The organism is Pseudomonas sp. TREG-RG-20F-10-E-6-01 (genome assembly GCF_022662455.1).
GTDB lineage: Bacteria > Pseudomonadota > Gammaproteobacteria > Pseudomonadales > Pseudomonadaceae > Aquipseudomonas.
Window position 1 is genome coordinate 1,085,304 of sequence record NZ_JAKNQP010000001.1, and the last position, 115,010, is coordinate 1,200,313.

106 protein-coding genes and 5 tRNA genes (2 of these 111 cut by a window edge) are annotated in these 115,010 nt (G+C 60.3%); 42 read left to right on the top strand and 69 right to left on the bottom strand.

Translation table 11 applies throughout. The features are described 5' to 3' along the window. The 3 genes from L8K08_RS05130 to pmbA all read right to left on the bottom strand — a co-directional run. On the bottom strand, positions 1–51 hold the start of the coding sequence (locus tag L8K08_RS05130; protein ID WP_242194695.1) for a class II fumarate hydratase. The gene continues 1,326 nt to the left of window position 1, outside the view; the window shows 51 of its 1,377 coding nt (coding positions 1–51); its start codon is at positions 49–51; its stop codon lies beyond the left edge, outside the window. Next, positions 44–439, bottom strand: coding sequence for a FagA protein (locus tag L8K08_RS05135; protein ID WP_242194697.1), 396 nt, complete (start codon positions 437–439; stop codon positions 44–46). The genes L8K08_RS05130 and L8K08_RS05135 overlap by 8 nt, the downstream gene beginning before the upstream one ends. A 148-nt stretch (positions 440–587) precedes the next feature. Then, a complete protein-coding gene (gene pmbA, locus L8K08_RS05140) occupies positions 588–1,934 on the bottom strand; it encodes a metalloprotease PmbA (protein WP_124416442.1) in 1,347 nt (448 codons plus the stop codon). Positions 1,935–2,042: 108 nt separating this feature from the next. Between pmbA and yjgA the strand changes: the two genes are divergently transcribed. After that, the gene (gene yjgA / locus L8K08_RS05145) at positions 2,043–2,564 is read left to right on the top strand and encodes a ribosome biogenesis factor YjgA (RefSeq protein WP_083360139.1); all 522 of its coding nucleotides are present in this window, start codon (positions 2,043–2,045) and stop codon (positions 2,562–2,564) included. 45 nt (positions 2,565–2,609) lie between these two features. Here the strand turns inward: yjgA and tldD are convergent, their stop codons facing one another. From tldD to mreB, 8 genes are all read right to left on the bottom strand, one after another. Further along, the gene (tldD, locus tag L8K08_RS05150; protein WP_106578669.1) at positions 2,610–4,052 is read right to left on the bottom strand and encodes a metalloprotease TldD; all 1,443 of its coding nucleotides are present in this window, start codon (positions 4,050–4,052) and stop codon (positions 2,610–2,612) included. A gap of 16 nt (positions 4,053–4,068) precedes the next feature. Then, positions 4,069–4,917 carry a carbon-nitrogen hydrolase family protein gene (locus tag L8K08_RS05155; protein WP_242194701.1) on the bottom strand — a complete coding sequence of 283 codons (849 nt, stop codon included), beginning with the start codon at positions 4,915–4,917 and terminating at the stop codon, positions 4,069–4,071. A 48-nt stretch (positions 4,918–4,965) separates the two neighbouring features. After that, entirely contained in the window at positions 4,966–8,781 is a 3,816-nt protein-coding gene (locus L8K08_RS05160) for a YhdP family protein (protein ID WP_242194703.1), read from the bottom strand. A gap of 76 nt (positions 8,782–8,857) precedes the next feature. Next, positions 8,858–10,315 (bottom strand): ribonuclease G, encoded by a 1,458-nt coding sequence (gene rng, locus L8K08_RS05165; protein WP_010213134.1) that lies wholly within the window; start codon positions 10,313–10,315, stop codon positions 8,858–8,860. A gap of 70 nt (positions 10,316–10,385) precedes the next feature. Continuing rightward, positions 10,386–10,982: a Maf family protein gene (locus tag L8K08_RS05170; protein ID WP_242194705.1), complete on the bottom strand. Its 597-nt coding sequence runs from the start codon at positions 10,980–10,982 to the stop codon at positions 10,386–10,388. 51 nt (positions 10,983–11,033) lie between these two features. Continuing rightward, a complete protein-coding gene (gene mreD / locus L8K08_RS05175; RefSeq protein ID WP_017138250.1) occupies positions 11,034–11,522 on the bottom strand; it encodes a rod shape-determining protein MreD in 489 nt (162 codons plus the stop codon). Then, complete coding sequence (gene mreC, locus L8K08_RS05180; protein ID WP_347340996.1) at positions 11,522–12,661, bottom strand: rod shape-determining protein MreC; 1,140 nt, start codon at positions 12,659–12,661, stop codon at positions 11,522–11,524. The genes mreD and mreC overlap by 1 nt, the downstream gene beginning before the upstream one ends. A gap of 139 nt (positions 12,662–12,800) precedes the next feature. Beyond that, a complete protein-coding gene (gene mreB / locus L8K08_RS05185; protein WP_002555108.1) occupies positions 12,801–13,838 on the bottom strand; it encodes a rod shape-determining protein MreB in 1,038 nt (345 codons plus the stop codon). 210 nt (positions 13,839–14,048) lie between these two features. Here mreB and gatC point away from each other — a divergent pair, with 210 nt between their 5' ends. The 6 genes from gatC to L8K08_RS05215 all read left to right on the top strand — a co-directional run bounded on the left by gatC (position 14,049) and on the right by L8K08_RS05215 (position 19,275). Beyond that, on the top strand, positions 14,049–14,336 hold the full coding sequence (gatC, locus tag L8K08_RS05190) for an Asp-tRNA(Asn)/Glu-tRNA(Gln) amidotransferase subunit GatC (protein ID WP_003171764.1): 288 nt from the start codon (positions 14,049–14,051) through the stop codon (positions 14,334–14,336). A 16-nt stretch (positions 14,337–14,352) separates the two neighbouring features. Next, positions 14,353–15,804 (top strand): Asp-tRNA(Asn)/Glu-tRNA(Gln) amidotransferase subunit GatA, encoded by a 1,452-nt coding sequence (gene gatA, locus L8K08_RS05195; RefSeq protein WP_242194709.1) that lies wholly within the window; start codon positions 14,353–14,355, stop codon positions 15,802–15,804. 10 nt (positions 15,805–15,814) lie between these two features. Beyond that, entirely contained in the window at positions 15,815–17,260 is a 1,446-nt protein-coding gene (gatB, locus tag L8K08_RS05200; RefSeq protein WP_145165203.1) for an Asp-tRNA(Asn)/Glu-tRNA(Gln) amidotransferase subunit GatB, read from the top strand. A gap of 158 nt (positions 17,261–17,418) precedes the next feature. Further along, positions 17,419–17,790, top strand: a complete 372-nt coding sequence (locus tag L8K08_RS05205; protein WP_242194711.1) for a septal ring lytic transglycosylase RlpA family protein — start codon at positions 17,419–17,421, stop codon at positions 17,788–17,790. A 58-nt stretch (positions 17,791–17,848) separates the two neighbouring features. Next, positions 17,849–18,895 (top strand): calcium/sodium antiporter, encoded by a 1,047-nt coding sequence (locus tag L8K08_RS05210; RefSeq protein WP_242195066.1) that lies wholly within the window; start codon positions 17,849–17,851, stop codon positions 18,893–18,895. After that, positions 18,892–19,275 (top strand): carboxymuconolactone decarboxylase family protein, encoded by a 384-nt coding sequence (locus tag L8K08_RS05215; RefSeq protein WP_106578660.1) that lies wholly within the window; start codon positions 18,892–18,894, stop codon positions 19,273–19,275. Before L8K08_RS05210 ends, L8K08_RS05215 begins: the two co-directional genes overlap by 4 nt. A gap of 90 nt (positions 19,276–19,365) precedes the next feature. Here L8K08_RS05215 and L8K08_RS05220 read toward each other — a convergent pair whose 3' ends face one another. From L8K08_RS05220 to kdgD, 5 genes are all read right to left on the bottom strand, one after another. Continuing rightward, positions 19,366–20,307 carry an AEC family transporter gene (locus tag L8K08_RS05220; RefSeq protein WP_145165207.1) on the bottom strand — a complete coding sequence of 314 codons (942 nt, stop codon included), beginning with the start codon at positions 20,305–20,307 and terminating at the stop codon, positions 19,366–19,368. Between the two features lie 228 nt (positions 20,308–20,535). Next, positions 20,536–22,089: a galactarate dehydratase gene (gene garD, locus L8K08_RS05225; RefSeq protein WP_242194713.1), complete on the bottom strand. Its 1,554-nt coding sequence runs from the start codon at positions 22,087–22,089 to the stop codon at positions 20,536–20,538. 11 nt (positions 22,090–22,100) lie between these two features. Further along, positions 22,101–23,468 carry an MFS transporter gene (locus tag L8K08_RS05230; RefSeq protein ID WP_145165211.1) on the bottom strand — a complete coding sequence of 456 codons (1,368 nt, stop codon included), beginning with the start codon at positions 23,466–23,468 and terminating at the stop codon, positions 22,101–22,103. A 162-nt stretch (positions 23,469–23,630) separates the two neighbouring features. Further along, positions 23,631–25,076 (bottom strand): aldehyde dehydrogenase family protein, encoded by a 1,446-nt coding sequence (locus L8K08_RS05235; RefSeq protein ID WP_017138260.1) that lies wholly within the window; start codon positions 25,074–25,076, stop codon positions 23,631–23,633. Between the two features lie 54 nt (positions 25,077–25,130). Beyond that, positions 25,131–26,042 (bottom strand): 5-dehydro-4-deoxyglucarate dehydratase, encoded by a 912-nt coding sequence (gene kdgD / locus L8K08_RS05240; protein ID WP_064450699.1) that lies wholly within the window; start codon positions 26,040–26,042, stop codon positions 25,131–25,133. Between the two features lie 233 nt (positions 26,043–26,275). On the opposite strand from kdgD, the gene L8K08_RS05245 reads away from it, so the two are divergent. After that, positions 26,276–27,433 carry a phospholipase gene (locus tag L8K08_RS05245; protein ID WP_242194717.1) on the top strand — a complete coding sequence of 386 codons (1,158 nt, stop codon included), beginning with the start codon at positions 26,276–26,278 and terminating at the stop codon, positions 27,431–27,433. A gap of 163 nt (positions 27,434–27,596) precedes the next feature. Here L8K08_RS05245 and L8K08_RS05250 read toward each other — a convergent pair whose 3' ends face one another. The 8 genes from L8K08_RS05250 to rplM form a co-directional block, all read right to left on the bottom strand. After that, entirely contained in the window at positions 27,597–28,346 is a 750-nt protein-coding gene (locus tag L8K08_RS05250) for a FadR/GntR family transcriptional regulator (protein ID WP_106578653.1), read from the bottom strand. A 158-nt stretch (positions 28,347–28,504) separates the two neighbouring features. Then, a complete protein-coding gene (locus L8K08_RS05255) occupies positions 28,505–28,924 on the bottom strand; it encodes a ClpXP protease specificity-enhancing factor (RefSeq protein WP_159954235.1) in 420 nt (139 codons plus the stop codon). A gap of 17 nt (positions 28,925–28,941) precedes the next feature. After that, entirely contained in the window at positions 28,942–29,559 is a 618-nt protein-coding gene (locus L8K08_RS05260; RefSeq protein WP_106578651.1) for a glutathione S-transferase N-terminal domain-containing protein, read from the bottom strand. Between the two features lie 149 nt (positions 29,560–29,708). Further along, entirely contained in the window at positions 29,709–30,488 is a 780-nt protein-coding gene (locus L8K08_RS05265; protein ID WP_145165217.1) for a cytochrome c1, read from the bottom strand. Then, entirely contained in the window at positions 30,488–31,699 is a 1,212-nt protein-coding gene (locus L8K08_RS05270) for a cytochrome bc complex cytochrome b subunit (RefSeq protein ID WP_145165219.1), read from the bottom strand. The genes L8K08_RS05265 and L8K08_RS05270 overlap by 1 nt, the downstream gene beginning before the upstream one ends. Beyond that, positions 31,699–32,295, bottom strand: coding sequence for a ubiquinol-cytochrome c reductase iron-sulfur subunit (gene petA, locus L8K08_RS05275; RefSeq protein ID WP_003216040.1), 597 nt, complete (start codon positions 32,293–32,295; stop codon positions 31,699–31,701). Before petA ends, L8K08_RS05270 begins: the two co-directional genes overlap by 1 nt. A 265-nt stretch (positions 32,296–32,560) precedes the next feature. Further along, positions 32,561–32,953: a 30S ribosomal protein S9 gene (rpsI, locus tag L8K08_RS05280; RefSeq protein ID WP_003171743.1), complete on the bottom strand. Its 393-nt coding sequence runs from the start codon at positions 32,951–32,953 to the stop codon at positions 32,561–32,563. Positions 32,954–32,967: 14 nt separating this feature from the next. Beyond that, positions 32,968–33,396 (bottom strand): 50S ribosomal protein L13, encoded by a 429-nt coding sequence (gene rplM, locus L8K08_RS05285; RefSeq protein ID WP_003171742.1) that lies wholly within the window; start codon positions 33,394–33,396, stop codon positions 32,968–32,970. Between the two features lie 248 nt (positions 33,397–33,644). Between rplM and L8K08_RS05290 the strand changes: the two genes are divergently transcribed. Further along, complete coding sequence (locus tag L8K08_RS05290) at positions 33,645–34,685, top strand: NADP(H)-dependent aldo-keto reductase (protein WP_242194720.1); 1,041 nt, start codon at positions 33,645–33,647, stop codon at positions 34,683–34,685. Between the two features lie 112 nt (positions 34,686–34,797). Here the strand turns inward: L8K08_RS05290 and L8K08_RS05295 are convergent, their stop codons facing one another. Then, positions 34,798–35,934, bottom strand: coding sequence for an acyl-CoA dehydrogenase family protein (locus tag L8K08_RS05295; RefSeq protein ID WP_242194722.1), 1,137 nt, complete (start codon positions 35,932–35,934; stop codon positions 34,798–34,800). 220 nt (positions 35,935–36,154) lie between these two features. On the opposite strand from L8K08_RS05295, the gene L8K08_RS05300 reads away from it, so the two are divergent. Further along, positions 36,155–37,075, top strand: coding sequence for a GlxA family transcriptional regulator (locus L8K08_RS05300; protein ID WP_178119741.1), 921 nt, complete (start codon positions 36,155–36,157; stop codon positions 37,073–37,075). Positions 37,076–37,203: 128 nt separating this feature from the next. Here L8K08_RS05300 and zapE read toward each other — a convergent pair whose 3' ends face one another. The 3 genes from zapE to L8K08_RS05315 form a co-directional block, all read right to left on the bottom strand. Further along, entirely contained in the window at positions 37,204–38,298 is a 1,095-nt protein-coding gene (gene zapE / locus L8K08_RS05305) for a cell division protein ZapE (protein ID WP_106578645.1), read from the bottom strand. Between the two features lie 79 nt (positions 38,299–38,377). Further along, positions 38,378–39,733 (bottom strand): tryptophan--tRNA ligase, encoded by a 1,356-nt coding sequence (locus tag L8K08_RS05310; RefSeq protein WP_242194725.1) that lies wholly within the window; start codon positions 39,731–39,733, stop codon positions 38,378–38,380. A 24-nt stretch (positions 39,734–39,757) separates the two neighbouring features. Next, the gene (locus tag L8K08_RS05315; protein WP_145165231.1) at positions 39,758–40,387 is read right to left on the bottom strand and encodes an alpha/beta fold hydrolase; all 630 of its coding nucleotides are present in this window, start codon (positions 40,385–40,387) and stop codon (positions 39,758–39,760) included. Positions 40,388–40,534: 147 nt separating this feature from the next. On the opposite strand from L8K08_RS05315, the gene L8K08_RS05320 reads away from it, so the two are divergent. After that, positions 40,535–40,972, top strand: a complete 438-nt coding sequence (locus L8K08_RS05320) for a DUF1043 family protein (protein WP_145165233.1) — start codon at positions 40,535–40,537, stop codon at positions 40,970–40,972. A 192-nt stretch (positions 40,973–41,164) separates the two neighbouring features. Here L8K08_RS05320 and L8K08_RS05325 read toward each other — a convergent pair whose 3' ends face one another. The 3 genes from L8K08_RS05325 to L8K08_RS05335 all read right to left on the bottom strand — a co-directional run bounded on the left by L8K08_RS05325 (position 41,165) and on the right by L8K08_RS05335 (position 44,804). Next, positions 41,165–42,889, bottom strand: coding sequence for an ABC transporter ATP-binding protein/permease (locus L8K08_RS05325; protein WP_242194729.1), 1,725 nt, complete (start codon positions 42,887–42,889; stop codon positions 41,165–41,167). A gap of 99 nt (positions 42,890–42,988) precedes the next feature. Beyond that, the gene (locus tag L8K08_RS05330) at positions 42,989–43,549 is read right to left on the bottom strand and encodes a response regulator transcription factor (RefSeq protein ID WP_003171731.1); all 561 of its coding nucleotides are present in this window, start codon (positions 43,547–43,549) and stop codon (positions 42,989–42,991) included. After that, complete coding sequence (locus tag L8K08_RS05335; protein WP_106578640.1) at positions 43,542–44,804, bottom strand: ATP-binding protein; 1,263 nt, start codon at positions 44,802–44,804, stop codon at positions 43,542–43,544. Before L8K08_RS05335 ends, L8K08_RS05330 begins: the two co-directional genes overlap by 8 nt. 218 nt (positions 44,805–45,022) lie before the next feature. Here L8K08_RS05335 and L8K08_RS05340 point away from each other — a divergent pair, with 218 nt between their 5' ends. From L8K08_RS05340 to L8K08_RS05390, 11 genes are all read left to right on the top strand, one after another. Continuing rightward, positions 45,023–45,739 (top strand): SIMPL domain-containing protein, encoded by a 717-nt coding sequence (locus L8K08_RS05340; RefSeq protein ID WP_145165237.1) that lies wholly within the window; start codon positions 45,023–45,025, stop codon positions 45,737–45,739. Positions 45,740–45,829: 90 nt separating this feature from the next. Then, positions 45,830–47,431, top strand: a complete 1,602-nt coding sequence (locus tag L8K08_RS05345) for an ABC transporter substrate-binding protein (RefSeq protein ID WP_242194733.1) — start codon at positions 45,830–45,832, stop codon at positions 47,429–47,431. Between the two features lie 258 nt (positions 47,432–47,689). Then, entirely contained in the window at positions 47,690–49,318 is a 1,629-nt protein-coding gene (locus tag L8K08_RS05350; protein ID WP_106578637.1) for an ABC transporter substrate-binding protein, read from the top strand. 305 nt (positions 49,319–49,623) lie between these two features. Further along, the gene (locus L8K08_RS05355; RefSeq protein WP_145165241.1) at positions 49,624–51,228 is read left to right on the top strand and encodes an ABC transporter substrate-binding protein; all 1,605 of its coding nucleotides are present in this window, start codon (positions 49,624–49,626) and stop codon (positions 51,226–51,228) included. Positions 51,229–51,398: 170 nt separating this feature from the next. Then, complete coding sequence (locus L8K08_RS05360) at positions 51,399–52,793, top strand: OprD family porin (protein ID WP_145165243.1); 1,395 nt, start codon at positions 51,399–51,401, stop codon at positions 52,791–52,793. A gap of 80 nt (positions 52,794–52,873) precedes the next feature. Then, complete coding sequence (locus L8K08_RS05365) at positions 52,874–54,472, top strand: ABC transporter substrate-binding protein (protein WP_145165245.1); 1,599 nt, start codon at positions 52,874–52,876, stop codon at positions 54,470–54,472. A gap of 76 nt (positions 54,473–54,548) precedes the next feature. Further along, positions 54,549–55,559, top strand: a complete 1,011-nt coding sequence (locus L8K08_RS05370; RefSeq protein WP_010565541.1) for an ABC transporter permease subunit — start codon at positions 54,549–54,551, stop codon at positions 55,557–55,559. Positions 55,560–55,569: 10 nt separating this feature from the next. After that, on the top strand, positions 55,570–56,481 hold the full coding sequence (locus tag L8K08_RS05375; protein ID WP_145165247.1) for an ABC transporter permease subunit: 912 nt from the start codon (positions 55,570–55,572) through the stop codon (positions 56,479–56,481). Positions 56,482–56,491: 10 nt separating this feature from the next. Then, entirely contained in the window at positions 56,492–57,460 is a 969-nt protein-coding gene (locus L8K08_RS05380) for an ABC transporter ATP-binding protein (RefSeq protein ID WP_242194736.1), read from the top strand. Beyond that, positions 57,460–58,431: a peptide ABC transporter ATP-binding protein gene (locus L8K08_RS05385; protein WP_106578631.1), complete on the top strand. Its 972-nt coding sequence runs from the start codon at positions 57,460–57,462 to the stop codon at positions 58,429–58,431. The genes L8K08_RS05380 and L8K08_RS05385 overlap by 1 nt, the downstream gene beginning before the upstream one ends. A gap of 254 nt (positions 58,432–58,685) precedes the next feature. Then, positions 58,686–59,822: a hypothetical protein gene (locus tag L8K08_RS05390; RefSeq protein WP_242194738.1), complete on the top strand. Its 1,137-nt coding sequence runs from the start codon at positions 58,686–58,688 to the stop codon at positions 59,820–59,822. Between the two features lie 85 nt (positions 59,823–59,907). Here the strand turns inward: L8K08_RS05390 and L8K08_RS05395 are convergent, their stop codons facing one another. The 3 genes from L8K08_RS05395 to L8K08_RS05405 all read right to left on the bottom strand — a co-directional run bounded on the left by L8K08_RS05395 (position 59,908) and on the right by L8K08_RS05405 (position 62,295). Beyond that, complete coding sequence (locus L8K08_RS05395; RefSeq protein ID WP_106578629.1) at positions 59,908–60,168, bottom strand: hypothetical protein; 261 nt, start codon at positions 60,166–60,168, stop codon at positions 59,908–59,910. A 97-nt stretch (positions 60,169–60,265) separates the two neighbouring features. Further along, on the bottom strand, positions 60,266–60,523 hold the full coding sequence (locus tag L8K08_RS05400; protein ID WP_145165253.1) for a hypothetical protein: 258 nt from the start codon (positions 60,521–60,523) through the stop codon (positions 60,266–60,268). A 188-nt stretch (positions 60,524–60,711) separates the two neighbouring features. Then, positions 60,712–62,295, bottom strand: coding sequence for a peptide chain release factor 3 (locus L8K08_RS05405; RefSeq protein ID WP_145165255.1), 1,584 nt, complete (start codon positions 62,293–62,295; stop codon positions 60,712–60,714). A 332-nt stretch (positions 62,296–62,627) separates the two neighbouring features. Between L8K08_RS05405 and L8K08_RS05410 the strand changes: the two genes are divergently transcribed. The 5 genes from L8K08_RS05410 to L8K08_RS05430 all read left to right on the top strand — a co-directional run bounded on the left by L8K08_RS05410 (position 62,628) and on the right by L8K08_RS05430 (position 67,710). Then, positions 62,628–63,344, top strand: a complete 717-nt coding sequence (locus L8K08_RS05410; RefSeq protein ID WP_025856261.1) for an ABC transporter permease — start codon at positions 62,628–62,630, stop codon at positions 63,342–63,344. Between the two features lie 20 nt (positions 63,345–63,364). Next, positions 63,365–64,261, top strand: a complete 897-nt coding sequence (locus tag L8K08_RS05415) for a glycine betaine ABC transporter substrate-binding protein (RefSeq protein WP_242194740.1) — start codon at positions 63,365–63,367, stop codon at positions 64,259–64,261. 11 nt (positions 64,262–64,272) lie between these two features. Further along, on the top strand, positions 64,273–64,926 hold the full coding sequence (locus L8K08_RS05420; RefSeq protein ID WP_027604864.1) for an ABC transporter permease: 654 nt from the start codon (positions 64,273–64,275) through the stop codon (positions 64,924–64,926). Beyond that, positions 64,923–66,080 (top strand): ABC transporter ATP-binding protein, encoded by a 1,158-nt coding sequence (locus tag L8K08_RS05425; protein ID WP_053131666.1) that lies wholly within the window; start codon positions 64,923–64,925, stop codon positions 66,078–66,080. The genes L8K08_RS05420 and L8K08_RS05425 overlap by 4 nt, the downstream gene beginning before the upstream one ends. A gap of 466 nt (positions 66,081–66,546) precedes the next feature. Further along, positions 66,547–67,710 (top strand): type III PLP-dependent enzyme, encoded by a 1,164-nt coding sequence (locus L8K08_RS05430; RefSeq protein ID WP_053254366.1) that lies wholly within the window; start codon positions 66,547–66,549, stop codon positions 67,708–67,710. Positions 67,711–67,756: 46 nt separating this feature from the next. Here L8K08_RS05430 and L8K08_RS05435 read toward each other — a convergent pair whose 3' ends face one another. Together L8K08_RS05435 and L8K08_RS05440 are read right to left on the bottom strand one after the other, a co-directional pair. Next, positions 67,757–68,506: a tetratricopeptide repeat protein gene (locus L8K08_RS05435; protein WP_242194742.1), complete on the bottom strand. Its 750-nt coding sequence runs from the start codon at positions 68,504–68,506 to the stop codon at positions 67,757–67,759. Position 68,507: 1 nt separating this feature from the next. Then, positions 68,508–69,188 (bottom strand): Fe2+-dependent dioxygenase, encoded by a 681-nt coding sequence (locus tag L8K08_RS05440; protein WP_242195068.1) that lies wholly within the window; start codon positions 69,186–69,188, stop codon positions 68,508–68,510. Between the two features lie 206 nt (positions 69,189–69,394). Between L8K08_RS05440 and L8K08_RS05445 the strand changes: the two genes are divergently transcribed. Next, positions 69,395–71,680 carry a TonB-dependent siderophore receptor gene (locus L8K08_RS05445; RefSeq protein ID WP_242194744.1) on the top strand — a complete coding sequence of 762 codons (2,286 nt, stop codon included), beginning with the start codon at positions 69,395–69,397 and terminating at the stop codon, positions 71,678–71,680. A gap of 136 nt (positions 71,681–71,816) precedes the next feature. Then, a complete protein-coding gene (locus L8K08_RS05450) occupies positions 71,817–74,342 on the top strand; it encodes a sulfite reductase flavoprotein subunit alpha (RefSeq protein WP_242194747.1) in 2,526 nt (841 codons plus the stop codon). A 132-nt stretch (positions 74,343–74,474) separates the two neighbouring features. On the opposite strand, the gene L8K08_RS05455 is transcribed toward L8K08_RS05450, so the two are convergent. From L8K08_RS05455 to ptsP, 4 genes are all read right to left on the bottom strand, one after another. Next, positions 74,475–76,016, bottom strand: a complete 1,542-nt coding sequence (locus L8K08_RS05455) for an alkaline phosphatase D family protein (RefSeq protein WP_242194750.1) — start codon at positions 76,014–76,016, stop codon at positions 74,475–74,477. A gap of 194 nt (positions 76,017–76,210) precedes the next feature. Further along, a complete protein-coding gene (locus L8K08_RS05460; RefSeq protein ID WP_242194753.1) occupies positions 76,211–77,926 on the bottom strand; it encodes a PTS fructose-like transporter subunit IIB in 1,716 nt (571 codons plus the stop codon). An 11-nt stretch (positions 77,927–77,937) separates the two neighbouring features. Continuing rightward, on the bottom strand, positions 77,938–78,879 hold the full coding sequence (gene pfkB / locus L8K08_RS05465) for a 1-phosphofructokinase (protein ID WP_242194757.1): 942 nt from the start codon (positions 78,877–78,879) through the stop codon (positions 77,938–77,940). Then, a complete protein-coding gene (gene ptsP, locus L8K08_RS05470; RefSeq protein WP_242194759.1) occupies positions 78,880–81,738 on the bottom strand; it encodes a phosphoenolpyruvate--protein phosphotransferase in 2,859 nt (952 codons plus the stop codon). Positions 81,739–82,032: 294 nt separating this feature from the next. Here ptsP and cra point away from each other — a divergent pair, with 294 nt between their 5' ends. Both cra and L8K08_RS05480 read left to right on the top strand, forming a co-directional pair. After that, complete coding sequence (gene cra / locus L8K08_RS05475; protein WP_242194761.1) at positions 82,033–83,028, top strand: catabolite repressor/activator; 996 nt, start codon at positions 82,033–82,035, stop codon at positions 83,026–83,028. Positions 83,029–83,030: 2 nt separating this feature from the next. Then, entirely contained in the window at positions 83,031–83,807 is a 777-nt protein-coding gene (locus L8K08_RS05480; RefSeq protein ID WP_242194763.1) for a TatD family hydrolase, read from the top strand. Here the strand turns inward: L8K08_RS05480 and L8K08_RS05485 are convergent. From L8K08_RS05485 to L8K08_RS05505, 5 genes are all read right to left on the bottom strand, one after another. After that, on the bottom strand, positions 83,754–84,182 hold the full coding sequence (locus L8K08_RS05485; RefSeq protein ID WP_124416411.1) for a hypothetical protein: 429 nt from the start codon (positions 84,180–84,182) through the stop codon (positions 83,754–83,756). The two genes, L8K08_RS05480 and L8K08_RS05485, sit on opposite strands and share 54 nt — an antisense overlap. Before the next feature lie 127 nt (positions 84,183–84,309). Further along, positions 84,310–86,340: a methyl-accepting chemotaxis protein gene (locus tag L8K08_RS05490; RefSeq protein ID WP_242194765.1), complete on the bottom strand. Its 2,031-nt coding sequence runs from the start codon at positions 86,338–86,340 to the stop codon at positions 84,310–84,312. Between the two features lie 191 nt (positions 86,341–86,531). Beyond that, positions 86,532–87,368, bottom strand: coding sequence for a regulatory signaling modulator protein AmpE (ampE, locus tag L8K08_RS05495; RefSeq protein ID WP_242194767.1), 837 nt, complete (start codon positions 87,366–87,368; stop codon positions 86,532–86,534). Then, on the bottom strand, positions 87,365–87,928 hold the full coding sequence (gene ampD / locus L8K08_RS05500) for a 1,6-anhydro-N-acetylmuramyl-L-alanine amidase AmpD (RefSeq protein ID WP_145165284.1): 564 nt from the start codon (positions 87,926–87,928) through the stop codon (positions 87,365–87,367). Before ampD ends, ampE begins: the two co-directional genes overlap by 4 nt. Before the next feature lie 61 nt (positions 87,929–87,989). Continuing rightward, on the bottom strand, positions 87,990–90,146 hold the full coding sequence (locus L8K08_RS05505; protein ID WP_242194769.1) for a DUF1631 domain-containing protein: 2,157 nt from the start codon (positions 90,144–90,146) through the stop codon (positions 87,990–87,992). Between the two features lie 245 nt (positions 90,147–90,391). Between L8K08_RS05505 and nadC the strand changes: the two genes are divergently transcribed. Next, the gene (nadC, locus tag L8K08_RS05510; RefSeq protein WP_145165288.1) at positions 90,392–91,240 is read left to right on the top strand and encodes a carboxylating nicotinate-nucleotide diphosphorylase; all 849 of its coding nucleotides are present in this window, start codon (positions 90,392–90,394) and stop codon (positions 91,238–91,240) included. Positions 91,241–91,283: 43 nt separating this feature from the next. Here the strand turns inward: nadC and L8K08_RS05515 are convergent, their stop codons facing one another. The 3 genes from L8K08_RS05515 to L8K08_RS05525 all read right to left on the bottom strand — a co-directional run bounded on the left by L8K08_RS05515 (position 91,284) and on the right by L8K08_RS05525 (position 92,312). Beyond that, positions 91,284–91,589 (bottom strand): DUF6388 family protein, encoded by a 306-nt coding sequence (locus L8K08_RS05515; protein WP_242194771.1) that lies wholly within the window; start codon positions 91,587–91,589, stop codon positions 91,284–91,286. Positions 91,590–91,761: 172 nt separating this feature from the next. Next, positions 91,762–91,834 (bottom strand) — tRNA-Thr (locus L8K08_RS05520). A gap of 64 nt (positions 91,835–91,898) precedes the next feature. Beyond that, positions 91,899–92,312, bottom strand: coding sequence for a pilin (locus tag L8K08_RS05525; RefSeq protein WP_277933556.1), 414 nt, complete (start codon positions 92,310–92,312; stop codon positions 91,899–91,901). Positions 92,313–92,514: 202 nt separating this feature from the next. Between L8K08_RS05525 and L8K08_RS05530 the strand changes: the two genes are divergently transcribed. The 4 genes from L8K08_RS05530 to yacG are packed head-to-tail and all read left to right on the top strand — an operon-like array spanning position 92,515 to position 95,403. Beyond that, positions 92,515–93,723, top strand: a complete 1,209-nt coding sequence (locus L8K08_RS05530) for a type II secretion system F family protein (protein WP_242194775.1) — start codon at positions 92,515–92,517, stop codon at positions 93,721–93,723. Continuing rightward, a complete protein-coding gene (locus L8K08_RS05535; RefSeq protein WP_277933502.1) occupies positions 93,720–94,586 on the top strand; it encodes an A24 family peptidase in 867 nt (288 codons plus the stop codon). The genes L8K08_RS05530 and L8K08_RS05535 overlap by 4 nt, the downstream gene beginning before the upstream one ends. Further along, positions 94,583–95,206, top strand: a complete 624-nt coding sequence (gene coaE, locus L8K08_RS05540) for a dephospho-CoA kinase (protein ID WP_242194777.1) — start codon at positions 94,583–94,585, stop codon at positions 95,204–95,206. The genes L8K08_RS05535 and coaE overlap by 4 nt, the downstream gene beginning before the upstream one ends. Continuing rightward, positions 95,203–95,403, top strand: coding sequence for a DNA gyrase inhibitor YacG (yacG, locus tag L8K08_RS05545; protein ID WP_106578604.1), 201 nt, complete (start codon positions 95,203–95,205; stop codon positions 95,401–95,403). The genes coaE and yacG overlap by 4 nt, the downstream gene beginning before the upstream one ends. Here the strand turns inward: yacG and L8K08_RS05550 are convergent. The 3 genes from L8K08_RS05550 to L8K08_RS05560 form a co-directional block, all read right to left on the bottom strand. Beyond that, a complete protein-coding gene (locus tag L8K08_RS05550) occupies positions 95,400–95,615 on the bottom strand; it encodes a hypothetical protein (protein WP_003171680.1) in 216 nt (71 codons plus the stop codon). The two genes, yacG and L8K08_RS05550, sit on opposite strands and share 4 nt — an antisense overlap. A 66-nt stretch (positions 95,616–95,681) precedes the next feature. Further along, positions 95,682–96,371 carry an energy-coupling factor ABC transporter permease gene (locus L8K08_RS05555; RefSeq protein WP_242194780.1) on the bottom strand — a complete coding sequence of 230 codons (690 nt, stop codon included), beginning with the start codon at positions 96,369–96,371 and terminating at the stop codon, positions 95,682–95,684. Beyond that, a complete protein-coding gene (locus L8K08_RS05560; protein WP_242194782.1) occupies positions 96,368–96,835 on the bottom strand; it encodes an FAD/FMN-containing dehydrogenase in 468 nt (155 codons plus the stop codon). Before L8K08_RS05560 ends, L8K08_RS05555 begins: the two co-directional genes overlap by 4 nt. 100 nt (positions 96,836–96,935) lie before the next feature. On the opposite strand from L8K08_RS05560, the gene L8K08_RS05565 reads away from it, so the two are divergent. The 3 genes from L8K08_RS05565 (at position 96,936) to L8K08_RS05575 (ending at position 99,187) form a co-directional block, all read left to right on the top strand. After that, positions 96,936–97,565, top strand: coding sequence for a DUF1780 domain-containing protein (locus L8K08_RS05565; protein ID WP_145165302.1), 630 nt, complete (start codon positions 96,936–96,938; stop codon positions 97,563–97,565). 89 nt (positions 97,566–97,654) lie between these two features. After that, the gene (locus L8K08_RS05570) at positions 97,655–97,828 is read left to right on the top strand and encodes a DUF3094 family protein (protein ID WP_064450648.1); all 174 of its coding nucleotides are present in this window, start codon (positions 97,655–97,657) and stop codon (positions 97,826–97,828) included. 60 nt (positions 97,829–97,888) lie between these two features. Then, positions 97,889–99,187, top strand: coding sequence for an NAD(P)/FAD-dependent oxidoreductase (locus L8K08_RS05575; RefSeq protein WP_145165303.1), 1,299 nt, complete (start codon positions 97,889–97,891; stop codon positions 99,185–99,187). A gap of 59 nt (positions 99,188–99,246) precedes the next feature. Here L8K08_RS05575 and L8K08_RS05580 read toward each other — a convergent pair whose 3' ends face one another. From L8K08_RS05580 to rluD, 9 genes are all read right to left on the bottom strand, one after another. After that, the gene (locus L8K08_RS05580; RefSeq protein ID WP_242194784.1) at positions 99,247–100,134 is read right to left on the bottom strand and encodes a LysR family transcriptional regulator; all 888 of its coding nucleotides are present in this window, start codon (positions 100,132–100,134) and stop codon (positions 99,247–99,249) included. A 31-nt stretch (positions 100,135–100,165) separates the two neighbouring features. After that, entirely contained in the window at positions 100,166–100,900 is a 735-nt protein-coding gene (locus L8K08_RS05585; protein ID WP_242195074.1) for a cysteine hydrolase family protein, read from the bottom strand. Between the two features lie 166 nt (positions 100,901–101,066). Then, a tRNA-Pro gene (locus L8K08_RS05590) sits at positions 101,067–101,143 on the bottom strand. Between the two features lie 94 nt (positions 101,144–101,237). Then, a tRNA-Lys gene (locus L8K08_RS05595) sits at positions 101,238–101,313 on the bottom strand. A gap of 5 nt (positions 101,314–101,318) precedes the next feature. Next, positions 101,319–101,395 (bottom strand) — tRNA-Pro (locus L8K08_RS05600). 10 nt (positions 101,396–101,405) lie between these two features. Continuing rightward, a tRNA-Asn gene (locus tag L8K08_RS05605) sits at positions 101,406–101,481 on the bottom strand. Between the two features lie 302 nt (positions 101,482–101,783). Next, positions 101,784–104,348, bottom strand: a complete 2,565-nt coding sequence (gene clpB, locus L8K08_RS05610) for an ATP-dependent chaperone ClpB (RefSeq protein ID WP_242194788.1) — start codon at positions 104,346–104,348, stop codon at positions 101,784–101,786. A 170-nt stretch (positions 104,349–104,518) separates the two neighbouring features. Beyond that, the gene (gene pgeF, locus L8K08_RS05615) at positions 104,519–105,244 is read right to left on the bottom strand and encodes a peptidoglycan editing factor PgeF (RefSeq protein ID WP_242194793.1); all 726 of its coding nucleotides are present in this window, start codon (positions 105,242–105,244) and stop codon (positions 104,519–104,521) included. After that, complete coding sequence (rluD, locus tag L8K08_RS05620) at positions 105,241–106,203, bottom strand: 23S rRNA pseudouridine(1911/1915/1917) synthase RluD (RefSeq protein ID WP_005784662.1); 963 nt, start codon at positions 106,201–106,203, stop codon at positions 105,241–105,243. The genes pgeF and rluD overlap by 4 nt, the downstream gene beginning before the upstream one ends. Positions 106,204–106,352: 149 nt before the next feature. Between rluD and L8K08_RS05625 the strand changes: the two genes are divergently transcribed. Together L8K08_RS05625 and L8K08_RS05630 are read left to right on the top strand one after the other, a co-directional pair. Continuing rightward, positions 106,353–107,378, top strand: a complete 1,026-nt coding sequence (locus tag L8K08_RS05625; protein ID WP_106578596.1) for an outer membrane protein assembly factor BamD — start codon at positions 106,353–106,355, stop codon at positions 107,376–107,378. Positions 107,379–107,503: 125 nt separating this feature from the next. Continuing rightward, the gene (locus L8K08_RS05630; RefSeq protein ID WP_092240641.1) at positions 107,504–107,737 is read left to right on the top strand and encodes a PP0621 family protein; all 234 of its coding nucleotides are present in this window, start codon (positions 107,504–107,506) and stop codon (positions 107,735–107,737) included. On the opposite strand, the gene thiO is transcribed toward L8K08_RS05630, so the two are convergent. From thiO to pilV, 5 genes are all read right to left on the bottom strand, one after another. Further along, positions 107,724–108,833 carry a glycine oxidase ThiO gene (gene thiO, locus L8K08_RS05635; protein WP_242194794.1) on the bottom strand — a complete coding sequence of 370 codons (1,110 nt, stop codon included), beginning with the start codon at positions 108,831–108,833 and terminating at the stop codon, positions 107,724–107,726. The genes L8K08_RS05630 and thiO overlap by 14 nt on opposite strands. Before the next feature lie 62 nt (positions 108,834–108,895). Next, positions 108,896–109,297 (bottom strand): type IV pilin protein, encoded by a 402-nt coding sequence (locus L8K08_RS05640; RefSeq protein ID WP_242194796.1) that lies wholly within the window; start codon positions 109,295–109,297, stop codon positions 108,896–108,898. An 11-nt stretch (positions 109,298–109,308) separates the two neighbouring features. Next, entirely contained in the window at positions 109,309–109,839 is a 531-nt protein-coding gene (locus L8K08_RS05645) for a PilX N-terminal domain-containing pilus assembly protein (protein WP_242194798.1), read from the bottom strand. 7 nt (positions 109,840–109,846) lie between these two features. Further along, positions 109,847–110,554, bottom strand: a complete 708-nt coding sequence (locus tag L8K08_RS05650; RefSeq protein WP_242194801.1) for a prepilin-type N-terminal cleavage/methylation domain-containing protein — start codon at positions 110,552–110,554, stop codon at positions 109,847–109,849. After that, positions 110,551–111,036, bottom strand: a complete 486-nt coding sequence (gene pilV, locus L8K08_RS05655; protein WP_242194803.1) for a type IV pilus modification protein PilV — start codon at positions 111,034–111,036, stop codon at positions 110,551–110,553. Before pilV ends, L8K08_RS05650 begins: the two co-directional genes overlap by 4 nt. A gap of 206 nt (positions 111,037–111,242) precedes the next feature. Between pilV and L8K08_RS05660 the strand changes: the two genes are divergently transcribed. Beyond that, a complete protein-coding gene (locus tag L8K08_RS05660) occupies positions 111,243–111,824 on the top strand; it encodes a GspH/FimT family pseudopilin (protein WP_242194806.1) in 582 nt (193 codons plus the stop codon). On the opposite strand, the gene ispH is transcribed toward L8K08_RS05660, so the two are convergent. The 4 genes from ispH to ileS all read right to left on the bottom strand — a co-directional run. Beyond that, entirely contained in the window at positions 111,778–112,725 is a 948-nt protein-coding gene (ispH, locus tag L8K08_RS05665) for a 4-hydroxy-3-methylbut-2-enyl diphosphate reductase (RefSeq protein ID WP_083360219.1), read from the bottom strand. The genes L8K08_RS05660 and ispH overlap by 47 nt on opposite strands. Positions 112,726–112,909: 184 nt before the next feature. Next, a complete protein-coding gene (gene fkpB, locus L8K08_RS05670) occupies positions 112,910–113,347 on the bottom strand; it encodes an FKBP-type peptidyl-prolyl cis-trans isomerase (RefSeq protein WP_010213263.1) in 438 nt (145 codons plus the stop codon). A 7-nt stretch (positions 113,348–113,354) separates the two neighbouring features. Continuing rightward, entirely contained in the window at positions 113,355–113,864 is a 510-nt protein-coding gene (gene lspA, locus L8K08_RS05675) for a signal peptidase II (protein WP_106578588.1), read from the bottom strand. Then, on the bottom strand, positions 113,857–115,010 hold the final stretch of the coding sequence (gene ileS, locus L8K08_RS05680) for an isoleucine--tRNA ligase (protein WP_242194809.1). It continues 1,678 nt past the right edge of the window; 1,154 of the gene's 2,832 nt are visible here — the last part of the coding sequence; its start codon lies off the right edge, out of view; the stop codon is at positions 113,857–113,859. The genes lspA and ileS overlap by 8 nt, the downstream gene beginning before the upstream one ends.

The window sequence follows — 115,010 nt, forward strand, 5'->3', positions numbered from 1 at the left end:
AGGCACTTGCAGTTCGCCCATGCTGTCGCGTTCGATACGGGTGTTACTCATCGGAAGATCCTTGCACCAGGTCAGAAACGGAAATGGAGGGCAGCAATTCGCAGGTCGCCAATTGCCAGGCAAAGGTCTGCCAGCGCTTGAGGCGGCAGGCACAGTGAGAGAGTTTTTCCAGGTCGCGCAGCGGGCGCCACGCCTGGTCCAGGCATATGGATCGCCAATGCCAGGGCAAGGCGACATCGCTGGCGGTGTCGATCAACAAACGGAATGATGTTTCAGCGATCGTCCACGGATGGGTCGCGGTGCAGCACGCCAGGTATCGACCCTCATTGAGGTAATGTTCGATCAGGCGAGGTTCATTGGGATCGAGGCCGCAGCGAATCTGACGACTCATCCAGCGCCAGCTTTCCAGGTACGGATCCTCATGCAGGACAGGACTCATGATCCACACTCATTCGGTAATGATATTTATTATTAAATGATATTGAGAATCAAAACAAGGGTGGCACGCGAATCCACCCATGGCGCGAGCACAAAAAAAGGCGCGCCATCTGTAGGATGGCGCGCCTTTTTTTTGAGACGTTGAGTGTTTAGCTGCCGGCGACGGTCATTCGCTCGATCAACACCGACCCCGTGCGAATATTGCTGCGCAGCTCCAGATCGTTACCGACGGCAACGATCTGCTTGAACATGTCGCGCATGTTGCCGGCAATAGTCACTTCCTGGACGGCGAACTGAATCTCGCCGTTTTCCACCCAGAAACCGGCGGCGCCGCGGGAATAGTCACCCGTGACCATATTCAGGCCACTGCCCATCAATTCGGTCACCAGCAGGCCGCGGCCCATGCGACGCAGCAGCGCAGCCTGGTCTTCGTCGCCATGGGTCACGAACAGGTTATGCACGCCACCGGAGTTGGCCGTGCTCGGCAGCCCCAGCTTGCGACCGGCGTAAGTGCCCAACACGTACGAGACCAGCTCGCCCTTCTCGACGAACGGCTTGGCATAGGTCGCCAGGCCATCACCGTCGAAGGCGGAACTGCCCATGGCACGCATCAGATGAGGACGCTCATCGATGGTCAGCCACTCAGGGAACAACTTCTGGCCGATTGCGCCCTCAAGGAACGAGGACTTGCGGTACAGATTCCCACCGGAAATCGCCCCCAGGAAGCTGCCAAACAGGCCGCCGGCAAGTTCGGCCGAGAACAGCACCGGCACTTCACACGTCGGCACCGGACGCGCGCCCAAACGGCTCGCCGCGCGCTGCGCAGCGCGCTGACCAATACTGACCGGGTTCGCCAGCAATTCACCCTGACGGCTTACGTCATACCAATAATCACGCTGCATCTGGCCATCGGCTTCGGCGATCATCACGCAGCTCAAACTATGGCGAGTAGAAGCGTAACCGCCGATAAAACCGTGGCTGTTGCCGTAAACACGGCAACCCTGATGGGTGCTCAAGGTGGTGCCATCAGCATTCTTGATGCGGGGATCGGCATCAAACGCCGCAGCTTCGCAGATCAGCGCCTGCTCGATAGCCTGCTCAGGCGTGATGTCCCAGGCGTGAAAGAGGTCGAAATCCTTCAAGTCCTTGGCCATAAGCGCTTTGTCGGCCAAGCCCGAGCTTTCGTCTTCGGACGTGTGCTTGGCAATCGCCAACGCAGCAGCGACAGTTTCGCGAATCGCTTCCGGACCGCTGGCCGACGTACTCGCCGAGCCTTTGCGCTGCCCCGAGTACAAGGTGATACCAAAACCCTGATCGCGATTGAATTCGACAGTTTCCACTTCCCGCTGGCGCACCGACGTCGACAGCCCCTGCTCCAGCGATACGGCCACTTCACAGGCACTGGCACCCTGACGCTTGGCCTCGGCAAGGATCTGCTCGACTTGTTCCTGCAGTGCCGGTAACGCTTGCGGACCGACGCTTTGGGCTGCACTCATGGTTTTCTCCACTCAAATTCTGCTTTCGGTTAAGGCCATCGAGCGACCGGGCCGGACAAGCGGCCCCCGACTGGTTATCATGGCGGCGTTTCTTTGCGGACTGCCACCATGGTTGATTCTTACGACGACTCCCTCGATGGGGAGAAAAGCAAAACCCAGGTCAAACGCGAGCTGCATGCTCTGGTTGACCTTGGCGAGCGCCTTACAACGCTCAAGCCGGATTTGGTTGCAAAACTGCCACTGACCGACGAAATGCGCCGGGCCCTGGCGGATGCGCCCAAGCACACCGCGAATATCGCGCGTAAACGGCACATCATGTTTATCGGCAAATTGATGCGCGATCAGGACACTGACGCCATTCTGACGTTGCTCGATCAACTCGATGCCTCCACTCGCCAGTACAACGAACGTTTCCATAACCTGGAACGTTGGCGTGACCGCCTGATTTCGGGCGATGACGCTGTACTGGAGAAATTCGTGGTGGACTACCCGGACGCGGACCGCCAGCAACTGCGCTCCCTGATCCGTCAGGCCCAGCACGAACTGGCGCAAAACAAGGCTCCGGCCACCAGCCGAAAAATTTTCAAGTACATCCGTGAGCTGGACGAGACTCAACGCGGCCTGCGCTGATCCTCTTCCCCGGGTGGCGTTCTGCGCCACCCGAAGCTCCACCGCTTACGACCCCGTGCCACCCACGGTGATCGCATCAATCTTCAAGGTTGGCTGGCCAACGCCGACCGGCACCGACTGCCCATCCTTGCCGCATGTGCCCACGCCGCTGTCCAGCGACAGGTCGTTACCGACCATCGACACCTTGCTCATGGCTTCCGGCCCGTTACCAATCAACGTCGCCCCTTTGACCGGCGCGGTAATCTTGCCGTCTTCGATCAGGTACGCCTCGCTGGTGGAGAACACAAACTTGCCGCTGGTGATATCCACCTGGCCGCCGCCGAGGTTGGCGCAGTAGATCCCGCGTTTGACCGAGGCGATGATTTCCGCCGGATCGCTTTCGCCACCGAGCATGTAGGTATTGGTCATACGTGGCATCGGCAAGTGCGCGTAGGACTCGCGACGGCCGTTACCGGTGCGCGCCACGCCCATCAGGCGCGCATTGAGTTTGTCTTGCATGTAGCCCTTGAGCACACCGTTTTCAATCAGCGTGGTGCACTCGGTCGGCGTGCCTTCGTCATCAACGCTCAACGAACCACGGCGACCCGCCAAGGTGCCGTCGTCGACAATGGTGCACAGCTTGGACGCGACCATCTCGCCCATGCGCCCGCTGTAGGCCGAACTGCCCTTGCGATTGAAGTCGCCTTCCAGGCCGTGGCCCACCGCTTCGTGCAGCAAAACCCCAGACCAGCCCGAACCCAACACCACCGGCAAGGTACCGGCGGGTGCAGGGATGGCTTCCAGGTTAACCAGCGCCTGGCGCAGCGCCTCGCGGGCATAGCCCATGGCGCGGTCATCAGAAAGGAAATAACGGTAGTCGGTACGCCCGCCGCCGCCATGGCCACCGCGCTCGCGGCGACCATTCTGCTCAACGATCACGCTGACATTAAACCGTACCAACGGCCGTACATCTGCCGCCAGCCCGCCGTCGGTGGACGCCACCAGAATGCGCTCCCACACACCGGCCATGCTCACGGTCACTTGCTGTATGCGTGGGTCGAGGGCGCGGGTGGCGGCGTCGATACGCTTGAGCAAGTCGACCTTTTCCGCACGGCTGATCACTTCCAGAGGGTTATCCGGCGCGTACAACTGCGCCACATCCTGGGTACTGAACGCCTGCACCGTGCCGTTCTGGCCAGCGCGGGAAATCGAGCGCGCTGCGCGGGCCGCCAGACCCAGCGCTTCAAGGGTGATGGCATTACTGTAGGCAAACCCGGTCTTTTCACCGGATTGCGCACGCACGCCCACGCCCTGGTCAAGGTTGAAACTGCCTTCCTTGACGATGCCGTCTTCGAGGGCCCATGACTCGGAAATCTGCCCCTGGAAATACAGGTCCGCCGCGTCGATGCCTGGCCCGGCCAGGTCGCCGAGCACGGTTTGCAAGCTTTCGATGGTCACGCCACCGGGTGCCAGGAGGTGTTCACTGACTGAGGACAACAACTCGCTCATAGGTTTGGCCTTAAATTCATCGTTCCGAAGCAGGCCGCTGCGCGCCCTGCGAGAAAAAGCGCCGATGGTTGACCACCGGCATGCGCGCCCGTATCGACGCTTGTTCATTGCTATCGCGTTCGGCCAACAACACCGCTTCGCCCTGATCCTGTTGTGTCAGCACGCGCCCCCAAGGGTCGACAATCGCTGCGTGGCCAAAGGTTTCCCGTGGGCCTGGGTGCACGCCGCCTTGGGCAGCTGCCAGCAAGTAGCACTGGGTTTCAATGGCTCGCGCCCGAATCAGTACGTCCCAATGTGCAGCGCCCGTCACCGCGGTAAAGGCCGAGGGCGCGGTAATCAATTCAGCCCCCGCCGCGCGCAATTCGCTGTACAGCTCGGGGAACCGCAGGTCGTAGCACACCGTCAGGCCCAATCGCCCCACCGGCGTGTCCGCTACCACCACATTGCTCCCGAAAGCATAGTCGTCAGATTCGCGATAACGACCCCGCGCATCAGCTACATCCACATCGAACAAGTGCAGCTTGTCGTAACGGGCGACGATTTCGCCCTGATCATCGATCAACAGCGAGCAAGCGTTGGACTTGGCGTTGGGTTGGTCCTTGGGCGGCAACGGCAAAGTACCGGCCACTATCCATAAGGTGAGGTCGCGAGCGGTCTGTTTCAACCACGGCAGGATCGGGCCTTCACCCAAAGCTTCGGCGCGGCCGAGATCGGCTACGTCACGGCGGCCCATGGCGGCGAAGTTCTCCGGCAGTACCGCCAGCTTCGCGCCGCCCGCCGCCGCTTGCTCCAGCAAGCGCCTGGCCTGGGCAAGGTTGGCCAGAACATCGCTCTGGCTGACCATTTGAATTACCGCAAAGGACATAGGCCGACACTCCGAAAAGGGCATGCGGCCATGCTACTCCACAGCCTCTCAGTTTGGTTTTTCAAATGGCTTGTCGAAGGTGATTTTTGGATCCTTCCATGGCCCTTGCACCTTGTACTGCACGCTGGCGAAACGCGAAACACGATCGCCAATCAACTTGTCGATCAAAAACAGCGCGCCACCAATGGCCGGTGCACCGACAATCAAAGCGGCGATCGGCAGGTTATTGGTCACCGGCAACGTGACCAGCAGCTTGGCGTCGACGCGGTCGGCTACCAGGTCCAGCGTGCCGTTGAGCTCCAGGTTGGTGGAAGGCCCGGTCATGGTGATGGGTTCACGCGTCACGAACACGCCATTGCTGGCCGCGAGCAAGCCTTTGACCCGGTCATAGCTCAAGCCTTTGCCGAGCAAGTCCGAGAAGTCCAGACGCAAACGGCGCCCGATGGAGTTGAAATTCAGCAGCCCAAATACCCGCAGAGCCTGCGCGCCACCTTCGACCTCAACGAACTGGCCTTTGCGGAACGCTGCATCCAGGCTACCGGAGAAACGCTTGGGACCGACCCAAGCCGGCGAGCCCGGCCAGCGCCCGTCCACATCCAGATGGAAGTCTTCACTGGTTACCGTCGGCGCGAACCCCCAGCCTTTGAGCACATCGGCGATGTTCTTGCCATCCAGGCGTCCTTTGTACCAACTGCTGCTGTTACCCGGCGCGCCTTCCCAACCACCAGCGCCGTTGAGCTGCATGCCTTTGAGGCCAAGGTCCAGATTGTTGAAGGCCAGTCCTTTGGCCGTCGGCCGTACTTTCAGTGACCAGGCGCCCACCAAGTCCGGCCCCTGGAACAGTTGATTGATGGAGATATCCAGCGCTGGAATGTCCTTGGGGTCGACATCCGCCAACGGGTCTGGCGCGTTTTCGTCGGCCTGTGCCTTCGGATCCACCGCCGGCAACTTCACGTACTGCAGGTTGATTGCAATAGGCGCGCCCTTGGCATCAGGAAGGTTCACAGCACCTTTGGCTTGTTGACTGTCGAACTGCAGCCCCCATGCGGCCGGTTTGCGGTCAAGTTGCAGGTTGACCTGGTCAAACTGGGTACCAAAACCGCTCAACTTGCCCACCTTGAAATCAGCACCACTGAGCAGTTGCTTGGCATTGCCGCCTGGGTCATTGCCGGCGTAACGGTCGACCAGTTTTTTCCACGGGTCTATATCCAGCTCCGACAGCACGCCACGAATGCGCAAGCCTTTGGCAGCCGGCAGCACGGCATCACCGTCCCCCAGGAACAACTCCCCACGACCCTCATTGAATTTGTCCGGAGGCGACGCAAAGGTGAAGCTCGCCAGCTCGCCATAATCGAACCAGTAGCGGCGCTCGGCCCCCTGCAAGGTCATGCGGAACACGCTGTCGCGCCCCTGGCTGGCGGGCATGCCAAACGGTGCGGGCAGATCGACCGCTACGCCTTTCATGTTGGAACTGACCATCAGTTGGCTGTCGGCGCCGTCCAGCGTCACTTGCAATTGGTAGGGGATATCGCCGGACACCGGCAGCGGCTGGCTAATTTTCAACCAGTCCGTCAGGCGCTTGACCGTGACCTGCCCCTTGGCGGTGATACGCGTGCTGATAGTGCCCGGTTTGCCATCGGCAACGATCTGCGCGGTGATCGGACGATCAAACGCCTGGGCGGAGATGTTCTGGCCGCTCAGCCCCTTGGTGCTGTCGAAGCGGAAATCGCCCTTGAGCTGGCTCAAATCCAGAGTCGGCTCGGCCAATTGCAGGCGGGACTTGTCGGTCTGGAAATCCACCACGATCTTGGGTTCGGTGCCTTTGACCAGCGGAATATCCAGGTCCAGCTTGCCTTGCAGGTCGCCCTCGCCTTTCCAGCCGGCAAACGTCGATCCGGTGCCGATCGGCGCTTCCTGAAGGATCTTCAAGCCATCCCCCAGGCCACCCGCGAATCCACCGGTGATCAGCAGATGACTGTCTTTACCGGCTGGCGCGTGAGGAATATTGACGTAAACGTCCTTGACCTTGGTGTCGAGCAATTGACCCTTGCTCGCCAGGATGCGCACGCCGCTCTCCTCGACAAAAACTTCACCATTGACCTTGCTCACATGCGGCCAGCCGGGCTGGAACGCCAGTTCGGCATCGTGCACCTTGAAGAACAGGCTGATATTGCGTGCAGCCGGCAGCGCGTCATGGTTCAGCGAACCTTGGTACTGGAAGAAACCTTGGTCAACCGCGCCTTTGAGAATCGCTGTGCGCAACCACTCATCCAGCGACGGGCTCAATACCGCCGGCAAATACTTGGGTGTAAAACGGCCATCGCCATCGACCATGCCGACCCGCAGGTCCATATAGTCTTCCTGGCTATGGTCGAAATGCAGACGAATCAGGAAGTCTGCCGCAACCTTGCCTTCTTCGCCGAGCACCTTGATGTAGGGGGCGATCAGGGTGAAACCTTCTTTATCCAGCTTCCAGGTCAGGCGTGCATTGGCCTGGATGTACTGCCACGGTTTGGCAAAGATCGGGTACAGGTGCAAGGAGAAGTCCTTGCTGTCCATGCGCAACTCACCGTGCCCCAAGTCGCCGCTGATACTGCCGGATACGTTGCGCGCAGCCGGTGCGCCGAAGTAGGCATCAAACCCGATGCGCTCGAGGTTGGCGGCAAAACTGACCTTCTGATCGCTCGTATCCTGAGGACGGAAATCCACCAGCACGTTGCGTAGCATGCCAGTGGCCTTGAGGTGTTCGACGGTTTTGGCAAAGCCTTCCGGCAGGGGCGCCAAGGCATTCAGCAGCGGCGTGATCGGGGTCAGGTCAAGGCGGTCGGCCTGCAGTTTCCAGACTTCCAGATCCTTGTCGGTAGCCAGGCTTTGCCGCAATTGCAGGCGCGACTCCCAGCGCGTTTCACCAATGTTCATCGCCAGCGAGTCAAACAGCACGTTGAGGCCGCTTTCACTGCGTTGCAGGTAAGCCGTAAGGGCAAGGTTTTCGATATGGACCGGCTTGCGGTCGGCGTAGCTGCCTTTGAGCTGGGGTGAGTTCAGACGCGCCACTGCGCTTTGCACGGTGCCTTTGGCCCAGGTCAGCCAGAATTCGCCGCCGGCCTTGAACTGCGTGACGTTCCATTGCTGGGTCAGCCTGGCGGGTATCCATTTGGCCCAGTCGCTTTGCGGCAGGCTCAGGTAAGCCTGGACTTCACCGTCTTTCCAAGCGCTGGCGCGAATACGGGTACGCAGGTTTACAGCCAGTGGCTGGCCATCCGGCAGGGTCAGGCGCGCATCGAGGCGCTGGCGATTGGCGCCGGTGTGCAGGCTCAGGCCCACGTAAGTCAGGGTCAGCGGCGCCTGGCCGAACGGTTGCAGCGTGACCTGGCTATCGAGCAAGGACACGCGCTTGACCATCTGCATGCGCGTCAGCACCTGCTCAGGGTCCAACGGTTGGTCATCTTGCACCGGCAGGCCTTGGAGCGCCCAGTGGCCGTCCTTGTCTTCCTTGACGCTCAACTGCAGCCCGCTGACTTCCAGGTGGGCTATACGCACTTCGCGGGCCATCAGGCTGGCCCAGATATCCGGCACCACCTCAACCTGGTCCAGGCGCAAGGCACTGCTGCCCTCGCCGACCATCACGTCGTGGGCCAGCAACACGGGAGCGAAACCGCTCCAGCGGCCTTCAAGGCTGCCGATTTGCACGGGCATGTCCACCGCAGCCTGAGCCTTGGCTTCGATTTCGGCGCGGTATTCAGCCACCAGCGGGGTCAATTCACGACCCAGGCTCACGTACACCGCAGCCAACACCAGCAGCAAGGCACACAAGCCCAGGCCCCAACGGGTCAAAGCGGCAAAAAAGCGTATCAGACGCTCCATGTCAGGCGACCCTCAAAGCAGTGAACGGACGGCAGATCAAGGTCTGCCGTTCTCGAAGAAATTAAGCGATTGGGGATCAGAGCAGCACCACGTCATATTGTTCCTGGGAATACATGGTTTCGACCTGGAAGCGAATCGTGCGCCCGATAAAACCCTCCAGTTCAGCGACGTTACCAGACTCTTCATCCAGTAACCGATCGACGACTTTCTGGTTGGCGAGCACTCTATAACCTTCGGCTTGATAGGCGCGTGCCTCCCGTAAGATTTCGCGGAAAATCTCGTAGCAAACCGTTTCCGGGGTCTTCAGCTTGCCGCGCCCCTGGCAGCTGCTGCAGGGTTCGCAGAGCACTTGCTCAAGGCTTTCGCGGGTACGCTTGCGGGTCATCTGCACCAGGCCCAGCTCGGTGATGCCGATGATGTTGGTCTTGGCGTGATCGCGCTCCAGTTGCTTCTCGAGGGTACGCAGCACCTGGCGCTGGTGCTCTTCGTCTTCCATGTCGATGAAGTCAATGATGATGATGCCGCCCAGGTTGCGCAGGCGCAGTTGGCGGGCAATCGCGGTGGCGGCTTCGAGGTTGGTCTTGAAGATGGTCTCTTCGAGATTGCGGTGGCCGACAAACGCGCCGGTGTTGACGTCAATGGTGGTCATGGCCTCTGCCGGGTCCACGACCAGATAGCCGCCGGATTTGAGCGGCACTTTACGCTCCAGGGCTTTCTGGATTTCGTCTTCGACGCCATAAAGATCGAAGATCGGCCGCTCGCCCGGGTAATGCTCGAGGCGGTCGGCTATTTCCGGCATCAATTCGGCGACAAATTGTGTGGTGCGCTGGAAGGTTTCCCGCGAGTCGATGCGAATTTTCTCGATTTTCGGGCTGACCAAATCGCGCAACGTACGCAGCGCGAGGCCAAGGTCTTCATAGATCACGCTCGGCGCGCCAATGGTTTTGATCTGTGCGCCGATCTGATCCCACAAGCGCCGCAGGTACCTGATATCCATGAGGATTTCATCGGCGCCGGCGCCTTCTGCGGCCGTGCGCAGGATAAAACCACCCGCTTCCTTGATGCCCTCGGCAGCCACGCAGTCGCTGACCACCTTTTTCAGGCGCTCACGCTCGGCTTCGTCTTCGATTTTCAAAGAAATACCGACATGCGCAGTGCGCGGCATGTACACGAGGTAACGCGAAGGAATCGACAGTTGAGTGGTCAGCCGCGCGCCCTTGGAACCGATCGGGTCCTTGGTGACTTGCACCACCAGGCTCTGCCCTTCGTGTACCAGCGCGCTGATGCTTTCAACCGCAGGGCCTTCGCGCAGGGAGATTTCCGATGCATGGATAAACGCGGCGCGGTCCAGGCCGATGTCGACGAATGCCGCCTGCATGCCCGGCAACACGCGCACCACTTTGCCTTTATAGATATTGCCGACAATGCCGCGCTTCTGGGTGCGCTCGACGTGCACTTCTTGCAGAACACCGTTCTCTACCACCGCCACGCGCGATTCCATCGGCGTGATATTGATCAGAATCTCTTCACTCATGGCTGGGTCTCGTTCAGGCGTTTTCACAATAGTGACCGATCGCTTAAGGCTTGGCGCTGGAATACGGCGTTCAGCGCGCGGTAAGGTTTTGCCAACAGGGTATGCCGAATTGACCAAGCAGTTGCGCGGTTTCGCACACAGGCAGGCCTACCACGGCGGAATAGCTGCCATTGAGCCCGGCGACAAACACCGATCCAAGCCCCTGGATAGCATAGCCGCCCGCCTTGTCCTGAGGTTCGCCGCTGCGCCAGTAGGTTGTAGCCTCCTCGACAGAAATAGCGCGAAAACGTACCCGACTGCTCACACATCGAGTTTCGCTGCGCTCGCCGTCGGTGACGGCAATGGCGGTGAGGACTTCATGCTCGCGTCCCGACAGGGCCATCAACATCGCCAGGGCGTCGGCCTGGTCAACCGGTTTGCCAAGGATCTGACCATCAACGATCACGGCCGTGTCGGCGCCCAGCACGCAGGCGCCGGCAGTCTTTTCAAGCACAGCAAAACCCGCCGTGGCCTTGCCGTGCGCAAGGCGCTCGACGTAGGCAACGGCGGATTCGTTTGTAAGAGGAGTTTCATCAATGGCGGCGCTGACCACGGTGAAAGGCACACCGATCTGCGTCAGCAGTTCACGCCGCCTTGGGGAGCCCGAGGCCAGATAAAGCGAATTCATTGCAGACTCTCCCTGTAGGGTTCGATAACCAGGCAGAGCCTCGCAATCCATTCAATTGATTTTATAGCGGCGACGTAAACCACGCAGGCCGAAGCTGACCCAAGGCCACAGCAATGCACTGACCAGGGCCGGCAATACCAGGGCAAGGGTCGGCTGGCGGTTACCGGTCAAGGCGCTGAGCCACAGCTGCACCAACTGCGCCAGGCCGAAGATCACCAGGATCACCAGGCACTGCTGCCACATCGGGAACATGCGCAACCGCTGCTGCAATGACAGCACCAGGAAAGTAATCAGGGTCAGGATCAGCGCGTTCTGGCCCAGCAAGGTGCCATAGAGCACGTCCTCCGCCAAGCCCAGGCACATCGCCGTGACCATGCCTACCTTGTGCGGCAAGGTCAGCGACCAGAACGCCAGGAGCAAGGCGAGCCAGAGCGGTCGCAGGATTTCCATGAACTGCGGCAACGGCGAAACGCTGAGCAGCAAGCCGATGGCGAAGGTCAGCCAGACGATCCAGCCATTGCGCGAATGCGTACCGGCCATTATTCCTCCCTCTGCCGCGTGGTTGCCGGCGCTGCGGCCGCTGGTCGGGTTGCCGACGTGGCAGGCGGTTTAGCCGCTGGCACTGTGGCGGCCGGCGTGGTGACCGTTGGCTTGGCCGCGGCCGGTTTGGCTGAGCGGGCGCTGTGGGCCGCAGGTTTGACGGGCGTCGCCACTGGCGCGACCGAGGTCGCCGCAGGAGCAGGCGGCCCCACGAAGGCTGGTTTTGGCACCGTGGCAGGAATGACCGGCGCGGTGCCGTTCTGCTTGTCTTCTGCTTCCTGCGCCTGGGCAGCGTCGTTGGCACGCTCTTCCGGCGTACGGTTGTCGCTGAACACCAGCAACAGGTAACGGCTGCGGTTCAAGGCCGCCGTCGGCACCGCACGCACAATTGCGAACGGCTGGCCGGAATCGTGGATGACTTCCTTGACCGTCGCTACCGGGTAACCGGCGGGGAACCGCTGACCCAGGCCCGAACTGACCAACAGGTCGCCTTCCTTGATGTCGGCAGTGTCGGCCACATGGCGCAACTCAAGACGCTCCGGGTTACCGGTACCGCTGGCAATCGCGCGCAAGCCGTTGCGGTTGACCTGCACGGGAATGCTGTGGGTGGTGTCCGTCAGCAGTAATACGCGCGAAGTGTAGGGCATCAACTCGACCACCTGGCCCATCAGGCCACGGGCGTCGAGCACCGGTTGACCCAGGACCACACCGTCGCGCTCACCCTTGTTGATGATGATGCGATGGGTAAAGGGGTTGGGGTCCATGCCGATCAACTCGGCCACTTCGACCTTCTCGTTGACCAATGCCGAAGAGTTAAGCAACTCGCGCAGCCGAACGTTCTGCTCGGTGAGGGCCGCCAGCTTTTGCATGCGCCCCTGCAACAGCAGGTTTTCGGTCTTGAGTTTTTCGTTCTCGGCGACAAGCTCAGTGCGGCTGCCGAACTGGCTGGCCACGCCCTGATAGAGCCGTTGCGGCAGGTCGGTGATCCAGTAAGTCTGCATCAACACCAGCGACATCTGGCTACGCACGGGCTTGAGCAGTGCAAAGCGGGCATCGACCACCATCAGCGCGACCGAAAGCACGACCAGCACCAATAAGCGCACGCCCAATGAGGGGCCTTTGGCGAAAAGCGGTTTAATAAGCCGCTCCTCCCGGGCAAATGTTCTCTTTATTCATACGGCATCAAACCGGCCTGGATGCAGATTGAAGAAGATAAACGCCAACAGGCAGCACTGCAAAGTGCTGCCTGTGGGCGAAGCATGAACCATTCCGGCAATTTTATTCGCTGGAAAGCAGGTCCATGGTGTGTTTATCCATCATTTCCAGTGCACGGCCACCACCACGGGCGACGCAGGTCAGCGGGTCTTCGGCGACGATCACCGGCAGGCCTGTTTCCTGGGCCAGCAGCTTGTCGAGGTCGCGCAGCAAGGCGCCACCACCGGTCAGCACCAGGCCACGCTCGGCGATGTCGGAAGCCAGCTCCGGAGGCGATTGCTCCAGGGCGCTCTTCACTGCCTGAACAATGGTGGCCAGGGACTCTTGCAGAGCTTCCAGCACTTCATTGGAGTTCAGGGTGAAAGCACGTGGAACGCCTTCGGCCAGGTTGCGACCGCGAACATCAACTTCGCGAACTTCGCCGCCCGGGTAAGCGGTGCCGATTTCCTGCTTGATGCGCTCGGCGGTGGATTCGCCGATCAAGCTGCCGTAGTTACGACGCACATAAGTAATGATCGCTTCATCGAAACGGTCGCCGCCTACGCGCACGGATTCGGCGTACACCACACCGTTCAGGGAAATCAGGGCGATTTCAGTGGTACCACCACCGATATCCACCACCATCGAACCGCGCGCTTCTTCGACCGGCAGGCCGGCGCCGATAGCGGCAGCCATAGGCTCTTCGATCAGGAATACTTCGCGGGCACCGGCGCCAAGGGCCGATTCACGGATGGCACGACGCTCAACCTGGGTGGACTTGCACGGAACGCAGATCAGCACACGAGGGCTGGGCTGCAGGAAACTGTTTTCGTGAACCTTGTTGATGAAGTACTGCAGCATCTTCTCGCAGACGCTGAAGTCGGCGATCACGCCGTCCTTCATCGGACGAATGGCAGCGATGTTGCCTGGTGTTCGGCCGAGCATGCGCTTGGCCTCGGTGCCAACGGCAACGACACTTTTCTGATTACCATGGGTCCGAATGGCCACAACCGATGGCTCATTCAGAACGATACCGCGCTCGCGCACGTAAATAAGGGTGTTGGCAGTGCCCAGGTCAATGGAAAGATCGCTGGAAAACATGCCACGCAGTTTCTTGAACATGGGGAAAGGACCCTAGGCAACGCGTGGGTAAAAAAGTGCGGCAAACTCTAACAACGACAGGGATTTTGGGCAAGGCGCCAATGTGCTAAATTGGCCGACTTTCTGTGCACCAACCCCCACAATCGCGGCCATATGACCGTAGAAATGCGGTAGTGTTCCGACAATCTAACACACGGACGCCCTCCGTTCTGTTTTCCACTGGAGAATCCCATGGCGCTTGAACGCTCCGACGTGGAAAAAATCGCTCATCTGGCCTCGCTTGGCCTGAATGAAGCCGATCTTCCACAGACCACCGCAGCCCTGAACAGCATTCTCGGGCTGGTTGACCAAATGCAGGCCGTCAATACCGACGGCATCGAGCCCCTGGCTCACCCGCTGGAAGCCAGCCAGCGCCTGCGCGCAGACGTTGTGACCGAGCGAAATAATCGCGAGGCCTACCAGTCCATCGCGCCAGCGGTCGAAAACGGCCTGTACCTGGTTCCGAAAGTCATCGACTAAAGGGAAAGAGCCTTTCATGCATCACATGACTCTGGCCGAGATCGCCCGCGGTCTCGCCGACAAAAAGTTTTCTTCCGAAGAGCTGACCAAGACCCTGCTTGCGCGCATCGCCGAGCTTGATCCGAAGGTCAACAGCTTCATCAGCCTCACCCAAGAGCTGGCCCTGAGCCAGGCCAAGGCCGCCGACGTACGTCGCGCCAACGGTGAGAATGGCGCACTGCTGGGCGCACCAATCGCCCACAAAGACCTGTTCTGCACCCAGGGCATTCGCACCAGTTGCGGCTCGAAGATGCTCGACAACTTCAAAGCGCCCTACGATGCCACCGTGGTGTCCAAGCTGGCCGCCGCCGGGGCCGTGACCCTGGGCAAGACCAACATGGACGAATTCGCCATGGGTTCTGCCAACGAGTCGAGCTACTACGGCGCCGTGAAAAACCCGTGGAACCTGGATCACGTGCCAGGCGGTTCGTCCGGTGGTTCGGCTGCCGCGGTTGCCGCGCGCTTCCTGCCGGCGGCTACCGCTACCGACACCGGCGGCTCGATCCGTCAGCCCGCCGCGTTCACCAACCTCACCGGTTTGAAGCCGACCTACGGTCGTGTTTCGCGTTGGGGCATGATCGCCTACGCCTCCAGCCTGGATCAGGGCGGCCCGCTGGCACGCACCGCTGAAGACTGCGCGATTTTGTTACAAGGTATGGCCGGGTTTGATAAGCAGGACTCCACCAGCATCGATGAGCCGGTGCCGGACTACAGCGCCAGCCTCAATACCTCGCTCAAAGGCCTGCGTATTGGCGTGCCGAAAGAGTATTTCAGCGCCGGCCTCGACCCGCGTATCGCCGAACTGGTGCACAACAGCGTCAAGACGCTGGAACAGCTCGGCGCCGTGATCAAGGAAATCAGCCTGCCGAACAACCAGCACGCGATTCCTGCCTACTACGTGATCGCACCGGCAGAAGCCTCTTCCAACCTGTCGCGTTTCGACGGCGTGCGCTTCGGCTATCGCTGTGAAAACCCGAAAGGCCTCGAAGACCTGTACAAACGCTCGCGCGGCGAAGGCTTCGGCGCCGAAGTCCAACGTCGGATCATGGTCGGTGCCTACGCCCTGTCCGCCGGCTACTACGACGCGTACTACCTCAAGGCGCAGAAAATCCGTCGCCTGGTCAAGAACGACTTCATGGCTGCCTTCGAAGAAGTCGACGTGATCCTCGGCCCAACCACGCCGAACCCGGCCTGGAAGATCGGCGCCAAGACCGGCGACCCGATCGCCGAGTACCTGGAAGACCTGTACACCATCACCGCCAACCTCGCGGGCTTGCCGGGCTTGTCCATGCCCGCCGGTTTTGTCGATGGGCTGCCGGTCGGTGTGCAATTGCTCGCCCCGTATTTCCAGGAAGGCCGCCTGCTCAATGTGGCGCACCAGTACCAGTTGAACACCGACTGGCACACTCGCACCCCTACCGGCTTCTGAGGAGAACACTATGCAATGGGAAGTTGTGATCGGGCTGGAGATTCATACCCAGCTCGCCACCCAATCGAAGATTTTCTCCGGTAGCGCCACCACGTTCGGCGCAGAGCCCAACACCCAGGCCAGCCTGGTAGACCTGGGCATGCCCGGCGTGCTGCCGGTGCTGAACCAGGAAGCGGTGCGCATGGCGGTGATGTTCGGCCTGGCGATTGATGCCGAGATCGGCCAGCACAACGTGTTCGCGCGCAAGAACTACTTCTACCCGGACCTGCCCAAGGGCTACCAGATCAGCCAGATGGAACTGCCGATTGTCGGCAAGGGCTACCTGGACATCCCACTGGAAGACGGCACCATCAAACGTGTCGGCGTGACCCGCGCGCACCTGGAAGAAGACGCCGGCAAGAGCCTGCACGAAGAATTCCCGGGCGCTACCGGCATCGACTTGAACCGTGCCGGCACGCCGTTGCTGGAAATCGTCTCCGAGCCGGACATGCGCAGCGCCAAGGAAGCCGTGGCCTACGTCAAGACGATCCACGCGCTGGTGCGTTACCTGGGCATCTGCGACGGCAACATGGCCGAAGGTTCGCTGCGTTGCGACTGCAACGTGTCGATTCGTCCCAAGGGCCAGGTCGAGTTCGGCACCCGCTGCGAGATCAAGAACGTCAACTCGTTCCGCTTCATCGAAAAGGCGATCAACAGCGAAGTGCGTCGCCAGATCGACCTGATCGAAGACGGCGGCAAGGTGATCCAGCAAACCCGCCTGTACGACCCGAACAAAGACGTAACCCGCGCCATGCGCAGCAAAGAGGAAGCCAACGACTACCGTTACTTCCCCGACCCGGACCTGTTGCCGGTGGTGCTTGAGGATTCGTTCCTCAATGACATCCGCGCCACCCTGCCGGAATTGCCGCAGCAGAAACGCGAGCGCTTCCAGGCGCAGTTCGGCCTGTCGGTCTACGATGCCAGCGTGTTGGCTTCCAGCCGTGAACAAGCCAACTACTTCGAAAAAGTCGTGAGCATTGCCGGCGACGCCAAGCTGGCGGCCAACTGGGTGATGGTTGAGCTGGGCAGCCTGTTGAACAAACAGGGCCTGGAAATCGACGAAGCCCCTGTCACCGCCGAGCAACTGGGCGGCATGCTGCTGCGCATCAAGGACAACACCATCTCCGGCAAAATCGCCAAGACCGTGTTTGAAGCGATGGCCGCAGGCGAAGGCAGCGCCGATGAGATCATCGAGAAGCGCGGCCTCAAGCAAGTCACCGACAGCGGCGCGATCTCGGCCGTGCTCGATGAAATGCTGGCGGCCAACGCCGAACAGGTCGAACAGTACCGCGCCGCAGACGAAGCCAAGCGCGGCAAAATGTTCGGCTTCTTTGTCGGCCAGGCGATGAAAGCCTCCAAAGGCAAGGCCAACCCGCAACAGGTGAACGAATTGCTGAAAAGCAAGCTCGAAGGCTGATTCGCGGTGAAAGGGTCCGTGCGGGATTTCCTACCCAACTCGGACCCATGTGGGCGCTGGCTTGCCTGCGATAGTATCGCCTCGGTGCAACTGAAACACCGAGGTGCCTGCATCGCAGGCAAGCCAGCTCCCACATTTATAATGGGGACTTACTTAAAGTGAAGCGTCTACTCGGCCTCCTGGCCCTGTTCTCTGCGTTGGCCGGTTGCGCCAGCGGCCTCATCGACCCCAACGGCTACGACGAAACCGGCACCGCCTCCTATTACGGCGCCAAGCACCATGGCAACAAAACTGCCAGCGGTGAACCCTTCAACCAGAACACCCTGACCGCCGCCCATCGGCGTCTGCCTTTCGGCACTCAGGTCAAGGTGACCAATCTCAGCAACAACAGATCCGTGGTCGTGCGCATCAATGATCGCGGCCCGCATACCCGTGGGCGCCTGATCGACGTTTCACGCAAGGCTGCCGAACAACTCGGTATGCTGGGCAGCGGCACTGCACGGGTTCGCGTGCAGGCGCTGAACAACTGATAAAGGAGCCCTGGCCATTTTCGGATTAACCGCCCTCTCGCCCTGGAGCCTGATCGAGCTGATCAGCGGCCTGGTGTTGCTGATCGTCGGCGCCGAAATCCTGGTGCGCGCCGCCGTGCGCCTGGCAGCCAGCCTCAAGGTGCGGCCACTGATTATCGGCTTGAGCATCGTCGCTTTCGGCAGCAGTGCGCCGCAGATGACCGTCAGCCTGCAGGCCACCCTGGCCGGCAATACCGATATCGCCGTGGGCAGCGTCATCGGCAGCAGTATCTTCAACACCCTCGTCACCCTGGGCCTGGCGGCGTTGATCATTCCGCTGCGCGTCTCGCGGCAGCTGGTGCGTCTGGACATCCCGGTGATGATTTTCGCCGGTCTCTTGGTGTTTACCCTGGCCGCCAATGAAGAACTGACACCGCTCGACGGCCTCTTTTTAGTGGTTGCGCTGATAGCCTACCTCGGTGTGTTGCACTACCAGACCCGCCATTCCCGCCGTCCGCGCACGCTGGACACGGTGGCCCGCGCGCCCTGGCTGAGCAGCGCGTTGTTGATGCTGGGCGGGTTGTTGATTCTGGTGCTGGCCGGGCATTTGCTGCTGGGCGCAGCGGTGGATGTGGCAAGCGACCTGGGCCTGTCCGAACGCATCATCGGCCTGACGCTGATCGGTGTCGGCACCTCGCTGCCGTGCCTGGCCACCTCGCTGATTGCCGCGTTGCGCGGCGAGCGCGAAATTGCCGTGGGCAACGTGATCGGCAGCAACCTGTTCAACCTGCTCGGCGTGCTGGGGTTCACCGCGCTGGTGGCGCCCTCGCCGTTGTCGGTGTCGCCCAACGCACTGGATTTCGACTTGCCGGTGATGCTCGGCGTGGTGGTGTTGTGCCTGCCGGTGTTCTACAGCGGCTACCGCGTCACCCGCGCTGAAGGCCTGGTGTTTCTGGGGTTGTATCTGGCGTATGGGCTGCATGTGGTGTCGTTCACCTTGGGCATGCCGCTGGCCACCCGGCTTGAGCAATTGATGCTGTATTACGTCCTGCCAGCGCTGGTCGCGTTTGTGTTGTTCACCTCGCTGCAAGCCTGGCGCCGCCAACACAAGAGGGAATCGCAATGACCGAACAGAAAAAGTCCGGGGTTGAAATGCGTCGCCAGGTCATGGGCGATGTGTTCGTTGACCGCGCCCTGGGCAATGCCACCGAGTTCACCCAACCGCTGCAGGATTTCGTCAATGAGCATGCATGGGGCAGCGTGTGGAACCGCGAAGGCCTGCCGTTGAAGACGCGCAGCCTGATCACACTGGCCGCCCTCACCGCCCTCAAGTGCCCGCAGGAACTCAAGGGCCACGTGCGCGGCGCGCTGAACAATGGCTGCACAGTGGAAGAGATTCGCGAAGCACTGCTGCATTGCGCGGTGTATGCCGGCGTGCCGGCGGCGATTGATGCGTTTCGGGCGGCGCAGGAAGTGATTGAGGCGTATCAGGCGGATAAGCCGTGACGGCTGGTTAGTCATCGCAGGCAGGCCAGCTCCCACCTTTGACTGTATTCACAGATCAAACGGTGGGAGCTGACTAGCCTGCCGCAACCTTCAGATCCAGCCACCCGCCTGCAACACAAATATCCCGATATTGGTGGTCACCGCCGCCATCAAGGTCGTAATCACAATAATCGCCGCCGCCAGCTCATGATTGCCCTCGGCCGCCCTGGCCATGACAAAACTCGCCGCCGCGGTCGGTGCGCCAAAGTACAAAAACAGAATCCCCAGCTCCGGGCCCCTGAAGCCCAGCAGCCATGCGCCCAGCGTCGCAACTAGCGGCAAACCGATCATCTTCACCAGGCTGGCACTCAGGGCCATGCTTCCGCTTTTGCGCAAGGCCGCCAGCGACAAGGTGCCGCCGATGCAGATCAATGCCAGCGGCAAGGTCATGTCCGCCAGGTATTGCCCGGACGACTCCAGCCACCCCGGCAGGCCGATCTTGAAAATCGCGAACGGTGCGGCCGCAATCACGCTGATGATCAGCGGGTTGGCCACCACGCTTTTGAAGATGCTCCACGGATCGGACTTGATCACCGGGCTGTACACCGCCAGCACGATGGTCGACAGGGTGTTGTAGAACAGAATCACCAGCGCCGCGAGGATCGCGCCCAGGGAAATGCCGTAGTCGCCATACATGCTGGCCGCCAGCGCCAGGCCGATCACGCCGTTGTTACCGCGAAACGCACCCTGGGTGTAGATACCGCGGTCTACGCGCGGGCAACGATAGATCGCCCAGCCCCAGGCCAATGCAAAGCTCAGCAATGTGGCGACAGCAAAGTAGATCAGCAGACCCGGCTTGAGCGCCGCGTGCAGGTCGGCGTGCAGGATGCCCAGGAACAGCAGCGCCGGCATGGTCACGTTGAAGACAAGGGAGGAGGCGGTGTGGATAAAGTTGTCGTTGATCCAGTTGATGCGCTTGAGCAGCACACCCAGAAACAGCATGGCAAACACCGGCGCGGTGATGGTGAGGGTGGTGAGGAAGATAGCCAGCATGCCGGGGAGAACCTTGGTGGGTGTCGTCAGGTGGCTAATGATAAGCCATGCGGCTGTGCGGCGTCTGGTAGGCCGCCTTCGGGGGCAAGCCCCCTCCCACATTTGAAGGTATTCACAAATCAAATGTGGGAGCAGGCTTGCCTGCGATTGCAGTGTGTCAGTCAGCACATGGGTTGCTGACACTGCGCTGTCGCAGACAAGCCTGCTCCCACAGGGGCCGCGTCGGTCTCAGGTGATGGGCGCCGGGTTGAACAGCGTAATGTCGTTGTGCAGCTTATGCCGCTCCGCCCACGTCTGCTTCTTGCCGCTGGCCACATCCAGGTAGAAGTGGAACAACTCCCAGCCCAGTTCCTCAATGCTCGCACGCCCGGTGGCGATGCGTCCGGCGTCGATATCGATCAAGTCCGGCCAGCGCTGCGCCAATTCCGTACGCGTCGAGACCTTCACCACCGGCGCCATCGCCAGTCCATACGGCGTGCCACGCCCGGTGGTGAACACATGCAGGTTCATCCCGGCCGCCAGTTGCAAGGTGCCGCAGACAAAATCACTGGCTGGCGTGGCGCAAAAGATCAGGCCTTTGCCCGTGAAACGCTCGCCTGGGCCAAGCACGCCAGTGATCGCGCTGCTGCCCGACTTGACGATGGAGCCCAGGGACTTCTCGACGATATTCGACAACCCACCCTTCTTGTTGCCCGGCGTGGTATTGGCGCTGCGGTCCGCCTCGCCCTTGGCCAGGTAGCGGTCGTACCAGTCCATTTCCGTGACCAGCGCTTGGGCCACTTCTTTGCTCTGGGCACGAGCGGTCAGCAGGTAAATGGCGTCACGCACTTCCGTCACTTCGGAAAACATCACCGTCGCCCCGGCCCGCAACAGCAGATCCGAGGCAAACCCCAGCGCCGGGTTGGCGGTAATGCCGGAAAACGCATCACTGCCGCCGCACTGCATGCCCAGAATCAGCTCCGACGCCGGCACGGTTTCGCGACGGCGCTGGTCGAGTTTTTTCAGGCGGATTTCGGCCAGGCCCATGATCTGTTCGATCATCTCGGTAAACCCATGGCTGGAATCCTGCAGCCGATACAGCCATGGCTCGCTGAGGTCGACAGAACTGTCGTTGTCGTGCATCACCTGCCCGGCCTGCAGCTTCTCGCAACCCAGGCTGATCACCAGCGCTTCGCCACCCAGGTTCGGGTTACGCGCCAGGTTGCGCACGGTGCGGATCGGGATGTACGCGTCTGTTGCCGTGATCGCCACGCCGCAGCCGTAGCTGTGGGTCAGCGCCACCACGTCATCGACGTTCGGGTATTTGGGCAGCAATTCATCCTTGATGCGCTTGACCGCATGGTCCAGCACACCGGTGACGCACTGCACCGTGGTGGTGATGCCCAGAATATTGCGCGTGCCCACGGTGCCGTCGGCGTTGCGGTAACCCTCAAACGTAAAACCTTCCAGCGGCGCCTGGGTTTCAGGCACTTCGGTAGACAGCGGCAGGCTGTCCAGCGGTGGCGCGGTGGGCATGCGCAGTTGGTCTTCCTGCACCCAACTGCCACGTGGAATCGGCGCCAGGGCGTAACCAATGGTCTGCCCGTAGCGAATAATCTGACCGCCTTCAGGGATATCTTCCAGGGTCACCTTGTGGCTCTGCGGGATGAAATCCACAGTTACCAGGCCATCAGGGAACTCGGTCCCGGCCGGTACGCCTTGATCGTTGACCACGATCACTACGTTGTCGCGCTCGTGCAAACGGATCGAGCGCGGCGAGTCGGCATGTTCAATCAACTGCATTACATCGCCCCTCAGGAATGCGCTTGGATAAATTGGGTCAGCTCAGGCCCTTTGCTGCTGGGCGGCTCTTTGAGCACCACACGCTTGATCGGGCCGACGATCACCAAGTAGCTGAACACCGCCAGCAAGGCGTTGGCGCCGACGAACACCAGGGCCCACTTGAACGAGCCGGTGGTGGCGATGATGTAGCCGATCACAATCGGTGTGCTGATGGAGGCCAGGTTGCCAAACATATTGAACAGACCGCCACTGAGGCCGGCGATTTGTTTCGGCGAGGTGTCAGACACCACCGCCCAACCCAGTGCGCCAACGCCTTTACCGAAGAAGGCCAATGCCATGAAGCCCACCACCATCCATTCGATATCCACGTAGTTGCACGCCACGATGCTGCACGACACCAGCAACCCGCCAATGATCGGTGCCTTACGCGCAAACGTCAGGGAATGGCCTTTGCGCAGCAGGTAATCGGAAATCAAACCACCCAATACCCCGCCGACAAACCCACAGATGGCCGGCAGAGAAGCAATGAACCCCGCCTTGAGGATGGTCATGCCACGCTCCTGCACCAGGTACACCGGGAACCAGGTCAGGAAGAAATAGGTGATGCCATTGATGCAGTACTGGCCCAGGTACACACCGAGCATCATGCGGTTGGTCAGCAGTTGGCGGATGTAGTCCCACTTCGGACCGTCGGTTTTTTGGCCCTTGGTCTTCTCCTGGTCCATGTCGACCATTGCACCGTTCTCGCAGATGTACTTGAGTTCGGCCTCGTTGATCATCGGGTGCTGACGCGGGCTGTGGATAATTTTCAGCCAGATCAGCGAGAACAGCACGCCAATCCCGCCCATCACGATAAACACGTGCTGCCAGCCGAAGGTGTAGACGATCCAGCCCATCAGCGGCGCGAACAGTACCGTGGCGAAGTATTGCGCCGAGTTGAAGATCGCCGAAGCCGTACCGCGTTCGGCGGTGGGGAACCAGCCGGCCACAATGCGCGCATTACCGGGGAACGACGGCGCTTCCGCCAAGCCCACCAGAAAGCGCAGCATAAACAGCGCGACGATCGCGGTGGAAACGCCAAACTCGCCGACATAGCCTTGCAGAATGGTGAACAGCGACCAGGTGAAGATGCTCAGGGCATAGACTTTTTTCGAGCCGAACCGGTCCAGCAACCAGCCACCGGGGATTTGCCCGGCCACGTAGGCCCAACCGAATGCGGAGAAGATATAACCGAGGGTGACCGCGCTGATACCGAGGTCTTTTTGCAGGCTGGAGCCGGCGATGGCGATAGTGGCCCGGTCGGCGTAGTTGATCGTGGTCACCAGAAACAGCATGAGCAGGATCAAATAGCGGACGTGGGTCGGCTTGGTCGCTTGCATGAAGATGTACTCCCACTAATTATTTTTTTTGCGGGTAAGCATTTCTGTTTTAAGTGCAGGAACCGCTTTCTGTGGGAGCTGGCTTGCCTGCGATAGCGGTGTATCACCGCTATCGCAGGCAAGCCAGCTCCCACACAAGCCGGTTCCCACGGGTGTTACGTGTTACGAACCGATGTAGCTGGTTTTCACCACGGTGTAGAACTCTTGCGCGTAGCGACCTTGCTCGCGCGAACCATACGAGGAGCCCTTACGGCCACCGAACGGCACGTGGTAATCCACACCGGCAGTCGGCAGGTTGACCATCACCATCCCGGCCTGGGAGTGGCGTTTGAAGTGGTTGGCGTACTTGAGCGAGGTGGTGGCAATGCCCGCCGACAGGCCGAATTCGGTGTCGTTGGCCATGGCCAGTGCCGCTTCGTAATCCGCTACGCGCACCACGTTGGCCACGGGGCCGAAGATCTCTTCACGGCTGATCCGCATGGCGGCTTCGCTGTCGGCAAACAGCGTCGGCGCCAGGTAGTAGCCTTCGGTGTCGCAGGTCACCAGGCCGCCACCGCTGACCAGCCGTGCACCTTCGCTTTGGCCGATGTCGATGTACTTCATGTCCTGGTCCAACTGAGCCTGGGAAACGACCGGGCCGATGTCGGTGCCGCTTTTCAGCGCGTGGCCGACTTTGATCGACTTCATGCGCTCAGCCATGGCCGCAACGAACTGGTCGTGGATACCGGCGGTGACGATCAAGCGGCTGGAGGCGGTGCAACGCTGGCCGGTGGAGTAGAACGCGCTCTGTACCGACAGCTCGACGGCCTGCTTGAGGTCGGCGTCGTCGAGGATGATCTGCGGGTTCTTGCCGCCCATTTCCAACTGCACTTTGGCTTGGCGCGACACACAGCTGACGGCGATCTGACGGCCCACGCCGACCGAACCGGTAAAGCTGATGCCGTCGACTTTCGGGCTATTGACCAATACGTCGCCAACCACGCGGCCGCTGCCCATCACCAGGTTGAACACACCGGCGGGGAAGCCGGCGCGGGAGATGATCTCGGCCAGGGCCCAGGCGCAGCCCGGCACCAGTTCGGCCGGTTTGATCACCACGCAGTTGCCGTAGGCCAGGGCCGGGGCGATTTTCCAGGCGGGGATCGCAATCGGGAAGTTCCACGGGGTGATCAAGCCGACCACACCCAGGGCTTCGCGCGTGACTTCCACGTTGACGCCCGGGCGCACCGATGGCACGTAATCACCGGACAGACGCAGGCATTCACCGGCGAAGAACTTGAAAATGTTACCGGCGCGGGTCACTTCGCCGATGGCTTCGGGCAGGGTCTTGCCCTCTTCACGGGCCAGCAGGGTGCCGAGTTCTTCACGACGGGCGAGGATTTCACTGCCGACTTTGTCCAGCGCATCGTGGCGAGCCTGGATGCCGGAGGTCGACCAGGCCGGGAAGGCGGCGCGGGCGGCATCGATGGCGGCGTTGACTTGAGCTACGTCAGCCTTGGCGTATTCGCCGATGACATCGGACAACTCCGACGGATTGATGTTGTTGCAGTAATCGGCACCGGCCACCCACTCGCCGTTGATGTAGTTCTCAAAACGTTTGGCTTGGGACACAAATCTTCTCCTGACGCAAAAGGCCGCTGATCTCTCAGCGGCCTTGTTGATAAGTTACTGCGGACCTTGCTTGTCGATCAGCGCGGCCAGGGCTTCGTATTCTTCCGGCAGCAGGTCGGTCAGCGGCGTGCGCACAGGGCCTGCGTCATAGCCGGCGATTTTTGCCCCGGCCTTGACGATGCTCACGGCATAACCCGCCTTACGGTTGCGGATGTCGAGGTAAGGCAGGAAGAAGTTGTCGATGATCTTGCCGACGGTGGCGTGATCGTCCTTGGCAATCGCGTGGTAGAAGTCCATCGCGGTTTTCGGGATGAAGTTGAACACCGCCGAGGAGTACACCGGCACGCCCAGGGCCTTGTAGGCAGCGGCGTAAACCTCTGCAGTCGGCAGGCCGCCGAGGTAGCTGAAACGGTCACCCAGGCGACGGCGGATCGACACCATCAACTCGATGTCACCCAGGCCGTCTTTGTAGCCGATCAGGTTCGGGCAGCGCTCGGCCAGGCGTTCCAGCAGAGGCGCAGTCAGGCGGCACACGTTGCGGTTGTAGACCACCACGCCGATTTTGACCGACTTGCACACCGCTTCCACGTGGGCGGCGACGCCGTCCTGGCTGGCTTCGGTCAGGTAGTGCGGCAGCAACAGCAAGCCTTTGGCACCGAGGCGTTCAGCCTCTTGGGCGTACTCGATGGCCTGGCGGGTCGAACCACCCACACCGGCGAGAATCGGCACGCTGGTGGCGCAGGTATCAACAGCGGTCTTCACCACTTGGGAATATTCGCTGGCAGCCAGGGAGAAAAACTCACCAGTGCCACCGGCGGCGAACAAGGCGGTGGCGCCGTAGGGGGCGAGCCATTCCAGACGCTTGATGTAGCCGGCCTGGTGGAAGTCACCCTGCGCATTGAAATCGGTCACGGGGAAAGACAGCAGACCGTGGGAGAGGATGGACTTCAGTTCTTGTGGATTCATTATTCGAACACCCTGGGCGAAGACTTTCTGTCGAAAGGTTGTTGTTGGTTTGTTGATGTCGTACGTCATCGTACAACTATAAAAAGATTCGTCAACTGCAATTCATCGGGCTTCATCCGGCCCTGCGTTTGAACGCACTTTCTTGACGTAGGAAATTAATCCTCTATGCTCCGATTAACTGTATATACATACAGTTATCGCGGAAGATTCCTACGACATAGCAAGGAGCTAACATGTCAGGTCTTGAACTCGCAGCCCCCGAGAAAAATCCACCTACCCTGCGCTTTGAAGGCGGTGAGCACACCGCCATCGGCGATGACACGCTGTTGCGTTTCGTCAAAGACGCCCCGGCGATTCCCGCCCACCAGGTCGAGCTGCACCTGCCCAACGGGCTGGCACTCACCTATGGCCAGGTGATCGCGCTGGGGGGCGACTTCTATGGCATTCCTGGCCAGCCGATCAGCGACGGCGCGTCCGCCGCCGATCGCGTGCAACGCTTTACCGCAGCGTTCAATTCGCTGGCGGTGCTGCCAGCCTCGCGGGAAGAGGCCGGGAAAATCCTTGCGGTGATACAAAAGGAGATCAGCGCAGTGAACCAGGCGATCAAGGACGGCAAACAACCGCACGAAGCCTATGACGCGCTGGGTGATACGTTGTCCGAGGAATGGAACCGCATCACCGGCGGCGGCAGTGCGGTTTCGGCATTGATTCCGCTGGGGCGCTACCTGAAATTGGCCGCAGATAACGCTGACCACTTCGGCGAATGGGCGCTGTCAGCGTATCTGGCTGGCCATACGGCAGCACTGCAACAGGCGGTCGTTGCCCATCAAACCGGCACCGATCAGGCACTGGAATTGGCCTACGCCATGAACGGCTTTGCTGATCACTTTTTGACCGACCTGTTTTCCGCCGGCCACTTGCGCGTGCCGCGCAAGCAATTGGCTGCGGTGGTGACGCCTGGCGAACTGGGCTCGCTGATCAGCCGCTTCATGCACGATGAGGACAGCAAGTTCGGGCTCAAGGTGCGCAACGCCAAGGGTGATCAATGGCGCGCCTATGGGGATAAACGCTACTTCGACGCCATCGACGCGGACAATCGGGCGATGGTCAAACGGGCGGTACAGGCCTCGGCCGATGAGGTCTTCGAGACCTTTATCAGCGGCGTGGCGCCCTCCCCGGCCAACTTCAAGGCGCCGCTGTATGTGCCGGATTTGAACGCAGCGCAGAACCCGGCGAATAACTTTTCGCCGCTGTTCAAGATAGAAGGCGACAAGGTGCTGCGCCGCAAGGACGTGAATGACCTGAACGACAAACACTGGACCAATGATTGGTGGGGTTGGAGTACGTATCTGCTGCTCAAGGACTACAAGCCCAATCAGCCGGCTAATTAAGTAGACGCAAAACTCCAGGCCAAGGAGATCAAAATGTGGGAGCGGGCTTGCTCGCGAAGGCGTTTTTTCAGTTGATGCATGTGCAGACTGACACACCGCATTCGCGGGCAAGCCCGCTCCCACACTTGGATCGATTTACTCCCGACACCACTCGGTTGCCCGGTTAACCGCGCTGCGCTTCTGCCTCTTCGTGGGCATGGCGCAGTCGCTCTCGGCTGTTGGTCAAATGCAAGCGCATGGCGGCGCGTGCAGCGTCCGAATCCTGGCGGGCAATTGCCTCATAAATCTCTTCGTGCTCGCGGCTCAGGCGGCCCATGTAGTGCTGCTGATCGTCGTGAGCCAGGCGTGCTGAATTCAGGCGCGTACGCGGAATGATGCTGGTGCCCAGGTGGGTCATGATGTCGGTGAAGTAGCGGTTGCCGGTGGACAGCGCAATTTCCAGGTGGAACGCGAAGTCTGACGCCACCGCATCGCCGGCGTGGGCCGCGCTTTCATTCAGGGCATCGAGCGCCGCACGCATGGCGGCCAGTTGCTCGTCGCTGCGACGTAGCGCGGCAAGGCCGGCGGACTCCACTTCCAGGCTGATCCGCAGCTCCAGAATCGCCAGCACATCGCGCAGCGTAACCACCGTGGCCGGGTCAATCCGGAAACCGCTCGGGCTTGGCGTATCCAACACAAAGGTGCCGATGCCGTGACGGGTTTCGACCTGCCCCGCCGCCTGCAAACGCGAGATGGCCTCACGCACGACCGTGCGGCTGACGCCATGGGCTTCCATGATGGCCGACTCGGTGGGCAACTTATCGCCACGTTTGAGTTGACCGTCGCGGATCTGCTCAGACAACACCGTGACCAATTCCTGGGCAAGGCTGCGGCGCTTGCGGGGAAGACGAGGGGCGGTGTTGGCGTTTTCCATGATGAACCATCTTTCTCGGCGAACTTGAGCCCGCATCATAGCCCATGGCGGTTGTACGATCACTGTTGTGTCGCGACTTTCATCTACATCCTTCGCGCAAAAAAATGCCCCGACGCATGTCGAGGCATTTTTCAGGCTCACCCGAGGATGAAAGCCGCTTACTTCACCACTTTCAGGCTCGGCCGGCCGCTTGGACGCGGTGGCTCGGAGTCCGGTGGTGGTACATCATCACCGTCTTCGCCTTCAATCGATTCGTCGTCCTCGAAAGGCGACTCCAGATCGAACACCATGCCTTGGCCATTCTCGCGGGCATAGATCCCGAGAATCGCGCCAATCGGCACGAACAGCGTATGGGGCACGCCGCCGAAACGCCCTTCGAAGCTGACAGCCTCGTTGTCCATGTGCAGGTGGCGCACGGCACTGGGTGATACGTTCAGCACAATCTGCCCGTCACTGGCAAAACCTTGAGGCACGTCAACCTTGGGAAATTCGGAGTTGACCAGCATGTGCGGGGTGCAATCGTTGTCCACAATCCACTCATAGAGCGCGCGGACCAAATAGGGTCGACTGGAGTTCATCAGCGGCTCCTTAAGCCTTAGCGCATATCGCGTTCGACACCAGACAGACTCGCCTGGAAAGCCTCACGCGCAAACTGGCGCTCCATGTAATCAAGCAACGGCTTGGCCGGCCGTGGCAGTTCAATGCCCAGGATCGGCAAGCGCCAGAGTATGGGTAATAGGCAGCAATCCACCAAGCTTTGTTCCTCGCTGAGGAAAAAAGGTTTGTCGGCGAACAGCGGCGAAACACCGGTCAGGCTCTCACGCAATTCCTTGCGCGCCTGCACCCGAACGGCTTCTTTACTGCGTGAATCCAGAATCACATCCACCAGCCCGCACCAGTCACGCTGGATCCGATGGATCAGCAGGCGGCTGTTGGCACGCGCCACCGGGTACACCGGCAACAAAGGCGGATGCGGGTAACGCTCATCCAGGTATTCCATCACCACGGTTGACTCCCACAACGCCAGGTCACGATCGACCAGGGTGGGCAAGCTGCCGTAAGGGTTCACTTCGATCAGTTTCGGCGGATGACGTCCCACCTCCACACTGATGATCTCGGCGCTGACACCCTTCTCTGCGAGCACGATGCGTACTCGGTGGGAATAGTGGTCGGCGGGGTCGGAGTAACAGGCCAACCGATTGGTCACGCCCATGGCGGTCCTCCTCGCTTGTTGAAATTATCGAAAGCTCAAAAACGAGCGCGCCCAGAGAGCATCTCTGCAGTGCCTGGTCCAACCAGACCGCTACGTGTTCAGAGATGCCGCTGGGCGCGCAAGATTAACAGCAATTGCTTACGGTTGGATCAATGCACATCCTTCCAGTATTCGCGTTTGAGCAGATAGGCGAATACGAAGAAGAAGGCCAGGTACAGCAATACATAGGTGCCGATGCGCTGATGTTGCAGTTTGACCGGGTTGGCCGAGTAGGCCAGGAAGGTCACCAGATTCTTGACCTTCTCGTCGAACTGCTCTTCGTTCAGCGTACCGGTCTTGGGCACTATGGTCAGTTGATCACACGCTTCATGCGTCAGAGGCGTGCCGGTCAACGGATCATATTGCTTCTTGCCGTCTTCAACGACCTGAACCTGCTTGCATCCTACCACTTGGCGACCCTGCAGGCCGACCAGAACGTTAGGCATACCGACGTTCGGGAAGACTTTGTTGTTCACACCCCAAGGGCGCGCCGGGTCTTCGTAGAAGGATTTAAGGTAGCCATACAGCCAGTCGGTACCCCGCACGCGCGCCACCAGAGTCAGGTCAGGCGGTGCAGCACCGAACCAGGCTTTGGCGTCGGCAGGCTGCATGCCGATGTTCATGTGGTCGCCAATCTTGGCGCCGGTGAACACCAGTTTCTCCAGCATCAGCTCATGAGGGATACCGAGGTCATCGGCAACCCGCTCATAGCGCTGGAACTTGGCGCTGTGGCAGCCCATGCAGTAGTTGGCGAAGGTACGCGCGCCATCTTGCATTGCAGCTTTGTCAGAGACGTCGATATCGACTTTTTCCAGTTCCGGGCCCTGCTCGGCCGCGAAGGACAGTAGCGGCAGTGCCGCAAGCATCAAAGCAACGAATAACTTTTTCATCAGCCAGTCACCCTTTCCGGAACCGGTTTGGTCTTCTCGAGCCGGGTGTAGAACGGCATCAGAATGAAGTAGGCGAAGTACAGGAAGGTGCAGACCTGCGACAGCAACGTCAGCGCAGGCTTCGGTGCCTGGACGCCGGTCCAGCCCAGCAGCATGAACGCGATGCAGAACACGACCAGCCAGATTCGGCTCAACCATCCCTTGTAGCGCATCGATTTGACCGGGCTGCGGTCAAGCCACGGCAGGACAAACAACAGCGCAATCGAGGCGCCCATGGCAACAACGCCCATGAGCTTGTCTGGAATCGCCCGCAAGATCGCGTAGAACGGCGTGAAGTACCAGACCGGTGCAATGTGCTCAGGCGTCTTGAAGGCGTTGGCCTGTTCGAAGTTAGGCTTCTCGAGGAAATACCCGCCCATCTCCGGGAAAAAGAACACGATCGAGCAGAAGATGAACAAGAACACCACCACGCCGACAATGTCTTTCACGGTGTAGTACGGGTGGAACGGAATGCCGTCCAGCGGGATGCCGTTTTCGTCTTTGTGCTTCTTGATGTCGACGCCATCGGGGTTGTTCGAACCCACTTCGTGCAGCGCCAGGATGTGCAGCACCACCAGGCCGAGAATCACGATCGGCAGGGCCACAACGTGCAAGGCGAAGAAGCGGTTCAAGGTGATGCCGGAGATCAGGTAGTCACCACGGATCCACTGGGTCAGGTCGTTGCCGATGACCGGGATCGCGCCGAACAGCGAGATGATCACCTGAGCGCCCCAGTACGACATCTGCCCCCACGGCAGCAGGTAACCCATGAAGGCCTCTGCCATCAGCGCCAGATAGATCAGCATGCCAAACACCCACACCAGCTCGCGGGGTTTCTGGTATGAGCCGTAGAGCAAGCCACGGAACATGTGCATGTAGACCACGATGAAGAATGCCGAGGCGCCGGTGGAGTGAAGCAAACGCAGGATCGAGCCGTACTCGACGTCGCGCATGATCCCTTCAACGGACGCAAAGGCCTCTTCAGCCGAAGGTGTGTAGCTCATCGTCAGCCAGACGCCGGTGACGAGTTGGTTGACCAGCACCAACAGCGCCAGGGAGCCGAAGAAGTAGAAGAAGTTGAAGTTTTTTGGTGCGTAATATTTGCTGAGATGGTCTTCCCACATTTTGGTAGCGGGGAAGCGCGCATCCACCCAATCCATGAACTTGCTCATCAGGCTTTCTCCCCCTCGTCGACGCCAATGACAATGACACTGTCAGTCTCGTAGTGATGTGGCGGAACTGGCAGGTTCAGTGGTGCGGGTTGTGACTTGTAGACGCGGCCGGCCAGGTCGTAATGAGAGCCATGGCAAGGGCAGAAGTAACCACCCACCCAATCTTTGCCCAGGTCGGCAGGGGCAACTTCAGGGCGGAAGGTAGGCGAGCAGCCGAGGTGGGTGCAGATACCGATCAGCAGCAGAATCTCCGGCTTGATCGAACGGATTTCCTTATCGACGTAGGCGGGTTGGTCGGAATTCTTCGAGTCGGGATCAGACAGCTGACCTTCGATTTTTTTCAGATTCCCCAGGATTTCCTCAGTACGACGAACGATGAAGACCGGCTGACCGCGCCACTCAGCAATCATCTGCTGGCCTGGGTCGATCTTGCTGACATTCACCTTCACCGGTGCACCTGCGGCTTTCGCCTTGGCACTGGGAAACCATGACCCCACGAACGGGACCGCAGCCCCCACCGCTCCTGCAGCACCCACCACGGATGTGGCTGCTACCAAGAAGCGACGCCGGCCTGCATTCACGCCGTCATTGCTCATTCAGTCCTCTCCCATCAGCTTTTTGGCCTGTTAAATCAGGCGTCTACTAAGTGTTGAATCTTTACTTATAAAAATTTTGCCGAATGGTAATGAAAAGCCCCACGTATGACAAGGGAATTGCCCGGGGCTCCCTCTCCAGGCCTTGTAGTATAGGGGGTCTACGGATGTGGCAAGTTGTCACGGCGAAATTTGTGCATAAATCGCAGGCAATAAAAAACGCCCAGCTCCGTGAGGAGTTGGGCGTTTTTGTGGAACGTAAAGCGAATTAACGCTTCGAGTACTGCGGACGCTTACGCGCTTTACGCAGACCGACTTTCTTACGTTCAACTTCACGAGCATCGCGAGTTACGAAGCCAGCTTTGCGCAGTGCGCCACGCAGGGTTTCGTCGTACTGCATCAGAGCGCGAGTGATACCGTGGCGGATTGCGCCAGCTTGACCACTTACACCGCCACCGATAACGGTGACGTAGATGTCGAACTTTTCAACAGTCTCGGTCAGTTCCAGCGGCTGACGAACTACCATGCGGGCAGTTTCGCGACCGAAGAAGTTGTCCAGAGTGCGGTTGTTGATCGAGATGTTACCAGTGCCCGGACGCAGGAAAACGCGTGCGGTTGCGGTTTTGCGACGGCCAGTGCCGTAATTTTGAGTCGCCGACATAATGAACTATTCCGTTAAAACTTCAGTTCTTGGGGCTGCTGAGCAGCATGAGGGTGTACAGCGCCCGCATAGACTTTCAGCTTGCGAAACATATCGCGACCCAGTGGGCCCTTCGGCAGCATGCCTTTGACCGCGATTTCGATCGGGGCTTCAGGCTTCTTGGAAATCAGGCCTTCAAAGTTCGAAGACTTGATACCGCCTGGGAAACCGGAGTGACGGTAGTACATTTTGTCTTGCGCTTTGTTGCCGGTAACACGTACCTGCTCAGCGTTGATGATCACGATGTAGTCACCGGTGTCAACGTGAGGGGTGTACTCAGGCTTGTGCTTGCCACGCAGACGGCTGGCGACTTCAGTGGCCAGACGACCCAGGGTCTGACCAGCGGCGTCGACGACAAACCAGTCGCGCTGAACTGTTTCCGGTTTTGCAGTAAAAGTTGTCATTCTTTAATAGCCTCAGGGGCCGCCCTGTAAATTAGACGGCGGATCTTACTGAATAGTGCGTACTTTGACAAGTCAAAGGCAGCCGGATACAGACGCTATCGGGGGCTCGGGTCGGCGCGTCCGTTCAACGGCAAGATTCTTCGGCAGGCGGCGCATCACTTCCACTGCAGAAAGAGGTGGGCAATTATGCAGATTGCGAAAAAAAATTCAACCTGCTTTTATGATTGTTTTCCCTGAAGGAGTACCCGATGGATTATCGACAGCTGGGCCGAACCGATCTGAACGTAAGCGCGATAGCCTTGGGCACCATGACCTGGGGTGAGCAGAACAGCGAGGCAGAGGCCTTCGCGCAGATCGAACGGGCCAAGGCCGCGGGGATCAACTTCCTCGACACGGCGGAAATGTACCCGGTGCCGCCCAAGGCCGATACCTATGCCACTACCGAGCGTTACATCGGTAATTACTTCAAAAGCCGCGGTGACCGTGCCGACTGGATCCTCGCCAGCAAGATCGCCGGCCCCGGCAACACCATCGACTACATCCGCGACGGCCACCTGCGCCACAACCGCAAGCACATCGTCGAAGCACTGGATGCCAGCCTCAAGCGCCTGCAAACCGACTGGATCGACCTCTACCAGCTGCACTGGCCGGAACGCAGCACCAACTTCTTCGGCCAACTGAGCTACAAGCACAAGGACGAAGACGACCTCACCCCGCTGGAAGAAACCCTCGAAGCGCTGGACGAGCAGGTAAAAGCCGGCAAGATCCGCCACATCGGCCTGTCCAACGAAACCCCGTGGGGCACCATGAAATTCCTCGCCCTGGCCGAAGCCCGTGGCTGGCCCCGCGCGGTGTCGATCCAGAACCCCTACAACCTGCTCAACCGCAGCTTTGAGGTTGGCCTGGCGGAAGTGGCGATTCGTGAACAGTGCGGCCTGCTGGCGTATTCGCCCCTGGCGTTCGGCATGCTCAGCGGCAAGTACGAGAACGGCGCACGCCCGGCCAAGGCACGCCTGACCGAATACAGCCGTTTCAGCCGCTACTTCAACCCGCAGTCCGAAGCGGCGTGCAGCCGCTATGTGGCGCTGGCACGTGAACACGGCCTGGACCCGGCGCAGATGGCCTTGGCGTTTGTGACGCAACAGCCGTTTGTGACCAGCAACATCATTGGTGCGACGTCTTTGGAGCAACTGGATAGCAACATCGCCAGCGCTGACTTGAAGCTGTCGAAAGAAGTGTTGGAGGGGATTGAGGCGATTCAGAAGGATCACCCGAATCCAGCGCCTTGATTGATCTTTAGATAGCTATCGCAGGCAAGCCAGCTCCCACATTTGACTGTATTCACACATCAAAATGTGGGAGGGGGCTTGCCCCCGATGAGGCCCTGAGCACCACCGAAGATCAAAGCGCTCGCGCAATAATCTCCTTCATGATTTCGTTGGTCCCCGCATAAATCCGCTGCACCCGCGCATCCGCCCAGGCCCGCGCGATCGGGTATTCCCACATAAAGCCGTAACCGCCGTGCAGCTGCACACACTCGTCGAGAACCTTGCATTGCAGGTCCGTGGCCCAGTACTTGGCCATCGCGGCAGTAGGCACGTCGAGCTTGCCTTCCAGGTGCAACGCCATGCACTGGTCGACAAATACGCGACCGATCTGAATCTCCGTGGCCATCTCCGCCAGCTTGAACCGGGTGTTCTGGAAATCGGCAATCGCCTTGCCAAACGCCCTGCGCTCACGGGTGTATTCCAAGGTCCACTGCAGCGCCGCCTCCGCCGATGCGAGCGCAGCAATCGCCACGGTCAAACGCTCCTGCGGCAACTCCTGCATCAAATAGGCGAAGCCCATGCCCGCCTGCCCCAGCAGATTGCCCTTGGGCACGCGCACGTCCTGGAAAAACAGCTCCGAGGTGTCCTGGGCCTTCATGCCCACCTTCTCCAGGCGCTTGCCCTTGTCGAAGCCCGGCGTGTCGGCTTCCACCAGAAACAGGCTGGTGCCCTTGGCGCCGGCCTTGGGATCGGTCTTGGCCACGACGATCACCAGCTCGGCGAGAAAGCCATTGGTGATGAAGGTCTTTGAGCCGTTGATCACGTACTCATCGCCGTCCAGCACCGCGGTGGTCTTCACACCCTGCAAGTCGGAACCCGCCCCTGGCTCGGTCATGGCGATGGCCGTCACCATTTCACCGGAAATCAATTTGGGCAGGTACTTCTGCTTCAGCGCCTCGCTGCCGTAATGCAGGATGTACGGCGCGACGATGTCCGAATGCAGCGAGAAACCGATGCCCGTCAAACCCAGGCGGCTGACCTCTTCGATCACCACCGCGCTGTAGAGAAAGTCGGCGCCCAGGCCGCCATACTCTTCCGGCAAGTGGGAGCAAAGCATCCCCGCCTCCCCCGCCTTGCTCCACAACGCACGGTCGATATAGCCCTGTTTCTCCCATTGCCCATGGAACGGCGCAGCGTGTTTTTCAAGGAAGGTGCGCACGCTCTCGCGGAAAAGTTCGTGCTCCGAGCTGAACAAGGTTCTGGGGATCATGGGTCACCTGCGTGGATTGTCGGACAAAGGCCAGACCACAGAGCCTATGCCGCGAAGCCGTCACGGGACACTGGACACATGCGACAAAAAATAAGACGATCCAGCCGTCTGGTGACCACTTTCCCCTATAAGAATAAATGAAATTATGTCTAACCAAATCTCCACGCCCTTGCGGCGCGTCAGCATTTTGGCCATTGATCGGGTATTCGCTTCCACCCTCATGCAAGCCAAGGATTTCTTCCATCTCGCCAGCCTGCGTTATGGCAAACAACAAGGCCTGGGCCTGACCCCGGCGTTTGAAACGCGCCTGGTCAGCCCCGACGGGCAATCGGTGCGCAGCTTCAGTGATGTGATCATGCCGGTGGACGGCGGCCTGGAAGACGCCGACATCATCGTGCTACCGGCCTTCTGGGACGACTTCGACGCGTTATGCACACGCTACCCGCAAGTGCTGCCCTGGCTGCGCCAGCAACACGCTCGCGGCGCTGTACTCTGCGGTGAGGCCACTGGGGTGTTCTGGCTGGCCGAGGCCGGGTTGCTCGATGGCAAGGAGGCGACCACCTACTGGCGTTTCTTCAATGCCTTCAGCGAACGCTTCCCCAAGGTGCAGCTCAACCAGGACAAGCACCTGACCGACGCCGACAACCTGTATTGCGCCGGCGGCACCACCTCGGCGTGCGACCTTTATATCTACCTGATCGAACGCTTCTGCGGCGCCAACATCGCCCAGGCCGTGGCCCGCGACATCCTCTACGAAGTGCAACGCAGCTACGCACCGGGGCGCATTGGTTTTGGTGGGCAGAAGCTGCACCAGGACGTGATCATCCTGCAGATCCAGCACTGGCTCGAAGAGCACTTTGCCGACAAGTTTCGCTTCGAAGACGTCGCCCGCGAACACGGCATGAGCATCCGCAACTTCATGCGCCGTTTCCAGACCGCCACCGGCGACAAGCCGCTGCACTACCTGCAACGCCTGCGCATCGAGACCGCCAAAGGCTTGCTCTCGGGCAGCCGCAAAAGCATCAAGACCATCAGCTATGAGGTGGGTTACGACGATGCGAGCTTCTTTGCGCGGCTGTTCAGGCAGCACACCGAGCTGTCGCCGAACCAATACCGGCAGCAGTTCCAGCAAGCCGCTTAAGCAGGGTCAAACACCGTAAAAAATGTGGGAGGGGGCTTGCCCCCGATAGCAGTCGGTCAGTCAGTACACCTGGCCCTGACACACCGCTATCGGGGGCAAGCCCCTCCCACCATTTATGCGTGTCGCTGTTAGGGTTTGTGCCCGCGCGACAGGAACTCGTGGGACTGCATTTCCAGCAAGCGACTCAGCGTGCGCTGGAATTCGAAGTTCAAGCGACCGCCGGTGTAGAGGTCCTTGAGTTCGACTTCCGCCGAGATGATCAGCTTGACGTTGCGGTCGTAGAACTCGTCGACCATGTTGATAAACCGGCGCGCAATGTCGTCAGTGGTGACGCTCATCTGTTCCACGCCGCTCAGGATCACCGCGTGGAAGATCTTGCCCAGTTCGATGTAGTCGTTCTGGCTGCGCGGGCCATCGCACAACTGGCGGAACTCGAACCAGGCCACGTCATCGCAGGTGCGCAGCGCGATGATTTCGCGGTTCTCGATCATCAGCTTGTCGTTTTCGACCGCCTTGGTGCATTCCGGCGTGAGCGCACGGAAGCTTTTTTTCAGGCTGTCGAGCGCGGCATCGTTCAGCGGATAGTGGTAAAGCTCCGCTTGCTCAAGGTGACGCAGGCGATAGTCGACGCCGCTGTCGACGTTGACGATCTCGGTGTTCTGCTTGATCAACGCGATGGCCGGCAGGAAGCGCGCGCGTTGCAGGCCGTCCTTGTACAAGCCATCGGGCACGATGTTCGAGGTCGCAACCAGGGTCACGCCGTTCTTGAACAGCTCTTCCATCAGGGTGCCGAGGATCATCGCATCGGTAATGTCGGAGACGAAGAATTCGTCGAAACAAATCACCCGCGCCTCGTCGGAGAAGCGCTTGGCGATGATGGTCAGCGGGTTTTTCTCGCCCGGCAGCGTCTTCATTTCTTCGTGCACGCGCTTCATGAAGCGGTGAAAGTGCGTACGCACCTTTTCCTTGAACGGCAGCGCTTCGAAGAAGGTGTCGACCAGGTAAGTCTTGCCGCGGCCCACGCCACCCCAGAAGTACAGGCCTTTGACCGGCGTATGGTCTTTCTTGCCAAACAGCTTGCTGAACATCCCTGGCTTGTTTTGCGAGGCCGCGACCAGGTCGTCGTACAGGCGCTGCAAATGACGCACCGCATTTTCCTGCGCAGCGTCATGGAAGAATTCAGGGCGTTTCAGATCAGCTTGATATCGTTCTAGGGGCGTCATAATTTCGTTAGCAAGGCAACAAAAACGGGCCGTCACTGTAACGACGGCCCTGGATAATGGCAATCAAACCTTGGTCGGGTTAATCCTCGGTTGGGGTCAACGCAACGCGCAGCGCGGCGATGGCTGCATCGCGCGACGTTTCGTCGGCGAACGCGGCACTGTCGGCAACCACCGCGCCATCGAGCCATACGCTGAAACTCAGGGCCTCAGTGCGTACATCCAGCGCGTCGCCGCTTTGCAGTTGCTTGGTCACCGCACCGGCCGCTTTGCCGTCGGCAAAATTGCGCGACAGCAGCAGTTGCTCGCCATCGGCCGACAGCAGGCGGAAGCGGAAGCTGCCGTCGTCTTCGCGAAAGCTCACAAAGCGCGCGGCTTTGGCGGCTTTCTTCTTGGCTGCCACCGGCGCGGCGGCCTGATTGACGAACGAACGCAGGCCCACCGCTTCACGCAGCTCAGCCAGGAACGGCGCCGCCACGGCGCGGGCTTTCTGGGCACCGATCAGTAGCAGGTCTTCCATGTCCGAGGGGCGCGACATCAGTTGGTGATAACGCTCGCGCGCCTCCCCCAGTTGGCCGTCGAGCAATTGGAACAGACGGTTCTTCGCCTCGCCCCAGCCCAGGCCTTGCAGCAGCTCGGCACGGAATTCCTCTTCCTGGGCCTTGGTTGCAAACGCCTGGAACAGGGTGAACAGGTGCGAGTTGTCCGGGTCTTTGGCTTCGCCAGGCGCGCGCGAGTCGGTGACGATCCGCGAGATCGCCTCCTTCATGTCCTTGGCGCTGGTGAACAACGGGATGGTGTTGTCGTAGCTCTTGGACATCTTGCGGCCATCCAGGCCCGGCAAGGTGGCGACGCTTTCTTCGATCAACGCCTCAGGCATGGTGAAGAATTCTTTACCGTTGCCAAACAGGTGGTTGAAACGCTGACCAATGTCGCGGGCCATTTCCACGTGCTGGATCTGGTCGCGGCCGACCGGCACCTTGTGCGCGTTGAACATCAGGATGTCCGCCGCCATCAGCACCGGGTAGCTGTACAAGCCCATGGTGATGCCCGCGTCCGGGTCTTCGCCGGTTTCGACGTTCTTGTCCACCGAGGCCTTGTAGGCGTGGGCGCGGTTAAGCAGGCCCTTGGCGGCAACACAGGTCAGCAGCCAGGTCAGTTCAGGAATTTCCGGGATGTCGGACTGGCGATAGAACGTCACCCGGTTCACATCCAGGCCACCGGCCAGCCAGGTCGCGGCAATTTCCATACGCGAGCGCTGGATGCGCTGCGGGTCATCGCATTTGATCAGGGCGTGGTAGTCGGCCAGGAAGTAGAAGGAATCGGCATTCGCGTCCTGGCTGGCGAGGATCGCCGGGCGGATCGCGCCGGCGTAGTTGCCCAAGTGCGGCGTGCCGGTGGTGGTGATGCCGGTGAGAATACGGGTACGAGTCGTCATGGGTAATCGCTTATCAGACTGCTATCAATTCGAGAGTCGCGGCAGCACCAGATCCTTGAGATCGGTGAGCTTGCCATGAAAAAAGTGCCCGCATTCTGCCACTTTCAGCAGCTCATGGGGGCGTTTCAAGGCAGCGGACCAATCGTAGACGACCTGCGGGTCGACCACTTCGTCGGTTTCCGGCTGAATCAAAGTCAATGGGCAGCCTTGGGGCAGCACGTCGGTATCACGCAGGCGCATCACGGCGGCGGCCACCATGAACAGGTGCGCGAGCTTTTCACCCTTGGCTTCCAGACGGCCGCCGAGGCTGGCGGCCACGTAACCACCAAAGGAAAACCCGAGCAGGGTGAGCGGCAGGTCGGGGTGTTTTTCCCGCAGCCAGGTGGCGGCCGCTTCGGCATCGTCCACTTCACCGGTGGCCATGTCGTGGGTACCGGCGCTGGCACCGACGCCACGGTAATTGAAACGTAAAGTAATCAAACCAGCATCGCGAGCGGTGCGTTGCAGGGTCGAGACAACTTTATTGAGCATGGTCCCGCCCTGCACCGGGTTAGGGTGGCAGATCAGCGCCAGGCCACGTGGCTCGGGGTGATCCAGGTACAGGGCTTCCAATTGGCCAACCGGGCCATCGATCAAAACGGGGGTTTCACGCATGAGCAAGGAATGAACTCCGTGACCTCACAAAGGGTCGACTCGTCTAGCTAAAAGTCTGTGCATGGCATCATTGCGAGCTTAATCGCGGTATACAGCGCAGGTCCGAGCCGTTAACGTAAAGCAAAGCCGTTTATAGAGGAAGGACTCGTGGAACACTCGCTCTTAGTTTGGTTGTTGCCGACTCTCGCCTTGGTTGCCGGTGTCGCCATTGGATTCCTGGTTGCCCGCCTGCTGCCAAATGCCGCGCCTAACCGCACGCAGCGTCAGCTGGATGACATTCAGGAACGTTTTGACAGTTATCAGAACGAGGTTGTTACCCACTTCAACAGCACCGCGACCCTGGTCAAGAAGCTCACCCAGAGCTACCAGGACGTACAGGATCACCTCGCCGATGGCGCTAACCGCCTGGCCCTCGACGACATCACCCGCCAGCGTCTGCTGGCCGCGCTGCACTCCGATGCACCGCACGCGCCACGGGAGCGCCTGACGCCTCCGCGGGAAAACCAGGAGCCACCACGGGACTACGCGCCAAAAACGCCGGACGCCCCAGGCATGCTGGATGAGCATTACGGCTTGAAGAAGTAAGTCTTCTGCAAGCAACAAAAAGCCCGGCTGATCGATGATCAGCCGGGCTTTTTATTGGGCTTCACTTTCCATAACACTGGAGATCCACTGTGGGAGCGGGCTTGCCCGCGAACGCGGTGGGTCATCAGCACATCGTTAACTGACAGACCGTATTCGCGAGCAAGCCCGCTACCACATTGACCGCGTACGACCTTAAGCCGGTTGCTGCTCCTGCAACAACCCACCGTCAATCCGTACATGCCGCCCATGGAAGCGCTTGAGGCTGCTGCGATGGCCGACGCTGACGATGCTCAGTCCCGGCAACTCGTCAATCAATGCTTGATACAACGTGGCTTCGTCTTCCTCATCCATCGCCGAGGTCGCTTCATCCATGTACAGCCATTGCGGCGCGAACAACAACGCGCGAGCAAAGGCCAGCCGCTGCTGCTCACCCGGCGAGAGCATGCGTTGCCAATGATTGGCTTCGTCCAGGCGCGCAACCAGATGCGGCAGGCGGCACGTTTCCAGGACCTGTGCATAACGTTCGGCCGGGTACGCGCTGTCGTCTTGTGGATAACTCAACACAGCCTTCAACGTGCCAATGGGCAAGTAAGGCTTTTGCGGCAGAAACAGGTAACGCGCAGCCGGCAGACGAATGCTGCCGTGGCCCGCTGGCCAGAGGTGGCCCATTGCGCGCAGCAGCGTACTCTTGCCGCTGCCTGAGCGCCCACTGAGCATCACGCGCTGGCCCGGCTCTACGGTCATGTCGGCGTCGGTCAGCAAGTGACGACCGTCAGCCAAATCCATGCCCAGGTTTTTCACCACCAGGCGCTCGCCCTCGGGGTGCACATCGATGGCGGGCACACGCTGCTCGTTGTCACTCATGGCCTGATGGAAGCTGAGCAGACGATCACTGGTCGCGCGCCATGAAGCCAACTCCGAATACGCGTTGATAAACCAGCTGAAGTTCTCTTGCACGTTGCCGAACGCCGAGTTGATTTGCATCAGCTCGCCCAGCTCGATCTTGCCGGTGAAGTAGCGTGGCGCGGCGACAATGAAGGGGAAGATGATCGCAATCTGGCTGTAGCCAGCGGTGAAAAAGGTCAGGCGCTTGGACACTTTCATGATGTCCCAGAAGTTGTGCCAGACCTTGCCAAAGCGTGCGCTCAGGCGCTGGTTTTCATTCGGTTCGCCGTTGTACAAGGCGATGCTCTCGGCGTTCTCACGCACACGCACCATGGAGAAACGCAGGTCTGCTTCAAAGCGTTGTTGTTGGTTGCTCAGGCCGATCAAACGGCGGCCGATCAGGTGGGTCAGCCAGCTACCGACGCCCGCGTACACCAACGCGCACCAGAACATATAGCCGGGGATGGTGAAACCAAACACTTCGATACTGCCCGACACGCCCCACAGGATGATCGAGAACGACACTATGCTCACCACGTTACGCAGCAGGCCCAGGCCAAGGCTCAAGGTGCTGGAGGTGAAGTTGTTGAGGTCTTCGGAAATCCGCTGGTCCGGGTTATCGGTGTAACCGCCCTGCTCCAGCTGGTAGTAATTCTTGTGGGCAAGCCAACGTGCAAAATGCTTTTCGGTGAGCCAGGCACGCCAGCGGATCGTCAGCATCTGGGTCAGGTAGAGGCGGTAGACCGCGCCGAGAATCGCTACGGCGGCGATCCCGCCGAAATAGCCGATCAGCTGCCAGAAGGCGGCGGTGTCCTTCTTCTCCAGCGCGTTGTAAAAGTCTTTATACCAGTGGTTGATCCACACGGAGATCGCCACGCTGAACAGCGACAGACCAATCACTGCAGCCAGCAACAACCAGGCCTTGCCCTTCTCTTCGCTGCGCCAATAGGGCGTGATCATCGCCCAGGTTCGGCGAAAGAAGTGCCCACGCACCGCATCGTTGACCGCGGAGTACTCAGCGTTCTGATTCATCGTTCAGGCTCGGTAGGAAAAAGTGACAGGCGTTTGAACCGATCATAGACGATCGGTTCAGGGCTCCGTGCGGCCTGAAGCAGATTGTTCAGACTTTGTTCAGCGCCGTACCGGGCGCTTCTGCAGCTTGCGTTGCAGGGTACGCCGGTGCATGCCCAGGGCGCGGGCGGTAGCGGAGATATTGCCTTCGTGTTCAGTCAACACGCGCTGAATATGCTCCCACTGCAGACGATCCACCGACATCGGGTTTTCCGGCACCAGGGTGTCGAGATCGGCATGCTCGGAGAGCAGCGCGGCCAGCACGTCGTCGGCGTCCGCCGGCTTGCACAAATAATTGCAGGCGCCGCGCTTGATGGCCTCGACGGCGGTGGCGATGCTCGAGTAACCGGTGAGGATCACCACGCGCATTTCGGGGTCGAGTTCCAGCAACTTGGGCAGCAGCACCAGGCCGGAGTCGCCGTCCATTTTCAGGTCGAGCGCGGCGTAGTCCGGCAAATCGGCCTGGGCGATGGTCAGGCCTTCTTCGGCCGAGCCTGCGGTGCTCACGCGAAAACCACGGCGGCTCATGGCGCGCGCCATCACGCGGGTAAAGGTGGCGTCGTCATCTACCAGCAGCAGGTGCGGCAGTTCTTCGCCTTCGACTTGGATCTCGTCACTCATCGATATCTCCTCGTGCGACACGGGGCAGGCGCAGCTCGGTGAGCGTGCCACCTTCCTCATGACTATAGAGCTTCACTGAGCCGCCCGCGCGGGTCACGCTGGCCTTGCTCAAAAACAGGCCGAGGCCGAAGCCTTTGCCCTTGGTGGTAAAGAAGGGTTTGCCGATCTGCTCGGCAATGGCCAGCGGCACGCCCGCGCCGTGGTCACGAATGCTGATGGTCACGTTTTCCGCGTCCCAGTCCAGCTGCACGCCCAATCCTTCAGGGCAGGCATCGGCGGCGTTGTTCAGCAGGTTGAGCAACGCCTGCGTCAGGTCTGGCGGCGGCGCCATGCGCGGCACGCTGCCCTGGCCCAGCAGGTTGAAACGGTAACTGGCTTCGGGGCGCATCAGGTGCCAGCGGTTCAGGGCTTCGTCGAGCCACTGGGTCACGTCTTGCATCTCCACCGCCAGGCGGCGATTGGCCTCGGCGGCGCGTACCAGTTGCTGCAAGGTCTGCTTGCACTGCTTGACCTGTTCCTGCAACACGCTCAGGTCATCTTGCAGCGCCGGGTCGTGATGGTCCTGGGTCATTTCCTTGAGCAGTACGCTCATGGTTGCCAGCGGTGTGCCCAGTTCATGGGCGGCGCCGGCGGCCTGGGTGGCGACGGCGAGCAACTGCTGGTCACGCAGGCCTTCCTCACGGCGAATGGCGCGCAATTCTTCCTGACGGCGCAGCTCTTCGGCCATGCGCGCGGCGAAAAACGTGATAACCGCAGCAGACAGCGCAAAGCTCAGCCACATCCCGTAGATCTGCAGATTTTCCCGGGCGATAGGGAAGGTCTTCAGCGGGTAAAACTGCGCCAGCAGCAAGGTGTACAGCGTCAGCGCGATGCCTGACAGCACCACCGAATAGCGCCATGGCAACGTCACGGCGGCAATGGTCAGCGGCACCAGGTAATAAGACACGAACGGGTTGGTGGAACCACCGGAGAAATAAAGCAACACACTGTGGATAAACAGGTCGCAGGCCAATTGCAGCGCGTATTCCAGCTCGGTCACCGGCCACGTGGTGCGCAGCCGAATGGCAGTGAACACGCACAGCACGATGGAAAAGCCCAGTGTCACGGCCAGCTGCAGCCAAGGCAGCGGCAGCAGGTCGAACCAATACGCGAGCCCGACGGAGCCGGCCTGTGCGGCCAGTACCAAGGTACGAATGAACGTCAGGCGCCAGAGGTTCTGGCGGGTGGCGGAAGTCAGTTTTACGGCGGCGAGCATGAGCTCTCCCGGTGAGCGCTGCAGGCGGATCGGCAGAAGTATAAACGAAGCAGACCCGCTGGCACGGCGCGTGTGGCTCTTTGACGCAGGCCGGGCAGATGACCGTTCGTCGGCACCGGGCCACTTGTAGCGAATGTGTAAACCCGAAGAACCCGATAGCACCGTCTACAGTCTTACCGAACACGGTTATACCAACACGACCATCCCAAGGAGCTTCCATGTCTCGTTTCACTCGCAGTGCAGCTGTCCTCACTCTCAGCGCCAGCGCCCTGGCCAGCCTGCCGGCCATGGCCGCCGATGAACTGCATTACAACCAGATCTCCCTGCGTGCCGAAGTCAGCCAGGAAGTGGCTCGCGACAAGATGATCGTCACACTTTATACCGAGTCACAAAACACCGACCCGGCCAAGCTCGCCGCCGAAATCACCACCACCCTGAACAAGGCCCTGGGCGAAGCGCGCGAAGTCAAAGGCGTGACCCTGCGCCAGGGCAGCCGCAACAGCTACCCGATCTACGACAACAAGAACCAGAAGATCACCGGCTGGCGCGAGCGTGCCGAACTGCGCCTGGAAAGCGCGGATTTCCCGGCGCTGTCCAAGCTCACCGGCGATCTGCTGAACACCCTGAAAATGGAAAACATGGACTTCGCCATCGCCGACGCCACGCGCAAGTCCAGCGAAGATGCCCTGCTCAAAGACGCGGTCGCCGCCTTCAAGGCGCGCGCGCAGTTGGCCACCGATGCGCTGGGCGGCAAGGGCTACAAGATCGTCAACCTGAACTTCAACACCAACGGCTACCCGATGCCTTACGCGCGCGGCGCCGGCATGATGATGAAAGCGGCGATGGCGGATTCGGCACCGACGCCTGAAGTAGAAGCGGGTACCAGCCAGGTCAACATGAGCGCCGACGGCGTGATCGAAGTACAGATGCAGTGACCTCTACCTGACAAACCTGAACGGCGGTAACCTCGGTTGCCGCCGTTTTCGTTTGGGCGGCTGTATAGGCCTGCCACTTCAGGAGTTTCCATGGAAAGAACCGCTTTCAAACCGCTAATCCTGGCTGCAAGCCTGCTGGCGTTTATGCCGATGGCCCAGGCGGCCAGCACCCTGGTCTACTGCTCCGAAGCCAGCCCTGCCGGCTTCGACCCCAGTCAGTACACCAGCGGCACCGATTTTGATGCCTCCGCCGAAACTGTGTTCAACCGCTTGACCCAGTTCAAGCGTGGCGGCACCGAAGTCGAACCCGGCCTGGCCACGAGCTGGGATGTATCCAATGACGGCCTGAGCTACACCTTCCATCTGCGCGATGGCGTCAAGTTCCATACCACCGACTACTTCACCCCTACCCGCGACTTCAACGCGGATGACGTGCTGTTTACCTTCAACCGCCTGCTGGATGCCGACAGCCCATTTCGCAAGGCTTACCCGTCCGAGTCGCCGTACTTCACCGACATGGGGTTGAACACCACGATCAAAAACGTCGAAAAACTCGACGAGCACACCGTGCGTTTCAACCTGAATAATGTCGATGCCTCGTTCGTGCAAAACCTGGCCATGAGTTTTGCCTCGGTGCAATCGGCCGAATACGCCGCCCAGCTGTTGAAAGAGGGCAAGGCTGAAGACATCAACCAGAAACCCGTCGGCACCGGGCCGTTTGTGTTCAAGCGCTACCAGAAAGACTCGCAGATCCGTTACGTCGCCAATAAACAGTATTGGAAACCCGAGGATGTGAAGCTCGACAACCTGGTGTTTGCCATCACTCCGGACGCCGCTTCGCGCTTGCAGAAGCTCAAGGCCGGCGAATGCCAGGTCAGCGGTTACCCACGCCCGGCCGATATCGAGGTGATGAAACAGGAACCAAACCTGCGCGTGCTGCAACAAGCCGGTTTCAACCTGGGCTTTCTTGCTTACAACGTGACTCACCCGCCGCTCGACCAACTCAAAGTGCGTCAGGCCCTGGATATGGCCATCGACAAGCCGGCAATCATCAAGGCTGTGTACCAGAGCGCCGGGCAATTGGCGCAGAACGCATTGCCACCTGCCCAGTGGTCTTATGACCCCACCATCAAGGACGCGCCCTACGACCCGACCAAGGCGCGGGCGCTACTAAAAGAAGCAGGGGTTGCACCAGGTACCACCATCAATCTTTGGGCGATGACCGTGCAGCGCGCCTCCAATCCCAACGCGCGAATGTCGGCGCAGATGATTCAGCAGGATTGGGAAAAGGTGGGTATCAAAGCCAACATAGTCAGCTACGAATGGGGCGAATACATCAAACGCGCCAAAAATGGCGAACATGACGCGATGATTTACGGCTGGACCGGCGACAACGGCGACCCGGATAACTGGCTCGGCGTGCTCTACAGTTGTGCCGCGGTCAAAGGCAGCAACTACGCCAAATGGTGTAACCCGACCTACGACAAGCTGGTGCAGCAAGCCAAAGTCAGCAGTGACCGCGACCAGCGCATCAAGTGGTATCAGCAGGCACAAAAAATCCTTAAGGAACAAGTACCTATAACGCCTATCGCAAACTCGACGGTTTTCCAGCCTATTCGAAAAGAAGTGCAGGACTTCAAGATCAGTCCTTTTGGCCTGACGCCGTTTTATGGTGTCAGTCTAGATAAGTAACAGCTGCGCCCCAACCGAGTGCGCCAGACGCCTCGGTTGGGCTTTTTTGGTGCGTCAAATGCACCGAAAAAACCCTCTATATATATGCATTTATGTACAAACTTTCATAAATGCGACATTCCTGTACGTTCGTACCACTGTTTGGCCTCCACGACGGTTCAGCATCTTGCAATGGGTATGGCCCCTGCATAAGTATCCGCAGGCCGACTCACGAGGTCGCCCTCAACACCAAAAATGACAACAAATCATGAGGCCAACATGCTTAAACACGCAGTCCTTCCGCTTTTAGTTAGCGCTGGCCTTATGGCCGCAGCCCCTTTCGCCCAAGCGGCGACTAACCTGGTGTTCTGCTCCGAAGGGAGCCCGGCCGGTTTTGACCCAGGCCAGTACACCACCGGAACAGACTTCGATGCCTCGGCCGAAACCGTGTTCAACCGCCTGAGCCAATTTGAACGTGGCGGCACCGCCGTTGTTCCAGGCCTGGCCACCAGTTGGGACGTTTCCCCGGATGGCCTGACGTATACCTTCCACCTTCGTGAAGGCGTCAAGTTCCACACCACCCCGTATTTCAAGCCGACTCGTGAATTCAATGCCGATGACGTGCTGTTCACGTTCAATCGCATGATCAACAAGGACGATCCGTTCCGTAAAGCCTATCCAACCGAGTTCCCGTACTTCTCGGACATGGAGATGGACAAGAACATCAAGAACATCGAAAAAGTTGATGACCATACCGTCAAGTTCACCCTTGGCACCGTGGACGCGGCTTTCATCCAGAACCTGGCAATGAGTTTCGCGTCGATCCAGTCGGCCGAATACGCTGCCCAGCTGTTGAAGGAAGGCAAAGCCAGCGACATCAACCAGAAGCCAATCGGCACCGGGCCGTTCGTCTTCAAGAGCTACCAGAAAGACTCCAACATCCGCTTTACCGGCAACAAGGACTACTGGAAGCCTGAAGACGTCAAGGTTGATAACCTGATCTTCTCGATCTCCACTGACGCCTCGGTACGCATTCAAAAACTCAAGAAGAACGAGTGCCAGATCACGGCCTATCCTCGCCCAGCGGACATCAAGCCACTGGAAGCGGACAAGGACATGAAGATGCCGCACCAGGCGGGCTTCAACCTGGGTTATATCGCTTACAACGTCATGCCTGTGCTTAAGGGCCAGACCACGCCAAACCCATTGGCAGACCTGCGGGTTCGCCAGGCGCTGGACATGTCGGTCAACAAGCAGCAGATCATCGACTCCGTGTATCAGGGCGCAGGCCAACTGGCCGTCAACGCCATGCCGCCGACCCAATGGTCGTATGACACCACCATCAAAGACGCCAAGTACGACCCGGCCAAAGCCAAGGAACTGCTCAAGGAAGCCGGTATCAAGGAAGGCACCGAGATCACCTTGTGGGCCATGCCGGTTCAGCGTCCGTACAACCCGAACGCCAAGCTGATGGCTGAGATGCTGCAGAGCGACTGGAAACAGATCGGTCTGAAGGTCAATATCGTCAGCTACGAATGGGGCGAGTACATCAAGCGCTCCAAAGGCGGCGAGAACCAGGCGATGATCATCGGCTGGAGCGGTGACAATGGTGACCCGGACAACTGGTTGGGTACCCTCTTTGCCTCCTCGGCCTTGAACGGTAACAACTTCTCCAAGTTCACCAACAAGCAGTACGACGACCTGATCAGTCAGGCCAAGTCGACCACTGATGTGGCCAAGCGCACCGAACTGTACAAGCAGGCGCAACAACTCCTGAAACATGAATTGCCTTACACACCTATCGCGCACTCGACGGTGTATCAACCCATGCGCAACACCGTGCAGGACTTCAAGATCAGCCCGTTTGGCTTGAACTCTTTCTACGGCGTAAGCGTAAGCGGCAAGTAAGGATTAATAACGGCGACGTTTCATAACGTCGCCGTTATTGCATCCGCCTGGACCGTAGGAACCAGACCACCTTTGCGACCGTTACCGTCCTACGGCAACGAACTGCGATAGGTGCGTCTGTTGCCTACAAGGTCAATCCGTTTTGGCGCATTTACTGCGAAGTCCACGGCCCATACCGTCGTACGACAGCAGAGGCACCAATATCGGAAAGGCACCTGCCGTGTGTGGGATCAGTGATGTCTCCCAGGCTTCGAGCCTGGGTGATTGCTCGCTGATGACAACTACAAACAAGGATCGGGATCGTCATGCGCCATACCACTGTTCTATCCGCAATTTTTGGCACCAGCCTGCTGGCTGTGGCCACGATGGGCCAAGCCGCCGACAAGAAGAGCCTGGTGTTCTGCTCTGAAGGCAGCCCGGCCGGGTTTGACACCGCGCAGTACACCACCGCCACCGACAACGATGCGGCCGAGCCGCTGTACAACCGCTTGGTTGAGTTCGAAAAAGGCGCGACCAATGTGGTACCTGGGTTGGCAACCAAGTGGGATATTTCCGAAGACGGCCTGACCTACACCTTTCATTTGCGTGAAGGGGTGAAATTCCACAGCAACAAGGAATTCAAGCCGACGCGCGACTTCAACGCCGACGACGTGCTGTTCACCTTCAACCGCATGCTTGACCCCGACCACCCGTTTCGCAAGGCCTACCCCACCGAGTTTCCATACTTCAACGGGATGAGCCTGAACAAGAACATTGCCAAGGTCGAGAAAACCGACCCGCACACCGTGGTGATGACCTTGAATACGGTTGACGCTGCGTTCGTTCAAAACATCGCCATGAGCTTTGCCTCGATTCTGTCGGCCGAGTACGCCGAGCAGTTGCTCAAGGAAGGCAAGCCCAGCGACATCAACCAGAAGCCGATCGGCACTGGCCCGTTTGTGTTCCAGCGTTATCAGAAAGACTCGCAGATCCGTTACGTGGCTAACAAACAGTACTGGGACCCAAGCCGGGTCAAGCTGGACCAACTGATCTTCGCCATCAACACCGATGCGTCGGTGCGGGTACAGAAGCTCAAGGCCGGCGAATGCCAGATCACGCTGCACCCGCGCCCGGCCGACGTCGACGCCCTCAAGGCCGACCCGAACCTGCAACTGCTGACCAAACCCGGCTTCAACCTGGGTTACATCGCCTACAACGTGCGCCACAAACCCTTCGACCAGCTCGAAGTGCGTCAGGCGCTGGACATGGCGGTGAACAAACAGAGCATCCTCAACGCCGTGTACCAGGGCGCCGGCCAACTGGCGGTCAACGCCATGCCGCCGACCCAGTGGTCCTACGACGACACCATCAAGGACGCTGCCTACAACCCGGAAAAAGCCAAGGAATTGCTCAAGGCCGCCGGCGTCAAGGAAGGCACCGAGATCACCCTGTGGGCGATGCCAGTGCAACGTCCGTACAACCCCAATGCCAAGCTGATGGCCGAGATGCTGCAAAGCGATTGGGCCAAGATCGGCCTCAAGGTCAAGATCGTCAGCTACGAATGGGGCGAGTACATCAAGCGCACCAAGAACGGTGAGCACGACGTCAGCCTGATCGGCTGGACCGGCGACAACGGTGACCCGGACAACTGGCTGGGCACTCTTTACAGCTGCGACGCTATCGGCGGGAACAACTACTCCATGTGGTGTGACCCGGCGTACGACAAGCTGATCAAGCAAGCCAAGGTCGTCACCGACCGCGAACAAAGGACTGTTCTGTACAAACAGGCGCAGCAACTGCTTAAAGCACAGGTGCCGATCACGCCCGTCGCCCACTCGACGGTCAACCAGCCGTTAAGCGCCAAAGTCGAAGGTTTCAAAGTCAGCCCCTTCGGCCGCAACGTGTTCTCGGGCGTCAGTATCAACCCATAAAAAAATAACCGGATTGCAGGGAGCGATGTTGGCTCCCTGGCAAACGTGCAGCCTTTTGTTGCGAAATTTCCTACAGCAAACGTTTGCAAAGGCTTGAACGAGTTACACACCCAATAGCCGGTTCACCTAAAAAGACCGGCATTAAAAAGAGAACCAAAGGAGCTTCACCCATGAAACTGAGCAGCAAAGCGCTTCTGGCCCTGGCCATCAGCAGCATCACGGCAACCGCCTTCGCTGAAACCCAAAGCCAGGACTTCGTCCCTACCACATTGGCCGGCACCAGCGCCCAAAGCGAGGCCAAAGGCTTTATCGACGGTCAAAGCCTGGGCGGTACCACCCGTAACTGGTTCTCCAACGAGCAGCGTTTCCGTGGTAGCAAGTTCACTTACCAGAAGCACGGCGAGGCTCGCACCGACGCCTACCGTACCAACTGGCTGCAAGGCACCATCCTTAACTACTCCTCGGGCTTCACCCAAGGCACTGTTGGGGTAGCAACCGAAGTAGCGGGTTACAACGTCATCGCGCTCGACCAGAGCAAGCGTGACATCAAGGGCGGTTCCAACCGTACCCTGGCCGACTCCGACGGCGACGCAGTAGGCCAGTGGAGCAAACTGGGCCTGGCCAACGTCAAGTTCCGTGTGTCCAACACCACCTTGACCGCCGGTCGCCAGAACTTCAGCAGCGGCATCGTCGACACCATCGGCAACCGTGCACTGCCGTCGAGCTTTGAAGGTTTTGCCCTCAACAGCGAAGAGTTCAGCAACCTGTCGTTCCAGGGCGCTTACTTCGACCGCGTGTCGCCACGTACCGAGCAGAGCCTGTCGAAATTCCGCAGCGAATACGGCAATGGCCAGGAAGCGGATCACGTCTACACCGCGGGCGTGAACTACCAGCCGTTCAAGAGCCTGAAAACCAGCTTCTTCGGCGCTCAAGTCAAAGACTTCTGGAACCAGTACTACTTCGGCGCAACCCATGAACTGGGTGACAGCCAGCAACTGAGCCTGACCACCGGCCTGAACTACTACAAAACCGTCGACGAAGGCAAAAAGTTGATGGGCAAGATCGACAACGACACTTACTCGCTGTCGCTCGGCCTGACTCACCAGGCTCACAGCCTGACCTTCTCGTACCAGGAAGTGAACGGTAACGAGTACTTCGACTACCTGCACGAAACCAACGGCATCTACCTGGCCAACTCCCTGACGTCCGACTTCAACGGTCCGAACGAGAAATCGTTCCAGATCGCTTACGGCATCAACATGGCCGAATACGGCGTGCCAGGCCTGAAGTTCAACATCTACTCGGCTCGCGGCTGGGGCATCGACGGCACTCACTACACCGGCGACGGCGGCCGTGCCGGCTTTGCTTACAACGGTATCCAGACCCAGGACGGCGAGAAACACCAGGAATACGGCGTGGGTACTTCCTACGCGATTCAAAGCGGCGCACTCAAGGCCACCACCATTCGTGGTACCTACGTGACTCACCGTGCCAGCGCCAACCAGGCTGACGGCAACCTGCGTGAGTTCCGCCTGGTCACCACCATCCCGTTCAACATTCTTTAATTAGCGCCAGGTAGACGGCGGGCTCAGGACGAGCCCGCCGTCTACGCTTGTCTGGTTCACTCGATTGCAGAGGGCTCTGAATGAAAATGCTCCCGTTACAAGCTGCCATTGCCGCTGCGCTATTGAGCGTTGCGATCGGCGTTTCGGCCAAACCGTTGGTGGTCTGCACCGAAGCCAGCCCGGAAGGTTTTGACCCGGTCCTGTACACCACCGCCGTCACCGCTGACGCCGCGGCAGAAACCATGTTCAACCGCCTGGTGGACTTCAAGCCCGGCACCACCGAAGTCGTGCCTGCACTGGCCAAAGACCTGCCGGAAATCAGCGCCGATGGCCTGACCTACACGTTCCACCTGCGTGACGACATCAAGTTCCACACCACCGATTACTTCAAACCCACGCGCAACATGAATGCCGACGACGTGCTTTGGAGCTTCCAGCGCCAGCTGGACCCGAATCACCCGTGGCACAACAAGTCCAACGTGGGCTACCCGTACTTTGAAAGCATGGGTTTTAAGGAACTGCTCAAGAGCGTAGAGAAGACCGACGACCACACCGTGGTCTTCACCCTGACCCGTCCTGAAGCACCGTTCCTGTCCGATCTGGCCATGGCGTTTTCCTCGATTCACTCCGCCGAATACGCCGACCAGTTGCTCAAGTCCGGCAAGACCGATGACCTGAACGCCAAGCCCATCGGCACCGGCCCGTTCATCTTCAACCGTTACGCCAAAGACGCCCAGGTGCGCTTCAAGGCCAACCCGGACTACTTCCGTGGCAAGCCGCCGGCTGACCCGTTGATCCTGGCCATCACTACCGACAGCAACGTGCGCCTGCAAAAGCTCAAGGCCAACGAATGCCAGATCGCGCTGTATCCCAAGCCCGATGATGTGCCGAGCGCCAAGGCTGATCCCAACCTGAAAGTCGCGGAACTGGCGGCGATGACCACCAGCTACACCGCCTTAAACACCACCCACAAGTACATGAGCGACGCGCGCGTGCGCCACGCGATCAACATCGCGTTCGACAAAAAAGGCTACAACGAGTCCCTGTACGGCAAAGGCAACGCCATCGATGCCACCGGCCCGTACCCGCCAACCCTGCTGGGCTTTAGCGACAAGCTGAAAAACCCACCGCGTGACCTGGACAAGGCCCGCGCCCTGCTCAAGGAAGCCGGCGTACCGGAAGGCACCGAGTTCACCCTGTTCACCCGTAACGGCGGCGGCCCGACCAATCCCAACCCGATGCTCGGCGCCCAGCGCATGCAGGCGGATCTGGCGCAGATCGGCTTGAAAGTGAACATCAAGGTCATGGAATGGGGCGAAATGCTCAAGCGTGCCAAAAACGGTGAGCACGACATGGTGTCCGCCGGTTGGGCGGGGGATAACGGGGACCCGGATAACTTCCTCACACCAAACCTGAGTTGCGATGCAGCCAAAAACGGCGAAAACTACGCCCGCTGGTGTAACAAAGAGTTTCAAGACTTGATCGACAAGGCACGCGCTATCGCTGAACCGGCCCAGCGCGCTGCACTCTATGAACAAGCACTGGACGTTTTCGAGAAGGACCAACCATGGATTCCCATGGCTTACCCGAAAATGTTCACCGCCATGCGCAAAAACGTCGAGGGTTATACCCAAAGCCCTCTGACGACCAATAACTTCGCCACCACCCAGGTGAAGTAATAAGAGAAGACGCTCGGCACCGTCGCCATTGACGGTGCCGAACCTGCCTAACCGGCTGATTGAGGTACACAACAAGATGTTTAGTTTTATTGCCCGCCGATTGGGGTTATTGATCCCCACGTTTTTCGGCATCACGTTGCTGACGTTTGCGTTGATTCGCATGATCCCCGGCGACCCTGTCGAAGTCATGATGGGCGAACGACGAGTCGACCCCGAGATGCACGCACAGGCAATGGAACGCCTCGGCCTTAACAAGCCGCTGTACGCGCAATACCTGGACTACGTAGGCAAACTCGCCCACGGCGACCTCGGTGAGTCCCTGCGCACGCGCACCAGCGTGTGGACCGAATTCACCGCCCTCTTCCCTGCGACCCTGGAACTGTCCATGGCCGCCCTGTTGTTCGCCGGTATCCTGGGCCTGTTGGCCGGGGTGATCGCGGCCTTGAAACGAGGATCCCTGTTCGACCATGGGGTGATGGGCATCTCCCTGGCGGGATATTCGATGCCGATCTTCTGGTGGGGCCTGATCCTGATCATGTTCTTCTCGGTAAGCCTGGGCTGGACCCCGGTTTCCGGGCGTATCGACCTGCTTTACGACATCGAGCCGCGCACCGGCTTCATGCTGATCGACACGCTGCTGGCTGACGAGCCCGACGCGTTCTTCGACGCCCTGCACCACTTGATCCTGCCGGCCATCGTGCTCGGCACCATCCCGCTGGCGGTTATCGCGCGGATGACCCGTTCGTCGATGCTCGAAGTCCTGCGCGAAGACTATATCCGTACCGCCAAGGCCAAAGGCCTGTCGCCAGCGCGCGTGGTGTTCGTCCACGGCCTACGTAACGCGCTGATCCCGGTACTCACCGTGGTCGGCCTGCAAGTGGGTACTCTGCTGGCCGGTGCGGTTCTGACCGAAACCATCTTCTCGTGGCCCGGCATCGGCAAATGGCTGATCGAAGCCATTGGCGCACGGGACTATCCCGTGGTGCAAAACGGCATCCTGTTAATCGCCTGCCTGGTGATTCTGGTGAACTTCGTGGTGGATATCCTCTACGGCTTCGCCAACCCACGCATCCGTCACCAGCGCTGAGATCATGACCATGACCACACCTACTTCCGCGGTAGCAGTCGATCAAAGCCTGCTGTACCCGTCCCCGTACAAAGAATTCTGGCAAGCCTTTTCCAAGAACAAAGGCGCCGTCGCCGGCCTGCTGTTCATGTTGCTGGTGGTGTTTTGCGCGATCTTCGCCCCTTGGGTTGCGCCGCATAACCCGAGCGAGCAATACCGTGACTTCCTGCTCACCCCCCCAGCCTGGCTGGAAGGCGGGCAGATGCAGTTCCTGCTCGGCACCGACGAACTGGGCCGTGACCTGCTCTCGCGCCTGATCCAGGGTTCGCGCCTGTCCTTGCTGATCGGCTTGTCGTCGGTCGTGATGTCGCTGATCCCGGGCATCCTGCTGGGTCTGTTCGCCGGGTTCTTCCCGCGCCTGCTTGGCCCAACCATCATGCGGTTGATGGACATCATGCTGGCCCTGCCGTCACTGCTGCTGGCCGTTGCCATTGTCGCGATCCTCGGCCCTGGCCTGATCAACACCGTGATCGCCATTGCGATCGTGTCGCTGCCCTCTTATGTGCGTCTGACCCGTGCTGCGGTGATGGGCGAACTGAACCGCGACTACGTGACGGCCGCCCGCCTCGCCGGCGCCGGCCTGCCACGCCTGATGTTCATCACCGTGCTGCCCAACTGCATGGCGCCGCTGATCGTACAGGCCACCTTGAGCTTCTCTTCGGCGATTCTCGATGCCGCGGCCCTGGGCTTCCTTGGCCTTGGCGTACAACCGCCAACCCCAGAGTGGGGCACCATGCTGGCTTCGGCCCGTGACTACATCGAACGCGCCTGGTGGGTCGTGAGCTTGCCGGGTTTGACCATTTTGCTCAGCGTGCTGGCAATCAACTTGATGGGTGACGGCCTGCGCGATGCGCTGGACCCGAAACTCAAGAACGCCGCCTGAGGAGATTCCCATGTCACTGTTAGAAATCAAGAATCTCAACGTACGCTTCGGCGACACGACCGCCGTGCCGGTAGTCGATGGCCTCGACATTTCCGTCGACAAAGGCGAAGTACTGGCGATCGTTGGCGAGTCGGGCTCGGGTAAATCCGTGACCATGATGGCGCTGATGGGCCTGATCGAGCACCCCGGCATCGTCACCGCCGACGCCCTGAACTTCGATGGCAAGGACATGCTCAAGCTGAGCAACCGTCAGCGCCGCCAAATCGTCGGCAAAGACCTGGCGATGGTGTTCCAGGACCCGATGACCGCGCTGAACCCCAGCTACACCGTGGGTTTCCAGATCGAAGAAGTGCTGCGCCTGCACCTGAAAATGTCCGGCAAGCAAGCGCGCAAACGTGCGATCGAACTGCTCGAAAAAGTGGAAATCCCGGGTGCCGCCAGCCGTATGGATGCCTACCCGCACCAACTGTCCGGCGGTATGAGCCAGCGTGTCGCAATCGCCATGGCGATTGCCGGCGAGCCGAAACTGCTGATCGCTGACGAACCGACCACGGCCTTGGACGTAACCATTCAGGCGCAGATCATGGAGCTGCTGCTGGCCCTGCAGAAAGAGCAGAACATGGGCCTGGTGCTGATCACCCACGACCTGGCCGTGGTGGCCGAAACCGCCCAGCGCGTGTGCGTGATGTACGCCGGCCAAGCCGTGGAAGTCGGCCAGGTGCCGCAACTGTTCGACATCCCGGCGCACCCGTACAGCGAAGCGCTGCTCAAGGCAATCCCCGAGCACAGCCTGGGCGCCACGCGCCTGGCCACGCTGCCGGGCATCGTGCCCGGTCGTTATGACCGCCCGCAGGGTTGCCTGCTGTCGCCACGCTGCCCGTACGTGCAGGAATCCTGCCGTGCCCAGCGGCCTGGCCTTGACCCGAAAACCAACAGCCTCGCGCGCTGCTTCTACCCCTTGAACCAGGAGGTGGCGTAATGGCCGTCGTTCTTACCGCCCGCGACCTGACCCGTCACTACGAAGTCTCCCGTGGCCTGTTCAAGGGCCACGCGCTGGTACGCGCGCTTAATGGTGTGTCGTTTGAACTGGAAGCCGGCAAGACCCTCGCCGTGGTGGGTGAGTCGGGTTGCGGCAAATCCACCCTGGCCCGCGCGCTGACGCTGATTGAAGAGCCGTCGTCGGGCTCGTTGAAAATCGCCGGCCAGGAAGTCGCCGGTGCCGACAAGGCCCAGCGCAAGCAACTGCGCAAAGACGTGCAGATGGTGTTCCAGAGCCCGTATGCCTCGCTGAACCCACGGCAGAAAGTCGGTGATCAACTCGGCGAGCCGCTGTTGATCAACACCAATCTGTCCGCCGCCGAGCGCCGCGAGAAAGTGCAGGCGATGATGAAGCAAGTGGGCCTGCGCCCTGAGCATTATCAGCGCTACCCGCACATGTTTTCCGGTGGTCAGCGCCAGCGTATTGCCCTGGCCCGCGCCATGATGCTGCAACCCAAAGTGCTGGTGGCCGATGAACCGACCTCGGCACTCGACGTGTCGATCCAGGCCCAGGTGCTTAACCTGTTCATGGACCTGCAGCAGGAATTCAACACCGCCTACGTGTTCATTTCCCACAACTTGGCAGTGGTGCAACACGTTGCCGACGACGTGATGGTGATGTACCTCGGCCGCCCGGTGGAAGTGGGCCCCAAGGAAGACATCTACGCCCGCCCGCTGCACCCGTACACCCAGGCGCTGCTGTCGGCCACCCCGACCATCCACCCAGACCCGAACAAGCCGAAGATCAAGATCGTCGGCGAACTGCCCAACCCGCTGAACCCGCCATCGGGCTGCGCGTTCCACAAGCGCTGCCCGTATGCGACAGCGCGTTGCAGCAGCGAGGAGCCGTTGTTGCGGCCGCTGGACAACCGCCAGGTGGCTTGCCACTACGCGGAGCAGTTCGTGGCCTGAGCCTGCTGCAACAAAAAATGCCCTGGCGATAGCGCCAGGGCATGACAGGTGTTCTACAAGCCCTTCCCATCAGGTTGCGCATCAGCCTGTTGGGAGGGGCTTTTTTTTGGCTGATCACCACCCGCTTTTGATGACCAAATCCCTTTCAGTATTCGAAACCAATCTAACTGCCTGTCAGTTCTCACAGTAGCCAGCCACGGCCTTTTGCATTGTTATGAGTTCACCCCCTTTATCCAATGGACGGGTAATCGCTCATGACAACCTTCACTGTTTTTTTCTGCGGCACTGGCTCAACCAAGTTTGACGATACTCACGCAAGTTATTGGAACGGTGAGTTGATTTCCACGCTGGCGCAAAACACTCAAAGCGTCAGTAAGGAGTTTGCCGAATGGATTGTTATCGACGGCCCCGGCAGCGGCAACTTGCAGGCCGATGAGATGTTCTCCGAGTCTGGCAATTATCTTCAGTTAAAGGGCACCGCCCTGGGCTCCGGCTGGGAAGAAAATGTGGCTCACGCGATTAACATCATGAAGGGCACGTTTACCTGGCAGCGCGAAAAACTGACGGAGGAAAACTACACCCAACTGCAAAAAGCCGGCATTCCGATTGAAGACGTCAAAGTGACCGGCAGTTGGTATTGGCGCACTTACGATTACGGTACGCGCAAAGTAACGCAGCAGCAGTTGCAAGAGCAGATCATCAAGACCTTCCGAAAAGACGGCATCATTCCCACACGCGTCAACCTGGTCGGCTGGAGCCGCGGCGGGATCAGCTGCCACATGCTGGCCAACGCCATGCTCAACGACAGCGTCTTGAAGAATGTGCCGGTCAATATCTTCGCTGTCGACCCGGTTCCGGGACTTTTAAACTTCCAGAGCAGTCGAGTAACGCTCGGCAGCAACGTCAAAGAGTACGTCGGTTTTTACGCCAGGGACGAGCGATCTTCCGGCTTCGCATGCGTGGTACCCGCCTTTGATAAAAGTACCCATGTTCATATCTATCCAATGCCCGGGCGCCACGCGACCTTGGTGGGTAATGCTGCCCCCGATGGAAACCAGGGTGCCAAGGTGTATGCCGAACCCGGCGAGATTGTTCGTCACTTTGCAGAAACTTGCCTGACGCGATGGGGTGTGCGCCTGGAAAAGAAACTCAACCTCACGCCCGGCCAGATAAATGACCGTCTTACAAAGATGAATAATGATTTGAGCGGGTACGTGGCGATGCGTAATACGGTTTACACCACCCGCACGTCGACTGCAGGTGAGCGCAGCATTACCAAGGGCAGCAGCGATATTAAATTCACCGCCGCGAGCGGCACCGATTACCTGCCAGGACAGGGACTTTCAATAGACAAGATAGTGGACAGCGACTATTTCAAAGACATCGCGTGATTCTTATAAGGGAACAGGTTGAGCGTTTACAGCCCTCCCGTCAGGCGGTGCATACCTGACGGGAGGGACCGTGCTTCAGGCCGAATCAGGTATCGCTGTCACCTTGATCGCTATCATCGTCATCCGGGGCTTGCTGGTCGTCATCATCCTTGGAACCGCCTTGGTCCTCATCGCCTGGTTCGGCTTCCGACTTGGCCAGCTGCAGTCCCTTGCCCTGCGCTGTCTGCACCGCCGAAAAGCCCGTCTGACTGCCTTGCACCGGGTTATGCGCCCAGGCCGTCGACATCCCCAACGACAACAGCACCAGCACTTTTATCAACAGCACTACACGTTGAAAAATACTCATGGTCGATTTCCGTCCAGTCAGTAGATGAATCCTGCACGACAGCGTTTTACCGTCGCCAGGTTAGAAGCTAGTCCCAATGCCGGGTTTGCGCCAGGCTTCAGGTGTCGCCATCGTCGTAGGTGTCGCTGTCCTCGCCTTCGTTATAAGGGTTTTCTGCGTCTTCCTTCGGCGCGGGTTGGGCTTGGGGTTGCCAACTGCCGGAGTTGACCTCCTTTTGCTTTTTTTTGCTGACGGGGCCGGTGTCCTTCCACTGGGGGGTTCCGGCATCCGCCAGCGCCGCGGTGTGAGCCAAAGCAGTGGACAGCCCCAAGGCCCCCAGCAGCACCACATGAATGGCGCGTTGAGTTATACGCAAGGTCGCCTCCTGATCCGTCGCTGATTGGGTGAAGTAGTTGAAACGCTAGACCGGATGCGGACTTCTCGCCAATGCCGCTGACAGATGAGGATCAAATGTGGGAGCTGGCTTGCCACATTGAGTCAGCGGCGCGCCCACAAAAAAGGGCGAAGCCATGACAGCTTCGCCCTTTTTGTACCGCTCAGACCTTAATGGTGCTCACGCGTCGCGCGGAATTTCACATCCGGCCAGCGCTCTTCCATCAATGCCAGGTTCACGCGGGTCGGGGCCAGGTAGGTCAGGTGACCGCCGCCGTCCACTGCCAGGTTTTCCACAGCCTTGTTGGAGAACTCTTCCAGCTTCTTCTTATCGCTGCAATCGATCCAGCGCGCGGAGTACACGGTGATTGGCTCGTAGGAGCATTCAACCTTGTATTCCTCTTTCAGGCGGCTGGCGACCACATCGAACTGCAACACGCCGACGGCGCCAAGGATGATGTCGTTGCTGCGCTCGGGGAAAAACACCTGGGTGGCACCCTCTTCCGCCAATTGCTGCAGGCCCTGGCGCAGTTGCTTGGATTTGAGCGGGTCGCGCAGGCGTACGCGGCGGAACAGTTCCGGGGCGAAGTGCGGGATACCGGTGAAGCCCAGCACTTCGCCTTCGGTGAAGGTGTCGCCGATCTGGATGGTGCCGTGGTTGTGCAAGCCGATGATGTCGCCGGCGTAGGCTTCTTCGAGCTGTTCACGCTCGGAGGAGAAGAACGTCAGGGCATCGCCGATGCGCAGGTCCTTGCCGGTGCGCACGTGGCGCATCTTCATGCCTTTTTCGTATTTGCCGGAGCAGATACGCATGAAGGCGATACGGTCGCGGTGCTTGGGGTCCATGTTCGCCTGGATCTTGAACACAAAGCCGGTGAATTTCTCTTCGACCGGTTCCACGGTGCGCTCATTGGCAACCCGGGCCAGAGGCTTCGGCGCCCAGTTCACGACGGCGTCGAGTACGTGGTCGACACCGAAGTTGCCCAACGCAGTACCGAAGAACACCGGGGTCAGCTGGCCGTCGAGGAATTCCTGCTGGTTGAACTCATGGCAGGCGCCCTGCACCAGCTCCAGTTGATCAACAAAGCGGTCGTACTCGTCACCCAGGTGGGCGCGGGCTTCGTCGGAGTCGAGCTTCTCGATGATTTTCACATCGGTGCGCTCGTGGCCGTGGCCAGCGGTGTAAACGATGATGTAGTCGTCGGCCAGGTGGTACACGCCCTTGAAGTCGCGGTAGCAACCAATCGGCCAAGTGATCGGCGCGGCCTTGATCTTCAGGACCGCTTCGATTTCATCGAGCAACTCGATCGGGTCGCGAATATCGCGGTCGAGTTTGTTGATGAAGCTGACGATTGGCGTGTCACGCAGGCGGCACACGTCCATCAGCGCAATGGTACGTGGCTCAACGCCCTTACCGCCGTCGAGGACCATCAAGGCCGAGTCCACCGCGGTCAGGGTGCGGTAGGTGTCTTCGGAGAAGTCTTCGTGGCCCGGGGTGTCGAGCAGGTTGACCATGTGGTCGCGATACGGGAACTGCATGACCGACGTGGTAATGGAAATACCCCGTTGTTTTTCCATTTCCATCCAGTCGGAGGTGGCATGGCGGTCGGATTTGCGGGATTTCACCGTGCCGGCCACTGCGATTGCCTTGCCCATCAGCAGGAGCTTCTCGGTGATGGTGGTTTTACCGGCATCGGGGTGGGAAATAATGGCGAAAGTGCGGCGTTTCGCGACTTCGGCGGCCTGGTGGGTCATGGGAAATCGCCTGGCAGGTGAGTCAAAAAAGGGCGGCGAGTATAGCGCAAACCCAGGGAGCCAGACCACCGTTCACCCGATTGGGGGTGGCTAAATGCTGCCAAGTGTGGAACCTTTTAAAAGGTAGAGACGTCCACTCCCCTGCTACCGCACTCGTACCAGGGGCTGAAAAATCAGCAAGTTAGCCTGACGAGGCTGCGCTCATGGCTTGATCGCATACCGCGTTGCCGGTATCGGCGAGCTGCTTTTCGCGAACTCATTCGCCGACAGCCAGGAATGGCATTGCCGCTCGGAAATGTGTTCGCCGACAAAAGAAAAAAAGGAGTCCGCCTGTGGCTATTCGCTATGGCAAAGGGCTGATAGGAGGAGCGGTTGTCGTCGCTCTCCTGGCCCTGCTGGTCCACTGGATCGGCATCAACACGATCGAACTGTACCGCGACGATTTGTTGTTTTACCTGCAAGCACACCTGATCCTCGTTCTTGTCTCCATGCTGGCTGCCCTCGTTGTAGGCATCCCCGCCGGTATCCTGCTCAGCCGACCGAACATGGTCGGGCGTGCAGAACGTTTCATGCAGATCTTCAACATCGGCAACACCGTCCCTCCCCTGGCCGTACTGGCCATCGCCCTCGGCGTCCTCGGCATCGGCAGTGGCCCGGCCATCTTCGCGTTGTTCCTCGCCTCGTTACTGCCCATTGTGCGCAACACCTACGAAGGCCTCAAAAACGTTCAAGGCTCGCTGAAAGAAGCCGCCACCGGCATCGGCATGACGCCGCGCCAGGTGCTGTTTCGCGTGGAATTGCCCAACGCCGTGCCGATCATCATCGGCGGTGTGCGCGTGGCCCTGGCGATCAACGTCGGCACCGCACCGCTGGCGTTCCTGATTGGTGCCAACAGCCTGGGCAGCCTGATCTTCCCCGGCATCGCCCTGAACAATCAGCCGCAACTGCTGCTCGGCGCCGCGTGCACCGCGCTGCTGGCATTGCTGCTTGACGGTCTGGTGACCATGGCCAGCCGCCTCTGGCTGGAACGCGGGTTGCGTCCGTCTTAAGGCTTGGCAAAGGAATTCACATGAAAAAACTGACATTGATATTGAGCTGCGTCCTGCTGTTCGCAGGTTTTGCGCAAGCCGCTGAAAAACCGGTGATCCGCATCGGCGCACGGGTGTTCACCGAACAGACCCTGCTCGCCGAAATCACCTCCCAGTACCTGCGCACCAAGGGTTACGACACCCGCGTGACCGGCGGCCTGGGCAGCAACCTGGCGCGCAGTGCCCAGGAAAGCGGGCAACTGGACCTGATCTGGGAATACACCGGCGTGTCGCTGGTGGCCTACAACCATGTGGACGAGAAGCTCGACAGCGAACAGTCCTACGCCCGAGTCAAAGAACTCGATGCGAAAAAAGGCCTGGTCTGGCTCTCCCCGTCGAAATTCAGCAACACCTACGCCTTGGCGTTGCCGGAAAACGTGGCCAAGGAATTCCCGCAGATCAACAGCATCAGCGACCTGACCCAAGCCCTGGCCGAGAAAACCAAAGGCACGCGCCTGGTGGCCCTGGACACCGAGTTCGCCAACCGTTCCGACGGCATGGCCGGCATGGTCAAGCTGTATGACATGAACCTGACCCGCAAAAACACCCGGCAGATGGACGCCGGCCTGGTCTACACCGCGCTGCGTAATGGCCAGGTGTTTGCCGGGTTGGTCTACACCACCGACGGTCGCCTGAACGCCTTCAAATTGAAGCTGCTGGAAGACGACAAACACTACTTCCCGGACTACACCGCTGCGCCGGTGGTGCGTCAGGTTTATCTCGACGCTCACCCGCAATTGGCCGCCGACCTGAAACCGCTGGCCGCGCTGTTCGACGACGCAACCATGCGCCAGCTGAACGCGCGGGTCGACGTTGACCATGAAAGCCCGTCCGCCGTGGCCGCAGACTTCCTGCGCCAACATCCCATCAGCCAATAAGAGGAGAAGACATGGAATTTCTGAACGCCTTTTCCCATCTTGATTGGGCCCAGGTCCTGCACCTGACCTGGCAGCACATTACCCTGGTCGGCATTGCCGTCATTCTGGCAATCGTCGTGGGCGTGCCGCTGGGCGTGCTGATGACGCGCTTCCCGACCCTGGCCGGCCCGCTGCAAGCCAGCGCCACCGTGCTGCTGACCGTGCCGTCGATCGCGCTGTTCGGCCTGCTGCTGCCGTTCTACTCCAAGTTCGGCCAGGGCCTGGGGCCAATGCCGGCGATCACCGCGGTGTTCCTCTACTCGCTGCTGCCGATCATGCGTAACACCTACCTGGCCCTGACGGGCGTGGAACCGGGCATCCGCGAAGCCGCCAAAGGCATCGGCATGACCTTCGGCCAGCGCCTGCGCATGGTTGAACTGCCCATCGCCGTGCCCGTGATCCTTGCCGGTGTGCGCACCGCCGTGGTGATGAACATTGGTGTAATGACCATCGCCGCCACCATCGGCGCCGGTGGCCTGGGTGTACTTATTCTGGCTTCCATCAGCCGCAGCGACATGTCGATGCTGATCGTTGGCGCCGTGCTGGTCAGTCTTCTGGCCATCTTCGCCGACCTGCTTCTGCAATGGCTGCAACGCTCGCTGACTCCAAAAGGACTGCTCAAATGATCGAACTTCAAAACCTGACCAAGACTTTTCAAAGCAACGGCAAAACCGTATCTGCCGTGAACGACGTAAGCCTGACCGTCAATGAAGGCGAGATTTGCGTGTTCCTCGGCCCATCGGGTTGCGGCAAAAGCACCACGCTGAAAATGATCAACCGCCTGATCAAGCCCACCTCGGGCAAGATTTTGATCAACGGCGAAGACACCACCGACCTGGATGAGGTGACCCTGCGTCGCAACATCGGTTATGTGATCCAGCAGATCGGCCTGTTCCCGAACATGACCATCGAGGAAAACATCGTGGTCGTACCCAAGCTGCTCGGCTGGGACAAGCAGAAATGCCACGACCGCGCCCGCGAGTTGATGAGCATGATCAAGCTGGAGCCCAAGCAGTATCTGCATCGCTACCCGCGTGAACTGTCGGGCGGCCAGCAACAGCGCATCGGCGTGATCCGTGCGTTGGCGGCCGATGCGCCGCTGCTGCTGATGGACGAGCCGTTCGGCGCGGTTGACCCGATCAACCGCGAGATGATCCAGAACGAATTCTTCGAGATGCAGCGCGCGCTGAACAAGACCGTGATCATGGTCAGCCACGACATCGACGAAGCGATCAAGCTGGGCGACAAGATCGCGATCTTCCGCGCCGGCAAGCTGCTGCAGATCGACCACCCGGACACGCTGCTGGCGCACCCGGCTGACGAGTTCGTGAGCAATTTCGTCGGCCAAGACAGCACGCTGAAGCGCCTGCTGCTGGTGAAAGCCGAGGACGCGGCGGACAACGCCCCGTCGGTGAGCCCCGAAACCCCGGTGGCCGAGGCCCTGGAGCTGATGGACGAAACGGACCGTCGCTACGTGGTGGTCACCTGTGCCGAGAACAAGGCGCTGGGTTATGTACGACGTCGCGACCTGCACCGTCAGACCGGTACCTGCGGCCAGTACTTGCGCGAGTTCAACGCCACGGCGGCGTATGACGAGCACTTGCGCATCCTGTTGTCGCGCATGTACGAGTTCAATCGCTCGTGGTTGCCGGTGATGGACGCGGAGCGGGTGTTCCTGGGTGAAGTGACTCAGGAATCGATTGCCGAGTACCTGAGTTCCGGTAAGTCGCGTGGCGGCAAGACCAGTATTGTCTCCCCTGCCGAGACCGCCCTGGCCTGATCTGAAACACCCCAGGTCAACCTGTGGGAGGGGGCTTGCCCCCGATGACGGTGTGTCAGTCACTTCATCAGTCACTGATCCACCCCTATCGGGGGCAAGCCCCCTCCCACATTTGCTCGCTGAAATCCCGCCGATTTAGCCCATCCGGGGAACATCAATCCGTCACACCGGTCGGTTACATAAGTAGCTGCACGAGGTCCTGCGACGAACGCGTGCAAAAACGCGACATTTTTAGTTGATCTATAGCCCCTCACGTCCTAAAGTTCGCGCCGAACGTCCATGCTGGAAACGATCCATCCGGCTCAAGTACTGACGACGAGACAGCAAGGCCAAGGGAAGCGGTGATTCCCGTGGCCTTTTTGCTTTCGGCGACATGCCTTGGGAAGTAGGCGAACCAAAGTGGGGATACGGAGGACGTTCATTTGCACCCATTGATCAAATTAGTTTGCCCTTAGGAGTTCCCAGCATGTCGATCAACGTCGAAGATTATTTCGCGCGCGCCACGTTTGACAAAATGAAGGCGTTCGCCGACAAGCAAGAAACCCCATTCGTGGTGATCGACACCGCGATGATCAGCCAGGCCTACGATGACCTGCGCGCCGGTTTCGAATTCGCCAAAGTCTATTACGCGGTCAAGGCCAACCCTGCCGTCGAGATCATCGACCTGTTGAAAGACAAGGGTTCGAGCTTCGACATCGCCTCGATCTACGAGCTGGACAAGGTCATGGACCGTGGCGTCAGCCCCGACCGTATCAGCTACGGCAACACCATCAAGAAATCCAAGGACATCCGCTACTTCTACGAGAAGGGCGTGCGCCTGTTCTCCACCGACTCCGAAGCCGACCTGCGCAACATCGCCAAGGCCGCGCCGGGCTCGAAAGTCTATGTGCGTATCCTCACCGAAGGCTCGACCACGGCTGACTGGCCGCTGTCGCGCAAATTCGGCTGCCAGACCGACATGGCCATGGACCTGCTGATCCTCGCCCGTGACCTGGGCCTGGTGCCATACGGCATCTCCTTCCACGTCGGCTCGCAGCAGCGCGACATCAGCGTGTGGGACGCGGCGATCGCCAAGGTCAAAGTGATCTTCGAACGCCTGAAAGAAGAAGACGGCATTCATCTGAAGCTGATCAACATGGGCGGTGGCTTCCCGGCCAACTACATCACCCGCACCAACAGCCTGGAAACCTACGCCGAAGAAATCATCCGCTTCCTCAAGGAAGATTTCGGCGACGACCTGCCGGAAATCATCCTGGAACCAGGCCGTTCGTTGATCGCCAACGCCGGCATCCTGGTCAGCGAAGTGGTGTTGGTGGCGCGTAAATCCCGCACCGCCGTCGAGCGTTGGGTGTACACCGATGTGGGCAAGTTCTCCGGCCTGATCGAAACCATGGACGAAGCCATCAAGTTCCCGATCTGGACCGAGAAAAAAGGCGAGATGGAAGAAGTGGTCATCGCCGGCCCTACCTGCGACAGCGCCGACATCATGTACGAAAACTACAAGTACGGCCTGCCGCTGAACCTGGCGATTGGTGACCGTCTGTACTGGCTGTCGACCGGTGCGTACACCACCAGCTACAGCGCTGTGGAATTCAATGGCTTCCCGCCGTTGAAGTCTTACTACGTGTAAGCAATTCGCACACAAAAAACCCATGACATGTCATGGGTTTTTTTGGTCAGGACAGGCTCGCGGCGCGCTGTTGGTAGGCCTCGGCCATCGCCCGGACCTGCGGATCACTGGCTGCGGCCAACGCGGTGTGAGCCGTTCGCAAAAACTTCAGATTGCCGCCCGCCAGCGCCTTGCGCAGCCACGCCAATGCCTCGTCGATTCGGCCTCGGTCAGCCAATATCGCGGCATAGCTGAACTGCCCGCGAAAATCCCCGCCCTCGGCTGAACGCCGATACCACTCGACAGCCGCCTCAAAATCCCTCGGGCAAGAGTGGCCGTCTTCCAAATAACGCCCCAGCAGGTTCATCGACTTGGCGTGGCCCTGCTCCGCAGCCAGCCGATACAACCCCAGCGCCTGCGCTCGGTCTTCGTCGACACCACGACCGGTGGCCAGCAAATTGGCATAGTTGTACTGGCCCCAATCCAACCCGGCCTCTGCCGCCAGGCGATACTCCCGCGCAGCCGCCGCCTCATCAACGGCGCAGCCCCAGCCATGTTCCAGGCAACGCCCGGCCATATTGCGTGCCATCAACTGCCCGCCGTTAGCGGCGATCTGGAACCAGCGCAGCGCCAGCGCTTCATCGCGCGCAATGCCGCGCCCTTCCAGCAGGATTTGCCCCAGCAAGGCCTGGGCGTCTACCACGCCCGCCTTGGCGGCCATCAAAATCGCCTGGGCGGCGCGCACCGGGGAATCGTCGAGCATGCTTTGCAGTTGCTCGACGTTGAGCACTTCTTCACGGCGCAATAAAAAGCCCATGTCAGACCTCGACCCAGCGGCGCAACAGGTTGTGGTACGTGCCGGTGAGCTGGATCAGCGCTGGATGGTCGGGAACATCGCGGGTCAGTTGCTGGATGGCGCCGTCCATCTCGAACAGCAAGGTGCGCTGGCTGTCTTCACGCACCAGGCTTTGGGTCCAGAAGAACGAAGCGTAACGCGCGCCACGGGTTACGGCGTTGACCTTGTGCAGGCTCGAGCCCGGGTACAGCACCATGTCGCCGGCCGGGAGTTTGACCCGCTGCAGGCCGAAGGTGTCCTGGATCTCCAGCTCGCCGCCGTCGTATTCCTCTGGATCACTGAAAAACAGCGTGGACGACAGGTCCGTGCGCACCCGTTCGTGGCTGCCCCGCGCCTGGCGCACGGCGTTGTCGATATGGAAGTCGAAACTGCCACCGGCCGTGTAGCAATTGAGCAAAGGCGGGAAGACCTTGTGCGGTAACGCCGCTGACATAAACAGCGGGTTTTTCCACAAACGCTCGAGCATCGCCGCGCCAATTTCCTTGGCCAGCGGGTGGCCTTCGGGCAATTGCAGGTTGTGTTTGGCTTTGGCGGACTGATGCCCGGCGGTGATTTTACCGTCGGCCCACTCGGTGCTTTCCAAGGCTTGGCGAATGCGCAGCACCTCCTCGCGAGAGAACAGGCCGGGAATGTGCAGCATCAGGGGCAGTACCTGGAGGCAGAGAGGCGCCAATGGTATTGATTCTTATCCGCCCTGTAAAACGCGGGAGACGAACTAGTTGGTAAAAACCGTAAGCAAAAAGTGTAAAGAATGTAAATTCAGTGCGAATAGTAATGTATCGCAATTGATAGAAACTCTTGTTGACCCTATATTCCGCGGCCTTACAACCTTGGGGAAGGGACACGTCAATGTCGCGCACACTGCTAAAAACACCAGCCAGTTCACCACGCATGCTGGCTTCGGCCATCGGCGTCGCACTCAGCGCCAGCTCTGCCGCCCAATTGGCACAAGCGGCCGAGAGCACCGAACAGAAAGGCGAGCGCAACAGCATCTCCCTGGGCGCCACCAGCATTACCGGCCAGGAGCAGGACAACACGTCCTACCAGGTGGAAAAAGCCGCTTCGCAAAAGTACACCGCGCCATTGGTAGACACCCCGCGCTCGGTGACCGTGGTGCCGCAACAAGTGCTCAAGGACACCGCCGCCACCTCGTTGCAGGACGCCTTGCGCACTGTACCGGGCATTACTTTCGGCGCCGGTGAAGGCGGTAACCCTCAGGGCGACCGTCCGTTCATTCGCGGCTTTGATGCCCAGGGCGACACTTATCTGGACGGCGTGCGCGACACCGGCGGCCAGAGCCGCGAGATCTTCGACATCGAATCGATTGAAGTCAGCAAAGGCCCGAACTCCTCGTTCGGCGGTCGCGGCTCGGCGGGCGGCAGCATCAACCTGGTGAGCAAAACGCCACAGGCGCGCGACTTCACCAACGGCGGTTTCACCTACGGCTCCGACCAGACCCGCCGCTACGTGCTCGACGTGAACCGCCAGTTCCTCGACAACGCCGCGTTTCGCTTGAACCTGATGAGCCACGAGCAGAACGTGGCTGGCCGCGATGTCATCGACTATGACCGCTGGGGTGTTGCGCCGTCGCTGACCTTCGGCCTGGGCACGCCGACGCGCGTCAACTTCAGCTACTACCACATGGAAAGCAACGACCTGCCGGACTCGGGCATTCCCTACGGCTACAGCTCGCCGACCGCCACGGCCCACGGGCACGACAAACCCACCGATGGCGGCGACAGCAACAACTTCTACGGCTTGAAGGACCGCGACTTCCGCAAGACCCGCGCCGATATCAGCACGTTCTCCATCGAGCACGACCTGAACGACAACATGACGCTGAAAAACACCCTTCGCCATGGCAGCACCGGCCAGGACTACGTGCTCACTCAGCCGGACGACAGCCAGCGCAACGTCAGCCGTTTCGGCACCGTGTGGCGCCGTGCCAACACGCGAGTGTCGACCACCGACACCACCCCCAACCAGACGGACCTGTTCGGCAATTTCCAGCTTGCGGGCATGAAGCACTCGTACTCCACCGGCCTGGAATTCACCGGCGAAGAAACCCGCGTCAGCGGCTACACGGTCAGCCCGAACGCCAACCCGACCTGCACCGTGGCCAAAGGCAGCCTGGGCGGGCAGTGCACCTTACTGAGCAACCCGACGCCGGACGACGCCTGGACTGGCAGCGTCGCGCGCAACTACTACGGCACCAACACCAAGGCCACCAGCCGCGCCGCCTACGTGTTCGATACCATTGAGCTGGACCCGAAATGGCTGTTGAACCTGGGCCTGCGCTACGACACCTTCGACACCGAAGCCAACACCAACGCCGCCGCGGGGCGCAGCAAAATCAAGGACGACAGCCAGTTCTTCAACTGGCAGGCGGGCCTGGTCTGGAAGCCGCTGGAGAACGGCAGCATTTACACCTCCTACGCCACCTCGGCATCGCCTGCCGGCGGCATGGTCGGTGAAGGCCAGGAAACCAACGGCTTCGTCACCGGCATCAACACCAGCGACCTGAAACCCGAAGAAACCGTCAACTACGAACTGGGCACCAAGTGGGACCTGTTCCACAACCGCCTGTCCCTGACCGGCGCGATCTTCCGTACCGAGAAGAAAAACACACGCATTCTGGTGGACTCCAACACCTACGAAACCGCGGGCGAATCGCGAGTGGACGGCATCGAACTGTCCGCCAGCGGCAAGCTCACCGAACAATGGCAAGTGTTCGCCGGCTACAGCTACCTGAAAAGCGAGCTGGTTGACCCCGGCAAAAACGGCAACCGCCAGGGTGTCGTCACTGCCGGTTCCAACCAGGGCAACCAAATGCCCAACACGCCGAAAAACACCTTCAGCCTGTGGACCACCTATGACATCACGCCAAAGCTGACCATCGGCGGCGGCGCGTTCTACGTCGACCAGGTTTACGGCGATGCGGCCAACACCGTTTACGTGCCGTCCTACACGCGCTACGACGCCATGGCCAGCTACAAGCTGACCAAGAACGTCGACCTGCAATTGAACGTGCAAAACCTGACCGACAAGACCTACTACGACAAAGCTTACGCGGCGCACTTCGCCAACCAGGCGGCCGGTCGTACGGCGTTGTTGACCACCAGTTTCCACTTCTAAACGCGGCAAACTTCAGGCCCAAAGCCCCACGCATCGGATGCGTGGGGCTTTTGCGTGTAAAACAGAAGATTTCTCGTTAGCCCACGGCATAATGCGCGCCGTGACTTATATATCCAGATGAGCGAGGCGGTCCGACGTGTTGAAGAAAACCCTGTTCCAGTTGCACTGGTTCTTCGGCATTACCGCCGGGCTGGTGCTGGCATTGATGGGGATCACCGGGGCTGCGGTCTCGTTTCAGGATGAAATTCTGCGCGCGCTCAATCCGACCGTATTGAGCGTCGAAAAACGCGAAGCCGGCGTGCTGCCGCCTGCCGAACTGGTGCGCAAGCTGGAGGCCACCGAAGGCAAGACCGTGTCGATGCTGTGGGTGGAAAGCGACAGCGGCAACGCTGCGCGCGTGTTCTTCACGGCACCGCCGGGCGAGCGGCGTGGCCAGATGCGCTACTTCGACCCGTACACCGGCAACTACCTGGGCGACGCCGTCGGCCAGGACGTGTTCGGTTTCATCTTGCAGCTGCACCGCTTCCTGGCGGCTGGCGATACCGGCCGGCAAATCACTGGCGCCTGCACGCTGATCCTGGTGTTCTTCTGCCTGTCGGGCCTGTACCTGCGCTGGCCGCGCCAGGTGGCAAGCTGGCGCGCCTGGCTGACGCTGGACTGGCGCAAAAAGGGCCGCAGTTTCAACTGGGACCTGCACTCGGTGTTCGGCACCTGGTGCCTGCTGTTTTATCTATTGGCCGCGCTCACTGGCCTGTATTGGTCGTATGACTGGTACAACCAGGGCGTGACCAAACTGCTCTCCGACGCCCCGCAAAATGAACGCATGCGCAAGCGCGGCCCGCCGCCCGAGGGCCCGGCGCCGGTGGCCAACTACGACGCGATCTGGAGCAGCATTTACGCCAACGCCGGCCCCGGCTTGAGCGCCTACAACATCCGCATGCCGGCCGTCGCCGGGCAGCCGGCCATTGTGTATTACCTGCTCAACACATCGCCGCACGACCGCGCGCTGAACCAGATCAACCTCGACCCGGCCACCGGCGAGGTCAAGTCCCATGACCGCTACGCGAGCAAGACCTTCAAGTCGCAATTGCTCACCAGTGTCTACGCGCTGCACACCGGCAGCTACTTCGGCCTGGTAGGCCGCATCATCCTGACCGTCAGTGCGCTGTGCATGCCGCTGTTCTTTATTACCGGCTGGCTGCTGTACCTCGACCGCCGCCGCAAAAACCGCCAGGTACGCGATGCCCGCAAAGGCCTCGGCGCCAACCACAGCGACGCCCCGGCGTGGCTGATCGGCTTTGCCAGCCAGAGCGGCTTTGCCGAACAGCTTGCGTGGCAGACGGCCGGGCAATTACAGGCCGCCGGCCTGCCGGTGAAGGTGCAGCCGTTGGGCAGTGTCAGCCAGCAAGACCTGTGTGAGTCAGAACATGCACTGTTTGTGGTCAGCACCTTCGGCGACGGCGAAGCGCCCGACAGCGCCCGTGGTTTCGAACGCAGCGTGCTCGGCCAGGACCTGTCGCTCAAAGGCCTCAACTACTCGGTGCTGGCCCTGGGTGACCGCCAGTACGAACACTTCTGCGGCTTTGCCCGGCGCCTGCATTTCTGGCTAACCCATCAAGGCGGCAACCCGTTGTTCGCGCCTGTGGAAGTCGACAGCGGCGACACCGACGCGCTGCTGACCTGGCAACAGCAACTGGGCCAGCTCACCGGGCATGCGCCGGCATCCGCCTGGCAGACCGCCCAGTACGAAAACTGGACCCTGACCCGACGCACCCTGCTCAACCGCGACAGCGTCGGCTCGGACATCTACTTGCTCGGCCTCACACCGCCTGCGCCACACACTTGGCTGGCCGGCGACCTGGTGGAAATACTGCCGCGCAATTGCCCGTGGGCCATTGAACATTTCCTCGCCGGCCTGGGCCTGGCCGGCAGCGACGGCGTGTTGATCGAGGGCCTTGCGCAAACCCTCAACCAAGCCCTGGCGACCCGCCAATTGCCGGACAACCGCGCGCACTTGGTCGGCCTGCATGCCCAGGCACTGGTGAACGCCCTGGTGCCCCTGGGCATGCGCGAATACTCCATCGCCTCGATTGCCAGCGACGGCGTGCTGGAGCTGATCGTGCGCCAGGAACGTCACCCCGACGGCAGCCTGGGCCTGGGTTCCGGCTGGCTCACCGAACACGCCGCCCTCGGCTCAAGCATCAGCCTGCGCCTGCGTCGCAACAGTGGTTTCCATCTGCCTGAGGCGCCAGTGCCGCTGATCCTTTTGGGCAACGGCACCGGCCTTGCCGGCCTGCGCAGCTTGCTCAAGGCGCGCATTGCCGCTGGTCAGCAGCGCAACTGGCTGCTGTTTGGCGAGCGCAATATCGCCCACGACTATCTGTGCCAGGACGAGCTGCAAGGCTGGCTGGCCAGCGGCGATCTGGCCCTACTGGACCTGGCGTTTTCCCGCGATCAGCAAGAAAAAATCTACGTACAGGATCGCCTGCGCGAGTCGGCGGACGTGCTGCGTCGATGGCTGGCGGACGGCGCGGCCATTTATGTCTGCGGCAGTTTGCAGGGCATGGCGACGGGCGTGGACCAGGTGCTGCATGAGGTGCTGGGCAGCGAAGCAGTCGAGCGCCTGATCGAGCAAGGGCGCTATCGCCGGGATGTGTACTAAGCCCTCATAAACACCGAGGATCAAATGTGGGAGCTGGCTTGCCTGCGATGCAGGCACCTCGGTGTATCAGTGACACCAGGGTGATGCAATCGCAGGCAAGCCAGCTCCTACAGTGTTTAAGTGCATTGCAGGTCAGGCCGGCTGCAGCTTTTGCTCGAACACCGAGACCCCATCCAAGTCCCGCAAGATCACCGTCAACTCCGCCGTCTGCCCGTCAATCTGCACCTCACCAAAAAACTGAAACCCAGCCAGCGGCGAGGTGTTCTGCGCAGGCGGCGCCTTCTCGAACACCACCTGTGGGCCAAAGGTTTTATCCAGCGGGTTGGGCCCAAAACTCCCTGCATTCAAAGGCCCGGCCACAAATTCCCAGAACGGCTCGAAATCCTGAAACGCCGCCCGGTCGGGGTGGTAATGGTGCGCCGCGCAGTAGTGCACATCCGCCGTCAGCCACACATGGTTACGCACCTGCTGGGCACGCAGAAACCCCAACAGTTCGGCAATCTCCAGCTCACGGCCCTGGGCCGGGCCAGGGTCGCCATTGGCAATCGCTTCCCAACGCGGCACGCCGGGGCTGACCTCGCCATCCGGTACGCCAAGGCCGATGGGCATGTCGGCGGCGATGACCTTCCATTGCGCTTTTGAGGCCTTGAGTTCGCGCTTGAGCCAGTCCAGTTGCTCACGGCCCATGAACGGTTTTTCGCCACCCAGGTTGTCGTCGTTGGGGCCGCGGTAACTGCGCATGTCCAGTACGAACACATCCAGCAGCGGGCCGTAGCTGAGCTTGCGATAAATCCGCCCGCCGCCATCGGCGCTTTGCCGACGCATCGGTGAATACTCCAGCCAGGCCTGACGTGCGCGGCCGACCAGGGTGTTGATGTCCTTGGTCTGATAGCGCTCATCGAGTTGCTTGCTCGGCGACCAGTTATTCACCACCTCGTGATCGTCCCACTGCCAGATCTGCGGCACCTCGGCGTTGAAGCGGCGCACGTTTTCGTCGAGCAGGTTGTAGCGGTAATTGCCGCGGTATTCATCCAGGGTTTCGGCGACTTTGCTCTTGGCTTCGGTGGTGACGTTGCGCCAGATGCGTCCGCCTTCAACGCTCAGTTGCGCCGGCACCGGGCCGTCGGCGTAGATGGTGTCGCCGCTGTGGATAAAAAAGTCCGGCAGGCGCAGGCGCATCGCTTCGTAGATGCGCATGCCGCCGATGTCCGGGTTGATACCAAAGCCCTGGCCGACGGTGTCGCCGCTCCACACAAAACGGATGTCACGGCGTTGTTGCGGCACGCTGCGCAGGTGGCCGAACCACGGCTCGCTGGCGACGCCGGTCTGGGCGTCTTCAAAATGCACGCGGTAAAAGACCGCCTGGTCGACCGGTAACCCCGTGAGTTCGACGCGGGCAGTAAAGTCGGTGCGGCTGTCGGCCAGTGGCGAGATGAATTTTCGCGGGTTGCTGAACACGCTGCGGGTATCCCATTCCACCACCATCTTGGCCGGGCGGTCGCTGCGGCTCCAGATCATCGCGCGGTCGCCCAGCAGGTCGCCGGACTGCACACCATCGGTGAGTTGCGGCCGGTCCTTGACCGACGCGATCACCGCCGGCGCCAGGCCCGGCAGCAGCAGGCCGGCGCCGACGGCTTGCATCACGCGGCGACGGCCGAGATCGAAGTGGCTCATGCAGGTGCCCTCTTGAGTATCAAAAGGTCAACTAAAGCACGCGTGGATGAAGCGGATGTGACACCCGACTGGGCAGCCCCGAAGATCCAAATGTGGGAGCGGGCTTGCCCGCGAAAGCGCAATGTCAATCAACCAATACATTGACTGGCACACTGCTTTCGCGAGTAAGCCCGCTCCCAAATTTTTGGCCGGTGTCAGGCCTTTCCCGCAGCCACTGTGAGTTCCAGCGCCTCAGGGCGCTTGATCAGCGCATACACCAACCCCGTCAACAGGCTGCCGGCAACAATCGCCAGCAAGTACAGCAGGGCATGGTTCATCGCATTGGGAATGATCAGCACAAACAGGCCACCATGAGGCGCCGCCAGTTTGCAGCCGAAATACATCGACAGCGCGCCGGTCAAGGCGCCACCGGCGATGCTGGCCGGGATCACGCGCAGTGGGTCTTTGGCCGCAAACGGAATCGCGCCTTCGGAGATAAAGCACAGGCCCAGAATCATCGCGGCCTTGCCGGCTTCGCGCTCGGTCTGGGCGAACTTGCGCCGCGCCAGGAACGTGGCGATGCCCATGCCAATCGGCGGCACCATGCCAGCGGCCATGGTCGCGGCCATCGGCGCGCCGCTGGAAGCAGCCAGCAAGCCGACGGAAAACGCATACGCCGCCTTGTTGATCGGCCCACCCAAATCGACGCACATCATGCCGCCCAAGAGGATGCCCAGCAGCACCGCGTTGGTGGTGCCCATGGTGCTGAGAAAGTCGGTCAGGCTGGTGAGCAGCCGCGCAACCGGCGGGCCGACCAGATAAATCATCGCAAGGCCGGTGAACAAACTCGCCAGCAATGGAATGATCAGGATCGGCTTGAGCGCCTCCAGGCTCTGCGGCAATTTCACCGCGCGGGTGATCAACTTGACGCAATAACCGGCGAGGAAACCGGCGAAAATCCCGCCGATAAACCCCGCGCCCAACGTGCCCGCGAGCAGACCGCCAATCATGCCCGGCGCGAGGCCGGGGCGGTCGGCAATCGAGTAGGCGATATAGCCCGCCAGCAACGGCACCATCAGCATAAAGGCCTGGTCGCCGACGGTTTTGAGTGCCGCCGCCAAGGTGCCCTTTTCTTCAAAGGCATGAATGCCGAACACAAACGACAAGGCAATCAGCAACCCGCCGGCCACCACCATCGGCAACATGAACGACACACCGGTGAGCAGGTGTTTGTACACGCCGGTCTTTTCCGATTTTTTCGCCACCGCGCTGCCGGCCGCGCTTTCCACCGCGCCTTCGGCCAAGGCTTTGTTGAGCGTGGCTTCGGATTGCTTGAGGGCAATGCCGGTGCCACAGCGGTAAATCTTCTTGCCGGCGAAGCGCTCGGTGGCCACTTCAATGTCGGCCGCCAGCAATACCACATCGGCATTGGCGATGGCCTCCGGGCTCAAAGGCGTGCGCGCACCTACCGAGCCCTGGGTCTCGACCTGCAAGTCGTAGCCCAGGCGCTTGGCGGTTTGCTGCAAGGCTTCGGCCGCCATAAAGGTGTGCGCTACGCCGGTGGGGCAGGCCGTGACCGCGACGATACGCGGCGCGGACTTGGCTGCCTGCGGCGTCGCCACATAGACCTCAGCCTCTTCGGCGCCGCGACGCAATACTGCGTCCACATCCGCCAACGCCTGGGCCGGCGTGCTCTGGAACACGCGCTTGCCGACAAACCGCTGCATCTGCACCGGCGTGCTGCTGACCAGCAACACCCAATCGGCGTCATCGAGCGTGGCCTGGGACAACTGGCGTTCCGGGTGCTGCACGTCCACCACTTCGACGCTGGTGTGCAAGCCCTGGCGCTGCGCGGCGGCGTCCAACAAGCGGGCGCACAGCACACTGGTGACCATGCCGTTCGGGCAGGCGGTAACAATGGCTAACTTCATCACAAACCCTCTTATTGTTCTGTCAGCGCGCGCACATGGACGCCGCTTTCGAGACGCGCCAACTGCGCGTCATCGCTGATGCCAAACCCGATCTGTGTGACGGCCATCGCGGCAATTGCCGTGGCGCGCCGCAAGGTGGTTTGCGGCAGATCAACCCCGAGCAAACCGTGAAGCATCCCGGCCAGCAGCGAGTCGCCGGCGCCCACCGTGCTGGCGACGCTGACCTTGGGCGGCGTGGCGTGCAGCGCGGTACCCGGACTGAACCAGTTCACGCCGTCGGCACCGTGGGACACCACCACATGTTCCACGCCTTGGGCGTGCAGACGCTCGGCGGCCCGGGCCTGTTGCGCGATGGAGTCCGTGGGGCAATCCAAGGCCTCGGCCAATTCTTCAGTGTTGGGTTTGATCAGCCACGGGCCCGCCTGCAAACCAGCGCGCAAGGCTTCGCCGCTGGTGTCGAGGGCGACTTTCAAACCGAGGCTTTTCAGGTGTTCCAGCAAGCCCTGAAACCACTGCGCGCTGATGCCGCGCGGCAAACTGCCGGCGACCACCACCGCGTCGTGCCCTGGCGCAATCCGCGTCAGTTGATCGAGCAACGCCTGCTGGGCCTGCTCACTGACCTGCGGTCCCGGCGCATTGACGTCGGTGACCCGGCCGTCCTGCTCGGCGATCTTGATGTTGCTGCGGGTTTCGCCCGGTACGCGAATAAACGCATCGGCAAAACCACGCCGGGCAATCAACGCCTCGAAGGCTTGCGGATTGTCTTCACCCAGAAAGCCGCCGACGGTGACGTGATGACCAAGGTCCGCCAACACTTGGGCGACATTCACACCTTTGCCGGCAGCGTGGGTCAGCAGGGTTTCGCTGCGGTTGACGGCACCCGGCTCCAGGCGTGCCAGGCGTACCGTGAGGTCCAACGCCGGGTTCAGCGTCAGGGTCAGAATCTTCGCCATTTACACGGCCTCCACTAGGGCTCGCACTTGCGCGGGCGAACCCACCGCAAGGGCTTTTTGCGCCAGGCCCTGGGCCTCGCTCAGACTGAATTCGCGTACCCGCGCCTTCACTTCGGGAATGCTGCGGGCCGACACGCTCAACTCGTCCACCCCCAGCCCGATCAGCACCGGCACCGCCAGCGGGTCCGCCGCCAATTCGCCGCACACGCCCACCCACTTGCCATGGGCGTGGGCGGCACGCACGGTGATGTCGATCAGTTGCAGCACCGCCGGGTGCAGGCCGTCGGCCTGGGCCGACAAGGTTGGGTGGCCACGGTCGATGGCCAGCGTGTACTGGGTCAGGTCGTTGGTGCCGACGCTGAAAAAATCGACCTCCTTGGCCAGTACCGGTGCGAGCAAGGCGGCGGAAGGCACTTCGATCATGATGCCCAGCTGCAAGTCGGCGACCGGGATTTCCAGGCGCAGGCGCTCGGTCATGTCCCGGGCCGCGCGCCATTCATCGACGCTGCCGACCATGGGAAACATGATGCGCAGCGGTCGGTTGTCCGCCGAGCGCAGCAGCGCACGCAATTGCGCTTCCATGATCTGCGGGCGTTGCAAGGTCAGGCGAATACCGCGCACACCAAGGAAGGGGTTTTCTTCCTCGGCGATCGGCCAGTACGGCAGCGGTTTATCCCCCCCCACATCGAGGGTGCGCACCACCAGCGGGCGACCGCCAAGGCCGTCGAGTACGCGGCGGTATTCGGCTTCCTGAGTGGCTTCATCCGGCGCTTGTGGGTGAGCCATGAAAATCAGCTCGGTGCGCAGCAGGCCGATGCCTTCGGCGCCCTGCTCCACCGCGCCGGCAACACCGGCGCTCTCGCCGATATTGGCGAACACTTCCACGGCGTGACCGTCACGGGTCAACGCCGGTTCGTGGCGCTGCGCCGAAGCCGCTTGCAGGCGCTGTTCGCGGGTGTCGCGCTCGACGCTGGCGCGTTGCAAGGTGGTGGCGTCGGGGTCGACATGCAGGCGACCGCGCTGACCATCGAGCAACAATGGCGTGCCGGACGCGAGCAGCAACACCGCCGCGCCTGCGCCTACCAAGGCGGGAATGCCCAGGGCGCGCGCGACGATGGCGCTGTGCGCCGTGGCGCCGCCACGCGCGGTGAGGATGCCAGCGACGCGGGCCGGGTCCAGGCGCGCGACGTCGGAGGGACCGACTTCGTCCATCACTAAAATGTAGGGTTCGCTCGGCTCCTGGGCGGTTTCGACGCCGCACAATTGCGCCAGCACCCGACGGCCGATGTCGCGCAGGTCGGCGGCGCGCTCGGCGAGCAAGGCATCCTGCAGCGCCTCCTGCTGCTTGGCGGCGGCCTCGATCACGCTCATCCACGCCGCTTCGGCGCTCTCGCCCTGCTTGAGGCGGGTGTCGACTTCGTCGGTCAGTTCCGGGTCGTCGAGCATCTCCTGATGGGTGATGAAGATCTCGCGAATGGCTTTGGCCTGGCTGCGTTCGATCAGGCCCTGGATATCGCGGCGCACATCGGCCAGGGCGCTCTGCAAGCGCTGGCGCTCAATGGCCGAGGACTCGCCGCGAAGGGGGTAATCGAAAACTTGCTGAACCTGGATATGTGCAGGCCCGATGGCAATGCCTGGCGCGGCGGCGATGGCCTGGATCTGGCTGCCGGCTGCGGGTGCGCTGATGGCCGGTTCGATCTCGACGCTGGCAGGCTGGGCACTTACGGTCGGCAGCGGCTCGATTTCTTCGCCCAGACCTTCTTCTACCGCCGCGAGCAACGCGGGCAATGCATCGCCGGCAATTGTCGGTTCAGCGACAAACTCCAACACCTGACCGCGACGGGCGCCAAGGCTCAGCAACTTGCTCAAACTTTTCACCGACACGGCGCCCACCGGGCCATCAACCAGGCGCACGCGGATATCGCCATCAAAACTTTTCGCCAATTGCGCGAGGATCTTCGCTGGCCGTGCATGCAAGCCATGGGCGTTGGCCAGGGTGACGCGCACGCTGGGCCAGTCAGGCGGCAGTTCGCCGCCGAGCACTTCGAGCACCGCACGGCTGCTGGTGGCGCGGCCGAGTTCCTGGCCGCGCCCTTCAATCAACAACGCGCACAGGCGTTCGAGCAAGCTCTGGTGCGCTTCGCCAAGGCTGGCCAGGCAAAACAAACCGTTGAGCGGCTGGCCGAGGTAACGCATGGGTTTGTCCGGCGTGACGAACGCAAGGCCCGGCCGCTTGACCGTCTGCTCGCTGTGCAACCACCACAGGCCATCGCCCAGCGGCAACGCGTCGACTTGCTGCAACACGGCAGCAAAACCATTGCTCACGCAATCGGCCTGACGCAACAGGCGTGCGCCTCGCCAGACAAGCTCTTCGAAGTCATCGGCGGACACGCCAAGGCTGATCATCTGCGCGTCCAGCGCCAGTTCCTGCGGCGCGCCTTGCAGCAGCTTCAGCAAGGCGTCGGCCGAACCGGCACGGCGCAGCGCCTCGCCCAGATCGGTTTCACCGAGGGCGCGGGTCAGCAATTGCAGCAGGCGCAGGTGTTCATCGGATTTGGCGGCAATGCCAATGGCCAGGTAGACGATCTGGCCATCGCCCCAGTCCACCCCTTCGGGGAACTGCAGCAGGCGCACGCCGGTGGAAAAAACCTGGTCGCGGGTTTCCGGGGTGCCGTGAGGTATGGCAATGCCTTGGCCGAGGAAGGTCGAACCTTGGGCTTCACGCGCTTGCAGGCCACTGAGGTAACCCTCGGCGACCAGGCCGTCGGCCACCAGTTTGTCAGCGAGCAGGTGCAAGGCAGCAGATTTATCCACAGCCACCTGGCCCATGGATATCTGCTCTACAGTGAGCTCAAGCATGCCGTTCTCCTAGTTAGTGCGGTGGGCGCACTAGGTATTGTTTTGAATAAATCAGCGTGGCTGCGTTCAAAAATAGCTGACTGAGTGGTCAATTGGCAGTAGCCAGTCAGTCGCGAACGTCGTAAAAATACGCTGGCTGAAACGTTTAATCTAGAATTTATGGCAGATTACGCGCTAATTATGCAAGCTTGAAGCGCCACTCGGCGCTTGAGCTCAGCCAATAGTCGTGTGCAGTAATCGGTTACGATTGGACAAAATGTCGGGGCAAGCTCTAAAAAACAAGGAAATCCCGGTTTGAAACTCAGTGATATCGCACGTCTGGCCGGTGTGTCCGTGACCACCGCAAGCTACGTCATCAATGGCAAGGCCGCGCAACAACGCATCAGCAGCGCAACCGTCGAGCGGGTGCGCGCGGTGGTTGAAGCCCATGGCTTTACCCCAAACCCTCAGGCGGCCGGGCTGCGCAGTCGGCACACGCGCACCTTGGGCTTTATCCTGCCGGACCTGGAAAACCCCAGTTACGCACGGATCGCCAAGTTGTTGGAACAAGGCGCACGGGCGCGCGGCTATCAGTTGCTGATTGCCAGCTCCGACGACGAGGCCGACAGCGAGCGCCAGTTGCTGCAGCTGTTTCGCGCGCGGCGTTGCGATGCGCTGTTTGTGGCCAGTTGCCTGCCGGCCAGCGATGACAGCTACCGCGAACTGCAAGCCAAAGGCCTGCCAGTGATTGCGATCGACCGGGTGATGGAAACTGAGCAGTTTTGCTCGGTGGTCAGCGATGACCGCCAGGCCTGCCAGCAGTTGACCAGCAGCCTGCTGCAACCGTTGCCCAAGCAGATCGTACTGATCGGTGCGCGTCCCGAGCTGGGCATCAGCCAGGAGCGCGCTACCGGCTTTCATGAAGCGCTGAAAGGCTTCACGGGTGAGGTCATCGTCGAACAGGGCGAGGCCTTCAGCCGAGATTGCGGCCGACAACTGATGGAGCAACTTCTGCAACAACTGGGGCATTTGCCTGACGCGCTGGTGACCACTTCGTACGTGCTGCTGCAAGGGGTGTTCGACGCGCTGCACGACTTCCCGCTCAAATCCCGGCCGCTGCGCCTCGGCACTTTTGGTGACACCCAGTTGCTGGACTTCCTGCCGCTGCCGGTCAACGCCATGGCCCAGCAACATCAGCTGATTGCCGACACCGCCCTGCGCCTGGCGCTGGCCGCCATCGAGGAAGAACAGTACCAACCGGGCGTGCACGCCATCGGCAGGACCTTCAAGCAGCGTATTCACGAGGCTTGAGCGTGGAGCTGATCGACACCCATACCCACCTGGACTTCCCGGACTTCGACCCTGATCGCCGGCAAGTCCTCGCCCACAGCCGCCAACTCGGCGTGCAGCGCATGGTGGTGTTGGGCGTGTATCAGCAAAACTGGCAACGGCTGTGGGATCTGGTGCAGGAAGACGAAGGCTTGTTCGCCGCCTTCGGCCTGCACCCGGTGTACCTCGATGAGCATCGCCCCGCCGACCTGACGGAGCTGGGCGACTGGCTGACGCGCTTGAAGGGCCACCGGCAACTGTGCGCCGTCGGTGAAATCGGCCTGGATTACTTTCTCGAACAGCTGGACCGCGAGCGCCAGCAACGCCTGTTTGAAGCGCAGCTGAAACTGGCAGCGGACTTCCAGCTCCCGGCCTTGCTGCACGTGCGCCGCAGCCACGCAGCAGTGATCGCTACCCTCAAGCGCATTCGCCTGCCACGCGGCGGCATCATCCATGCGTTTGCCGGCAGTTTTGAGGAAGCCCGCGAGTACATCAAGCTGGGTTTCAAACTGGGCCTGGGCGGCGCCGCCACATGGCCGCAGGCGCTGCGCATGCACAAAGTACTCGCGCGACTGCCCCTTGACGCGGTGGTGCTGGAAACCGATTCACCGGACATGGCGCCCGCCATGTACCCGGGCCAGCGCAATAGCCCGCAACACCTGCCGGACATCTGCACCGACTTGGCCGAACGCATGGCGATCAGCCCTTTACTGCTGGCCGAGACGAGCACACGCAATGCGCGCGAGCTGTTCAACTGGTAGCGGTTTGACCGCCTGCAAGTTCAACGTCAGCCGTTGCCGATGACGGGCGTAACGCAGCACTAGAAAGTGCATCAGCACCGCCACCAGCGAAACGTTGAGTTGCCCGACCACGCTGAGCAACCCGACCCACTCCGCCACCAGCGCCACAATCAGCACCGAGCAGGTCAATACCACCATGCTCGGGGCCACCATGGCCCAGTGGTCCAGCGCCTTGAACTGGCGCAGCTGCCTGGGGCATATCAACTGCAGGGTGCGCTGGCAATAGGGGCATTCAAAGGGCTCGTGGATGGCAATCGCATTCACTTGCCAGGGCTTGAGTTCAAACGTGATGTCGCAATGGGCGCAATGCCCTTTGATCCCCATGGCAGTGGCCATCGCTGTGCCTCCCTTGAACCGTGACGGGTTGAAACAAATTCTCACCCATTAAGGCATTCAAAAAAGCCACACAGCGAAATCAGGACGGGCACCACGGCCCACGAAGACCAAGTCCTACGCGCCGGCCCTACACACGAAACGCGCCGATCAATTGCTTCAACTCGACGACTTGCACCGACAGCAGCCGACTGGCCGTTTCGGTCTGATGCGCGCCCTCGGCGGCATGCTCGCCCGCACGATTGATGGCAACGATGTTCTGGTCGATATCGTGGGCAACGGCGGTTTGCTGCTCCACGGCCGCGGCAATCTGCTGGTTCTGATCGACGATCATTCCGACGGCGCCCAGGATATTTTCCAGGGCTTGCTGGACCTTTTCCGACTGCCCCACGGTGCCATTGGCCATGGCATGGCTGGTGCCCATGACCTTCACGGCCGCGCCGACACCGCTGTGCAGGCGGCTGATCATCTGTTCGATTTCTTCAGTGGACTGCTGGGTGCGTCGGGCCAGGGTGCGCACCTCGTCGGCCACCACAGCAAAACCGCGGCCCTGCTCGCCGGCGCGCGCCGCCTCAATCGCGGCATTCAGCGCCAACAGGTTGGTTTGTTCGGCTATGCTCTTGATCACCTCGAGCACGCCACTGATCGACTGGCTGTCGGTGGCCAATTGGTTGATGACCTGCACTGACGCCTCTATCTCCGATGCCAGGCTCGCGATGCTGCCCTGCTGAGATTGCACCAGGCCTCGGCCGCTGACGGTTTCGTCGTTGACGCTGTGGGCACTGCTGACCGCCGCCGCCGCACTGCGCGCCACTTCCTGGGCGGTGGAAGACATCTGGTTCATGGCCGTCGCCACCTGCTCGATCTGGCTGCGCTGCCCGGAAACCGTCTGGTTGCTGTGGGCCGACACGGCTTGCACTTGCCCGGCTTGCAACTCGACCTGGCTGACGGTGTGACCGACGCGCTCGATCAAGTCATGAATCCTGGCCACCGTGCCGTTGAATACCTGGCCCAACTCCCCGAGTTCGTCGCGGCTGTGCGCAACAAAGCTGACGGTCATGTCGCCGCCCGCGACCTGGTTCATCATCGCCCCCAGGCGACGCAACGTGGTGCGGGTCGACGCGTAGAAACCGGCATACAAATAAAAGATCAGCACAAACACCGTCACCAGCGCCGAGACCAGCACCACCATGTGCGTGCGTTTTTGGGCCAGGCGCTGCTCAAGTTGCTGTTCAAGAAACGTCAGGGTCGCTTCATTGAGTTGGTAGGTTTGGGCCATCAACTGGCTGACGCTTTCATAAAAACCCTGCCACGGCGCATCGAGGGTTTCGGCCATCACCACCTGCTCTTCAAACAACTCGCTGCCGTGCTTGAGGCTCGCGCTGCTGGCCGTGGCCAGAGGGTCGAGCGCCGCATGCGCGGCGGTGCTGGCGCCCAGTGCGTCCTGCAACTTCAGGGCGTACTCGGCCTGGAGTTTTTCCAATTGCTGCAGCAGTTCATCAAAGCGCGTACTGGAGGATGAATTGAGAAAACCCTGGCCCAAGGAGTAGGCGCCCATAGCCCGCCCTTCACCCAGGGTTTGGGTGACTTGCGGGGTGACGCTGGTGACCAGCTCGCTGAGTTGGCGCAAATCGCCCTGAGGGTCACGGCTCAAGCCGGACTGGCTGGCGATGATCTGGCTGAGCATCTGCGCCTTGTTGAGCAATTTGCCAATCAGCGCGCTTTTGCTCAGCAGCGAGGTTTCCTGTTGCTGAGCCTTGAATGCGGTGATCATTTCGTCGCGCTTGCCATCAAAAACGCGGGTGTGTTCAGCGTCGCCGGTCATCGCATTGAGGCCTTGCAGGCGGCTCAACACGCTCTGTTCCAACGCACTGATCTTGCCCTCCAGATCACCGGCCTTGCCGGACTGCCCCAGCACCGCGTTGATCTGCACCTGGTTATTGAGGGTTTCCAAGTCACGGCGCAGCGCCAGGCTGCTGCCGAGCAGATCGAGGCTTTGCAGTTCGATGCGAGTGCCCTGCAATTGCGCCCAGGAATCACGCACCAGGAAATAATTGGTGGCCAGCATCGGCAGCAGGAACAGCACGCTGATCAGGCTGAATTTCATGCCGAAACTCAGACGGTTCATCAGCGCGATGGCGGGATAGAGCAAGCTCTTCAAAGGTGTACTCCCTTTCTATTATTTTTATTGAGGCGCAGGGGGAAGCGGCAGATAGCCACTATTTGGCGCTCTGTCTGTATAGCTCAATTTGAAAGGGAGTTTTGTAACGTAAGGTTAACGACCTGCGCTGAGCGGTTTTTTGTGGCGGGGGCGCAAAGTCCCTTGCCACAAAAACCCGCTCGTCTGGCTAGCTACGGCAGTACGGTCCAGATCGCAAACCCGGCATACCACAGCACCGCCGCGCGCAGCAGCAGTTCCCACAGCCGATCCAGGCTGTTGATACCCTCGGGCCCCACCACGGGCGGTGGGATTTCAGCCGCCGCCAGGCCGACTTTTTCTACCAGTTGTGCAGCGCTGATGTCCCAGCTCAACAACTCATGCAACATCACCCGCCCAACCGCGACAAAGTTACCCACCAAGGCAAAACTTGCCGCCAGAAGGCGCACCGGCACCCAGTCAAACGCGTGACGCAATTGCCCGGCACGCTCGGCGACCTGCGGGTTCTGGCTGTATTCGCTGGCCAATGCCAGTAGGCGATACGCCAACGCCGCCACCGGCCCCAACAGGAAGTACCAGAAGATCACTGCAAAAAAGCTCTGATAGGCCTGCCCCAGCAAATGGCCTTGAACGCGCTCCAGCAGTTGCTCGCCATTGTCAGCCACCACCTTCAGGTCTCGTTCGGCCACATGCTCGGCGGCCTGCAGGTCACCGCGCCGCCATGCATCACGAAACGGCCCAAGCCCAGCCAGCAGATCGCCGCGCCCGAGGCTGTAAATCACCACCAGCAGATGCACCGGCAGCGCCAGCAGACCATAAGCCACCGGCTCCAGCACCAACAGCAACAGCGCCAGCAAGGCCACCGGCAGTAACACCAACAGGACAAGAATCAGCCAGGGCCGCTTCCCCATGCGCGGGCTGGATTCCAGCTTGGCCAGCTCACGCAACCATCCACCGTCGCGTTGTAACCGCTGACGCAAGGCCGAGAATTTCTCGATCCAGACCGCCAACACCAACACCAGGAAACTCATCGTGCGTGTCCTCCATCCTGCAGGGCGCTGCGAAAGCGCGTCCAATCAAAAGCCGGGCCCGGGTCGGTCTTGCGACCCGGTGCGATATCACTGTGACCACAAATACGCTGCCGGGTGATGTCTGGATAAGCCGCCAGCAGCTGTCGCGTGAGGTCAATCAGCGAAACATATTGAGCCTCGGTAAACGGTAGCTCGTCCGTTCCTTCCAGCTCGATTCCCAGAGAAAAGTCATTACACACCTCGCGCCCCTCGAAACTCGATACCCCGGCATGCCAGGCGCGGTCCAGGCACGACACAAATTGCGTCACGCTGCCGTCGCGCTCAATCAGAAAATGCGCAGACACCCGTAAGTCGGCAATGCCTTCAAAGTAAGGATGTTGCGTGACATCCAGGCGATTCTGGAAAAACTCATGCACCTTGCCGGTGGCAAACTGTGCCGGTGGCAGGCTGATGTTATGCACCACCAACAGGGAGATCTCGCCGGCGGGGCGCTCGTTGAAGTTGGGCGAAGGGCAATGGCGAATGCCCTGGCACCAACCGCTGGTGGGGTCCAACTGCATACGGGTTCCTTGAATGAGACGAGGTGTTACCAGTATGCCGCGTTCAGGCCTGCGGTTGCGATCACTTGCCGCGATTGAGTTGACGCAGGTTGCGCACCACGCATGCCAGCGCGCGGTCGAACAGCAGCCCGTCGTCCAAGGTACGCAAGGCCCCGCGCTTGAATGCCATGGCCAGCTGGTCGGCACTTTTTTCAAGGACTTTGAGGCCGGTACGGCTGACAAAAATGTAGCTATTGGCCGGGGCCATGATCGCCGTCAACTTGCAGCGCAACGCTGTGTTTTCGTCTTGCTGGAACTCAAACCAGCCACCGACACGCAGCTGGTGAGCCTTGAGCAGGTCCGGGTCATCGCTCGGCAAGCGCTGTATTGAATCAGGCAACCCGACACTGAACGAAAACGGCTCACGCACCTTGATCAGCGCGTCGATGCACTCGCCTTCGGCCGACTGAACATGCATGGCCTGCAATTGAACAAAAAACTCACGGGTGCTGAAAGGGTCGAACGCCGCGCTGGTCAAGCCGTTGCGCAAAGCCGTGAGCAACCCGGGCAGTTGCTCCAGCAGGTGCCGGCCGGCCTCGGTGTCTGTCTGCAGGCCCACACTCCAGATCAACTCGTCCATGGTGCGCACGCCCGCCTGCCACTGCACCGACTGTTCGCCGTGCTTGAGGCAGGCCAACAACAGCACCTGGCTCCAGGCCTGCTGGAGAAACCGCACCACCGATTGCGGCAAGACCTTGCCGAGCAAGCGCCGATTGAGCAGATCGGCCACACGGTCACGTGCGGCTTGCGTGCGTATGCGCCCTTCTTCGGCCTCACGGGTGTGTTGTTCAAGCAACGCGCTACGGCGTTGTTCATCCGAGGTGAACGCAGTGAACTGCGCCAGCAACTGGGAAAAAATCGTCAGGTCTTCGACGAAGTCATTCAACAAACACTGCACCACTTGCTCAATATGCAAGTACAGGCTGTCGCGCTGATAGCCCTCGTGCGGGCTCCAGCCCATGGCAGCCGAGGCGATTTCATTAAGCAGTCGACGCGCCGGGTGGCAGGCGCGGCTGAAGAGGCTCTTGTCCAGCACCGCCACTTTCAACATCGGAATCTGCAAGCGCGCGATCAAACCCTTGAACGCATCAGGCACGGTGCGATCATTGAGGATGAACTCGAACAGCAAGGCGATCAGATTGATCACGTCTTCATCGGCGCCTTCCACCACACGCGACTTGCCGCTCTTGACGCTCACGCGGGTCAACAGTTGTTCAAGCTGGTTACGCAGGTCGAAATCGTCTTCGGCCTCAGGTTCAGGCACATATTGTTGCAGGTGCGAGAGCAGGCGCAGCAGGTCGCGCGAGGCAATGGGTTGCGGTTCGGCGCAGGCTTCCAGGGTCGGCGCCACGCTGCCTCGCACCGCCGCCAACAACACCTGCAGGGCGGCAAAGGCCTGCTGGCCGTTCTCATCCAGGGGCGGGTCGATGGCTGGCGGGTTGCCTTCTCGCTGCTGGTCACGGGCGGCACGCCCGCCAGGGCGACGCGAGGGCACGGCCTTGAGTTCGGGCAAAACCCCGGTGGCGACCAGCAACTGATTGGCTTCGCAGAACAATTGGTCGGCGTCACTGAGCACGTACTTTTCAAACAGTTTGAGCATGATCAGCTTGACGCGAATCTCTACGCCCAGGCTGCGCCCCGCGCGCAAAAAGAACTCGCAAAGCAGCGCCGGACCCAACGGGTTGTCGCACTCGCTCAGAGGCTTGCCAAGCAATGCACTCAAGCGCGCGGTCAGTTGGCCCAGCGCCAGACCATCGCGATGTCGCACCCGTCCGAGCATGGCCTCCAGCGCAACGGCCTTTTCCAGTTCGTCGCTGGACGTGCCGGGCGCCGCCTCATACGACATCACCGGCACCAAATGCGCCTCGCCTGGCTCTGCATGGCCCAGACTGGCGAAAGCGGCGAACAACTGCGCCATGAACACGCGCTCAAAATTTTTGCGCTTGAGGCGCAAGTCACGCATCGCTTCAAAGAAGATGTGATGGTCAACGTTGCTGCGGGCCTTGTCGGCCATTTCGAACAACGTGTCATCGGCGTTATCGAACAGTTCCTGCAGACCTTGCTGCAACTGTTGGGCAGCCTTGTCGCGAACCTGCAGCAACACCACCGGCAGGCGCGCAAGCGGCGATGGCGTGGGGTGCGCCTTGTTGATTGGCACCACCTTTCCGTCATTGTGCATCCTGGCCTCCTGAAACGGCGGTGTTGGGGTGGGGAGCGATCAGCTACAGGTCCGATGGGGGCTGCGAAAACCGGTTGTCACCAGGACGTCAAAGCTATGACGCCAATTGCAAGGCGCAGGATTATCTTGCAAATAAGGGTAGTTGCGCCAGTGAACTCTGCCATTGCTCTGTAAATGAGTGTTGAGTCTGGGTTCACAGGCGCGCTGCCCCTATAATCCGTGGCACTTTGTTTGTGGAGCCTGTTATGCCGAATCTCCGTCTTGCCGACCTCACCGCCGAAATCGAAGCCAACGTGCGCCGTGCACTGCTGGAAGACATCGGCAGCGGCGACATCACTGCGCAATTGATTCCGGCCGAACGGCTGGCGAAGGCTACGATCATCACCCGCGATGCGGCCGTCATCGCCGGTACGGCCTGGGTCGATGCGGTGTTCCGCCAGCTCGATCCTCGGGTCGCGGTGCATTGGCAGGTTGCCGACGGTGAGCGTGTCAGCCCCAACCAGGCGCTGTTCCACCTTGAGGGCCCTGCCCGCTCACTGCTCAGCGGCGAACGCTGCGCGCTGAATTTTCTGCAGATGCTGTCAGGCGTCGCCACGCGCGCTCAGTACCTGGCGGATTTCGTCGCCACGACCCAGGTCAAGCTGCTGGACACCCGCAAAACCCTGCCGGGCCTGCGCCTGGCGCAGAAATACGCCGTGACCTGCGGTGGTTGTCATAACCACCGCATCGGGTTGTATGACGCCTTCCTGATCAAGGAAAACCATATCGCTGCGTGCGGCGGGATTGCGCAGGCGATTACCGCCGCGCACAAGATCGCGCCGGGCAAGCCCGTGGAAATCGAAGTGGAAAGCCTGGAGGAACTGCGCGAAGCGCTGGCGGCGGGCGCCGATATCATCATGCTCGACGAATTGAGCCTGGATGACATGCGTGAGGCCGTGCGCCTGAATGCGGGCAAGGCCAAGCTGGAGGCCAGCGGCGGGATCAATGAAACCACGCTGCTGCCCATCGCCCAAACCGGAGTGGACTACATCTCCATCGGCGCGATGACCAAGGATGTGAAGGCGGTGGACTTGTCGATGCGGCTGAGCATCTGAGGTTTTAATGTAAGCGCCGGCAAGCCGGCGCCTGCACAGGGTTTCAGATCGCGAGGTTGTTCATCCCGCAATACTCGTTCCAGTCGACACCCAGCACCTCGGCGGCCTCCTTGTGCAAGGCCAGGCGTGCGGCCTCGAACTCTTCCGGCGTCGACGTGTACTTGAGGGTCAATTCCCATGGCTGCAGGCCCTGGGCCTCGGCCTCATCCTCAAATGACCATTGGATCTGGTCCCTTTGATCATCGGCGCTCAGGTCCTTGATCTCATCCAGCAGTTCCGGCGACTCCGCAACGTACTTTTTGAGGGCTGCTTCGTGCCGCGCTTCCTGGGTCATTTCTGATGTGGTCATGTTGTTCTCTTAGATCGAGGAATGGGGATGCATCTGGGTCATCAAGGTTGCGCAGATACGAAAGAGCAAGCATAAATGCCGGCTCGTCTGGCCTTCAGAACCATTCTGGGATCATCTGAAAACAGTGCTGCCTTTTAAAACAGTGTTGCGTTTTTTCAACAGTGTTGCCTTGTGCCCGAGACAGGAATCGAACCTGCGACCTTCGCGTTACGAGTGCGCTGCTCTACCGGCTGAGCTACACGGGCGGTGGGCTAAAGCTAGCACCGCATTGGGCAGGCGGCAACTAACTCGCCTACCGCCCGACGGCCGTCAGGCCCCGTCGGCGCCGCAGCCTTTGGCAACGTATTGCGCTTCAGCCGTGGTCGCGCACTTCCAGCCCGTGGTGGCGCTGCGCGTCAACGTGATGGTCTTGCCCAGCACGGGCGCAGGCGCATCAAGAATTTCACAGCTGATGGAGCCTGTGCCGGTGGCCACATCGCCTGCCACGTCGATCTTGCAATTGGCGGTGGGACTGGTGCCACCGATCAAGGCCAGGGTCGGTACGGTGCCCTGGTTGAGGGTGTCCTCGAAACCTGCCTTCAGCGCGGAGACTTCAGCCAACCCCGCGGTGAACTTGGCCTTGGCCTGGTGCTTGGTATACATGGGCAAACCGATAGTGGCCAAAATGCCGATGATTGCCACGACGATCAACAGCTCGATCAAGGTAAAGCCTTTCTGACGCATCACATTCACTCTCCAGAATAGAAACCCTCACAAGGCGCGTCCTGCGCCCCGCATTGTGCAACGGCGCCAGTGTACTCATCCACGCACGACCAATCGCCTGCAAGACGCACAATCTGACATTTTATCCTTCCTCGCCAGCCTGTCCGAATCCCTCACCTGACTAAGCTATAAATCTTCAACGACCTGCGTGCGGAAACGTGACATGAATGACGCTGCAACGATCTACGCCTGGGAAGGCATCAACCGCAAAGGACGCAGAGTCTGCGGGCAAACCACAGGCCAGAACCTGGCGCTGATCAAAGCACAACTGCGCGAACAAGGGATTTGCCCCGGCCGTATCCGCAAGAAAACCCCACGCCTGCCAAGCTTCGCCCCGCCGATAAAACCCGCCGATATTGCCCTGTTCACCCGCCAGCTGGCGACATTACTGAAGGCTGGCATACCGCTGTTGCAAGCGTTCGACATTATTGGCGAAGGCTTCGACAACCGCCTGATGCGCGAACTGATAAAGGACTTGAAACAGGAAATCGCTGCCGGCAACAACCTGGCGGCAGCACTGAAAAAACAACCGCGCTATTTCGATGACCTGTATTGCCACCTGATTGCCGCCGGCGAGCACGCCGGCGCCCTGGAAACGCTGCTGGAGCGCGTTGCCATCCATCTGGAGAAAAGCCAGCAGCTCAAGGCGCGCATCAAGAAGGCCATGACCTACCCCATCGCCGTCATCGTGGTTGCAGGCCTGGTCAGCACGGTCTTGCTGATCCACGTGGTGCCGCAGTTCCAGAACCTGTTCGCCGGCGTCGATGGCAAACTGCCGGGCTTCACCCTGAGTGTCATTGCCTTGTCCGAGTTCCTGCAGCGTGCCTGGTGGATGGTGGCACTGGGTTTGGCCGCGACAATTATCGGGCTGCGCCACGTCTATCGGGCATCTACCGGTTTTCGTCGTTGGCTGGACCTCGGTTTGTTGAACGCGCCCCTGGCAGGCACACTGCTGAAAAAAACCGCGGTTGCCCGCTACGCCCGCACACTCTCAACGACCTTCGCCGCGGGCGTGCCGTTGGTGCAGGCGCTGGATTGCGTGGCGGGGGCGGTCGGAAATGGGTTGTTCAAACAGGCGATAGAGCATATGCGTCACGATGTATCCACTGGCATGCAGTTGCACCAATCCATGGCCAACAGCCGCCTGTTTCCCAGTATGGCAATCCAGATGACGGCCATCGGGGAAGAGTCGGGAACCCTGGATCGCATGCTGGAAAAAGTCGCCAATCACTACGAGGCCGATGTGCAAAACCTGGTCGATAACCTCACCAGCCTGATGGAGCCCCTGATCATGGTGGTATTGGGCGGCATCGTCGGCGCACTGGTGATCGCCATGTACCTGCCAGTTTTCCAGCTGGGGTCGGCATTTTGAACCCGTTGCTGAATGAACAACCGTGGCTCGTTGTCGGGATGGCGCTGGTGCTGGGCCTGATTGTCGGCAGTTTCCTCAATGTGCTGGTGTGGCGCCTGCCGAAAATGCTCGAGCGCGAATGGCGCGCCCAGGCCCAGGAGGTGCTCGGTTTGCCTGCTGACCCTGCGGGCCCGACTTACAACCTGATGCGCCCCCATTCCTGCTGCCCCCGGTGCAATCATCAGATTCGCGCGTGGGAAAATATTCCGCTGCTCAGCTACCTGCTGCTCAAGGGCCGTTGTGCCCATTGCCGAGAACCTATCAGTGCCCGCTACCCGTTCACCGAACTTGCCGGCGCGCTGGTCTCGGCGGCGGTGGCCTGGCATTTCGGCTTCGGCTGGCAAGCCGGTGCGGTGATGCTGCTGAGCTGGGGGTTGCTGGCGATGAGCCTGATCGATGTGGATCATCAACTGCTGCCCGACGTTCTGGTGCTGCCGCTGTTATGGCTGGGGCTGATCCTCAACAGTGTTGGCTTGCTGGTGACGCTGCCGGATGCGCTCTGGGGTGCGGTCATTGGGTACATGAGCCTGTGGACGGTGTTCTGGCTGTTCAAGGTGATCACCGGCAAGGACGGCATGGGCTATGGCGACTTCAAGTTATTGGCCTTGCTCGGCGCCTGGGGTGGCTGGCAGATTCTGCCGATGACACTGCTGATGTCTTCGTTGCTCGGGGTGCTTGCCGGGCTGATCCTGCTGCGCTTGCGCAAGCCCCAGGCGTCGGCCCCAATGCCGTTTGGTCCGTGTCTGGCGATTGCCGGCTGGATTGCATTGCTCTGGGGTGGTCAAATAACCGACTTCTATTTGCAGTCTGTCGGTTTCAAATGACCACTTCTGTTGCAACACCCTGGATTCTTGGCCTCACCGGCGGCATCGGCAGCGGCAAAAGCGCGGCCGCCCAGCACTTCATGGATTTGGGCATCGACCTGGTCGACGCCGACCATGCCGCTCGCTGGGTGGTTGAGCCCGGCCGCCCGGCACTGGCGCAAATCGCCGAGCACTTCGGTGCAGGCGTGCTGTTACCCGACGGCCAACTGGACCGCGCCGCGTTGCGCAAACTGATCTTTGAGGTCCCGCAAGAACGCCGCTGGCTGGAAGCCTTGCTGCACCCGCTGATCGGCGAGGAGATTCGCAGCCATCTGGCGCGCGCGCGGTCGCCTTACGCAATCCTGGTGTCACCGCTGCTGATCGAGTCCGGCCAGTACAGCATGACCCAGCGCATCCTGGTGATTGACGTGCCGCAATCACTGCAAATTCAGCGTACCCTGCAGCGCGACGGCATCAGCGAACAGCAGGTGCAGGCGATTCTGAAGGCCCAGTCCAGCCGTGAAGACCGCCTGAACCATGCCGATGACGTAATGGTCAATGACCAGGACCTCGCCTGGCTGCACAGCGAGGTCGAGCGACTGCACCACTTTTACCTTACTTTGCGTGGAGGCCGATCATGAGCCAACCTATGACCGTCGACTGCCCAACCTGCGGTGCACCCGTGGAATGGAAAACAGACAACCTCAATCGGCCGTTTTGCTCGGACCGTTGCAAACTCATCGACCTGGGCGCCTGGGCATCGGAAGAGCACAAGATTCCGGTCAGCCCGGATGCCGAAGACGACCTGTTCTCCGAAGACTTTCAGCCTAAGCACTAAGGCCGCATAAAGGCGTATTCCTGCTGGTCGTCGAGGTTCTCTGCAAGGTATTGCAGCTCGTCGGCCAGGTCTTCGAAACTGCGCACGCCTTTACTCTGCTGCACCACGGCGCTGAGCATGGCGCGCAAGGTCAAGCCTGGGTCGAAACCGATTTCCTGCGCGGCGTCCTGACTTCTGCGCAACTCCTGCCGTGCCCATTCGTACACACTCATGCCCCACGCTCCTTCATAAATTTCGCAGAGCATGGGCCTGTGTGGCCGGCCGGGATTTGATCTGGGTCAACGCCGCGAATCGTCGTCCTTCCATGGCGCAGAGAGGTAGCGCGTACGGTTGAAGGTCTCAAGCCACTCCGGGCAAAACACCACCAGAGCGCTGATGACCATGCCGTTGATAAAAGCTTCTGGGAAGATGATCAGCCACAGGTAGCCGATGAAGTCTTCCAGCCACTCCGGCATCGCGAAACGGCCGTCTAACCACAGCAGCCCCAGCGCAGCCAGCAAGCAGAGCAGCGCCGACAGCGCGGCGGCAAAGAAGCCCGAGCAGAAGATATACACAAAGGGATTGCGGGGTTGGGCGCGCTCTACCAGCACTGCACAGCCTTCCGTGATCAGTACCGGCAACACAATCAGCAGCAGGCCATTGACCCCGACAGCGGCCAGGTCCTGACGCCCCAGCAGCACCAACCCGAACTGCGCCGCCAACCCGCCGACGATTGCCAGAGGCCAGTCGAGCAGCAGGGTCACGGCGGTCATGCCGATAAAGTGGTAGGAAACGCCAGTATCGAAATCTCGCCGCACCAGCCACAACATGAACAGCGCGAACACCGTACCAAACAGCAGATGCTGACGCCGCCGGTCGGCAAACAGCTCGACCCATGGCGAGCGCAGGATTGCCCACATCACCACGGGCGCATACAACAGCCAGCCGATGCTGAGGGTTTGCGGCGCCAGCACGGCGGCACTGATCACGGCTTCACCTGCTCCAGTGCCTGGCGCAGCTCGTCGGCGGAGCTGTATTCGTGCTGAGCAATCACCTTGCCGCTATCGAGTTGCAGCCACAGCACTTTATCCACAGCCCCTGGGTAACGCGGGGCGATACGCGCATCACGGTCCAGCATGACCCGGTAGTTGTAGGCCTGCATCGCCGGCACGGCGAACAGCTTGGCGATGAGCCGGGGCATGCGCTGGATATCGGCGATGAACACCGCGTGGCGCGCTTCGAGGTAGCCCTTGGGCTGGCCTTGCAGCGCGGCATCTACCCGCTTGGCGGCGTCCATGCTGCGGGCTACCAGCAGAATCTGCGCCTGGTCATCCAGGGTGTAAGCCTGGTCGAACTGGTCGAGCAGGGTCCATGGCGCCACGCGCTCACCCACCTCAACAGCTTGGGCCCACAACGGTAAAAGGCTCAGCAACAGCACCACGAAAAACTTCACCGCAGACTCCTTGATTCGGATGAGGGTCGAGTAGCCAGTCTACACCGGCCGTTTAAAGCAAGACTTCCTGCGGTCATCATTTGGACGCTAAGCTGCAAATATGGATGACTCAGATTACTTGCGCCTGCTTACCGTAGCGGCCGAACAAGCCAATGCGTTCCTGTCCAATGCCCGCAAATGGGAGCGTGAGCGTTGGGTCTGCCAGCGCCTGCTGCAAGGCTTGAATGTGCCCTACCGGGCCGAGGAGTTTCATGCCGCCGGTCAAGAACCGCCGGATGTGTTGTTTCGCGACGCCAGTTTCGAGGTGTTTTTTGTACTGGATGAAGGCCGGCGCCTGAACGACGAATGGCGCGATGAGTTGCTGCGCCGACGCAGCGCATTTTCCCTGAGCCAGTTGGTCCGGCGCGAAGCCAAGCCGCGGCGTATCCCCGCCCATGAGTTCCTGTTGCGCCTGGCGCCGACGCTGCGCAAAAAAGCGCATAACTACAAAGAACGTGGCATTGACCTGGGCGAGTTGGACCTCATCGCCTTCGCCAGTCTCAAGCGCGAAGTGCTGGACCTCAACAGCCATTTCCCGCCTCCCACCGAATACCTGCGCCAGGGTTGGCGCTCGCTGTCGCTGGTCGGGCCGACCTTTGCCCGCGTGCTGTTCGCCCATCCTGATGCCCCGGATTTCTTGCGCAACAACTTGGGCCGCAGCATAGTATTCGACGTGGGCATCAGCCTGTGACGCGGGCACAGGCTACGCTTGTGGCGATACCGCCAATCTCCCGACTGTAACGTGGCGCCCTTTTGCAACGTCTACCTGACGAGGCCTTTATGACCAGCCGCCTGAACCCCGATGACCAACAGCATGTCGAAGAGTACCTGCAACTCTCCCAGAACCGAGTCGAGCGCAAGCCTTTCCGGCCGTGGCTGCTCCTTGGTGTGGTGCTGGTGGCGGTGATCGGGCTCGGTCTGCTGAGCCGCCTTTTGAGTTACCTGACGCTATGAGCTGCCTGGCGCTCGCGAGGGTAACTGCTCCGATTTCTTTTAGCCTTGCGAGATATCCCCATGACCCATCGTATTATTATCGTCGGCGGCGGCGCCGGCGGCCTGGAGTTGGCTACCCGCCTGGGTAAGACTCTGGGCAAGCGCGGCACCGCCAACATCACGCTGGTGGACACCAACCTGACCCATATCTGGAAGCCACTGCTGCACGAAGTGGCTGCCGGCTCGCTGAACTCTTCGGAAGACGAACTCAACTACGTCGCCCAAGCCAAATGGAACCACTTCGAGTTTCAGCTGGGGCGCATGAGCGGGCTTGACCGTGAACAGAAAAAAATTCAGCTGGCCGCCACCCTTGACGAAGAAGGCCGCGAACTGGTGCCTGCGCGCGTGCTGGGCTATGACAGCCTGGTGATCGCAGTCGGCAGCACCACCAATGACTTCGGCACCGAGGGCGCAGCGCAACACTGCCTGTTCCTCGACACACGCAAACAGGCCGAGCGTTTCCACCAGCAGTTGCTCAACCACTACCTGCGCGCCCATGCCGGGCAGACCGATACCATTGAACAGATCAGCGTCGCCATCGTCGGCGCCGGCGCCACCGGCGTTGAGCTGGCCGCCGAGCTGCATAACGCCGCCCACGAGCTGGCAGCGTACGGCCTGGACAAGATCAAACCGGAAAACATGCACATCACCCTCATCGAAGCCGGCCCGCGGGTATTGCCTGCGTTGCCGGAACGAATTGGCGGGCCGGTGCATAAAACCCTGGAGAAACTCGGGGTCACGGTGCTGACCAATTCGGCGGTCAGCGAAGTGACGGCCGACGCACTGATCACCAGCAGCGGCCAGGTCATTCCGGCCAGCTTGAAGGTGTGGGCCGCCGGGATTCGCGCGCCAGGCTTCCTCAAGGACATCGACGGCCTGGAAACCAACCGCATCAACCAATTGCAGGTGTTGCCGACGCTGCAGACTACCCGCGACGAAAATATCTTCGCCTTCGGCGACTGCGCCGCCTGCCCGCAACCAGGCACCGACCGCAATGTACCGCCCCGCGCACAGGCCGCTCACCAGCAGGCTTCGTTGCTGGCCAAGTCTCTGAAACTGCGGATTGAAGGCAAGGACCTGCCGTCCTACAAGTACACCGACTACGGCTCGCTGATCTCGCTGTCACGTTTCTCGGCGGTGGGTAACTTGATGGGTAACCTGACTGGCAGCGTGATGCTGGAAGGCTGGCTGGCGCGGATGTTCTATGTATCGCTGTACCGCATGCACCAGATGGCGTTGTACGGTTTCTTCCGCACGGCCATGCTGATGCTCGGCAGCAAGATCGGGCGCGGCACCGAGCCGAGGCTCAAGCTGCACTGATTGACTGAACGGCAGCAAAAAAATCCCCCTATCACACGATAGGGGGATTTTTTATTGGGCTAGAGCTGCTGGTAGAACTCAGCCATATAGTCGACAAACGCCCGCACCTTCGGCGCCAGGTGCCGGGACTGTGGATAAAGGGCGTAATAGTGCCGCTCGCCCAATGAATAATTGGGCAGAATTCGCACAAGCTGACCGTGCGCCAAGTCGCTGTGCACTGTGGCCTGGGTGAAACACGCAATGCCCGCCCCCGCCAACGTGGCCGCGTGCAACGCGCTGATGGTGTTGGTGCTGAACCGCCCCGATGGGGTGACCGTAACCACCGCGCCACGCGCCGCGCTCAGTTGCCAATCCGACGACGCACCAATGAAAGTCAGCAAGTGATGGTTGTCGAGCTCCTGCGCCGAACGGGGCAACCCATGGCGGCCGATGTAGCTCGGCGACGCGACCAGAACCTGGCTGGAAATCGTCAACGTGCGGGCAATCAATGACGTATCCGCCAGGGCGCTGGCAATGCGTATCGCGACATCAAACCCGTCGGCCACCAGGTCGACGAACTGATCATCACAGCACAGCTGCAGCTCAATATCCGGATAGCGTCGTTGAAAACCCGGTAGCCAGTGCGGCAGATCCAGTGTGCCCACCACCAGCGGCACACTGACTTTCAGCAGGCCTTCGGGGCGTTGATGCCCGTGGGCGATGGCCTGGGATGCGGCGTCGAGACGATCAAGGATATCCACGCACGCTGCGTAGTACTGCTCCCCGGCACCCGTCAGACTGAAGCGTCGCGTGTTGCGGTTGATCAGTTGGGCGCCCAGCTCAATCTCCAATTGCTGCAATTGCCGGGATATCGTCGAATGCGTGGTCTCCAGGCGCTCTGCGGCTGCAGAAAAACCCTTGGCTTCGACGATGCACCGAAAGGCGCGCATGGCAGATAACTGGTTCATGAAGCAGGCGATCCCAAGCTGGTCAGGGGAATCAGTTAACCGGCAAAGCGATAATTTGCGAGGTGGTCAGCACCGAACCGAAGGTGTCTTCGATTTCAGCCAGTGCCGAGTTGTGCAACTCATCCTTGGTTACCGAACGGCCATCGGCGCGGGTAATAGCCCGTGTGGCACTGGCATCGGATGCTACCACAACGTCGTAGCCCAACGGCGCGGCGTCACGGGCGGCGCCAGCAACACAGGCGTGAGTCATCAGGCCACTGATAATCAGGGTTTTGACGCCGGCTTTCTTCAATTGCGCATCCAGGTCGGTGCTGGCAAACACGCTGACCGTGGTCTTCTGCACAAGCGTGTCTTGTGCACGTGGCTTCATCAGCGGGTGAAAATCGACGGTCTTGCCATTCTTGGCGAAGACCGCCGCGTCGTCCGGGGCGATGTGCTGCACGTGAATGACCCGGATGTTTTCCTTGTCGGCAAACTTGATCAGACGCTGAGTGTTTTCCAGGGCTTTCATGCCGTCAGGGATCGGCATGCGGCCGGTGAAGTATTCATTCTGGAAGTCGATGACCACCAACGCGGTGGTTTTCGGGTCAAGACGGTCAGTCGGCTTCGCCCCCAACATCGCGCGAATGGTCGGCTGCGGGTGTGTGGCTGTTTCGGCGGCGACAGCGTAATGGCCGAGGCCCACCATCATACCGAAGCCAACAAGCGTGGACTTGAGTACGGCAGATAGCGAACGGACAGGGTGAGCGGCTGGGGTGAGGGTCATCATGCAGATTCCTTGAGGCGAGTGAATGGACGAGGCCCAGTCTAGGAGGCCGCGACCAGTGCACCAACGCACCCATCAGCACAATATCTGTTTGGAATTCGCACAAGTGAGGCCAAACAACAGGCAAAAAAAATCCCCGTATCTTTCGATACGAGGATTTTTAATATGGTCGGGGTAAGGGGATTCGAACTCCTGACATCCTGCTCCCAAAGCAGGCGCGCTACCGGACTGCGCTATACCCCGGTAAAAAAAAGGCGACCTTTCAGTCGCCTTCTGCGACCAGGGCTTTTGACCTCTGATCTTAAGATCTGATTCCAGCGTTAACTGGTCTCAAAAATGGTGGGTCGTGTGGGATTCGAACCTACGACCAATTGGTTAAAAGCCAACTGCTCTACCAACTGAGCTAACGACCCAAAAATGGTCGGGGTAAGGGGATTCGAACTCCTGACATCCTGCTCCCAAAGCAGGCGCGCTACCGGACTGCGCTATACCCCGGTTTTGAAATTGGCTCCGTGACCAGGACTCGAACCTGGGACCCAATGATTAACAGTCATTTGCTCTACCGACTGAGCTATCACGGAACTGCATATTTCAAATGTGTAACTTTACTGCGTTGAAACGTTCTCTTCGGCTTGTCCGTATCGCTACGTTCATGTCTCTGAGGCGCGCTATTCTACAATCTTAAAAACCCCTGTCAACCCTTTAAATTGCTTTTAAGACAATGATTTGCGCTTCTTTCTGATTTCTTCTTGGGGAGAAGAAACCCGTGGGCTGACGTTGCTGCGGGGCGCACTTTACAAGCCTTTGCCTTACAGTTCAACGCCCTATCGAAAAAAAAGGCCCCGCAATGCGGGGCCTCCTCTTATAGCCATACAGGCTGGGCTCAGTGGAAGACGATTTCGTCGTTTTCCACAGTCGCCGTGACGCTGGTGCCCGGCATGAAGCTGCCCGATAGGATCAACTGCGCCAATGGGTTCTCGATCCAGCGCTGGATCGCACGCTTCAGTGGCCGTGCGCCATACACCGGGTCGTAACCCACCGCGATCAGCTTGTCCAACGCCTCGCTGCTCAGCTCCAGGTCGAGCTCGCGCTCGGCCAAGCGGCCGCGCAGACGTCCCAACTGGATCTCGGTGATGCCCGCGATCTGATCCCGCGCCAGAGGCTCGAAGATCACCACTTCATCGACCCGGTTGATAAATTCCGGACGGAAATGAGTGGTCAGTGCATCCATTACCGCCGCGCGCTGGCCCTCGCGATCACCCACCAACTCCTGAATCTGCGCCGAGCCCAGGTTGGAGGTCATCACGATCACCGTATTACGGAAATCCACGGTACGCCCGTGGCTGTCCGTCAAACGGCCATCTTCCAGCACCTGCAGCAAGATGTTGAACACATCCGGGTGGGCCTTCTCGACCTCGTCCAGCAGGATCACCGAGTAAGGCTTGCGACGCACGGCTTCGGTCAGGTAACCACCCTCTTCGTAGCCCACGTAGCCTGGTGGGGCGCCGATCAAGCGAGCCACCGAGTGTTTCTCCATGAATTCGGACATATCGATCCGCACCATGGCCTCTTCGGTATCAAACAGGAACTCAGCCAAAGCCTTGCACAGCTCGGTCTTACCCACGCCGGTCGGGCCGAGGAACATGAACGAGCCGCTCGGACGGTTCGGGTCGGACAAGCCGGCCCGGGAACGCCGTACCGCGTTGGACACAGCCACCACGGCCTCTTCCTGGCCGATGACGCGCTGGTGCAACAGGCTTTCCATCTTCAGCAACTTGTCGCGCTCGCCTTCGAGCATTTTCGACACCGGAATACCGGTCCACTTCGAAACGACTTCGGCGATTTCTTCCTCGGTCACCTTGCTGCGCAGCAATTGGTTCTCGGGCTTACCATGCTGGTCGACCATTTGCAGGCTGCGCTCCAGGTCCGGGATCACCCCGTACTGCAACTCGGCCATGCGGTTCAGGTCACCTTTACGGCGCGCGGCTTCCAGCTCCTGACGGGACTGCTCGATCTTTTGCTGGATCTGCGCAGAACCCTGGACCTCGGCTTTTTCCGAGGTCCAGATTTCCTCGAGGTCTGAATATTCACGCTCCAGACGCACGATTTCTTCCTGGAGTTTTTCCAGGCGTTTCTTCGCGGCCTCGTCTTCTTCTTTCTTCAGGGCCTGGGACTCAACCTTCAGTTGAATCAGGCGCCGGTCCAGACGGTCGAGCACTTCCGGCTTGGAGTCGATCTCCATGCGAATACGGCTGGCCGCCTCGTCGATCAAGTCGATGGCCTTGTCCGGCAACTGGCGGTCAGTGATATAGCGATGGCTCAATTTGGCCGCCGCAATAATCGCGCCGTCAGTGATCGCCACCTTGTGGTGGACCTCATAGCGTTCTTTCAGGCCACGCAGGATCGCGATGGTGTCTTCTTCGCTGGGTTCTTCCACCAGCACTTTCTGGAAACGACGCTCAAGGGCCGCGTCTTTTTCGATGTACTGGCGATACTCGTTCAGCGTGGTGGCGCCAACGCAATGCAGCTCACCGCGCGCCAGTGCGGGCTTGAGCATGTTGCCGGCATCCATCGAGCCCTCGCCTTTACCGGCGCCGACCATGGTGTGCAGTTCGTCGATGAACAGAATGATCTGCCCCTCCTGCTTCGACAGTTCATTAAGCAGGGATTTCAGGCGCTCTTCGAACTCGCCACGGAACTTGGCGCCGGCGATCAGCGAGCCCATGTCCAAAGACAGCAGACGCTTGCCTTTAAGACCGTCTGGCACTTCACCATTAATGATGCGCTGGGCCAGGCCTTCGGCAATCGCGGTTTTACCCACGCCAGGTTCACCGATCAGCACCGGGTTGTTCTTGGTGCGGCGTTGCAGCACTTGGATGGTGCGACGAATTTCGTCATCACGGCCAATCACCGGGTCAAGCTTGCCTTCTTCGGCGCGCTTGGTCAGGTCGACCGTGTATTTGTCCAGAGCCTGGCGCGACTCCTCGTGGTTGGGGTCATTCACCGCCTCGCCGCCACGCAGGTTGTTGATGGCGTTTTCCAAGGCCTTTTTGCTCACGCCCTGGCCCAGCAGCAATTTGCCAAGCTTGCTGTTGTCGTCCATCGCGGCGAGCAGCACCAGTTCGCTGGAGATGAACTGATCACCTTTTTGCTGAGCCAGGCGATCTGCCTGGTTAAGCAGGCGCGCCAGGTCCTGCGACATGTTCACGTCGCCGGTAGGGTTTTGGATTTTTGGCAGTTGGTCGAGCTCTTTGCTCAACTCTTTGCGCAGGCTGTTGACGTCAAAGCCCACCTGCATCAGCAAGGGCTTGATAGAACCACCTTGCTGTTCCAGAAGCGCCTGCATCAAGTGCGCAGGCTCAATGGCCGGATGGTCGAGGCCGACCGCCAGGGATTGGGAGTCCGATAGAGCTAACTGCAATTTGCTGGTTAAACGATCAATACGCATTAGTCACCTTCCTTTTGAGCAGGCCGGAGCTATGTGCGAGCGAGCTTGCTCGCGAAAAACGCATCCTGAATGAAGAAACCTGCCAGATACCCCTATAGATGGGGTGGATTCTGCAAGATTCAAGCGGGCTATCGTGGATGTGGATCAGCGTTGACCCAAGTCAAGAGAGTCTAGCGCTCAAGCCAGATAAGGGAGGCAAATCGACCCGTGCGAGGGCTGCTACGGTAAGAAAAAAAGCGCGGGTCAGTCACGGTGCAATAACCGCCACCATAGACAGCGGTGATTCCACGTGCGGCGAGCCGCAGGCGCGCCAACTGGTAGATGTCGGCCATGTACTTGCCGGGATTGTGGCTTGGCACGAAGGCTTCGGCGGTCGTCGGCAGCTGCTGCATGAAGGCTTCACGCACCTCCGGGCCGACTTCAAAGGCTTGCGGGCCAATGGCAGGTCCCAGCCAGACCAATACATCGGCAGGTTCGCAGCCCAGGCTTTCGAAAGCCGCTTCGAGCACACCCGCTGCCAGCCCACGCCAACCGGCATGGGCTGCCGCCACGCGAGTACCGGCGCGGTTGCAGAACAACGCGGGCAGGCAATCGGCAGTCATGGATGTGCAGGCGATACCAGGCGTGCTGGTCCAGCTGCCATCGGCTTCGGCGATGCGCGAGGGGTCAGCCTCGACCACGGTTACCCCGTGAACTTGGCGCAGCCACGCGGGCTGAATATCAAAGGTATCGGTCAGACGACGGCGATTCTCAAGGACGGCTTCAAGGCTGTCCTCAACATGATCGCCCAGGTTGAGGCTGTCGAACGGCGCCAGACTGACGCCGCCCGCACGGGTGGTGACGCAGGCTTTAACCTGAGCCGGCGCAGGCCAGTCAGGAATCAGCCAGTCATTCATCCGATAAACGCCTCGCGATCCTGCTTGAGCAGCGACAACAACCAGACCAGATCGTCTGGAAGAGGCGATTCCCAGCTCATTCGCTTACCGCTCGTCGGATGATCCAGCTCCAGGAAACGTGCATGCAGTGCCTGACGCGGGAAGGATTTCAGCGATTCAACCATGGTCTGACTCGCCGCCGGCGGAATACGGAAGCGACCGCCGTAGGCCGGATCTCCGACCAACGGGAAGTTAATGTGCGCCATGTGCACGCGGATCTGGTGCGTACGGCCGGTTTCCAGCTTGACCCGCACGTGAGTGTGGGACCGGAAACGCTCCAGCACACGGTAGTGGCTGACGGCCTGCTTGCCGCCTTCCATCACCGCCATACGCTGACGCTGCTGGCCGTGGCGGCCGATAGGGGCGTTGATCTTGCCACCCGCCACCACCACGCCGATCACGATGCACTCGTAGATGCGGCTGACGCTACGGCTCTGCAACTGTGTGACCAGTTGCGTCTGGGCCTGGATGGTCTTGGCCACCACCATCAAGCCGGTGGTGTCCTTGTCCAGGCGGTGCACGATGCCGCAGCGCGGTACATTGATGATGTCCGGCACGTGGTGCAGCAAGGCATTGAGCAAGGTGCCATCAGCGTGCCCGGCGGCCGGGTGAACCACCAGGCCTGCGGGTTTATTGATGACCAGGATGTCGTCGTCTTCATAGACGATGTCCAGCTCGATGTCCTGGGCGACCCATTCTCCCTGGGCTTCCTGCTCGGCAGTCAGCTCAAGAATCGCACCGCCATGGACTATGTCTCGCGGGCGGATAACCGCTCCATCCACAGTCAGGCGGCCGTCTTTGATCCAGGCGGAAAGGCGCGAGCGCGAGTGCTCAGCGAATAATTGTGCGGCGACTTGATCGAGGCGTTGGCCGCCCAATTCGGACGGCACCTCTGCGCGAAGTTCAATTTTATCGGACATGCTCAGACTAGGCGTGGCACAGCCTTTGGTTTCGGCTGCGCGCTTGTGGTTAAATACGGCGTCTTTTGCCCCGAGGCTTTCAACGGGGCGCTCATCATAACAGGACGGCCCCGCCCAAGACAGCGGCCGTCATAGGGACGCAAGCCGCCATGCAAGTGAAACACCTGCTGCTGATCGCCATCCTCGCCATGACTGCTGCTTGCTCGTCAACAAAGGAAGTCGTCGACGAAAACCTGAGCGAAGTCGAGCTGTATCAATTAGCTCAAAAAGACTTGGACAATAATAGCTACACCAGTGCCACAGCCAAGCTGAAGGCCCTGGAGTCACGCTATCCGTTCGGGCGCTACGCCGACCAGGCACAGCTCGAGCTGATCTACGCCAACTACAAGAACGCCGAGCCGGAAGCTGCCAAGTCCGCCGCCGAGCGTTTTATCCGCCTGCACCCGCAGCACCCGAACGTGGACTACGCCTACTACATGAAGGGCCTGACCTCGTTCGACCAGGACGTGGGCCTGCTGGCGCGCTTCCTGCCGCTGGACATGACCAAGCGTGACCCCGGCGCTGCCCGCGACTCCTACAACGAGTTCGCCCAGCTGACCAGCCGCTACCCCAACAGCCGCTACGCGCCGGACGCCAAGCAGCGCATGATCTACCTGCGCAACCTGCTGGCTTCCTACGAGATTCACGTGGCTGACTACTATCTGACCCGTCAGGCATACGTGGCTGCCGCCAACCGTGGGCGCTATGTAGTGGAGAACTTCCAGGAAACCCCTTCCGTGGGTGACGGCCTGGCGGTGATGACCGAGGCTTACCAGGCGTTGCACCTGGATGCATTGGCAGCCACCAGCCTGGAAACCCTGAAGCTCAACTACCCAGACTCGCCAAGCTTGAAAGACGGCCAGTTTGTGCCTCGGGTTGCCGAAACAGACAACCGTTCGTGGCTGAGCAAGTACACCCTGGGCCTGATCAGTTCCCGTCCACCCTTGCCGCCGGGCGAAACCCGCGCCAACCAGGACGTGATCAAACAGTTCCAGGACGCCAAGGAAGCAATTCCGTCGGAGCTCAAGCCGCATGACGAGAATGGCGATGTGATCGAAGAGCAAGAGCCGCAGGCCCTTGGCAACAACGAAGATCGTTCGTGGTTCAGCTACATGACGTTCGGCGTATTCGACTGATTGCACTCAGCGTCATCAAGAAGGAGCCTTTCGAGGCTCCTTTTTTATTGCCCGGCGTTATTGCGCTGTGCGCCTGCCACGACCTTGGCTAAACTGGCGCATTCCTTGTCGAGAAACTGCCCATCATGCTTCGTCTACTGTTCTGGATTGCCGTCATTGCTGCCGCGGTATGGTTCTGGCGCAAATTCAAAAGCCCGGCCGCCCGGCAGCAACGCGCCAGCGAGCCTGACGCAGCCCTGATGGTGCGCTGCGCCCACTGCGGCGTGCACTTGCCGCAGGATCGCGCGCTGAGTTCACGCCAGGAGTGGTATTGCACTCAGGCACACCTGGAACAGGGGCCGAAGTCTATCCAGCGTTGATTCGACCTGCGGGCGCATAAGGCGCCGGGTCAATGATCGGCGTATGCCCCAGCAACAAGTCGGCAAACAACTGGCAGGATGCCGGCGCAAGCACCAAGCCATTGCGGTAATGCCCGCAATTGAGCCACAACCCTTTGAAGCCCGGGACTTCACCGATATAAGGGATACCTTCCGGTGAGCCGGGCCGCAAACCGGCCCAATGTCCCACGACCTCGGCGTCCGCCAAGGCAGGAATCAACTCCACAGCCGAAGCCTTGAGGCTTTCCAGCGCCGAGTCGGTCGGGGTCTTGTCGAACCCTTCGTGTTCAAGCGTACTGCCGATCAGAATGTGCCCATCACGCCGTGGGATCGCATAACGCCCCTTGGCCAGGACCATGCTCGAGAGGAAATCCGAGGCGCATTTGTACAAAATCATTTGGCCTTTGACCGGCTCCACCGGCAGCGCCAAGCCCAACTTGCCAAGCAACTCACCGCTCCAGGCACCCGCAGCCAACACTATCTGGTCGCCAAGAATCGGTCCCGCAGCGGTATTCACGCCCACTACGTCTTCGCCTTCAAGTACAAAACCCTGTACTTCGCACTGCTCATGAAGGGTCACACCAGGCAGCGCCAACAGCGCCGCCTTGAGGGATTTGACCAGGCGCGGGTTGCGCACATTGGCCACGTCCGCCATGTAAATCGCCTGGGAATACCCGCCGCCCAGTACCGGCACGGCATCGTGCGCAGCCGACACATCCACTTTGCTCAGCGGCCGTCCCTCGCGGGCAGCCCAGGCCAACGCCTGGGCCTCGTCTTCCAGGTCCAGCCAGTAAAGGCCCGTGGTATGAACCTCTGGATCAACACCCGTGGCCGCGAACAGACGTTCGGCCAATTGCGGATAAAAATCCTGGGACCAATGCGCCAGCGCGGTGACCGCCGGGCTATAGCGCCACGGGTACAGCGGCGACACGATCCCCCCGCCGGCCCAGGAGGACTCCTGGCCAAGCCCGGAGCGCTCCAGCAGTATGACGGCCTGCCCTTGGGTGGCCAGGTTGTACGCCGTCAACAACCCGATTACTCCGCCACCGACAATCACCACTTGCTGTTGCTTAGCCATCATTTGATCCAGCCGATAAAAAGGGAAAAGCGCACCGGGCGCCCACTCATCCAGCACTCTCATCATTGCCCCCAGCACGCCTTGCGCGACATTCCAGGTGCCGCGCCCGGGTTGCTGCGCACGCCGGAGCTGCTCAGGCTGAATTCAGCGCAAGGGTCGCCTGCCATGACTGAGCCGACGGCAGGCGTGGCAACCAGGGTGAAGTCCTGAGGGTTCAATGCAGCGCCGATTCTATAGCGTTCATTGCCCGCACTGACGCCGCTTGCATCAATAAAAGTGCCGTTGCGCGTGTAAAAGCGCTCCAGGTAATGGACTTGCTCGGACAACAACGCAACGATTTCTGCGCGATAGGCCTTTTTTACATGCCCGGTATACGCCGGGTAAGCGATCCCGGCCAGAAACGCAATGATCGCGACAGCGATCAATAACTCGATCAAGGTAAAACCCTGGCAATCCTTGCCCATTGATACGCTCCTTATTGAAGTTGCCGCCATAAAATCCGACGAAATCTCGCCCCTGCTGCTTCGTTGACCTGCGCATAGACCGTCTCCAGAACGGTGCGCGATTGGCCGCTGAAGCCCACCGCCGTCACGCGGTATAACCTGGCAGATGTGTACAGAGGTAAACCCGCCAGCCCTGTGCCCTGCCCCAACGCTTGAATGCCGTACAGGCCGCCCTTGAAGGCAACCCAACTGACCGCTGAAACAGAACGCTGCCCGGTGCCAACCACAGAAAACGACTCCGGTGGCGGTGCGCAGGCGCTTATCGACTGGCATAACGGCAACACCGCCCCCGCGCGACGGACCATTGATTCCCCCAACCTCAGGCCGCTTTCGGCACTTTGAAATGATTGATTGCGATGCCAGACGCCGCTGGCAATCCTTTGCTGGGACACGGCCCCTTGCATCGAGGCCAGGCCAGTCAGTGACAACACCAGCAAAAACACCAGGCTGATCAAGAGGACCATGCCCGTCTGCCGTGGATGGAAGCCGTCAAAGTTGCGCATGATGGCTCTACTCCAACCGGTTGCGCAGCGCTGCCACGACACTGTAGGCCTGATCCCGGACGCGCCCCGTCGGGTCTCGCAGCGTCATTCGGATACGCACGCTGCGTATCAGTGATTCGTCGGCCGGGGCGGGTTCATAGCGCGCAACGCGAGCCGAGCCGGGCTTGGCTGCCACACCGAAACTGAGGTCGAACGCCTGTACGTTATCCACCAGAACCGCCTTGGCCGGCGCAGCCGGTGTACTGACTTTCAGCTGGCCCGCTTCAAAGGTGTAGGTGAGCTGGCGTATCGCAAACCGGCTCTGGCCAGGCGCGGGCGTCGGCGAGTTGCCCGCATAGGCCTGGGCCGTGGTCATGCAGTCGGAAAGCACCGTCCAGTCGGGCCTGCCACCCTCTCCACTTGCATCCGCGGTGACTAATGTCAGTGACCTCGAGCTGCCCGAGGTGCTCCAGCCGACCGGTCGATCAAAGGCCGCCGGCGCATTATCGATAGAGGCCGTCGCCAGGCAGCCAAACACACCCGCCTGGCGAATGTCCTGAATCATCTTGCCCAGCACAAACCGCGCATCATCCTGCAGCAACATGGCTGCCTGCTGGCTGGCGTGGGTGGCTCGAACGCTGATGACGACTTGGCCGACCCCGAGGATCAGCACCAACCCGACAGACAGCGCCAGCAACAGCTCCACCAGGCTGAATCCCCGTGCAAAGCGATTCATTGCGCCACCCCAGGCTCGCTGGCAATGCGACTGGCGAGGGTGAAGGTCTCCCGTGCGCCACTGCGGTTCGCGCCCCTCGCGTCGTCCCAACTGATACTGACGGTAACCTCGCTGCCACTGACCACGACGGAGCCTTTTGCACTCGCTCCGGCAAACCCGACGATATTTGCTTCGAAGTCGTGCAGGTCCAGGTCACGCACGCTGGCGCTGGCCGTACCGAGCGGCGCGCCTTCGGTTCGGCTCCATGAATAGTCGACGCTCGAGTTGGCGCGAACCCGGTCCAGCATGTCGTAGGCAATGAAACTGGCCTGGCTGATCATCCTTGAGCTGTCGGTGTATTTGAGTGCGTTGAGCTGGATCACCGCCGCGCCCAGCAACCCGACCGCAAGAATCAGCACGGCCACCAGCACCTCGATCAGCGTCATGCCGGATTGGTGGCGGGGTAAGACGCAGGCAAATTTTAGGTTCGGGCAAACAAGCATCACCGTCGTCATCCCTGTCGAAGGCCGGAGAAAAGCAGGAAAAACCTGCTGTGCGGCCCAAGACTAGCGTCGGTTTTCGGCTGGCGCTGCTGCCGGAACAAAGGGAAATACTTTGGACATAAAGGCCATCACTCCACGCCAGGAACTGGCGGCTATACCTATGCCTGTCACCTGAAACAGTGAACCCGTCCATGGAGGGACGACACATGAAGCAACGCGGATTCACCCTGGTCGAGCTTCTGCTGAGCCTGTTGCTGAGCGGCATCCTGGCAAATCTCGCAGTACCCGGTTTCAAAGGCTTGCTCGAGTCACAGCAACGACAAACAGCTGCGCAGGCTTTGGCCAGCGGCATGCGCTATGCCCGCACCGAGGCCATTGCGCGCAATCGTGCGGTAATCATTCACGCGCTGGATGAAAACTGGAGCCAGGGATGGCGAGTGATACTGGATGAAAGCGGACGCGGCCACTTGGACGAGAACAATCCGGTGCTGCTGGAACGCCAGGACAGCGGGCAGGTACCGATCGTTGGCAATGGGCCCGTGAAGAGCGAGGTACGCTTCAGCGGATTGGGCGAGCCGATTTTTTCAGCGGGAGGGTTCCGTGCAGGCACTGTGCACGTGTGCAACGCGGATCAGCCACAAAGCCTGTTTCAGGTGGTACTTGCCCCCAGCGGGCGCATCAGCCTGCGCAGTGACACCACCGAGCAGGCGTTATGCCGGAATGACTCCGGCACCTTGGCACTCAGAGCAGCGAGCGAACCCGCAGCTCCTTGGGCATGGAGAACGTGATGTTCTCTTCACGGCCAGCCAATTCATCGGCACCGGTGGCACCCCATGCCTGCAGTTGCTGGATCACACCGCGCACCAGCACTTCCGGCGCCGACGCGCCCGCCGTAATGCCGATACGCTCGACACCGTCGAACCAGCTGCGCTGCATGTCTTCAGCGCCGTCGATCAGGTAGGCCGGCGTGGCCATGCGCTCGGCCAGTTCGCGTAAGCGGTTGGAGTTGGAGCTGTTGGGGCTGCCGACCACCAGCACGACATCGCACTCATCGGCCAATTGCTTGACCGCGTCTTGACGGTTTTGTGTGGCATAGCAGATGTCGTCTTTGCGCGGGCCACCAATGGCCGGGAATCGCGTGCGCAAGGCATCGATTACACGGCTGGTATCGTCCATCGACAAGGTGGTCTGCGTGACAAAGGCCAGCCGCTCGGGGTTTTGCACCTGCAAGTTGGCAACGTCTTTTTCGTCTTCCACCAGGTAAATGGCACCGCCATTGCTGGCGTCGTACTGGCCCATGGTGCCTTCGACTTCCGGGTGGCCGGCATGGCCGATCAGGATGCATTCACGGCCGTCACGGCTGTAGCGCGCGACTTCGATGTGCACCTTGGTCACCAGGGGGCAGGTGGCGTCGAATACCTTGAGGCCGCGGCCGGCAGCCTCGGTACGCACGGCCTGGGAAACACCGTGCGCGCTGAAGATGACGATAACGTCGTCCGGCACCTGATCGAGCTCTTCGACGAAGATGGCACCGCGGGCGCGCAGGTCTTCGACCACAAATTTGTTGTGGACGACTTCATGACGCACGTAAATCGGCGGCCCGAAGACTTCCAGGGCGCGATTGACGATTTCGATCGCCCGGTCCACACCGGCGCAGAAGCCACGGGGGTTGGCGAGTTTGATTTGCATGCTGTGCCTCGTGTCTTGCAGGGCAAGAAATTGGATCAACTCAACTCTATAGGAGTGAGCCCCTGTGGGCGCCGGGGTTGCCCGCGATGCAGACGACTGGGTGTATCAGGTACACCGAGGTGATGCTATCGCAGGCAAGCCAGCTCCCACATAAACCAGCCCCCACAGGAGCCAGCGTCGTTGATCAGAGCGCTTTAACGTCGATGATTTCAACGTCAAACGTCAAGGTTTTACCGGCCAACGGGTGGTTGAAGTCGATGGTCACTTGCGCGTCATCGAAGGTTTTCACCACACCAGGCAGCTCGGTATTCGCCGCATCATTAAAGATCACCAACAGGCCTTCCGACAGGTCCATGTCCTGGAACTGCGAACGCGGGATGATCTGCACGTTTTGCGGGTTGGGCTGGCCAAAGGCGTTTTCCGGCAGGATCTGCAGGGTACGCTTGTCGCCGGCCTTGAAACCGAACAGCGCCGCTTCAAAACCCGGCAGCAGGTTGCCGTCGCCGACCTTGAAGGTCGCCGGGGCTTTGTCGAACGTGCTGTCGACCGTGTCGCCGTTCTCCAGGCGCAGTGCGAAATGCAAAGTGACTTCCGTGTTCTGGCCGATGCGTTGCTCAGCCAATACCTGATCAGTCATTGACGGTCTCTCCGGTTTTCTTGCTTTTGAACATGTCCAACGCCAGCATGATTGCACCGACGGTGATGGCGCTGTCGGCAAAGTTGAACGCCGGGAAGTACCAGCGGTTCTGCCAATGCACCAGGATAAAGTCGATCACATGGCCCAGGGCAATGCGGTCGTACAGGTTGCCCAGCGCACCGCCCAGCACCAGGGCCAGGGCGATAGCCAGCCAGGTATCATCGCGACCCAGGCGCTTAAGCCAGACCACCAGGACTGCACTGACCACGACCGCGATCAACGCGAACAGCCAGCGCTGCCAGCCGGAGCTGTCAGCGAGGAAGCTGAAGGCAGCGCCGGTGTTGTAGGCCAGGGTCCAGCTGAAGTAGTCAGGGATGACCACGATCTGCTGGTACATCTGCAAGGCGCCTTCGAAGTGAGCCTTGCTGAGCTGGTCAATGACCAGCACCAGCACGCTCAGTACGAGCCAGCCCAGACGTCCGAAACGGCTGGTGTTAGGCATAGTGGCGAACCTCGCCAGCACCGCTGATGTTGTCGACGCAACGACCGCAGATTTCCGGATGCTCAGGGTTCACGCCAACGTCTTCACGGCAGTGCCAGCAACGGGCGCACTTAGGGAAGGCCGACTTGACCACTTGAAGCTTGAGGCCCGGCACTTCGGTGGCTACCGCGTCCGCGGGTGCCTGAGCAAACGGTGCCAGGCTGGCAGTCGAGGTGATCAGCACGAAGCGCAGTTCGTTGCTCAGCTTGGCCAGGTCGGCGCTCAGGCCTTCCTCGGCAAACAGAGTGACTTCGGCTTGCAGGTTGCCACCGACGGCCTTGGCCGCACGCTGCACTTCCAGCTCCTTGTTCACCGCCACTTTGACGGCCATTACGCCTTCCCAGTATTCGCGGCCCAGTTCGAAGTCGGCCGGCAGTTCGGTCAGGCCTTCGTACCAAGTGTTGAGCATCACCGATTCGTTACGCTCGCCCGGCAGGTATTCCCACAGCTCGTCGGCGGTGAAGGCCAGGATCGGCGCGATCCAGCGCACCAGCGCTTCAGAGATGTGGTACAGCGCGGTCTGCGCCGAACGGCGTGCCTTGCTGTTGGCGCCGGTGGTGTACTGGCGGTCCTTGATGATGTCGAGGTAGAAACCACCCAGCTCCTGCACGCAGAAGTTGTGGATCTTTGAGTACACGTTCCAGAAGCGGTATTCGCCGTAGTGTTCCTGCAACTCGCGCTGCAGCAACAGGGTACGGTCCACTGCCCAACGGTCGAGGGCGAGCATGTCCTCGGCCGGCAGCAGGTCGGTGGCCGGGTTGAAACCGGTCAGGTTCGACAGCAGGAAGCGTGCGGTATTACGGATACGGCGGTAGGCATCAGCGCTACGGGCCAGGATCTGGTCCGACACGGCGATTTCGCCCGAATAATCGGTCGACGCTACCCACAGACGCATGATGTCGGCGCCCAGGGTTTCATTGATCTTCTTCGGCTCGATCACGTTTTTCAGCGACTTGGACATCTTGCGGCCCGTCTCGTCGACGGTAAAACCGTGGGTCAGCAGTTCGCGGTATGGCGCGTGGTTGTCGATGGCGCAGCCGGTCAACAAGGAGGAGTGGAACCAGCCGCGGTGTTGGTCCGAACCTTCCAGGTACAGGTCGGCACGCG

Excerpts from the sequence above, each read along its gene's own strand:
- L8K08_RS05135 (WP_242194697.1), bottom strand. The coding sequence starts at position 439 with ATGAGTCCTGTCCTGCATGAGGATCCGTACCTGGAAAGCTGGCGCTGG.
- pmbA (WP_124416442.1), bottom strand. The coding sequence starts at position 1,934 with ATGAGTGCAGCCCAAAGCGTCGGTCCGCAAGCGTTACCGGCACTGCAG.
- yjgA (WP_083360139.1), top strand. The coding sequence starts at position 2,043 with ATGGTTGATTCTTACGACGACTCCCTCGATGGGGAGAAAAGCAAAACC.
- tldD (WP_106578669.1), bottom strand. The coding sequence starts at position 4,052 with ATGAGCGAGTTGTTGTCCTCAGTCAGTGAACACCTCCTGGCACCCGGT.
- L8K08_RS05155 (WP_242194701.1), bottom strand. The coding sequence starts at position 4,917 with ATGTCCTTTGCGGTAATTCAAATGGTCAGCCAGAGCGATGTTCTGGCC.
- L8K08_RS05160 (WP_242194703.1), bottom strand. The coding sequence starts at position 8,781 with ATGGAGCGTCTGATACGCTTTTTTGCCGCTTTGACCCGTTGGGGCCTG.
- rng (WP_010213134.1), bottom strand. The coding sequence starts at position 10,315 with ATGAGTGAAGAGATTCTGATCAATATCACGCCGATGGAATCGCGCGTG.
- L8K08_RS05170 (WP_242194705.1), bottom strand. The coding sequence starts at position 10,982 with ATGAATTCGCTTTATCTGGCCTCGGGCTCCCCAAGGCGGCGTGAACTG.
- mreD (WP_017138250.1), bottom strand. The coding sequence starts at position 11,522 with ATGGCCGGTACGCATTCGCGCAATGGCTGGATCGTCTGGCTGACCTTC.
- mreB (WP_002555108.1), bottom strand. The coding sequence starts at position 13,838 with ATGTTCAAGAAACTGCGTGGCATGTTTTCCAGCGATCTTTCCATTGAC.
- gatC (WP_003171764.1), top strand. The coding sequence starts at position 14,049 with ATGGCGCTTGAACGCTCCGACGTGGAAAAAATCGCTCATCTGGCCTCG.
- gatA (WP_242194709.1), top strand. The coding sequence starts at position 14,353 with ATGCATCACATGACTCTGGCCGAGATCGCCCGCGGTCTCGCCGACAAA.
- gatB (WP_145165203.1), top strand. The coding sequence starts at position 15,815 with ATGCAATGGGAAGTTGTGATCGGGCTGGAGATTCATACCCAGCTCGCC.
- L8K08_RS05215 (WP_106578660.1), top strand. The coding sequence starts at position 18,892 with ATGACCGAACAGAAAAAGTCCGGGGTTGAAATGCGTCGCCAGGTCATG.
- L8K08_RS05220 (WP_145165207.1), bottom strand. The coding sequence starts at position 20,307 with ATGCTGGCTATCTTCCTCACCACCCTCACCATCACCGCGCCGGTGTTT.
- garD (WP_242194713.1), bottom strand. The coding sequence starts at position 22,089 with ATGCAGTTGATTGAACATGCCGACTCGCCGCGCTCGATCCGTTTGCAC.
- L8K08_RS05230 (WP_145165211.1), bottom strand. The coding sequence starts at position 23,468 with ATGCAAGCGACCAAGCCGACCCACGTCCGCTATTTGATCCTGCTCATG.
- kdgD (WP_064450699.1), bottom strand. The coding sequence starts at position 26,042 with ATGAATCCACAAGAACTGAAGTCCATCCTCTCCCACGGTCTGCTGTCT.
- L8K08_RS05245 (WP_242194717.1), top strand. The coding sequence starts at position 26,276 with ATGTCAGGTCTTGAACTCGCAGCCCCCGAGAAAAATCCACCTACCCTG.
- L8K08_RS05250 (WP_106578653.1), bottom strand. The coding sequence starts at position 28,346 with ATGGAAAACGCCAACACCGCCCCTCGTCTTCCCCGCAAGCGCCGCAGC.
- L8K08_RS05255 (WP_159954235.1), bottom strand. The coding sequence starts at position 28,924 with ATGAACTCCAGTCGACCCTATTTGGTCCGCGCGCTCTATGAGTGGATT.
- L8K08_RS05260 (WP_106578651.1), bottom strand. The coding sequence starts at position 29,559 with ATGGGCGTGACCAATCGGTTGGCCTGTTACTCCGACCCCGCCGACCAC.
- L8K08_RS05265 (WP_145165217.1), bottom strand. The coding sequence starts at position 30,488 with ATGAAAAAGTTATTCGTTGCTTTGATGCTTGCGGCACTGCCGCTACTG.
- L8K08_RS05270 (WP_145165219.1), bottom strand. The coding sequence starts at position 31,699 with ATGAGCAAGTTCATGGATTGGGTGGATGCGCGCTTCCCCGCTACCAAA.
- petA (WP_003216040.1), bottom strand. The coding sequence starts at position 32,295 with ATGAGCAATGACGGCGTGAATGCAGGCCGGCGTCGCTTCTTGGTAGCA.
- rpsI (WP_003171743.1), bottom strand. The coding sequence starts at position 32,953 with ATGTCGGCGACTCAAAATTACGGCACTGGCCGTCGCAAAACCGCAACC.
- rplM (WP_003171742.1), bottom strand. The coding sequence starts at position 33,396 with ATGACAACTTTTACTGCAAAACCGGAAACAGTTCAGCGCGACTGGTTT.
- L8K08_RS05290 (WP_242194720.1), top strand. The coding sequence starts at position 33,645 with ATGGATTATCGACAGCTGGGCCGAACCGATCTGAACGTAAGCGCGATA.
- L8K08_RS05295 (WP_242194722.1), bottom strand. The coding sequence starts at position 35,934 with ATGATCCCCAGAACCTTGTTCAGCTCGGAGCACGAACTTTTCCGCGAG.
- L8K08_RS05300 (WP_178119741.1), top strand. The coding sequence starts at position 36,155 with ATGCAAGCCAAGGATTTCTTCCATCTCGCCAGCCTGCGTTATGGCAAA.
- zapE (WP_106578645.1), bottom strand. The coding sequence starts at position 38,298 with ATGACGCCCCTAGAACGATATCAAGCTGATCTGAAACGCCCTGAATTC.
- L8K08_RS05310 (WP_242194725.1), bottom strand. The coding sequence starts at position 39,733 with ATGACGACTCGTACCCGTATTCTCACCGGCATCACCACCACCGGCACG.
- L8K08_RS05315 (WP_145165231.1), bottom strand. The coding sequence starts at position 40,387 with ATGCGTGAAACCCCCGTTTTGATCGATGGCCCGGTTGGCCAATTGGAA.
- L8K08_RS05325 (WP_242194729.1), bottom strand. The coding sequence starts at position 42,889 with ATGAATCAGAACGCTGAGTACTCCGCGGTCAACGATGCGGTGCGTGGG.
- L8K08_RS05330 (WP_003171731.1), bottom strand. The coding sequence starts at position 43,549 with ATGAGTGACGAGATCCAAGTCGAAGGCGAAGAACTGCCGCACCTGCTG.
- L8K08_RS05335 (WP_106578640.1), bottom strand. The coding sequence starts at position 44,804 with ATGCTCGCCGCCGTAAAACTGACTTCCGCCACCCGCCAGAACCTCTGG.
- L8K08_RS05340 (WP_145165237.1), top strand. The coding sequence starts at position 45,023 with ATGTCTCGTTTCACTCGCAGTGCAGCTGTCCTCACTCTCAGCGCCAGC.
- L8K08_RS05345 (WP_242194733.1), top strand. The coding sequence starts at position 45,830 with ATGGAAAGAACCGCTTTCAAACCGCTAATCCTGGCTGCAAGCCTGCTG.
- L8K08_RS05350 (WP_106578637.1), top strand. The coding sequence starts at position 47,690 with ATGCTTAAACACGCAGTCCTTCCGCTTTTAGTTAGCGCTGGCCTTATG.
- L8K08_RS05355 (WP_145165241.1), top strand. The coding sequence starts at position 49,624 with ATGCGCCATACCACTGTTCTATCCGCAATTTTTGGCACCAGCCTGCTG.
- L8K08_RS05360 (WP_145165243.1), top strand. The coding sequence starts at position 51,399 with ATGAAACTGAGCAGCAAAGCGCTTCTGGCCCTGGCCATCAGCAGCATC.
- L8K08_RS05365 (WP_145165245.1), top strand. The coding sequence starts at position 52,874 with ATGAAAATGCTCCCGTTACAAGCTGCCATTGCCGCTGCGCTATTGAGC.
- L8K08_RS05370 (WP_010565541.1), top strand. The coding sequence starts at position 54,549 with ATGTTTAGTTTTATTGCCCGCCGATTGGGGTTATTGATCCCCACGTTT.
- L8K08_RS05375 (WP_145165247.1), top strand. The coding sequence starts at position 55,570 with ATGACCACACCTACTTCCGCGGTAGCAGTCGATCAAAGCCTGCTGTAC.
- L8K08_RS05380 (WP_242194736.1), top strand. The coding sequence starts at position 56,492 with ATGTCACTGTTAGAAATCAAGAATCTCAACGTACGCTTCGGCGACACG.
- L8K08_RS05385 (WP_106578631.1), top strand. The coding sequence starts at position 57,460 with ATGGCCGTCGTTCTTACCGCCCGCGACCTGACCCGTCACTACGAAGTC.
- L8K08_RS05390 (WP_242194738.1), top strand. The coding sequence starts at position 58,686 with ATGACAACCTTCACTGTTTTTTTCTGCGGCACTGGCTCAACCAAGTTT.
- L8K08_RS05395 (WP_106578629.1), bottom strand. The coding sequence starts at position 60,168 with ATGAGTATTTTTCAACGTGTAGTGCTGTTGATAAAAGTGCTGGTGCTG.
- L8K08_RS05405 (WP_145165255.1), bottom strand. The coding sequence starts at position 62,295 with ATGACCCACCAGGCCGCCGAAGTCGCGAAACGCCGCACTTTCGCCATT.
- L8K08_RS05415 (WP_242194740.1), top strand. The coding sequence starts at position 63,365 with ATGAAAAAACTGACATTGATATTGAGCTGCGTCCTGCTGTTCGCAGGT.
- L8K08_RS05420 (WP_027604864.1), top strand. The coding sequence starts at position 64,273 with ATGGAATTTCTGAACGCCTTTTCCCATCTTGATTGGGCCCAGGTCCTG.
- L8K08_RS05425 (WP_053131666.1), top strand. The coding sequence starts at position 64,923 with ATGATCGAACTTCAAAACCTGACCAAGACTTTTCAAAGCAACGGCAAA.
- L8K08_RS05430 (WP_053254366.1), top strand. The coding sequence starts at position 66,547 with ATGTCGATCAACGTCGAAGATTATTTCGCGCGCGCCACGTTTGACAAA.
- L8K08_RS05435 (WP_242194742.1), bottom strand. The coding sequence starts at position 68,506 with ATGGGCTTTTTATTGCGCCGTGAAGAAGTGCTCAACGTCGAGCAACTG.
- L8K08_RS05445 (WP_242194744.1), top strand. The coding sequence starts at position 69,395 with ATGTCGCGCACACTGCTAAAAACACCAGCCAGTTCACCACGCATGCTG.
- L8K08_RS05455 (WP_242194750.1), bottom strand. The coding sequence starts at position 76,016 with ATGAGCCACTTCGATCTCGGCCGTCGCCGCGTGATGCAAGCCGTCGGC.
- L8K08_RS05460 (WP_242194753.1), bottom strand. The coding sequence starts at position 77,926 with ATGAAGTTAGCCATTGTTACCGCCTGCCCGAACGGCATGGTCACCAGT.
- pfkB (WP_242194757.1), bottom strand. The coding sequence starts at position 78,879 with ATGGCGAAGATTCTGACCCTGACGCTGAACCCGGCGTTGGACCTCACG.
- ptsP (WP_242194759.1), bottom strand. The coding sequence starts at position 81,738 with ATGCTTGAGCTCACTGTAGAGCAGATATCCATGGGCCAGGTGGCTGTG.
- L8K08_RS05485 (WP_124416411.1), bottom strand. The coding sequence starts at position 84,182 with ATGGCCACTGCCATGGGGATCAAAGGGCATTGCGCCCATTGCGACATC.
- ampE (WP_242194767.1), bottom strand. The coding sequence starts at position 87,368 with ATGAGTTTCCTGGTGTTGGTGTTGGCGGTCTGGATCGAGAAATTCTCG.
- ampD (WP_145165284.1), bottom strand. The coding sequence starts at position 87,928 with ATGCAGTTGGACCCCACCAGCGGTTGGTGCCAGGGCATTCGCCATTGC.
- L8K08_RS05505 (WP_242194769.1), bottom strand. The coding sequence starts at position 90,146 with ATGCACAATGACGGAAAGGTGGTGCCAATCAACAAGGCGCACCCCACG.
- nadC (WP_145165288.1), top strand. The coding sequence starts at position 90,392 with ATGCCGAATCTCCGTCTTGCCGACCTCACCGCCGAAATCGAAGCCAAC.
- L8K08_RS05515 (WP_242194771.1), bottom strand. The coding sequence starts at position 91,589 with ATGACCACATCAGAAATGACCCAGGAAGCGCGGCACGAAGCAGCCCTC.
- L8K08_RS05525 (WP_277933556.1), bottom strand. The coding sequence starts at position 92,312 with ATGCGTCAGAAAGGCTTTACCTTGATCGAGCTGTTGATCGTCGTGGCA.
- L8K08_RS05530 (WP_242194775.1), top strand. The coding sequence starts at position 92,515 with ATGAATGACGCTGCAACGATCTACGCCTGGGAAGGCATCAACCGCAAA.
- coaE (WP_242194777.1), top strand. The coding sequence starts at position 94,583 with ATGACCACTTCTGTTGCAACACCCTGGATTCTTGGCCTCACCGGCGGC.
- yacG (WP_106578604.1), top strand. The coding sequence starts at position 95,203 with ATGAGCCAACCTATGACCGTCGACTGCCCAACCTGCGGTGCACCCGTG.
- L8K08_RS05550 (WP_003171680.1), bottom strand. The coding sequence starts at position 95,615 with ATGAGTGTGTACGAATGGGCACGGCAGGAGTTGCGCAGAAGTCAGGAC.
- L8K08_RS05565 (WP_145165302.1), top strand. The coding sequence starts at position 96,936 with ATGGATGACTCAGATTACTTGCGCCTGCTTACCGTAGCGGCCGAACAA.
- L8K08_RS05570 (WP_064450648.1), top strand. The coding sequence starts at position 97,655 with ATGACCAGCCGCCTGAACCCCGATGACCAACAGCATGTCGAAGAGTAC.
- L8K08_RS05575 (WP_145165303.1), top strand. The coding sequence starts at position 97,889 with ATGACCCATCGTATTATTATCGTCGGCGGCGGCGCCGGCGGCCTGGAG.
- L8K08_RS05580 (WP_242194784.1), bottom strand. The coding sequence starts at position 100,134 with ATGAACCAGTTATCTGCCATGCGCGCCTTTCGGTGCATCGTCGAAGCC.
- L8K08_RS05585 (WP_242195074.1), bottom strand. The coding sequence starts at position 100,900 with ATGACCCTCACCCCAGCCGCTCACCCTGTCCGTTCGCTATCTGCCGTA.
- clpB (WP_242194788.1), bottom strand. The coding sequence starts at position 104,348 with ATGCGTATTGATCGTTTAACCAGCAAATTGCAGTTAGCTCTATCGGAC.
- pgeF (WP_242194793.1), bottom strand. The coding sequence starts at position 105,244 with ATGAATGACTGGCTGATTCCTGACTGGCCTGCGCCGGCTCAGGTTAAA.
- rluD (WP_005784662.1), bottom strand. The coding sequence starts at position 106,203 with ATGTCCGATAAAATTGAACTTCGCGCAGAGGTGCCGTCCGAATTGGGC.
- L8K08_RS05625 (WP_106578596.1), top strand. The coding sequence starts at position 106,353 with ATGCAAGTGAAACACCTGCTGCTGATCGCCATCCTCGCCATGACTGCT.
- L8K08_RS05630 (WP_092240641.1), top strand. The coding sequence starts at position 107,504 with ATGCTTCGTCTACTGTTCTGGATTGCCGTCATTGCTGCCGCGGTATGG.
- thiO (WP_242194794.1), bottom strand. The coding sequence starts at position 108,833 with ATGGCTAAGCAACAGCAAGTGGTGATTGTCGGTGGCGGAGTAATCGGG.
- L8K08_RS05640 (WP_242194796.1), bottom strand. The coding sequence starts at position 109,297 with ATGGGCAAGGATTGCCAGGGTTTTACCTTGATCGAGTTATTGATCGCT.
- L8K08_RS05645 (WP_242194798.1), bottom strand. The coding sequence starts at position 109,839 with ATGCGCAACTTTGACGGCTTCCATCCACGGCAGACGGGCATGGTCCTC.
- L8K08_RS05650 (WP_242194801.1), bottom strand. The coding sequence starts at position 110,554 with ATGAATCGCTTTGCACGGGGATTCAGCCTGGTGGAGCTGTTGCTGGCG.
- pilV (WP_242194803.1), bottom strand. The coding sequence starts at position 111,036 with ATGCTTGTTTGCCCGAACCTAAAATTTGCCTGCGTCTTACCCCGCCAC.
- L8K08_RS05660 (WP_242194806.1), top strand. The coding sequence starts at position 111,243 with ATGAAGCAACGCGGATTCACCCTGGTCGAGCTTCTGCTGAGCCTGTTG.
- ispH (WP_083360219.1), bottom strand. The coding sequence starts at position 112,725 with ATGCAAATCAAACTCGCCAACCCCCGTGGCTTCTGCGCCGGTGTGGAC.
- lspA (WP_106578588.1), bottom strand. The coding sequence starts at position 113,864 with ATGCCTAACACCAGCCGTTTCGGACGTCTGGGCTGGCTCGTACTGAGC.